At 61.8% G+C, this 80,746-nt stretch carries 80 protein-coding genes, 2 tRNA genes and 4 pseudogenes; 44 read left to right on the forward strand and 42 right to left on the reverse strand.

What is annotated here, in order from left to right; translation table 11 throughout:
• Positions 1–282 precede the first annotated feature (282 nt).
• The 4 genes from HJC00_RS27665 to HJC00_RS27680 are packed head-to-tail and all read left to right on the forward strand — an operon-like array spanning position 283 to position 2,714.
• On the forward strand, positions 283–825 hold the full coding sequence (locus HJC00_RS27665) for a hypothetical protein (protein ID WP_221147693.1): 543 nt from the start codon (positions 283–285) through the stop codon (positions 823–825).
• A complete protein-coding gene (locus HJC00_RS27670) occupies positions 822–2,039 on the forward strand; it encodes an Nramp family divalent metal transporter (RefSeq protein ID WP_221164954.1) in 1,218 nt (405 codons plus the stop codon). Before HJC00_RS27665 ends, HJC00_RS27670 begins: the two co-directional genes overlap by 4 nt.
• A gap of 1 nt (position 2,040) precedes the next feature.
• Positions 2,041–2,406 (forward strand): hypothetical protein, encoded by a 366-nt coding sequence (locus tag HJC00_RS27675; RefSeq protein WP_210631326.1) that lies wholly within the window; start codon positions 2,041–2,043, stop codon positions 2,404–2,406.
• Positions 2,403–2,714 carry a PRC-barrel domain-containing protein gene (locus HJC00_RS27680; protein ID WP_221164955.1) on the forward strand — a complete coding sequence of 104 codons (312 nt, stop codon included), beginning with the start codon at positions 2,403–2,405 and terminating at the stop codon, positions 2,712–2,714. The genes HJC00_RS27675 and HJC00_RS27680 overlap by 4 nt, the downstream gene beginning before the upstream one ends.
• Before the next feature lie 229 nt (positions 2,715–2,943).
• On the opposite strand, the pseudogene HJC00_RS33210 reads toward HJC00_RS27680, so the two are convergent.
• The 4 genes and pseudogenes from HJC00_RS33210 to HJC00_RS27695 form a co-directional block, all read right to left on the reverse strand.
• A pseudogene (locus HJC00_RS33210) lies at positions 2,944–3,133 on the reverse strand (hypothetical protein); the annotation flags it as partial.
• Between the two features lie 409 nt (positions 3,134–3,542).
• The gene (locus tag HJC00_RS27685) at positions 3,543–5,696 is read right to left on the reverse strand and encodes a mechanosensitive ion channel family protein (protein ID WP_221164956.1); all 2,154 of its coding nucleotides are present in this window, start codon (positions 5,694–5,696) and stop codon (positions 3,543–3,545) included.
• A gap of 334 nt (positions 5,697–6,030) precedes the next feature.
• Positions 6,031–6,411: a hypothetical protein gene (locus HJC00_RS27690; RefSeq protein ID WP_221147696.1), complete on the reverse strand. Its 381-nt coding sequence runs from the start codon at positions 6,409–6,411 to the stop codon at positions 6,031–6,033.
• A 63-nt stretch (positions 6,412–6,474) separates the two neighbouring features.
• Positions 6,475–7,134 carry a hypothetical protein gene (locus tag HJC00_RS27695; protein WP_210631322.1) on the reverse strand — a complete coding sequence of 220 codons (660 nt, stop codon included), beginning with the start codon at positions 7,132–7,134 and terminating at the stop codon, positions 6,475–6,477.
• A 257-nt stretch (positions 7,135–7,391) separates the two neighbouring features.
• On the opposite strand from HJC00_RS27695, the gene HJC00_RS27700 reads away from it, so the two are divergent.
• Positions 7,392–8,000 carry a TerC family protein gene (locus HJC00_RS27700; protein ID WP_064802665.1) on the forward strand — a complete coding sequence of 203 codons (609 nt, stop codon included), beginning with the start codon at positions 7,392–7,394 and terminating at the stop codon, positions 7,998–8,000.
• A gap of 67 nt (positions 8,001–8,067) precedes the next feature.
• Here the strand turns inward: HJC00_RS27700 and HJC00_RS27705 are convergent, their stop codons facing one another.
• From HJC00_RS27705 to metG, 3 genes are read right to left on the reverse strand one after another with little or no spacing between them, the layout of a single operon-like run.
• Positions 8,068–8,886: an MBL fold metallo-hydrolase gene (locus HJC00_RS27705; RefSeq protein ID WP_210631321.1), complete on the reverse strand. Its 819-nt coding sequence runs from the start codon at positions 8,884–8,886 to the stop codon at positions 8,068–8,070.
• A 3-nt stretch (positions 8,887–8,889) separates the two neighbouring features.
• Complete coding sequence (locus HJC00_RS27710; RefSeq protein WP_210631320.1) at positions 8,890–9,672, reverse strand: TatD family hydrolase; 783 nt, start codon at positions 9,670–9,672, stop codon at positions 8,890–8,892.
• Between the two features lie 4 nt (positions 9,673–9,676).
• Positions 9,677–11,227 carry a methionine--tRNA ligase gene (gene metG, locus HJC00_RS27715; protein WP_221164957.1) on the reverse strand — a complete coding sequence of 517 codons (1,551 nt, stop codon included), beginning with the start codon at positions 11,225–11,227 and terminating at the stop codon, positions 9,677–9,679.
• Between the two features lie 232 nt (positions 11,228–11,459).
• Here metG and HJC00_RS27720 point away from each other — a divergent pair, with 232 nt between their 5' ends.
• A complete protein-coding gene (locus HJC00_RS27720) occupies positions 11,460–12,248 on the forward strand; it encodes a sulfite exporter TauE/SafE family protein (RefSeq protein WP_210631318.1) in 789 nt (262 codons plus the stop codon).
• A gap of 4 nt (positions 12,249–12,252) precedes the next feature.
• Here the strand turns inward: HJC00_RS27720 and HJC00_RS27725 are convergent, their stop codons facing one another.
• The 4 genes from HJC00_RS27725 to HJC00_RS27740 form a co-directional block, all read right to left on the reverse strand.
• Complete coding sequence (locus tag HJC00_RS27725; protein ID WP_221164958.1) at positions 12,253–13,275, reverse strand: DNA polymerase III subunit delta'; 1,023 nt, start codon at positions 13,273–13,275, stop codon at positions 12,253–12,255.
• A complete protein-coding gene (tmk, locus tag HJC00_RS27730; protein WP_210631316.1) occupies positions 13,268–13,948 on the reverse strand; it encodes a dTMP kinase in 681 nt (226 codons plus the stop codon). Before tmk ends, HJC00_RS27725 begins: the two co-directional genes overlap by 8 nt.
• Positions 13,949–14,182: 234 nt before the next feature.
• A complete protein-coding gene (locus HJC00_RS27735) occupies positions 14,183–15,376 on the reverse strand; it encodes a D-alanyl-D-alanine carboxypeptidase family protein (RefSeq protein ID WP_210631315.1) in 1,194 nt (397 codons plus the stop codon).
• A 70-nt stretch (positions 15,377–15,446) separates the two neighbouring features.
• Positions 15,447–16,547, reverse strand: a complete 1,101-nt coding sequence (locus HJC00_RS27740; protein ID WP_221164959.1) for a septal ring lytic transglycosylase RlpA family protein — start codon at positions 16,545–16,547, stop codon at positions 15,447–15,449.
• Between the two features lie 532 nt (positions 16,548–17,079).
• Between HJC00_RS27740 and HJC00_RS27745 the strand changes: the two genes are divergently transcribed.
• Both HJC00_RS27745 and HJC00_RS27750 read left to right on the forward strand, forming a co-directional pair.
• A complete protein-coding gene (locus HJC00_RS27745; RefSeq protein ID WP_210631313.1) occupies positions 17,080–17,901 on the forward strand; it encodes an Ig-like domain-containing protein in 822 nt (273 codons plus the stop codon).
• Positions 17,902–18,068: 167 nt separating this feature from the next.
• Positions 18,069–18,158 (forward strand) — tRNA-Ser (locus tag HJC00_RS27750).
• A gap of 47 nt (positions 18,159–18,205) precedes the next feature.
• Here the strand turns inward: HJC00_RS27750 and HJC00_RS27755 are convergent.
• Complete coding sequence (locus tag HJC00_RS27755) at positions 18,206–18,694, reverse strand: RidA family protein (protein ID WP_210631270.1); 489 nt, start codon at positions 18,692–18,694, stop codon at positions 18,206–18,208.
• A gap of 198 nt (positions 18,695–18,892) precedes the next feature.
• Here HJC00_RS27755 and HJC00_RS27760 point away from each other — a divergent pair, with 198 nt between their 5' ends.
• A complete protein-coding gene (locus HJC00_RS27760; protein WP_221164960.1) occupies positions 18,893–19,579 on the forward strand; it encodes a TetR/AcrR family transcriptional regulator in 687 nt (228 codons plus the stop codon).
• Entirely contained in the window at positions 19,576–19,791 is a 216-nt protein-coding gene (locus HJC00_RS27765) for a hypothetical protein (protein WP_221164961.1), read from the forward strand. Before HJC00_RS27760 ends, HJC00_RS27765 begins: the two co-directional genes overlap by 4 nt.
• A 48-nt stretch (positions 19,792–19,839) precedes the next feature.
• Here HJC00_RS27765 and HJC00_RS27770 read toward each other — a convergent pair.
• A pseudogene (locus HJC00_RS27770) lies at positions 19,840–21,251 on the reverse strand (MFS transporter).
• 139 nt (positions 21,252–21,390) lie between these two features.
• Here HJC00_RS27770 and HJC00_RS27775 point away from each other — a divergent pair.
• Entirely contained in the window at positions 21,391–22,320 is a 930-nt protein-coding gene (locus tag HJC00_RS27775; protein ID WP_210631267.1) for a LysR family transcriptional regulator, read from the forward strand.
• Positions 22,321–22,375: 55 nt separating this feature from the next.
• Positions 22,376–22,600 (forward strand): alkylphosphonate utilization protein, encoded by a 225-nt coding sequence (locus HJC00_RS27780; RefSeq protein WP_184459645.1) that lies wholly within the window; start codon positions 22,376–22,378, stop codon positions 22,598–22,600.
• A gap of 38 nt (positions 22,601–22,638) precedes the next feature.
• Here HJC00_RS27780 and HJC00_RS27785 read toward each other — a convergent pair whose 3' ends face one another.
• From HJC00_RS27785 to HJC00_RS27795, 3 genes are all read right to left on the reverse strand, one after another.
• Positions 22,639–23,445: a transglutaminase family protein gene (locus tag HJC00_RS27785; protein ID WP_210631266.1), complete on the reverse strand. Its 807-nt coding sequence runs from the start codon at positions 23,443–23,445 to the stop codon at positions 22,639–22,641.
• 100 nt (positions 23,446–23,545) lie between these two features.
• Complete coding sequence (locus tag HJC00_RS27790; protein ID WP_210631265.1) at positions 23,546–24,439, reverse strand: transglutaminase family protein; 894 nt, start codon at positions 24,437–24,439, stop codon at positions 23,546–23,548.
• 492 nt (positions 24,440–24,931) lie between these two features.
• The gene (locus HJC00_RS27795) at positions 24,932–25,090 is read right to left on the reverse strand and encodes an entericidin (RefSeq protein WP_221147703.1); all 159 of its coding nucleotides are present in this window, start codon (positions 25,088–25,090) and stop codon (positions 24,932–24,934) included.
• Positions 25,091–25,641: 551 nt separating this feature from the next.
• Between HJC00_RS27795 and HJC00_RS27800 the strand changes: the two genes are divergently transcribed.
• A complete protein-coding gene (locus tag HJC00_RS27800) occupies positions 25,642–25,896 on the forward strand; it encodes a GlsB/YeaQ/YmgE family stress response membrane protein (protein ID WP_064802691.1) in 255 nt (84 codons plus the stop codon).
• A gap of 78 nt (positions 25,897–25,974) precedes the next feature.
• Here HJC00_RS27800 and HJC00_RS27805 read toward each other — a convergent pair whose 3' ends face one another.
• Positions 25,975–26,256: a hypothetical protein gene (locus HJC00_RS27805; protein ID WP_184459666.1), complete on the reverse strand. Its 282-nt coding sequence runs from the start codon at positions 26,254–26,256 to the stop codon at positions 25,975–25,977.
• A gap of 220 nt (positions 26,257–26,476) precedes the next feature.
• On the opposite strand from HJC00_RS27805, the gene HJC00_RS27810 reads away from it, so the two are divergent.
• The 5 genes from HJC00_RS27810 to glp are packed head-to-tail and all read left to right on the forward strand — an operon-like array spanning position 26,477 to position 31,935.
• Positions 26,477–28,369: a peptidylprolyl isomerase gene (locus tag HJC00_RS27810; protein WP_221147704.1), complete on the forward strand. Its 1,893-nt coding sequence runs from the start codon at positions 26,477–26,479 to the stop codon at positions 28,367–28,369.
• Positions 28,370–28,377: 8 nt separating this feature from the next.
• Complete coding sequence (trpD, locus tag HJC00_RS27815; protein WP_221164962.1) at positions 28,378–29,394, forward strand: anthranilate phosphoribosyltransferase; 1,017 nt, start codon at positions 28,378–28,380, stop codon at positions 29,392–29,394.
• A 9-nt stretch (positions 29,395–29,403) separates the two neighbouring features.
• The gene (trpC, locus tag HJC00_RS27820; protein WP_221164963.1) at positions 29,404–30,216 is read left to right on the forward strand and encodes an indole-3-glycerol phosphate synthase TrpC; all 813 of its coding nucleotides are present in this window, start codon (positions 29,404–29,406) and stop codon (positions 30,214–30,216) included.
• A gap of 1 nt (position 30,217) precedes the next feature.
• Positions 30,218–30,715, forward strand: a complete 498-nt coding sequence (gene moaC, locus HJC00_RS27825; RefSeq protein WP_221147707.1) for a cyclic pyranopterin monophosphate synthase MoaC — start codon at positions 30,218–30,220, stop codon at positions 30,713–30,715.
• Positions 30,712–31,935, forward strand: coding sequence for a gephyrin-like molybdotransferase Glp (gene glp, locus HJC00_RS27830; protein ID WP_221164964.1), 1,224 nt, complete (start codon positions 30,712–30,714; stop codon positions 31,933–31,935). The genes moaC and glp overlap by 4 nt, the downstream gene beginning before the upstream one ends.
• Positions 31,936–31,951: 16 nt before the next feature.
• Here the strand turns inward: glp and HJC00_RS27835 are convergent, their stop codons facing one another.
• From HJC00_RS27835 to HJC00_RS27855, 5 genes are all read right to left on the reverse strand, one after another.
• Positions 31,952–32,611 (reverse strand): methyltransferase, encoded by a 660-nt coding sequence (locus HJC00_RS27835; protein WP_221164965.1) that lies wholly within the window; start codon positions 32,609–32,611, stop codon positions 31,952–31,954.
• A gap of 44 nt (positions 32,612–32,655) precedes the next feature.
• Positions 32,656–34,611 (reverse strand): DEAD/DEAH box helicase, encoded by a 1,956-nt coding sequence (locus tag HJC00_RS27840; RefSeq protein ID WP_210631258.1) that lies wholly within the window; start codon positions 34,609–34,611, stop codon positions 32,656–32,658.
• Positions 34,612–34,708: 97 nt separating this feature from the next.
• Positions 34,709–36,565 carry a CHASE2 domain-containing protein gene (locus HJC00_RS27845; protein WP_221156409.1) on the reverse strand — a complete coding sequence of 619 codons (1,857 nt, stop codon included), beginning with the start codon at positions 36,563–36,565 and terminating at the stop codon, positions 34,709–34,711.
• Between the two features lie 5 nt (positions 36,566–36,570).
• A complete protein-coding gene (locus HJC00_RS27850) occupies positions 36,571–37,089 on the reverse strand; it encodes a FecR domain-containing protein (protein ID WP_210631256.1) in 519 nt (172 codons plus the stop codon).
• A 125-nt stretch (positions 37,090–37,214) separates the two neighbouring features.
• Positions 37,215–38,360 carry a citrate synthase gene (locus HJC00_RS27855; protein ID WP_210631255.1) on the reverse strand — a complete coding sequence of 382 codons (1,146 nt, stop codon included), beginning with the start codon at positions 38,358–38,360 and terminating at the stop codon, positions 37,215–37,217.
• Positions 38,361–38,444: 84 nt separating this feature from the next.
• Here HJC00_RS27855 and HJC00_RS27860 point away from each other — a divergent pair, with 84 nt between their 5' ends.
• A complete protein-coding gene (locus HJC00_RS27860; protein WP_221164966.1) occupies positions 38,445–39,533 on the forward strand; it encodes a citrate synthase/methylcitrate synthase in 1,089 nt (362 codons plus the stop codon).
• 58 nt (positions 39,534–39,591) lie between these two features.
• Here HJC00_RS27860 and HJC00_RS27865 read toward each other — a convergent pair whose 3' ends face one another.
• The 4 genes from HJC00_RS27865 to HJC00_RS27880 form a co-directional block, all read right to left on the reverse strand.
• Positions 39,592–41,220: a CTP synthase gene (locus HJC00_RS27865; protein ID WP_064806148.1), complete on the reverse strand. Its 1,629-nt coding sequence runs from the start codon at positions 41,218–41,220 to the stop codon at positions 39,592–39,594.
• 144 nt (positions 41,221–41,364) lie between these two features.
• On the reverse strand, positions 41,365–41,883 hold the full coding sequence (gene secG / locus HJC00_RS27870) for a preprotein translocase subunit SecG (protein ID WP_221156411.1): 519 nt from the start codon (positions 41,881–41,883) through the stop codon (positions 41,365–41,367).
• A gap of 118 nt (positions 41,884–42,001) precedes the next feature.
• A complete protein-coding gene (gene tpiA, locus HJC00_RS27875; RefSeq protein WP_221147712.1) occupies positions 42,002–42,772 on the reverse strand; it encodes a triose-phosphate isomerase in 771 nt (256 codons plus the stop codon).
• A 125-nt stretch (positions 42,773–42,897) separates the two neighbouring features.
• On the reverse strand, positions 42,898–43,797 hold the full coding sequence (locus HJC00_RS27880) for an alpha/beta hydrolase (protein ID WP_221164967.1): 900 nt from the start codon (positions 43,795–43,797) through the stop codon (positions 42,898–42,900).
• A 208-nt stretch (positions 43,798–44,005) separates the two neighbouring features.
• Between HJC00_RS27880 and parE the strand changes: the two genes are divergently transcribed.
• The 3 genes from parE to HJC00_RS27895 all read left to right on the forward strand — a co-directional run bounded on the left by parE (position 44,006) and on the right by HJC00_RS27895 (position 48,750).
• Positions 44,006–46,093: a DNA topoisomerase IV subunit B gene (parE, locus tag HJC00_RS27885; protein ID WP_221164968.1), complete on the forward strand. Its 2,088-nt coding sequence runs from the start codon at positions 44,006–44,008 to the stop codon at positions 46,091–46,093.
• Between the two features lie 199 nt (positions 46,094–46,292).
• Entirely contained in the window at positions 46,293–47,432 is a 1,140-nt protein-coding gene (locus HJC00_RS27890) for an esterase-like activity of phytase family protein (RefSeq protein ID WP_221164969.1), read from the forward strand.
• A gap of 115 nt (positions 47,433–47,547) precedes the next feature.
• Positions 47,548–48,750, forward strand: coding sequence for an AI-2E family transporter (locus HJC00_RS27895; protein WP_210631248.1), 1,203 nt, complete (start codon positions 47,548–47,550; stop codon positions 48,748–48,750).
• Between the two features lie 17 nt (positions 48,751–48,767).
• On the opposite strand, the gene HJC00_RS27900 is transcribed toward HJC00_RS27895, so the two are convergent.
• Positions 48,768–49,226 (reverse strand): GNAT family N-acetyltransferase, encoded by a 459-nt coding sequence (locus tag HJC00_RS27900; protein ID WP_221147715.1) that lies wholly within the window; start codon positions 49,224–49,226, stop codon positions 48,768–48,770.
• A 131-nt stretch (positions 49,227–49,357) separates the two neighbouring features.
• Between HJC00_RS27900 and HJC00_RS27905 the strand changes: the two genes are divergently transcribed.
• A complete protein-coding gene (locus HJC00_RS27905) occupies positions 49,358–49,777 on the forward strand; it encodes a hypothetical protein (RefSeq protein ID WP_221164970.1) in 420 nt (139 codons plus the stop codon).
• Here HJC00_RS27905 and HJC00_RS27910 read toward each other — a convergent pair.
• From HJC00_RS27910 to HJC00_RS27920, 3 genes are all read right to left on the reverse strand, one after another.
• On the reverse strand, positions 49,774–50,919 hold the full coding sequence (locus tag HJC00_RS27910) for a DUF2336 domain-containing protein (protein WP_221164971.1): 1,146 nt from the start codon (positions 50,917–50,919) through the stop codon (positions 49,774–49,776). The genes HJC00_RS27905 and HJC00_RS27910 overlap by 4 nt on opposite strands.
• Before the next feature lie 102 nt (positions 50,920–51,021).
• Positions 51,022–51,633 (reverse strand): flavin reductase family protein, encoded by a 612-nt coding sequence (locus HJC00_RS27915; RefSeq protein ID WP_221164972.1) that lies wholly within the window; start codon positions 51,631–51,633, stop codon positions 51,022–51,024.
• Positions 51,633–52,217: a nitroreductase gene (locus HJC00_RS27920; RefSeq protein ID WP_210631243.1), complete on the reverse strand. Its 585-nt coding sequence runs from the start codon at positions 52,215–52,217 to the stop codon at positions 51,633–51,635. The genes HJC00_RS27915 and HJC00_RS27920 overlap by 1 nt, the downstream gene beginning before the upstream one ends.
• A 113-nt stretch (positions 52,218–52,330) precedes the next feature.
• Here HJC00_RS27920 and HJC00_RS27925 point away from each other — a divergent pair, with 113 nt between their 5' ends.
• A complete protein-coding gene (locus HJC00_RS27925; RefSeq protein WP_221164973.1) occupies positions 52,331–53,434 on the forward strand; it encodes a hypothetical protein in 1,104 nt (367 codons plus the stop codon).
• Positions 53,435–53,692: 258 nt separating this feature from the next.
• Here HJC00_RS27925 and thrS read toward each other — a convergent pair whose 3' ends face one another.
• The 4 genes from thrS to HJC00_RS27945 all read right to left on the reverse strand — a co-directional run bounded on the left by thrS (position 53,693) and on the right by HJC00_RS27945 (position 57,321).
• Positions 53,693–55,699, reverse strand: coding sequence for a threonine--tRNA ligase (thrS, locus tag HJC00_RS27930; RefSeq protein ID WP_221147718.1), 2,007 nt, complete (start codon positions 55,697–55,699; stop codon positions 53,693–53,695).
• A 122-nt stretch (positions 55,700–55,821) separates the two neighbouring features.
• The gene (locus HJC00_RS27935) at positions 55,822–56,349 is read right to left on the reverse strand and encodes a DUF1697 domain-containing protein (protein WP_210631240.1); all 528 of its coding nucleotides are present in this window, start codon (positions 56,347–56,349) and stop codon (positions 55,822–55,824) included.
• Between the two features lie 115 nt (positions 56,350–56,464).
• Positions 56,465–56,869 carry a membrane protein insertion efficiency factor YidD gene (yidD, locus tag HJC00_RS27940; protein ID WP_221147719.1) on the reverse strand — a complete coding sequence of 135 codons (405 nt, stop codon included), beginning with the start codon at positions 56,867–56,869 and terminating at the stop codon, positions 56,465–56,467.
• Between the two features lie 5 nt (positions 56,870–56,874).
• The gene (locus tag HJC00_RS27945; RefSeq protein WP_210631238.1) at positions 56,875–57,321 is read right to left on the reverse strand and encodes an iron-sulfur cluster assembly scaffold protein; all 447 of its coding nucleotides are present in this window, start codon (positions 57,319–57,321) and stop codon (positions 56,875–56,877) included.
• A gap of 310 nt (positions 57,322–57,631) precedes the next feature.
• On the opposite strand from HJC00_RS27945, the gene folE reads away from it, so the two are divergent.
• The 3 genes from folE (at position 57,632) to HJC00_RS27960 (ending at position 59,802) form a co-directional block, all read left to right on the forward strand.
• Positions 57,632–58,246 carry a GTP cyclohydrolase I FolE gene (gene folE / locus HJC00_RS27950; protein WP_064802729.1) on the forward strand — a complete coding sequence of 205 codons (615 nt, stop codon included), beginning with the start codon at positions 57,632–57,634 and terminating at the stop codon, positions 58,244–58,246.
• Positions 58,247–58,271: 25 nt separating this feature from the next.
• Positions 58,272–58,724, forward strand: coding sequence for a phosphoribosyl-AMP cyclohydrolase (gene hisI, locus HJC00_RS27955; protein WP_210631237.1), 453 nt, complete (start codon positions 58,272–58,274; stop codon positions 58,722–58,724).
• A gap of 115 nt (positions 58,725–58,839) precedes the next feature.
• Positions 58,840–59,802: a patatin-like phospholipase family protein gene (locus HJC00_RS27960; protein WP_210631236.1), complete on the forward strand. Its 963-nt coding sequence runs from the start codon at positions 58,840–58,842 to the stop codon at positions 59,800–59,802.
• A gap of 55 nt (positions 59,803–59,857) precedes the next feature.
• Here the strand turns inward: HJC00_RS27960 and HJC00_RS27965 are convergent, their stop codons facing one another.
• A complete protein-coding gene (locus tag HJC00_RS27965) occupies positions 59,858–60,292 on the reverse strand; it encodes a CBS domain-containing protein (protein ID WP_210631235.1) in 435 nt (144 codons plus the stop codon).
• A 95-nt stretch (positions 60,293–60,387) separates the two neighbouring features.
• Positions 60,388–61,176 carry a rhomboid family intramembrane serine protease gene (locus HJC00_RS27970; protein ID WP_210631623.1) on the reverse strand — a complete coding sequence of 263 codons (789 nt, stop codon included), beginning with the start codon at positions 61,174–61,176 and terminating at the stop codon, positions 60,388–60,390.
• A 261-nt stretch (positions 61,177–61,437) separates the two neighbouring features.
• Here HJC00_RS27970 and HJC00_RS27975 point away from each other — a divergent pair, with 261 nt between their 5' ends.
• The 7 genes and pseudogenes from HJC00_RS27975 (at position 61,438) to HJC00_RS28005 (ending at position 67,431) form a co-directional block, all read left to right on the forward strand.
• Positions 61,438–62,082, forward strand: a complete 645-nt coding sequence (locus HJC00_RS27975) for a PAS domain-containing protein (RefSeq protein ID WP_210631234.1) — start codon at positions 61,438–61,440, stop codon at positions 62,080–62,082.
• Positions 62,083–62,206: 124 nt separating this feature from the next.
• The gene (locus tag HJC00_RS27980; RefSeq protein ID WP_210631233.1) at positions 62,207–62,818 is read left to right on the forward strand and encodes a PilZ domain-containing protein; all 612 of its coding nucleotides are present in this window, start codon (positions 62,207–62,209) and stop codon (positions 62,816–62,818) included.
• Positions 62,819–63,178: 360 nt separating this feature from the next.
• Positions 63,179–63,315: pseudogene (locus HJC00_RS27985) on the forward strand (prolyl aminopeptidase); the annotation flags it as partial.
• A 457-nt stretch (positions 63,316–63,772) separates the two neighbouring features.
• On the forward strand, positions 63,773–64,378 hold the full coding sequence (locus HJC00_RS27990; RefSeq protein WP_221156433.1) for a transglutaminase-like cysteine peptidase: 606 nt from the start codon (positions 63,773–63,775) through the stop codon (positions 64,376–64,378).
• Between the two features lie 213 nt (positions 64,379–64,591).
• Positions 64,592–65,377, forward strand: coding sequence for a hypothetical protein (locus tag HJC00_RS27995; protein WP_210631231.1), 786 nt, complete (start codon positions 64,592–64,594; stop codon positions 65,375–65,377).
• A 139-nt stretch (positions 65,378–65,516) separates the two neighbouring features.
• Positions 65,517–67,043: a D-alanyl-D-alanine carboxypeptidase gene (locus tag HJC00_RS28000; RefSeq protein ID WP_221156435.1), complete on the forward strand. Its 1,527-nt coding sequence runs from the start codon at positions 65,517–65,519 to the stop codon at positions 67,041–67,043.
• A 112-nt stretch (positions 67,044–67,155) separates the two neighbouring features.
• Positions 67,156–67,431, forward strand: coding sequence for a hypothetical protein (locus HJC00_RS28005; protein ID WP_210631229.1), 276 nt, complete (start codon positions 67,156–67,158; stop codon positions 67,429–67,431).
• 44 nt (positions 67,432–67,475) lie between these two features.
• Here the strand turns inward: HJC00_RS28005 and HJC00_RS28010 are convergent, their stop codons facing one another.
• Entirely contained in the window at positions 67,476–67,913 is a 438-nt protein-coding gene (locus tag HJC00_RS28010; RefSeq protein WP_221164974.1) for a DUF1489 family protein, read from the reverse strand.
• Between the two features lie 60 nt (positions 67,914–67,973).
• Positions 67,974–69,377, reverse strand: a complete 1,404-nt coding sequence (locus tag HJC00_RS28015; RefSeq protein WP_210631227.1) for an L-serine ammonia-lyase — start codon at positions 69,375–69,377, stop codon at positions 67,974–67,976.
• 402 nt (positions 69,378–69,779) lie between these two features.
• On the opposite strand from HJC00_RS28015, the gene HJC00_RS28020 reads away from it, so the two are divergent.
• Together HJC00_RS28020 and HJC00_RS28025 are read left to right on the forward strand one after the other, a co-directional pair.
• Complete coding sequence (locus tag HJC00_RS28020) at positions 69,780–70,544, forward strand: DUF599 domain-containing protein (protein ID WP_210631226.1); 765 nt, start codon at positions 69,780–69,782, stop codon at positions 70,542–70,544.
• Positions 70,544–71,533, forward strand: a complete 990-nt coding sequence (locus tag HJC00_RS28025; RefSeq protein ID WP_221164975.1) for a heparan-alpha-glucosaminide N-acetyltransferase — start codon at positions 70,544–70,546, stop codon at positions 71,531–71,533. Before HJC00_RS28020 ends, HJC00_RS28025 begins: the two co-directional genes overlap by 1 nt.
• A gap of 28 nt (positions 71,534–71,561) precedes the next feature.
• Here the strand turns inward: HJC00_RS28025 and HJC00_RS28030 are convergent, their stop codons facing one another.
• Both HJC00_RS28030 and mgtE read right to left on the reverse strand, forming a co-directional pair.
• Positions 71,562–71,954: a MerR family DNA-binding transcriptional regulator gene (locus HJC00_RS28030; protein ID WP_011425479.1), complete on the reverse strand. Its 393-nt coding sequence runs from the start codon at positions 71,952–71,954 to the stop codon at positions 71,562–71,564.
• Between the two features lie 64 nt (positions 71,955–72,018).
• On the reverse strand, positions 72,019–73,431 hold the full coding sequence (gene mgtE, locus HJC00_RS28035; protein WP_064802760.1) for a magnesium transporter: 1,413 nt from the start codon (positions 73,429–73,431) through the stop codon (positions 72,019–72,021).
• Between the two features lie 241 nt (positions 73,432–73,672).
• Here mgtE and HJC00_RS28040 point away from each other — a divergent pair, with 241 nt between their 5' ends.
• The 3 genes from HJC00_RS28040 to HJC00_RS28050 all read left to right on the forward strand — a co-directional run bounded on the left by HJC00_RS28040 (position 73,673) and on the right by HJC00_RS28050 (position 75,421).
• On the forward strand, positions 73,673–74,167 hold the full coding sequence (locus HJC00_RS28040) for a peptide deformylase (RefSeq protein ID WP_210631224.1): 495 nt from the start codon (positions 73,673–73,675) through the stop codon (positions 74,165–74,167).
• 70 nt (positions 74,168–74,237) lie between these two features.
• Positions 74,238–74,750, forward strand: coding sequence for a BON domain-containing protein (locus HJC00_RS28045; protein WP_221164976.1), 513 nt, complete (start codon positions 74,238–74,240; stop codon positions 74,748–74,750).
• A gap of 302 nt (positions 74,751–75,052) precedes the next feature.
• Positions 75,053–75,421: a hypothetical protein gene (locus HJC00_RS28050; protein ID WP_210631222.1), complete on the forward strand. Its 369-nt coding sequence runs from the start codon at positions 75,053–75,055 to the stop codon at positions 75,419–75,421.
• Between the two features lie 184 nt (positions 75,422–75,605).
• On the opposite strand, the gene HJC00_RS28055 is transcribed toward HJC00_RS28050, so the two are convergent.
• Together HJC00_RS28055 and HJC00_RS28060 are read right to left on the reverse strand one after the other, a co-directional pair.
• Positions 75,606–75,690: transfer RNA gene (locus HJC00_RS28055), tRNA-Leu, on the reverse strand.
• Positions 75,655–75,819: a hypothetical protein gene (locus HJC00_RS28060; RefSeq protein ID WP_221147725.1), complete on the reverse strand. Its 165-nt coding sequence runs from the start codon at positions 75,817–75,819 to the stop codon at positions 75,655–75,657. Before HJC00_RS28060 ends, HJC00_RS28055 begins: the two co-directional genes overlap by 36 nt.
• Positions 75,820–75,872: 53 nt before the next feature.
• Between HJC00_RS28060 and lipB the strand changes: the two genes are divergently transcribed.
• The 5 genes and pseudogenes from lipB to HJC00_RS28085 form a co-directional block, all read left to right on the forward strand.
• Positions 75,873–76,592: a lipoyl(octanoyl) transferase LipB gene (lipB, locus tag HJC00_RS28065; protein WP_210631220.1), complete on the forward strand. Its 720-nt coding sequence runs from the start codon at positions 75,873–75,875 to the stop codon at positions 76,590–76,592.
• Between the two features lie 80 nt (positions 76,593–76,672).
• Entirely contained in the window at positions 76,673–77,593 is a 921-nt protein-coding gene (locus HJC00_RS28070) for a DMT family transporter (protein ID WP_210631219.1), read from the forward strand.
• A gap of 97 nt (positions 77,594–77,690) precedes the next feature.
• Positions 77,691–78,395, forward strand: a complete 705-nt coding sequence (locus tag HJC00_RS28075) for a hypothetical protein (RefSeq protein WP_210631218.1) — start codon at positions 77,691–77,693, stop codon at positions 78,393–78,395.
• Between the two features lie 107 nt (positions 78,396–78,502).
• Positions 78,503–80,512, forward strand: coding sequence for an acetyl/propionyl/methylcrotonyl-CoA carboxylase subunit alpha (locus HJC00_RS28080; RefSeq protein ID WP_210631217.1), 2,010 nt, complete (start codon positions 78,503–78,505; stop codon positions 80,510–80,512).
• A gap of 107 nt (positions 80,513–80,619) precedes the next feature.
• Positions 80,620–80,746 (forward strand): annotated as a pseudogene (locus tag HJC00_RS28085) (S-(hydroxymethyl)glutathione dehydrogenase); the annotation flags it as partial.

Genomic DNA, 80,746 nt, shown 5'->3' on the forward strand with positions numbered 1-80,746 from the left:
ATCCAACATCCTGGAAATCGATCGGCGTTCGTCAAAACTCAAATGCGAAAAGGTACGGATCAAACCATGGCTCCCGAAAAGCAGGCAGCTTAGCGCCTTTGTTGCAGTTCGAGATAGAATGTGCCCCCGCTACACACCAAAATTGCATAAGGTAGATTATGGAACCGAATGATGTATGCGAACAGAACCGCTCCCTCGCATGAGGCGGAACTAAAATGATCTTAAACGGTTGATTGGTAACTCAAACCGTCATTTCGGCGCATTCTTCGCACGGAGCGCATCTTGGCCCAGATTTTCCCGGCGCGCACCTCCTCTACTCGCGACAGACGAGCACCGAAATCTCGCGACGTCGCACTGCCCGGCGATACGGCACATGCAGGCCAAGGTCACGTTCGCATCGCTCCAGGAAGAACATTGAAACGAAGTTCGCGGTGGTCGAATAGAGCGTTGTCTACGGTTCTATTGCTGTCACTCGTCTCCTGTTCGAACGAGGATGAGCAGTCTCGCAGGCAAGTGCAGGAAATCCTCATGTGGAGCGCCAGCGCCGAGATGATCCTCGATGCCCGCCTTGGCGGACGTGTTCCGGAAGGCTTCACCGATCTTGCCGTGCAACGATGCCACAGGGAAATATCGCATCTTTCATCGCAACTGCCGCAAACCCCGAGATATGACCAAGCGAGAGCGGCTGTCGTCAGGCTCAATGGATTGATCGCCGCGGCGCACGACGAGATCGGACATGGGCGTTTCGAGCAGGCCCATCAAAATCTTGTTGAGCTTCATCGCTACGAGGTCGACCAGCGTAAACTCCCTGGTGCCGGCGGATGAAAAAGCTGCTTCAGATTTCGCTGGGGATAGTCACCAGCGTCGGGGGATTTATCGAAACAGGCCAGATCGCAACATCGAGCCAGGCGGGAGCGGCCTATGGGTTCAGCCTGCTTTGGCCCATTGTCGTCGGCACTGTCTGTCTGATTTTCCTGATTGAAATGTCGGGTCGATTTGCCATTGCAAGCCATCACACCGTTGCCGATGGTATGAGGGAACGTTTTGGAGCGAATTACTTCCTGGTCACTTTGTTGATAATCTCGATCGTCAATCTGCTCGTCCTCGCCTCAGAACTTGGTGGGATTGCGCTGGCACTGCAGTTTGTTAGCGGTGCCGGCTTTCAGTGGTGGGCATTGCCGGTCGCCCTGACCGTATGGCTTCTGCTCTGGAAGGGCACATTCGGCATGATCGAAGATGGTGTGGCCGTCATGGGCTTGGTGGCAGTATGCTTCGTGGTGGGTGCGTTTGTCATGGATCCGCCCTGGCTGGAGGTGGCAAAAGGGCTGGTGCCGACGCTGCCCGAAAAAGAGCCGCTGCACTATGGTTTCATTGCTGTCAGCATTCTCGGAGCCGTGATAGCCCCGTTTCTGTTCTTGTTTTACTCGTCAGGCGCGATCGAGGAAAAGTGGGATAAGAGCTTCCTTGGCGTTAATCGGGTGATCGCGACGGTTGGGATGAGCTTTGGCGCCGTCATTGCAGCGTCAATCCTGATCGTGGCGGCACTCGTCTTTCCGCCGCGCGGCATCACCGACATCCAAGGATATGACCAGATTGCGCCGATATTGACCCCAGCGTTGGGAAAATGGGGTTTTTACCTTTTCGCCGCATCGCTCGGAATCAGCTGCTTTGGCGCCGCGCTCGAAGCAAGCCTTGGCCAGGCGTACCTGGTTGCCCAGGGTTTTGGTTGGAATTGGTCGGAAGATGCCAAGCCCCGCACCGATCCGGCATTCGCGCTTGTCTATACAGGCTTCATCGGCATCGCAGTCCTGCCGATCGCGGTTGGCGTCGATCCCCTGCAACTGACGATTTTTTCAATGGCGATCACTGCGTTGGCATTGCCCTTCGGCGTGATTCCGTTTCTGTTTTTGATGAACGATCGCAATTTTGTTGGAAAGCACCGTAATGGATGGATCAGCAATACCGCCGTGTTGGTCATTATCGGCTTGTCGTTCATCGTCGCCCTGATAACCCTTCCCCTGCAGATCTTAGGAGGATAATATGCTTTTGATCCGCGACGTCCTTGACAAGCAAATGGTCGACAAGGAACAAAATCGAATCGGTAAGGCAGACGGCGTCGTCCTCAGCCTTTCTGACGGCGACGCTCCCAAAGTCGCGTTCATCGAAATGGGCGGTGTGACGCTGTCGCGACGGATGGGCCGCCGGCCGCATCGCTTCCTACTTTGGCTTTACCGAGCGGCTGGCAAAGATGATAACATCACGGCTTTCCGCGTGCCCTGGGCAAAAGTGAGAGACGTTGGGATCGACATCGAAGTGAATGTGGATCGTCGCGAGACGCCATTGGAGCAGTGTCAGGATTGGCTGAAGCGCCACATTATTATGTGGATCCCGGGAGGGCAATCATGAACGAGGTTCGACTCGAACTGCTGCTGGGAAAACAGGTCTACGACGTTGACGGCAAGGCCGTTGGCCGTGTGGAAGAGGTCAAGGCTGAAGCGCGCGGCGCGGACCTCTATGTCGTCGAATATCACCTCGGCGCCTACAGTTTCTTTGAGCGGCTGTCGGCGCTTGCCATCGGTCGCGCGCTACTGACCGCGATAGGGGCGGAAAAATCCGGCAGCAAAAAAGCGGTTCCATGGGACAAGCTCGATATGCGAGATCTCGGGCACTTGCGAGTGACGTGCAGGGAGACCACCCTGCAGACGCTCAACTGAAGCCACCTATCCAGCTGCCGCACCCCTCACCCCGTTACGGCTCCTCGGACTAACACCACCGTGCCTCCACCGGAATCGCTTCGTCGCTGGGAGATGCCGACGGATTCCCTCGATCAGGTCCGCCGCCGCGACGGCGGCGTCGAACATGATCTTGAGAAGGCGCCTCGGGTCAAGGTCGGGAGCCGACATCTGGCGAAGATATGGCGACGTAATTTCGCGTTACTCGACACCGTACATCCCGAGGAGATGCCGCCGACAGCGCCCAGCCGGACGGCTGCGCTGCAATGCGTCGGCGGGTTTTCAGAACGTCGCGGGCGATGGTCAGCTCGTGGGTCGGGGTGCGAGTATCTTTGGTGGCGTCGTGCAACCCGCTCGTCGAGACGGGCCAGCGCGATGCCGGCGTCCGAGATGGGTCGCAGAAGGTTCTGGATGGCAGTTCGTCACTACCTATGATGCTCCAGGTTGCTCCTGGCTTTCCGATAAGTACTGCTTATCGGAAGTGATTGATTTCAGCGCGCAAATCAGCGAAAACGAGCGAGTGGACGGCCAAGACAGCCGTTTCGCCAACCCGCTTTCGCCTTCAGGAGGCACTTTTGGACATCCTTGCCCAAAAACGCTGCCTCAGATGCTATCGCCTGCCGCGCCGAAACGCTCGACACAATTGCCGCTTGAGGACGTAGCTGAATGTAGACGTGACTGTCAGCATCCGATTGTCAGCGTCCAAGTTGCTCCGGTGCCAATTGGGATCGCCAGGGGCAGACCTTCTCGACATATTCAATCAGCAATATAGCGCCGTCGGTCAAGGGGATGGAGCCCAATTGCGGGTTGTCACTCCTCAATCGGCAAGACGGGTTTTGGTGGTCTCTGCAGCTCCGACGCGGCAGCGGATGACGCTGCATCGGCCGTTCCGCCGGAGACATGTACCGTCGGTGTTGCAAACTGGATGCCCTTTTCGGCGAAGGTCTTCTTCAGCATGGCAAGCGCCTTTCGGCGGACGCCAAACTGCTCGCCCGGTTTTGCCATGAATTTCAGCCTTATCTGCACGCCATAGTCCGCCATCTGCTCGATGCCCTGCATTTTCAAGGGCTCGATGATGTGGGGCCCGAGCTCAGCATCGTCCAGAAGCTCGACGCCGATGCGCTTGATGGTCTTGCGAACCTCCTCGAGGTCGCTGTCGTAGTTCAGTGTAAGCGTGATGATGTCGATCACCCAGTCGCGGCTCAGATTTTGCACCGCGCCGAGTTCGCCGAATGGAACGATGGTGACAGGACCGCGGTGGTGTCGCAAGCGGATCGATCGCAACGAAAATCCTTCGACAGTACCTTTGTATTTTGCCGCCTGGATATATTCTCCAATCCGAAAGGCATCGTCGAACAGATAAAAGACACCGGAGATAATGTCCTTGACGAGCGTTTGCGCACCGAAGCCGACGGCTATGCCGACGACACCGGCGCCCGCAAGCAGCGGCCCGATCTGAATGCCGACAGCATCCAGGATCATCAGAAAGCCGACAGCGCCGATCGCGAGGAACAGCACGTTGCGAAGAATGGGAAGAAGCGTATTCAACCGCTGACGACGGCGCGCCTCTGGCCCCTCCTGGTGGCCTGCATTCACGCTTCTCGACGCCACTTCCATCTGCGTGTCGATCAGAGTGCTGACGAGCTTCCAGATGACGTCGGTCACCAGCAAGACGATCACGATTCGGATTCCCGCGCGGATCAGACGTGTGGTCATCGTTTCGGCTGCGGCAAGATCACCGAGATTGACATCCCACGAGCGGGCGATGAGCAGCGCGGCAACCACGATAAGGCCGTTGCGCAACGTCTGCATGATAACGACCGACCATCCCAAGATGGCCGGATCCTCCACCGCACGCTCATCCTGCGAATTCATAATGATGCGCCGAGTGATATCGCGCGTTACCGATACCGTCAGCGGCAGAAGCGCAATGACGATCACCGTCCAGAATGCAGCACGCAGTCCCGACACCCAGAACAGCCACGAGAGAATGATGCCTGCGCTGAAGCCGACGCTGATCAGCCGGTTCACCGGCGGCCCGTCGGAACGAAACTGCCGCAGCCAGATCATCGCGATCAGCGCGATCGAGACGACCGCGAGCCATGCCGCGGTAAAAAGATCGACCAATATGGCTGAAGCCCCGATCGTCTGAATCACTTCGATGGTGGCCCAGCCGGTTGCTAACAGCGCGGCCGTTGCAAGGAGCCAGTAGTACCAGAACCACGCAAGCGACGTCACAAGGGTCACAAGCCGCATATGCGGCAGGCGGGCGCCCGGCGCGATCACAATGCGGCCCGCCAGCACGCCGAGGCGCACCATGAGCGCAGCTGACAGCAGAATGAGCGCAACATCGCGAAACACAGCGGGCCATGGAAAAAGGATAAAGGCGCCGAGGCTTCCGATGAGGTAGCCGATCAATGCGAGAAGCCCCATTGACAGCCGCCCGGCGTGCAGTTTGATCCGCTGCCGGACCGTGTCGGCAGGTGCGGTCAGTATAAAATGAAGAAGCCCTCGCCCCGACCACCAGGCGATGCGCTGCGCGAGAAATCCGCCAGCTACGAAGAGTGTGACCGCCAGCATCAGACCGACAGGGTCTATACGATTGTCTGTCTGGAAGAGCCGGATCGCCGCCTGGATCTGTCCCGGAAGGGTTGGAACTGCGTTGACGAGCGAGAGCAAGCGCTGGCGCAAATCCTGCAGTGAGGTCGCGATCGACGGCGGTGCTGGCGCCGGTGAGACGGCGACTGGCCGCGTGGGCTCCTGATTGCCGGGAACGATCCGATCGACCAGAGCGCGACCGGAATCGTCATTCGGCAATTCGATGATGACGCGGATCGGCGCTGAGGATCCGGATGACTCGGCCGGGGAAGCAGGATTAATACCGATTGGCAGCAGCGTGGAAAACACGACCGTCAGGACTGTGAATATCTTCCGCAAGCGGTGGCGGTCGTCGTTGCTGCGCATGTGATCGTGTTCCCCGGGACGGTGCCGCTTGTGCTGTAGAGGCTTGGCACTTTGTGAAGTGTCACGCCATCAACGTCAATCGACGAACCAGTCTGGCCGAGGCAGGCTGATCGTTGCCCAGCTACGATCATTGCCGATCCTTGTCTCGGTGACGTATCATCGGGGCGCCCTCCCCGGCCTGCAGACTCCCTGCGGCACAGTGCCGGCGACGGTTGGTAATGTCAGGAATGAATCTGGGGCAACAGCTGCGAAGTGCGGCCCGCAGTCGGATCGCGGGCCGCAAATCGCTCTCTCCGAGTTGTCGGATGACCGAGCGTATCGGATGGTCAGCCATTCACCACCGTCTCGTCTCGGAGAGCTGGCCGGCAAATCCGGCCAGCAAAACGCCGAACGGAAGGCTGCGAACGATTCTGGCGGCGATGAACGCCGCGCCCGTGGCCAAGGCGAGCTTTGCCCAGGGATAACTGCCGAGCTGGACATGGGCGCTTGCGTCTATCAGGTTTGCCTGGGCTTTCAGCGCCGATTCCGCATCTTCGCGCAAAATGCCGAGCCGGGCGCGCAACAGCCTCACTTCGTGCTGCAGGAGGTCGAGATCGTGCTCGGCCTTCTCACGCGCGGTTGCGCTGGCGGCATCGGCAAAGGGCGGCTCGCCTTCCGCGACCAGCTCATCGGGATCCGGCGGAAAGAAACCGTCGCGATTGATGGAGGATTGCATGGACGTCTCCTTCGAATATGAGCTAGAGCGAACGTCGCCGGCTCTCATGCCTGGAACTGGACATCAGTGATCGCGTCGGAATCCCTGACTCTGGTTCGATCCGCCTTGCGTCTGCGTTTGCCGATCGGCATCGGTCGATGGCGAGCCGACCCCGGGAGAGGTATAGGCGCGGACCTTGGCGCTTCCATGCGTGGTGTCGCGCATCGCGACCGGTCGCGTTTCATCTTCGAACGCGCTTTCGGACACGGCCAGGTCGTCCGCGGCTCTGCCGCCACGGGCTGTGCCGGCAAAACCGGTATTGGATCCGCCTTCGCGGCCGCTTTCCGATAACCAGAGATCTGCCCGCTCATCAATGTCGATGCTGCCCTCATCGTCGAGAATATCGTGAACGGTCTCATAGAGCGCGTCGTCGATATCGTTGACTTGAACCAGGAAGCCGCCTCGCCGCAGCCCTTCTGCATACATCGCGCGATCTTCATCCGGGAAGAAGAAGTCGGCCAGCGCGTCGAAGAAGCCGCTGCGGTCGTCGCTTATGGCGCCGGCATTCCTTCCATCCGCTTCATAGCCCGGCATCAATCTGATCCTCGCGACCGGCACACCTGCGTCCTCGAGACGGGAGATCGCAGATTCGGCTTCGTTCCGGCTGTCGAAAAATGCGGTAAGACTGCCGCCGCCCATCGGGCCTGAAGAACCCGGGTTCGTATCGTGGTGAATGTTGCTCACGGAACGCTCCTCTCGATGTCTTGTTCCAGCCGTCGGACCCGACGCCTGGTTTCTGACTTGAAGAACCGGCAGCCGAGATGAATGTTCCACGGCAGTGGGACGGATCGGCGGCATTCCATGGCAGTTCCATAACGTTGCCGCCTGTCCTTTTTCAGATACACCAGGCGGTGAATCGCACCGTCTGTTGCAGCCTTCGGCGGTTGACGTCAAACCATCGAGACGCTAGCACGGCTTTCGACGCATTGGGGACATTTCATATGGACATCTTCACGGCAGCCGGTCTGACGGCTTTGCTGCAGGTCATTGCTATCGACCTTGTTCTCGCCGGCGACAACGCTGTGGTCATCGGTCTTGCCGCTGCCGGCCTCGAGGCCACGCAACGGCGCAAGGCGATCATCGTCGGCATTCTTGCCGCAACGGTCCTGCGTATTCTCTTTGCCAGTGTCGCCGTCTATCTGCTGGCGATCGTCGGCCTGCTGCTGGCCGGCGGTCTGCTGCTGCTTTGGGTCTGCTGGAAGATGTGGCGCGAGCTTCGCGACGGCCATAACGAGGATCGCGTAGCGGAAAGCGGCGAAGGCGCGCCGAAAAAGACCTTCTTCCAGGCGGCAACCCAGATCGTCATTGCCGACGTTTCGATGTCGCTCGACAACGTGCTCGCCGTTGCCGGTGCTGCGCGTGAACATCCGAGCGTCCTGGTCATCGGCCTCGCCCTGTCAATCGCACTGATGGGTATTGCCGCAAACCTGATCGCCCGGCTGCTCGGCCGCCATCGCTGGATCGCTTATATTGGTCTGCTGATCATCCTCTACGTCTCGCTCGACATGATCTACCGCGGCGCCGTCGAGGTCCTTCCCTATATGCAGTGACCTGTGCCAGGGTCGGGGCTCAGTCCCCGATCCTGCCGCGCGCGTGTAAGCACGCTGCAGCGCTGGGTTAAGCGAAAAACTCCGTCTCGAAGCTCATCTGATCAAACGCCGGCACCACGTGGTCCGGCGTCTGCGCCATCACCGCGTCATAATCCAGCGGCGTATGCATATGGGTGAGAATCGCCCGTTTCGGCTTCAGCCGGCCGATCCAGTCGAGCGACTGTTCCAGCGACAGATGGCTTGGATGATAGGTGTACTGCAGGGCGTCGATGATCAGCACATCGAGATTTTGCAGTTTCTCGACGGTCTGGGGCGGGAAATCGCTGATATCGCTGCAATAGGCTACATCGCCGATGCGGAAGCCGAGCGAATTGATATCGCCATGCTGCTGGATATGCGGAAAAAAATCGATCTTGCCGCCGGGGCCGCGGATTTCGACGGGTTCGTTGAGATTTTCGATGACGACAGGCAGCACGATCGGCGGATAGTTGCTGCCCGGCGGCGTCTCCAGGCAATAACCGAAGGCTTCACGCAGCCTGTCCATCGTAAATTGGTCGGCGTAGATCGGCACTCGCCGGCGCGTATTGTGAAAATAGCCGCGCAGATCATCTATGCCATGGATATGATCGGCATGCGGATGGCTGTAGAGCACGGCATCGACATGGTCGGCTCCCGCCCTGATCATCTGCTCGCGAAAATCCGGCCCGGTGTCGATGACGACGGTCGTCACACCGCCATCAGGAGCGAATTGCTGCACCATGAACGAGGCGCGTGTGCGCCGATTCCTAGGGTTGTCGGGATTGCAGGCGCCCCAGTCGCCAGTGATACGCGGCACGCCCGGTGACGACGAACAGCCGAGAATGGTGAAGCGCCGCCGATAGAGCACCTGCTAAATCCTTGGCATTTTCGAGAACAGGCGCAAAGCGTTCTCCGTCGTGATCCGTGCGGTGTCCGCATAGGAAAGGCCGATCGTCTCGGCGAGCACTTCGGCCGTGTTGACGACATAGGACGGCTCGTTGCGCTTGCCGCGCCAGCGCTTCGGCGCGAGATAGGGCGCGTCCGTTTCCACCAGCAGCCGCTCATGCGGGATCGTCTTGGCGATCTCACGCAGCTCTTCCGACTTCGGGAAGGTCAGAATGCCGGAGAAAGAGATGTAGCCGCCGAGTTCGACACCAGTGCGCGCCAGATCCGGTCCTGCCGAGAAGCAATGCAGGATGAAGGGAAAGCCCCCCTTCCCCGTTTCCTCGGTCAGGATGTCAGCCATGTCGGCATCGGCGCTGCGGCTGTGGATGACCAGCGGAAGCTGGGTTTCCCGAGCGGCGGCAATATGGCGGCGAAAGCCGGTCTGCTGGTCTTCAGGTGTCTGCGTGTCGTAGAAATAATCGAGGCCCGCCTCGCCGATCGCCACCACTTTCTCATGCGCCTTCGCCAGGCGCACCAGGTCTTCGGTCTGGATGTCCAGCTCGTCGCCGGCATTGTTCGGATGCGTGCCGACGGAGCAGAATACCGACGGATATTTCTCGGTGATGGCGAGCAGCCCGTCGAGCTTGCGCACGCGCGTCGAAATAGTCACCATCTGCTTGACGCCAGCTTGGTGGGCGCGCGTGACAATTTCGTCCCGCTCCGCTTCGAAGTCGGCAAAATCGAGATGGCAATGGGTATCGATCAGCACGGCCTCAGGCCTCCGGAGCCACATAGCGCGGGAAGACCGGCGTCGGCGCTTCGAGGGCCGTCCCGGCAACAAGACGGCCAGCCTCGCCAAGCGCGGCGAAATCGCGCTTGTCGGCAGGCGCGGCGACGAGATTGAGCAGCTTGCCCGACGATTCCGGCATGAAGGGCTGCAGCAGGATGGCGATCTGGCGCACCACCTCGGCCGTGACGTAGAGCACCGTGCCCATCCGCGCCGGATCCGTCTTCTTCAGCGCCCAGGGCGCCTGGCCGGCGAAATAGCGGTCGGCCTCCGAAACGACTGCAATGATCGAGGCGAGCGCGCGATGGATGAGCTGCTTGCTCATGTCCTCGCGCGTCGATGCATGCAGCGCGTCGGCCTGGGCCAGCATCGCCTTGTCCTCGTCGGTCAGCGCCCCGCATTCCGGGATCTTGCCGTCGCAATTCTTGACGATCATCGACAGCGACCGGCTGGCGAGGTTGCCGATGCCGTTGGCGAGATCGGAATTGATGCGCGTGCCGATCGCCTCTTCGCTATAGCTGCCGTCCTGACCGAAGGAGACTTCGCGCAGGAAGAAGTAGCGCACCTGATCGAGCCCGAAATGGTTCACCAGATTGACCGGATCGACGACGTTGCCGAGCGACTTCGACATCTTCTCGCCCTTGTTGAGCAGAAAGCCGTGGGCGAAAACGCGTTTCGGCAGCGGCAGCTTCGCCGACATCAGGAAGGCCGGCCAATAGACCGCGTGGAAGCGGATGATGTCCTTGCCGATGATGTGCACATCGGCCGGCCAGTACTTCGCCCTCGGACCATTCTTGTCCTCGATATAGCCCGTCGCCGTGATGTAGTTGGTCAGCGCGTCCACCCAGACATACATGACATGCGCAGGGTCGTTCGGCACCTTGATGCCCCAATCGAAGGTCGTGCGCGAGACCGACAGGTCCTTGAGGCCCGACTTGACGAAGGAGATCACCTCGTTGCGGCGTTCGGCCGGACCGATGAAATCGGGATTGGCCTCGTAGTGGGCAAGCAGCCTGTCTTGGTATTCGGAGAGCTTAAAGAAATAGCTTGCCTCTTCCACCCATTCGACGGGCGTGCCTTGCGGGCCGTAACGCACGCCGTCGGCGCGCAGATCCGTCTCGCTTTCCTGGTAATAGGCCTCGTCGCGCACCGAATACCAGCCGGCATAGCTGTCCTTGTAGATGTCGCCATTGTCGGCCATCAGCTTCCAGATATTCCGCGACGTCTCGTGATGACGCTCCTGCGTGGTGCGGATGAAGTCATCGTTGGAGGCGTTGAGCAGCTTCGCCATTGCCTCGAATTCGCCGGAGTTGCGGTCGGCGAGCGCCTGCGCGGAGATTCCCTCGGCGCGCGCCGTCTGCTGCATCTTCTGGCCGTGTTCGTCGGTGCCCGTCAGAAAGAAGACATCCCTGCCGTCCAGGCGCTGGTAGCGCGCCATTGCATCGGTCGCGATCAGTTCATAGGCGTGGCCGATATGCGGCTTGCCGTTCGGATAGGAAATCGCGGTGGTGATGTAGAAGGGTTTTTTGTCTGTCATGGCGGCCAAGGTCCGGCTTATTCTATCAATGGTCAGCCGCTCTTAGCGCATGTCACCGTCAAGCGAAACATCAAGTTTCGCTGCCGTCCATGATTTCCAGGACACGTGGTCGTGAGCTTGACTCCGTCCCGCACGCAATTTACCGGTCGTCACAAAGAGAGGCGGGACCGAACGAAGTGCCAGTTTTCACCTACCACAATCCCCGTGGCCAGGCGCCGTCGGAGGCGCTTGCTTGACATTCGAGCCTCTCTATTCAATTTCGGGACTGTTTGTAGGCGCCCTCGTCGGCATTACCGGCGTTGGCGGCGGCTCGTTGATGACACCCCTGCTGGTGCTGCTCTTCGGCGTCCATCCGGCAACTGCCGTCGGCACCGATCTTCTCTATGCGGCGATCACCAAGACGGCGGGCACCGCCGTTCACGGCATGCATGGGCGCGTCAACTGGAAGATCGTCGGCAGTCTCGCCGCCGGCAGCGTCCCGGCCGCCTTGCTGATGCTCTGGCTGCTGGCAGGTGTCGATCGCAAGAGCATCGGCGTGACCAACACCATTACATCAGCCCTCGGTTGGCTTCTCGTCATGACTGCGATCATGCTGATCTTTCGCGGCCCGATCCTTCAATTGGCGCGCCGCGCCATCGGCGGACGCAACCCGCCGCGGCCGACGACCATTCTTGCCCTCACCGTCATTCTCGGATTCTGTCTCGGCGTGCTTGTCACCTTGACTTCGGTTGGCGCCGGTGCGCTCGGTGTGACGATCCTGCTCGTGCTCTATCCGAGGCTTGATGTGCGCGAGATCGTTGGCTCCGATATCGTCCACGCCGTACCCCTGACCCTGATCGGCGGCACCGGCTATTGGCTGATTGGTGAGATCGACTGGGCGATGCTCCTTGCCCTGCTCGTCGGCTCGATTCCCGGCATCATTCTGGGAAGCCTTCTGGCGCCGAGGCTGCACGAACGCATCATTCGCATTGTCCTAGCCGTCACCCTTGCGCTCGTCGCGTGGAAGCTGCTGGCCGGCTGATCCGCTAGAATCTTGGCTGCTTGATATCGGCGAGGATACTGATGATCGTCTGCTTGCGGTCGAGATTATAGGCATCGGAGACGGTAAGTCGCTCGGTAACCTCCGAGTAGAGCCGTGCCAGCCGTTCGGCCGTGGCGATCTGTCCCTCGCCTGCCGCCGCGCGAGCGCGGCTCATGATGTCGTCGCCGACGTGGCTGACGAAGAAATCGAAAATCGTATCGCTTTCCTTGCCCGAGAGCGCCTCGGCCAGCCGGTGCATCGCCTTGCGGGCGGCTGGCCCCTCGGCGGAAAGCACCTCGTCATAACCGGCGATGATTTCGCTGCCGCCATAGTTCAAGAGCTTCAAGGCTTCGCCGACGCTGCCCTTGGCCGCCGAAAGCACACTGCCCTCGCCTGCTATGCCGAGATGGGCAAGGGCGGCAACGAGTCCTTCGTCGGCAAGCGGCGCTAGTTTCAGCGGCAGGCAGCGCGAGCGGATCGTCGGCAACAACCGCCCGGGTGCGTGCGAAAGCACCAGAAACAGCGCCCGCTTCGGCGGCTCCTCGAGGATCTTCAGAATGGCATTGGCCGCATTGCGGTTCATGTCGTCAGCCGGGTCGATGATGACGATTCGCCAGTTGCCGGTGCCTGAGGTCTGCGAAAAGAACTTGCCGGCGCGGCGCACCTCGTCGACGGTGATCGCCGATTTCACCCTGCCCGTCTTTTCGTCCACCGGCCGGGCGAGATGCAGGAGGTTGTGCGAGGCGCCGGAGGCGATCTGCCGGCTGACCGCCGAGGCGGGATCCGGATCGGCGATCTTCTCCGGCGCCGCGTCGGGATCGGGATGCGAGAGCACGTGGTTGGCGAAGCGGAAGGCGAGCGTCGCCTTACCGATGCCCTCCGGCCCTTCGATCAGGATGGCGTGATGGCCCTTGCCGGATCGGTAGGACTGGGCAAGGAAGGATTCCGCCTCCTCATGGCCAAACAGCCTGGTATTTTCGGCGGGCCAGATGGCGCCGTCCAGCAGTCCCGGCCGATCTTCACTCATAATGGGCTGCTTCCGGCATCCGAGCGCGGTCTGGGGGCGACATCAGCCGCTTGACGATCGCCAGGATTTCGGCGGCGATCGCCTCTTCCGTCTGCATGGCGTCGACCACGTGGCAGCGCTCCGGCTCGTGGGCGGCGATATCGAGAAAGGCTTCGCGTCGTTTTTCGTGCGTTTCGAGCCGCTCCTTTTCGAAGCGATCGGGACCTTCCGAAGCGCTGCGTTTCTGCGCCCGCTCCAGGCCGATCTTCGCGGGAATATCCAGTATCAAGGTGCAATCCGGCATGACGCCGTTGATGGCGATCCGCTGCAGCGTCTCGATGAAATCGGGCTCGAGATTGCCGGTGATGCCCTGGTAGACACGCGAGGAATCCATGAAGCGGTCGCAGAGCACGATCTTGCCTGATGTCAGGGCCGGCCGGATCACCTCTTCGACATGATCGTTGCGGGCTGCCGCAAAGAGGATGGCCTCCATCCGGGTGCCGAAGGCCTCGGCAGCGCCCGACAGAAGCACGTGGCGGACGGCCTCCGCGCCCGGCGATCCGCCCGGTTCCCGTGTCACCAGCACTTCATGCCCTTCGCCTTTCAACGCCTCGGCGAGGCGGCGGATCTGCGTCGATTTCCCCGCGCCTTCCCCGCCCTCAAACGTAACGAACAGTCCCGTACCGGATGACAATGACAACTTCCCGCATTCCGGACGCCGCACGCACGGGCGCCCCGCCTCTTCTATCTATCCGAAGACATCGGGAAGGAAAACCTTTCGCGGCGGCGACACAATCACCTTCCCCGGCAAATTGTATCAGAAGGTCAGGCATTCAAGTCTGGAACATGACTGTGCGGCAACGGTATGCGGGAAAGGAAGCGCTATCCGCAAGAGCCTGATCTTGGGCTCGCGATGGGCATAACACGTTCAGCCGCCAGCGGACTTGTCCCAGAGCCAGGAGAAGAACAGCGATTCGCCGAGTTCCAGCATGGCGTCGACCGCCCGGCTGCTGAGCGAGCCCTCCCCGACCGCCTGCGCGGTATAGAGCGGCACCTCCCTGAGCAGCCGGCTACCGGCGAAAATCCTGAGCGTGCCGGCCTGATAATCCGGCTTTACGGGCGCCGTCAGCGGCCAGCGATAGACGACGCGCGCCGAAAGCCGGTCGGGGTTGCTGATCGGAATATAGACACTGACCGGCACTTTGGCGACGAGATCGACGGTGGGCGCCGAGCCGCCATAGACGCTGGCCGCGCCAATCACTTCATGCTCGGTGAAGATCTGACGGCTCTCGAAGGCCGTCAGCCCCCATTCGAGCACGCGTTTGGCCTCCTCCGTCCGTTCCTTGTCGGAAGCGATGCCGGCAAGCGCCAGAAATAGCCGCCGGCCGTCGCGCTGGACCGATGCGACGATCGAATAACCTTCTCCCTCGGCAAAGCCGGTCGCAAGCCCGTCGGCGCCGAGATCGAGCCCGAGCAGCGGATTGCGGTTGCGCTGGAAGATCTTGTTCCATTCGAAATCCAGCTGCGCAAAGTAAGGATAGAGATTGGGATAGGACTGCTGGAGAGCGGCGGCAAGCGTCACCATCTCACGCGCCGTCACTTTGCTCTTGCCGTCCGGAAGGCCGGTGGAATTGCCGAACACCGCTTTCTCCATGCCGAGCTCGCGGGCGCGGCGGATCATCGACTGCGCGAATTGCTGCTCGCTTCCGGCCATCCCCTCGGCGAGGATGATGCAGCTGTCATTGGCGCCCTGGATCGCGACACCCTTGATCAGATCCTCGACGCGCACGCGTGATTTGAGAGCGGCAAACATCGTTGCTGTCCGCGACGGCGCGCCGCCGGTGCGCCAGGCATATTCGGAAACGGGATATTCGGTATCGAGCGTGATCTGGCCCTTGGTCACGGCATCGAAGACCAGATCCATCGTCATCAGCTTGGCGAGCGAAGCCGGCGAAAAGCTCTGATCCTCATTCTTGGCGAGAAGCACCGTGCCGGTGGAGGCCTCGATCATATAGGCCTGCGCTGCCTTGGTGGCGAAACCGGCAGCGCCCCCGTCGGCGGCGTGTGCGCCGGCGGCGAGCGGCATCAGGCATGCAAGCAGGCGAAGCACGGGCCTCAGCATCGCAACTCCCATCGGTCAATGGCGTTTTGAGAAGGTTAGAGCGCGGCGAAATTCGACGCAATCGCCATGCTCAATGCGCTGCCGATTTTGCCTGCTGGCGCTTGGCCGAGGCAAGGATCGAGGCCTGCGTCAGCCCGTCATTGCGCACCATCACCGCGTCGAAGGCGAGATCGACCGTCACCGTCTTTACCGCCTCGTTCTGGTAGCCGAGCGCTAGGGAGTGTTGCGAACCGCCATAGGGCCGCTCATAGGGCATCGGACCGATCTCCGGCAGCACGACCATCCGATCGACGCCTGGCGTGGCATTGGAGGAAGCAGCTGAAGGCGCCACCAGAACATGGGCTGCCGGCGCAAGGCCGGGCGCCGCATTGTAGCGTGCGCTCGGCGTCGAACCCGCATAGGAGGTCGCCGACAACGGCACCGGCACATTCGCCGGCGTCTCGTAGTCTTCCGCGTTCTGCAGCTGATCGCGGGTGATCTTGCGGCTGTTGGAGGCGACCATCACGCCGGATGCGATCTGCCCTTCCGGATTGACGCCGGGGATGCGGCTGCCCTTCGGCACGTAGGAGGCCATCAGATAGGGCATGTCATGGCCGTCCATGCGGGCGCGGCCGACATATTGCACGCGCACCTTGCCGGTGCCGCTGTGCTGCAGATCCAGCATGTCGGCCGTCTTGTTGGAAAGGTCGATGATGCGGCCCTCGTGATAGGGGCCGCGATCGTTGACGCGGACGACGATGGAGGAGCCGTTCTCGAGATTGGTGACGCGGGCGTAGCTCGGCAGCGGGAACGTCGGATGCGCGGCAGAAAGATGCATCTGGTCGTAGACTTCACCATTCGCCGTCAGGCGTCCGTGAAAGGCTGAGCCGTACCAGGAGGCGACGCCGACCTTGTTATAGGCAAAGTCTTCCTTCGGATAGTACCACTTGCCCTTCACCTCATAGGGGTTGCCGACCATGTAGCGGCCGCCGCCCTTCGGGATATTGTTGCCGGTGGCGACGCGGGGGCTGGCTTTCACGCCATATTCGGATTCAGAGAAATATTCCTTGCCGTGGGCTCTTTTCTTCGGCACGGCCTGTGTCGTGCCGCACGCCGCAACCGTCGCACACATCGCCGATATCGCCAGCCACCGTGCTGTCGTTGCGAAAGACGCCCCGTATTCCAGTTTCATGTGCCCCACGCCGCTCAAAGATCGTTATGGTTAAGGAACTCTGCCCCATCCTGGGTCAACAACGCCTTATCCCCGCCCACCTAACGAGACTTTAATCTTGGTGAGTTCATGGCAAATATACGAACGATTTCGCAGCGATAGCGACAATTCCAATAATTATGGTTAATGAATTGCAAACACAAGGCCTGCTGCCCTGCCCTCTCGCTATTGCAATGAGAGCCGAAATCGGCGTGCCGATGCGGGGCACATGGTAAATGTTGGAGGGATTCTAGAGGTCGGGAAGTACCGGATCGAGACACCGACGACAGCAGCAGCTGTTCTCCGGACGCCGGCTGCAACTGCAGCCTTCATCCCAAGGCAGTAGATTGGCTTTTGCTCTCTTGTTTAGGTGTCCTTCACAGCAACGGCATCGGCCATCACTCCCTTAGGGCGTGTAGTTTGTTGCTTGACTCAAAGGGGAGTAGAAAGTTTATTTGCAGCGTTCGGGTCGCAGCCTGACGTCCTTTCCACGCTCATCTTTAGGAGACGAGCCATGGCAAATCACAAACCAATAGTGCCTGACGTGTCGGTCCACGACTACGCACCAGCGGAGGCCATCGAAGGAAACCTTCTCGACAACGCCTCGGATTCCGACGGCGATCTGCTTCAGGTTCAGTTCGTCAACGGAATGAGAATTCCTAACAAGGCGGGCGAGCCGGGATATCTTACCATCGCGGGTGAGCACGGAACGCTGACGATCTGGAGCAACGGCAGCTATAGTTACACGGTCAATGATCCGAGCGCGCTTGAGCCCGGCGGGATCTTCGGCGAGAATTTTTCATTCAAGATCTCCGATGGAAAAGGCGGCACGGATGTCGGCAGCCTCAACATCGGAGTCCACACTCCTCCGCAAGGACAGTATTCCATCGATTTCGAGAATGCTCCCACGGAATATCCCGGGCTGCCTGACGTCGCCTCCGGTTATGCAGGATTCAAATTTGGCGACAAACTCGATGGCAACCTTTGGACGGTCGCCGAATCCGGCGGCAACGAGTACGTCGTCACCAATCCCTACAATCCGTTTTTCGAACGCGTTGACGGCAAGCTCTTCACGATAGAGGGCGTCGATGTCGCAACCAATTTCGACCCCGCCTATGAAGGTGTCGACGCCCTCGTAACCTTCGAGGGTTATGTCGGTGGCAACAAGGTGAGTGAGATGTCGCTGACGGTCTATGGTGACACCATCGCCGATGGCCAGCATATCTCTCTGGCAGCCTTGGGAGCGGTCGATTTTGTCCGATTCGATATTCAACCCGACGTCGAGCCGACGGGCTTTCCGCAACTCGCATTTGACAACTTCACCGTCCTGGTCTGACGGCGGCAGAGAAGCGGCTGTCAAAGCCGCTTCGCTGCAGAACAAGTTGACGCTGCCATCAAAGCTGCTAAAAAGCCGGCCTGTGAGTGAATGGGCAGCAAATCGGCAGAAACCACCGATCCACCGGAAAGACCGAAACTGGCTTTCTTCAGGCTTCCCAAATACTTGGAAGAGTGTCCGAGTGGTTTAAGGAACCGGTCTTGAAAACCGGCGTGCGGGAAACCGTACCGTGGGTTCGAATCCCACCTCTTCCGCCACCTGCAATTTTCTCCATCAGACCAGCCGGCCGGATCAGTCGCAGCCACTATTCAAGCATGACGACGGCTTCGACTTCGAACAGCATCGGATCGATTGCAAGTTTGGGAACGGGGACAAGGGTCTGGGCCGGGAGTGCGTCGCCAAACATGTCTTTGACGTTCCTCGTCAGCACCTCGAGCTTGGACAGATCGTGATCGACCACGAAGATCGTCAGTTTGGCGACCTGATCCGGCCTTGCCCCGAGCCCATCAAGCGCACTGCGCAAATTTGCGTAGGCCTGCTTCACCTGAACGGCGAAGTCCGGCGACAAGGCTCCCGTGCTGTCCTGGCCACCCTGTCCGGAGATGTAGGCCAACCGGGCGCCGCGGGGGACGATCACCGCCGTGCTATAGCCATTCGGCGTCGGATCGTGGAGGTTTTTTGGATTGACGATGGTCAGCTTGAGGTCACCCTCATTCGCCGTCGTCGCGTTGGGAATTCCTGTGGTCATGATGATCAGCCCTCCGATAAGCAGATGTTTGATTGCATGTGACATGATGTCCTTTCCGGCGTGAGGACTGCGAGGAACGACCCTCGCCGCCTGCTGGATTGCGCCTTTAACTCTTCCGCAACCGAGCGACTCGTACAGCGTACGATTCCATCGCATCGTACATTGTACGAGTCAACTGGAGAGGATCGACATCCGTCGCTGCGCCGGCTTAAATCGATGACCCGATCTTTTTAGGAAAGACACATGGCAGCCAAACGCGACGGCACTCAGGATAAACGGCCTCACCGGAAAGCTGCCCCGGTCCCCTCCGCACAGGAACCGCCTCTTTCGCTCGACCGGATCGTAGCGAGCGCGGTTGAACTGCTGGACGCCGAAGGTGTCGACGGATTGAAAATGCGTCGGCTGGCCGATCGCCTCGGCTCGGGCGCGATGAGCCTTTATTGGCACGTCGCCAACAAAGAGGAGGTTTTTGATCTCGCGCTCGACTCGGTGCTCGAATATCGTGGACCATCGCAAACGATCGAATCGCCGGACTGGCGTCAGGCGGTCTTTCACATGCTTGAAGACTGGCGCGCCAGCATGCTGCACCATCCCTGGTCGGCGTCGCTGTTGCCGCGCCGGGCGCTCGGCCCGAACATCCTCGGTCGCCTGGAACTGCTGGGCAGGGTCTTATCCGGAGCCGGTGTCGAGGAGGCGGATTTGAACGGTGCGATATGGTCGCTCTGGAATTATGTTATGGGCGCGACCATCACTCGTGCGAACTTCGACCTTTCGGACGAAGACATGCTCGCCGGGCAGCAGCGTCTTGCTCATTTCAGCGAAGAATATCCGACGATCGAGCGTGCTCGTCTGCTGATGGACAATGACTGGGACGGCGTTTTCAGGAAAGGCCTGGACTTCCTGCTTGACGGGCTTGTTCCGAGCCGATGAACAAGAGCACAGCTCCCGAATTGATCGGCAAGCTCGGTCAGAAAACATCCGCTCACGACAACATCGAATATATCAGCGCGCCGATGGAACCCCAGAAAATAACCGGCGTCAGTATCAACCCCACAACGAAGATTTTGGTCACCGCTAAACTCCGCAGATTCGTCCCGCCACGAAAACCTATTGCAGCGATCGAGGGTTTGGTATCGGCATGAAGTCCGGGTCGGATCGGACCTTGGTCTCAGTCTCGACGGCGCTCTGCGTCAGCCGCCGCGGCGGTAAGTCACGGTGGCGATGGCGAGTGCTGCGGCGATCGCCATGGCTGCGACGGCAAAGGTGATCTGCATCCCTGAGTGAATGGCCTCGGGGCCTGCCACGGCGACATCCGATGTTCCCGATGCTCGGGCGAATACCGCACCCATGACGGAAGCGCCGGTAATCAGCCCGAGATTGCGCGACAGGCTGAGCGCGCCCGAGATGACGCCGCGCTGGTCAGGGCCGACATCCGCCATGACGGCGGTGTTGTTGGCCGCTTGGAACAGCTGATAGCCGGGCGTCAGGATGGCGATGGCGGCGATGTAGCCGATCATTCCGGAAGCATGGCGAGTGCGATGGCGCCAGCGGCCATCGCGATGAGGCCTGCCGCGATCACGAACGGCGCGTCCAGACGATCGACCAGGCGACCGGCCGGGACTCCAGCAAGGATGGAGATGACGGGGCCAATCGACATGACGGCGCCAACGGCGGCCTCGCTGAGCCCGAGCGCACGGGAGAGATAAAACGGGCCGACCACCAGCGTCGCCATCATCACCGTCGAGATGAGCGCGTTCATGACCAGGCTTGCGCTCAGCGCTGCATTGCGAAACACCGCCGGCCGGATCAGTGGTGATGAGGCTTTCCTCTCGGCGAAGACGAAGAGACCGGCCCCGAAAAAAGCCGCCGCCAGCAGGGAGAGATTCAGCATTCCAAAGCTGCCCCGCCCGGTCGTCATCGCCAGCGCATAGGCGAAGAGCGCCAGGGCAAGCAGCAAGGTGCCTGCCATGTCGAAACCGGCGCGCTTCATCTTCCCCATGTTGACGTCGGCAGGCAGAAAACAATAGGCGAGGGTGAAGGCAACGATGCCGAGCGGCACGTTGACGAGAAAGATCGCGGGCCAGCCGAACCCGGCAATCAGAGCGCCGCCCAGCGACGGGCCGAGAGCAGTGCCGATCGCCGACATGGTTGCGAGCAGCCCCATGGCGCTGCCGGTCCTCGCCTTCGGCACCGTTTCGCCGACAAAAGCCATGGTGAGGGCCATCATGATCGCTGCGCCGAGACCCTGCAGCGCCCGCCCGGCGATCATCAGCCAGAGCGCCGGCGCAACCCCGCAGATGACGGAGGCCAGCGTAAAGAGCAGGATGCCGATGAGCAGAAGCCGTCTGCGGCCGGTCATGTCGCCAAGCCGCCCGACGCTGACGATGAGGGTGGTGATGGCAAGAAGATAGGCCAGCACGATCCACTGCACCTCCTGGAAGGAGCCGCCGAAAGCTTGCGCCAGGGCCGGCAGACCAATATTGGCGATGCTGGTGCCGAGCGATGGCAGCAGCATCGAAAGGCAAAGGCTGGCGAGTCCCCAGCGGACGGAATAGGGGCGTTCGGCGACTGCCTCCCCCTGTTCTGCAATGATCGGTTTCAACAGGACCTCCATGTTCAAGCTCCTTGAAAGGGAGCCATCGAACCCTAGTCCCGCAACTGGCATGGCGGAATGCGCAGCATTTGCACTTCATTCATGCGGCTGGCGCCATATCACTCTGAAATCATGTTATACCGCATGCATGTTGACTCCTGACCTCAACCTGCTTGTCACCCTTGATGTCTTGCTCGCCGAAGGCAGCGTCGCCCGTGCGGCCGCGAGGCTGCGGCTCAGCCCATCGGCCATGAGCCGGGCGCTGGCGCGATTGCGCGAGGCCACGGGCGATCCGCTGCTGGTGCGTGCCGGCCGCGGCCTGGTTCCGACACCCCGGGCGCTCGAGCTGCGCGAGCGGGTCGGCCGCATCGTCGAGGATGCTCGGGCGGTTCTGCGTCCTGCCGAAGCGCTTGATCTCGGTCGGCTCGTCCGGACATTCACGCTGCGCGCCAGCGAAGGTTTTGCCGAAAGCTTCGGCCCCGATCTCATCGCTCGCCTCGGCAAGCAAGCCCCTGGCGTGCGGCTGCGCTTCATGCAGAAACCGGACAAGGACAGCGCGCCGTTGCGTGACGGAAGCGTCGATCTGGAAACCGGTGTCGTCGGCGAGACGATGGGACCGGAGGTGCGGGCGCAGGCCTTGTTCCGCGACCGCTTCATCGGCGTCGTGCGCACCGGCCACCCGCTTTGCCGCGATGAGATCACGCCCTCCCGTTACGCGGCCGGCGGCCATATTGCGGTCTCGCGGCGCGGGTTCGACAAAGGAGCGATCGACGACGCTCTGAATGCGCTCGGGCTGGAACGGCAGGTCGCCACCGTCGTCGGCGGCTTTTCCACGGCACTGGCGCTCGCCCGCGCCTCGGACCTGGTCGCCAGCGTTCCTGAACGCCACACGGCGGCCTTGCGGGCGGGAATGCACAGTTTCCCCCTTCCCGTTCCGACGCCGGAGCTCACGGTTTCGTTGCTTTGGCACCCGAGGATGGATGCCGATCCCGCGCATCGCTGGCTGCGCAGCTGTGTTCGTGAGGTCTGTTCAGCCGCGGAGGCAGGAGAACGAGATCGGACGGGACGGGACTGGTGATTGACTCTCCCCTGTCGTCGTGATTTCCCCTCCCGCATCACCAAGCGAGGATATCATGGCCGAAGACATTATTGTAAAGGACAGCAACGGAACCCAGCTTCACGACGGCGATTCCGTGACGTTGATCAAAGACCTCAAGGTCAAGGGCACCTCGGAGACGCTGAAGCGTGGGACCTTGGTCAAAGGCATTCGCCTGACCGACAATCCCGGCGAGATCGAGTGCAACACCAAGCAGGTCAAAGGCCTCGTGCTGAAAACGGAGTTCCTGAAGAAGGCGTAGGATCTACCTGCGGTAGCCTATGGCTCCGTGGCCGCAACTTACGGCACTTCCTCGGTGATCACCTCGAAGCGGGAAAGCGTCGCCGGGCCGAAAGCCGTCGACATCGCGACGTCGGTGGCATCTCGGCCTGTCGCCATCAGAATTCTGCCGATACGCGGGGTGTTGTGGCGGGCATCGACCGTATGCCAGTGCCCGCCGAGAAAGACCTCGAACCAGGCGCTGAAATCCATTGGATTTGGATCGGCGGGAACGCCGATATCACCGAGATAACCGGTGCAATATCTGGCAGGAATATTCATGCATCGACAGAGTGCAATGGCGAGATGGGCGAAGTCGCGGCAGACGCCGCTCTTGTCGGTAAAGCCGCCATGCGCGGTTCTGAGAACGTCGGCCTTCTGATAATCGAAGGTGATGTGGTCATGCACGAAATCGCAGATCGCCTGCACGCGCGCCCAGCCGAGCGGCGTTGATGAGAAGGTCGCCCAGGCGAAATCCGAAAGCCTGTCTGTGTCGCAGTAACGGCTGCCGAGCAGGAAGACGAGCACTTCGTCGGGCAGATCCTTGATCGCGTGCTGCACCGCCTGGACGGGAACGATGTCGGCCTGCCCGGTGTCATAGATCTCGAACTCGGTGGAAATCGTCGTCAGTCCCGGCGGAGCGACGATCCGGCTGCAGGCATTGCCGAAGCCATCGGTATATTCCCACGCTTCGATCGGCCGGTCGAATGTCAGGACCTGCTCGCTCAGAAGATCGGCGCGACGGGAGGGATGAATGTTGAGGACCAGCAGCATCGGCGTCGGCTGTATGCATTCATAGCCCAGATGAAACCCGGCGCGTATCTTCATTGTGGCTTCCTCGTCCCTCCCGGCATGGGCGGAGGTGAGAATGGAACGTCGATCGCACCAACCCGGTTCCCGCGATGCAATTCCCCGGGGCAATGCATCATTACCCCTCGGTAATCCATGACTGCCGCGTGGTCACGTTGACCTGCACCGTCATGCCCTCGAAATCCGTCCCCTCCCCGTCATAGCTGCCGCTCAAAGGAATTGCCTGGCGCGGGTCGCGGGCAACGGCCACACGAATGAGATCGCGGTTGCCGACGATGCCGTTGGTCGGATCGAACTCAGCCCAACCGGCCCCGGGAAGATAGACCTGGCACCAGGCATGCGTGGAGCCGCCGCCGAGCACGGTCGAGCCGTCCCGGTCGGGAACGTAGACGTAACCGGTGACGAACCGCGCCGCCAGGCCGAGCGAGCGTGCCGCCTCCATCATCAGAAGCGCGAAATCCCGGCAGGTGCCGGAGCGAAGCCGCAAGGTCTGCAGCGGCGTTTGCGTTCCATGTTCCTGGCGACGTGCATAGACAAAGCTTTCGCGAATGGCATAACAGAGCGTCATCAGCAGGTGCCCGGTCTCTGTCGGGTGCCCCATGCGCACGAACTGGCGCGCCCAGCGGCCGACCTCATCGCCCGAATCCGGATAATGGCGCTGCATCGCCGGCGCAAGATCGGCGATTTCGTCCTTGTCGTAGGAGAAAGGATAGGTCAGCGCCGCCTCGTCGATCCGAATGTCCGGGCCGAACTGCGGCGTATGATCGAGTGTGATCCAGGTTTCGAAACGAAGCTCCACCGACGGCCGCGAAAAATCGACGAGCGCCACGCAATTGCCGAAAACATCGTGGATCCAGCGCACATGGCTTTGCTCCGGATAGGTGGTCAGCGACGCCTCGATCAGCCGCTGGTCGAAACTGTCGCGCGGCCGGAACATCAGGCGATGCTCGCCGAAATCGACCTCCCGGCGGTAACGATAGGACGTGATGTGGCGAACGGAGAAAATCGTCATGGACTGGCGCCGGCTGATTTGTTCACGTTGCTGCTCCTGCAGCGCCGCGCGTCTTATCAGACGCCGCAAGCGCCCTGCTCCTTTGCCTGCTCATCCCGATTTCTTGTCATATAAGCAGTTTCGAAAGATTGCTATTGTACCTTCACCGATCGACGGCAGAGCCGTCCAACCTGAGAGGATAACATGCATATCATCTGGGACGTTCTGACGCTTCTGCTGACCATCGGTTCGCTCTATGGCGGTCGCGAATACCGGATTATTCGCGCCCGTGCCCGCGCTCAGAATTGGGGCAACTTCTGACCCGATTCTGACGCCGCTGCCGGAACCTTTCGGTCGCGGTTACGTCGAATGACGTACAGCGGCGCCTTTAAGGAAATGCTGTATCAGTCGGGACGGTTTTCGTCCGTCCATTCTCTCTGTTGTGCTAAGCCCGCCTCACCCCAGGCGGGCTTTTTTCATGCAAGATTTGCCGCGTGTCGCCGGCAGCCGCCATTACCTATTGGCGCCGGCCGAAAGCACCCGATGGGTCGCATTATCCATTGCGTGGCTCGCCTCCTGTCCATCCTTCTTCAGCCCGTATGCGGTATTGCCGCAGCCGGAGAGCGTAAGCAGGCAGAGGCAGCAGGCGATGGCGATTGCAGCTTTTGGCATCGAGATTTTCCCTGATTGAACGAACCCCCGGAAAAATGACGCACTCCGAGCCAAAATCAATCCGCCGGCGGCCGGACATAACGCAGCACCTGCGCCGAATTGGTGCATCCGGCCGCTCCCTGTTCCGTCAAGAAACGGATTACTCGAGTTAAAGCTCTCCGAAATGTAGAATTGTTGGAAGGAAAGTGATTTGGATGCCAGTCGTCCGTGTATTTCCTCCTCATACCTCCGGGATTTCGCGACCGTTCCCTGAAATCTATCATTTTACTTAAATATCGCACTTAACCAATTGTTAGTAATAACCTTGCGTAACACGCACTTCGGCTTATGCTTTATTTAAAAAAGGAGAGGAGAGAATGTTTAGCAAAAGCCTGATCATGCCTTTCGGCTTCGCAATTCTTGCGCTAAGCGGGCTAATGTTCCAACTCGTCGCTTACCTGCTGGAAACACCCGTCACCGTGCTGCATCCTTGAGTGCTTAAGTTCCTCCAGGAGTGGAACTTTCTTTCGTTTCGTGCATTCTTGCGAGTCGTTTCACCAGGAGGGATCACTATGGAAAACGCAGGCGTGGGTTGGATTGCGGCCATCATCATCGGCGGCATCGCCGGATGGCTGGCAGAAAAGGTCATGAGCAGCAATATGGGCGTGCTCATGAACATATTGCTCGGCATCGTCGGCGCGATCGTCGCCAACTGGATCCTGGGTCTGCTGCACATCCAGCCGTTGGCGGGATGGCTTGGTTACCTGATCACCGGCTTCATCGGCGCCTGCATTCTGATCTTCATCGGCCGTGCCATCCGCCGCTGATTGTCGAGGCGCAACTGGCAGACATGACTAAAAGCCGGGCGCGCCTTGCGTCCGGCTTTTCTGTCCCGAATTCCATGTTCAGCGGCGGCTCAGCAGGCCGAAAAGATAGGCTACGCCTGCCGTTATCGCGAGCGCCATGATCGGTTCTTCGCGAACCTTGTCGCGCAGCCGTTCCGTCATCAGCGAAGCTTCGTCCGTAACCACCGACTTTGCCCCCTGCCCCAGCGCCCGCACACTGTCCGTCAATCTGGAGAGATCTTCACGGAGTGCCGTGACCTGCGCCGACAGATCGTCTGCTGCGATATCCGCCTTGACGCGCGCAGCGGTGGATTCGGCGGAAGCGGTTTTCATTTCTGCCATGGTCTGCTCCTGTTTCATGGGATGCCGCTTCAACGAAATGGCGGCCCGAAAGGTTCCGCCGGGAGCCGATCTTTTGTTCGCCATCAACGCCTTGCGTCGCCCTCGCGGCCATCCGCAGCTTTTCGCGTGACAACCCTTCATTTCCTGTCGGCTTTGTTTTAAGGAACGTCGAATGTCTGCCCGTGCGCGGGTCAATAAATGCTGCGAGGTTTGCGTTTCCATGTTCCATCTTCTGAGAAGAGCTGCTCAGACCTGGGTTGCCAAGTTGCTCCTGCTTCTCCTGGTGGCCTCTTTCGGCATCTGGGGCATATCGCGCGAGCTGATATCAGGCGGCAGCAGCACCACGGTCGTGACTGTCGGCGATCAGAAGGTGGGGGTCACCGAATTCCAGCTTGCCTATCAGCGTCAGGTGGCAAACATCGGCCAGCAGTTCGGCATGCGCCTTACGCCCGAGCAGGCCCGCGCCTTCGGAATCGAGCAGCAGGTGCTGTCACAGCTCGTTGCCGGCGCCTCACTCGACCAGCTCGCCGAAGATATGAACCTCGGATTGTCCGAGGATCGTCTCGCCCAGCTGATTGGCGACGATCCGGCCTTCAAGGCCGTCAACGGCCAGTTCGATCGCGAGCTGTTCGTTTCGCGCCTGCGCAATGCGAACATCCGGCAGGACGATTACATCAAGGAGCGCAGCAAGGTCGCCGTCCGCAGCCAGATCGTCGATGCCGTTTCCAACGGCTTTGCCGCGCCGAAGACGCTGATCGACGCACTGAAGCTCTATGGCGACGAAAGCCGCAGCGTTGACTATCTGCTGCTGACCAACGCAAATATCGAGCCGATCAAGGCCCCCGCCGATGACGTGCTGGCGAGCTGGTTCGAAGGCGTCAAGCAGCGCTACCGCGCGCCGGAATATCGCAAGATCACCTATCTCAAGCTGCAGCCGGCCGATATCGCCGATGCCGCGACCGTTACCGACGACCAGATCCGCGAAGCTTTCGAGAAGGGCAAGGATAGTTATCGCACGCCGGAAAGCCGGACGATCGAACAGCTGACCTTCACCAGCAAGGATCTCGCCACCGCCGCCGAAACGGCGCTGAGGAGCGGCACCAGCTTCGACCAGCTGGTCACCGACCAGGGCAAGACGGCAAGCGACGTGCTGCTCGGCGAGTTCACCAAGGACAAGGTTCCCGACCAGGCCGTCGCCGATGCCGCCTTTGCGGTGTCGAAGGATGGCGGCACGACGCCGGTCGTCGACGGCTCGTTCGGCCCGGTCATCCTGCGCATCACCAACATCAAGCCGGAAACTGTCAAGAATTTCGACGAGGTGAAGGAAGACATCCGCAAGCAGCTGGCGCTCTCCAACGCTTCTCAGGAAGTGATCAATGTTCATGACCGTATCGAGGATATGCGCGCCGGCGGCTCCACGCTCGAAGATATCGCCGGTCAGCTGAAGCTCAAGGCGGTGACCATCGACGCCGTCGATGCGACCGGCGCCGACAAGGACGGCAAAGAGGTCAAGGATCTTCCCGCCAAGCAGCAGCTGCTCGGCGAAGCCTTCAAGACCGAGGTCGGCGTCGATGCCTCTCCGCTTCCGATCGGCAATGACGGCTATGTCTGGTTCAACGTCCGCGAAATCACACCGGACCGGGACCGCCCGATCGCGGAGGTGCGCGAGAAAGCCGTCGAAGACTGGACGGCGGAGCAGCAGAAGGCCGAACTCGCCAAGAAGGCCGACGAATTGAAGGCCGAGGCGCAAAAGGGCGTAGCCCTTGCCGATATCGCGGCGCCGCTCGGCATTGCCGTCGAAAGCAAGAGCGGCATCACCCGCTCCACCGATGATCCGGTTCTCGGACGAGCCGCAGTCAAGGCCGCCTTCTCCGGCCCGGTCGATACGGTTGCGAGCGCGGTCGGCGCCGATCCCTCGACGCAGATCCTGATGAAGGTCACCGAGGTCAACAGCCAGCCGACCAGCGACGTGCTGAACAACCGCGATGCCCAGCTCACCGCCATGGCTAATGCCGCCGGCGATGATATTCTCGATCAGATGGTCAACCTCCTGCAGACGCAGTATGGGGCTTCGATCAACCAGACGCTCGCCGAACAGGCGACGGTCCGCTAGGAGGTTTTATGACCGATCTGAAGCCGTTCCTGGCCAAGGCCGCGAGCCGCGAGCCGCTGACGCGTGACGAGGCCCGTGCCGCCTTCGACATCCTGATGTCGGGCCAGGCAACGCCCTCGCAGATCGGTGGCTTCCTGATGGCGCTGCGCGTGCGCGGCGAAACCGTCGACGAGATCGTCGGCGCCGTCACCACGATGCGGTCGAAAATGCTGACCGTCGAGGCGCCGGCCGATGCGATCGACATCGTCGGCACCGGCGGCGACGCCAGCGGCACCTATAATATTTCGACGCTGGCGGCGCTGATCGTGGCCGGCGCCGGTGTGCCCGTCGCCAAACACGGCAATCGGGCGCTGAGCTCGAAATCGGGCGCGGCGGACAATCTGGCCGCACTCGGCGTCAATATCGATGTCGGTCCCGAGATCATCACGCGCTGCATTGCGGAAGCCGGCGTCGGCTTCATGTTCGCCCAGCTGCATCATTCCGCCATGCGCCATGTCGGCCCCTCCCGCGTTGAACTCGGCACGCGCACCATCTTCAACCTGCTTGGGCCGCTCTCCAATCCGGCCGGCGTCCGTCGCCAGTTGCTCGGCGTCTTCTCGCCGCAGTGGCTGGTGCCGCTCGCCGAAGTCATGCGCGATCTTGGCTCGGAATGCGTCTGGGTAGTCCATGGCGATGGCCTCGACGAAATCACCACGACCGGCATCACCAAGGTCGCAGCGCTCGAAGACGGCAAGATCCGCAGCTTCGAGCTGTCGCCCGCCGATTTCGGCGTCAGCCCCTGCGTGCTCGCCGATATCAAGGGCGGCGACGGTGTAGCCAACGCTGCAGCGCTCCGGCAGGTTCTGAGCGGCGCCCGGAATGCGTATCGCGATGTGTCGCTTGCCAACGCGGCAGCCTCGCTGGTCATCGCCGGCAAGGCCGAGACGATCCGCGACGGCATGGCGCTTGCTGCGCATTCGCTGGATAGCGGCGCCACGGCGCTCGCCCTCGACAAACTCATCGCCGTTTCCAACGATATCGATTAGGATTGGCCGATGACCGATATCCTGAAGAAGATCGAACTCTATAAGCGCGAGGAAATCGCCGCCGCCAAGGCTGCGGTGTCGCTTGCCGATTTAAAGGCGATGCAGGCCGATCAGTCAGCGCCCCGCTGTTTCCATAAGGCGCTTGTTGCCAAGCGTGAGGCCGGCCAGTTCGGTCTCATCGCGGAGATCAAAAAGGCAAGCCCATCCAAGGGGCTGATCCGCCCGGACTTCGATCCGCCGGCGCTGGCAAAGGCCTATGAAGCCGGCGGCGCGGCCTGCCTGTCCGTGCTCACCGACACGCCGAGCTTTCAGGGTGCACCGGAATTCCTGACGGCGGCCCGTGCTGCCTGCGCCCTGCCGGCGCTGCGCAAGGATTTCATGTTCGAGACCTATCAGGTCCACGAGGCGCGCGCCTGGGGTGCCGACTGCATTCTGCTGATCATGGCGTCGCTGAGCGATGACGATGCGGAGCGTCTGCAGGACGAAGCTTTCTCGCTCGGCATGGATGTGCTGGTCGAGGTTCACGACGCGCCGGAAATGGAACGGGCGCTGAAGCTATCCTCGTCGCTTATCGGCATCAACAACCGCAATCTGCGCACTTTCGACGTCAGCCTGACGGTCAGCGAGACGCTTGCCTCTATGGTGCCGGCAGACCGGCTGCTCGTCGGCGAAAGCGGCATCTTCACCCATGCCGATTGCCAGCGCCTGCAGGCCGTCGACATCAATACCTTCCTTGTCGGCGAAAGCCTGATGCGCAAGGACGACGTGGCGGCCGCCACCCGTGCGCTGCTCTTTGGCGAAGCCGCCATCGCGGCCGAATGATATGAGCGGCGCAAAGCCCGGCCTGACCCATATCGATGCCTCCGGCGAGGCGCATATGGTCGATGTCTCCGATAAGGCCGAGACGGTGCGCATCGCCACCGCCGAGGGCCATGTGAAGATGGCGCCGGAAACCCTCGCGCTCATCCGCCAGGGCAATGCCAAGAAAGGCGATGTGATCGGCACCGCGCGCCTGGCCGGCATCATGGCGGCAAAACGCACCGCCGATCTCATCCCGCTCTGCCATCCGCTGATGCTAACCAAGGTCACGGTCGAAATCGAGGAAGATTCCGCGCTGCCCGGACTGCGCGTCATCGCCACCGCCAAACTGACTGGCAAGACCGGTGTCGAGATGGAGGCGCTGACCGCCGTTTCGGTCGCTTGCCTGACGATCTACGACATGGCCAAGGCCGCCGACAAGGCGATGGAAATCGGCGGCGTCAGGCTGCTCGAAAAATCCGGCGGCAAATCAGGCGATTTCCGTCATCCGGAGGCAAGATGAACCTTCTGCCGGTCGCCGACGCCTTGGACCGCCTGCTCTCCCGCGCCAAGCCTGTCGCGGCGTCGGAGACGCTGCCGCTTGCCGAGGCTGAGGGCCGTGTGCTGGCCGCCGATTTGACGGCGCGGCTGACCCAGCCGCCCTTCAATGCCTCGGCCATGGATGGCTACGCGCTGCGCCGGGAGGACGCGCCGGAGCCGGGCGCCGTGTTGAAGGTTATCGGCACATCGTCTGCCGGCCGCGGCTTCGGGGGAAGCGTGGGCCAGGGAGAGGCCGTGCGTATCTTCACCGGCGCGCCTGTTCCGCCAGGCGCCGACAGCGTCCTGCTGCAGGAGGATGCGGAGAAGATCGACGGCGGCATCAGAACCACCTTCCCGGTGCGGCAGGGGCAGCATGTGCGCCCCCGCGGTCAGGATTTCGCCGAAGGTGAAGCGGTGCTGCCTGCCGGCACCGTGCTCGACTTCTCCCGGCTGACGGTCGCGGCCGGCATGAACCGGCCCGATGTCGAGGTTCTCAAGCGCCCGCTGATTGCCATCCTCGCAACTGGCGACGAACTGCTGCCGCCCGGAAGCAAGCCCGGACCTTCGCAGATCATCGCCTCCAATACCTTCGGTATCGCAGCCCTTGCCCGCAAAGCCGGCGCCGATGTGCTCGATCTCGGCATCGTGGCGGACGATAAGGCAGAAATTACCGCGGCGGTCGACAGGGCCCGGGATGCCAAGGCCGATGTCATCGTTACGCTCGGCGGCGCGTCGGTCGGCGATCATGATCTGGTGCAGGTCACGCTGATCGACGCCGGCATGCAGCTCGACTTCTGGCGCATCGCCATGCGCCCCGGCAAGCCGCTGATGGTCGGAAGCTTCGGCGAAACCCATGTGCTCGGCCTGCCCGGCAATCCGGTCTCAAGCCTCGTCTGTTCGCTGCTGTTCCTCGAGCCGCTGATCCGCAAGCTCGCCTCCCTGCCGCCGGTGCGACGTGAGACGACGGTGGAAGCAGCCGTCACACTGCGCGCCAATGATCACCGGCAAGACTATATCAGGGCGAGGCTTTCGAAATCCACGGCCGGTAACTGGCTAGCCGAACCGTTCGGCAAGCAGGATTCCTCGATGATGAAGGTGTTTGCGCGAGCCGACTGTCTCATTATTCGCCCGCCGCATGCGCCGGAACTGCCGGCCGGAGCAGCGTGCCCGGTCTTGCTATTGCGGCCGGATCTTCTCGTATAGTCTCGCCTCTTCCCGATCAGGAGAGCGAAAAAACGCCCGCTTGCACCGCGCTACCGCTCGCGGCCGCGCCGAAGTCCGCAACCGCCTGTGTCGAGATTCGCCGGAGTTCTCGATCGGGCAAATAGGCCCGCTCGGGATCGCCGACCAGCACCTCGATGCCGCTTGCCCGGCAAAGCCGCAAGAAAGTCATCACCCGCAGGGCAAGCGAGGGATCATAGAAAAGATCGCCGACGACAATGAGATCAGTCGCTTCCGGCGGCGGCGCATCGAGGATATCGGCGGCAAGTGCCGAGATCGTGACGTCATTGATCGTCGCGTTGAGACCGATCGCGGCAATCGCATTGGCATCGACATCGACCGCCGTCACCATTGCTGCTCCAGCCTTCGCTGCAGCGATCGCGACTAGCCCGGAGCCGGCGCCGAGATCGAGGACGCGTCGGCCGGCAACGATTTCCGGCCGGTCGAGCAGATAACGGGCAAGCACGGCGCCGCCGGCCCAGGGATAGGCCCAGTAAGGCGGCGGATTGGCTTCTCCGCGAACGGCAAGCCGCCAGAGGCCGCTCGCAGGCCCAGCAGTGTGGAGCAGGATCTCGGGGATAGAGGGGACTGCTGAGATCGGCAGATTGGCCTTGACGAAGGCGGCCGGATCGACGCGACATATGCCGGAGCGTTTCATCGTCGTCTGATCCTGCCGGTCAAGAAATCACGTGGCGATCACAATCAGCCGGGCTTCTTCTTCGAGAATTTGCCTTTCGACCCAGCGCCGCCCTTGCCCTCATGCTTGCCGCCGTCGAATTTCGGCTTGTCATATCTTGGCTTGTCGGATTTCGCGCCATCGTAGCCGGGCTTGCCGGCCATTTTGTTCCAGGGCTTGGCGTCGCGCCGTTCCCCGCCGCCATTCTCGGCTGCGGCATAACCGCCGCCCGAACCCTTGCCGAACTTTTTCTTCGGCCGTTCGTCGCGGAACGCCTCGCCCGGCCGTTCGTCACGGGATGCCTTGCCGGCATAGGGTTTCGGTGATGGCGCGCGGCTGAAATCCGGCGTGCCGGCGAGCCTCGTCACGCGGATGCCGCGTTCGAGCGCCTTGTTCGGTCCGATCGCATTCAGGAAGCTCTCGGCGCTCGCTGCCGCGATCTCCACATAGGTTTCCTCGGGCTGCATCTTGATCGCGCCGATCTCGCGCTTCGTGACGTTGCCGTTGCGGCAGAGCATCGGGATCAGCCAGCGCGGCTCGGCATTCTGCTTGCGCCCGACCGAGACGGAGAACCAGACGCTCGGGCCGAAATCTTCGCGCGGGCCCTTTTGCGCCGGCTCGAAGGGGGCGGCATTGTCGCGGCGCTTACGGCTGCGATCGTCCTGAACGGTAACCTCAATCAGATCTTCCGGCGCCGAACGGTTGGTGCGGTAGAGACGCAGGAAAGCGGCAGCGAGCTTGTCGGCGCCGTGGCTCGCGAGAAGCTGCTGCACCAGCTTCTGTTCTTCCTCCTGCGGCGCGTCGTGAAAGACCGGGTCGGCAAGCAGCCGCTCGTCGTCGCGCTCGTTCACCTCTTCGGCCGACGGCGGCCGCGCCCAGGCCGCCGAAATGCCGGCATTCTCCAGCAAACGCTCGGCCTTGCGCCTTGCACTCAGCGGCACGATCATGGCGCTGATGCCCTTGCGCCCGGCCCGGCCGGTACGGCCGCTGCGGTGCAATAGGGTTTCCGGATTGGTCGGCAGGTCGGCATGAATGACGAGATCGAGGCCCGGCAGGTCGATGCCGCGGGCGGCGACGTCGGTTGCGATGCAGACGCGGGCGCGGCCGTCACGCATCGCCTGCAGCGCGTGGCTGCGCTCGTTCTGCGTCAGCTCGCCGGACAGCGCCACGACGGAGAAATTGCGGTTGTTGAAGCGCGCGGTCAGATGATTGACGGCGGCACGCGTCGAACAGAAGACGATGGCGTTGGTCGCTTCGTAATAGCGCAGCACGTTGATGATCGCGTTCTCGCGGTCGCTCGGGGCAACGACAAGGGCGCGATATTCGATATCGACATGCTGCTTTTCCTCGGCCGCGGTGCTGATGCGCACGGCGTTGCGCTGGTAGCTCTTGGCGAGTCTGGCGATTGCCGCCGGCACGGTTGCCGAAAACATCAACGTCCGGCGCTCGTCCGGTGCCGAATCGAGGATGAATTCCAGGTCCTCGCGGAAGCCGAGGTCGAGCATCTCGTCGGCCTCGTCGAGCACGGCGGCCTTCAGCTGCGACATGTCGAGTGCGTGTCGGCGGATGTGGTCGCAGAGTCGGCCGGGCGTGCCGACGACGATATGGGCCCCGCGCTCGAGCGAGCGGCGCTCGCTGCGGATGTCCATGCCGCCGACGCAGCTGGCGATCACCGCGCCGGTCATTTCATAAAGCCATTCAAGTTCGCGCTTCACCTGCAGGGCAAGCTCCCGCGTCGGCGCGATGACCAGCGCAAGCGGGGCGCCGGCAGCACCGAAGCGCTCGCTACCGTCGAGAAGCGTCGGCGCCAGTGCCAATCCGAAGGCGACGGTCTTGCCGGAGCCGGTCTGGGCGGAGACCAGCGCGTCCGAAGCGGCAAGCGCCGGATCGAGCATCGCCTGCTGTACCGGGGTAAGTTCGGCGTAACCGCGCTTCTGCAACGCCTTGGCGATCGCCGGAACGACGCCGTTGAATTCTGTCATGAGTTCGATCTTTCGGAGCTTTCAGGCGCGAAATGCGCCATGGCCGGAGCCAGCCGGCAGGTGTTTGCGCCGTTCCTAGCCGCTCCCGCGGCGATTGTCAAAGCGCGCGGCTGCGCCACAGCCAGGCGTCGATATGGCTCGTCCGGCCGCGCAGTTCCGTTTCCAGCGGCCCTTCGATCCGGCCTGATTTGAGGAGCACGCTGTCCGGGCCTGCGGCGCCGACGATTTCGGCGCTGAGCGCCAACTCCACGCCATGGCGGGCGGCAACCTCCATCAGGCGGCTTCCGACGTTCACCGTATCGCCCGCCGCCGTGATCTGCTGCCTGTCGCCGGAGCCGAGCCGCGAGGCGACGATCGGCCCGCAATGGGCGCCAACCTTGAAACCGATGTTCTTCCCGGCAAAGCCCCCCTGCGTTCGAAGCCAGGCGCGGGTGCGCTCGCAGAGCCTGACCGCGCAGTCGATGGCTCGGGCGGCATCGTCGTCGGCGGCTTCCGGTAGGCCAAACAGGATCATCGCCCCGTCGCCCATGAAGCTGGTGATGGCGCCGCCATGAGCGCGTGCCTCCTCGTCGATGATTTCGAAAAAGCCGCTCAGCACCTCGCTCACCTTGACCGGTCCTACATTTTCGCTGAGGCCGGTGAAGCCCGAGAGATCGATGAAGACGACGGCCGCGTTCTGGCGCACCGGCGCGGCAAGGAAATTCGGATGGCGCGCCAGCCATTCGCCGAGGCCCGGCGCCTCGATGCGCTGCAGTAGCGCGCTCTGTTCGGCGAAATGGCGGGCGCGGCCGCGGTCGAGCCAGAGCTCGGCTGCGCCGAAGATCAGCGCCGGCGGCAGCGCTGCGGCAATCGGCAGGGCGGCACTCAGCCAATAGCCATGCGCAAAGGCCGCCAGATTGAGCATCGCCCAGACGATCAGCGCCAGCACGATGATGGCGTAGCCCGCAGCACTGCGCCGCCAGGCGGTCAGCGAAACCAGCATGACCGACAGCCCGACGGCGGTGCCGGCATCGATCAGCCTGGTCCCGTGGTCCCGCACCATGCCGTCGCCGGTGACGAGATGGGTGATCGCGGTCGACATCACTTCGACGCCCGGCATGACGGGATCGAACGGCGTCGGGAAGACGTCGCCGCCGCCGGTGACGGTCGAGCCGATGACGACGATGCGGCCGGTCACCGCATCCGCCGCCAGCTTGCCTTCGAGCGCATCGGCGGCGCTTGACGTGGCGATGCTGCCGCGCCGGCCATAGAAGGTCACCGGCAGGCGCTGGCCCATATCCGTGGGAATGCGCAATACTCCGAGCATGATCGCATCGCGCTCAATCGTTGGGTCGACACCGAGCGCCACCGAGGCGGCTCGCAGCGGAAAAGCCGGATCCAGCCGGTCTGCGGCGCGCGAGATAAGTGGAATGAAACGCGGCGTGCCGGTCTGGTCGGTGGCGACATTGACGACACCGACTGCGGCCGCGCTGGCAAAGCGGGGAAGCGGCAAGAGAAGCTGATCTGCCTCGGGGATGGCGGCAAGCGGATCGTCCGCCAATTCGGTGACCTGCTGCCGGCTCTGCGCAAAGGTGGCCGCCGCCGCAATCACGCTCGGTCCCTCTCCAAGGGCAGCGGTCAGTGCTGCATCGCCCCCCTCCGGTCCCGGATCGAAGAGCAGGATGTCGAGCGCCAGAGCTTTCGGCTTCATAGCGTTGATTGCATTGACCAGACGCGCCAGCGTCGCCCGGTCCAGGGGATAGCCGTGGGCCGCCGCCGTACGGTCGTCGATCGCGATGATCGAGACGACGGGAGGCGGCGTCTTCGCTCCGACGACGATGCTGCGAATGTCGGCAAGCGAGGCCTCCATCCGATCGAGAAGGCCTATCCCGCCATTGAGATTGAGATAGCCGAGCGCCGCGCCCCAAAGACCGGCGACCAGCAGCGCGATCACAGTCAGCAGGCGATGACTCATGGCATTTATTGGCCGAGCCGGGCGAGAAGGGCGGCGACACGCGGTGCTGGCCAGCGGCGCACAACCAGCGGCTCGGTTCCGCTGCTGACATCGACGCCCTCGCCCGGTGACAGCACCACCGGCTCGCCGGCAGGCCGGCGGACGGCCACGCTGCCTCTGATGACGAGGACCGAGGTCTTGTCGCCTGCGGCGTCGACAGCCCATTGTGTGCCGCGCACGGCAGCGATCGCCTGCGGTGTCACCACCTGGAAACCACCGGCGTGCTGACTGCCGTCGACATCGACGAGGATGGCCTTGCGTCGCAGCGACGCCGAATCGGGACTGCCGTCACGATTGCGGTCGGAGAGCCGGAAAGACGCACCGGCCTCCGCCGTCACCTTGACGCCGCCGGGGCAACTGAGCGTCTGGCGGGCACCACCATCGCGCGAGATCGCGCAGCCCGCAGATTGCGCGAGTGCCGCGTCATGCGGAGTGACGCCGGCAGCGAGCCCAACGGCAAACAGCTTGAGAAATGTCATATTCATGGAAAGCCCCCGTGACCGTGCGGAACTGCTTCAGCGAAAGCGCCCGCCAACCGTCTTCTTCCATGCGAGGCATGATAGCCGAATTCGGATATTTCCATAGGCGAAAAAAAGCGGACCGCGCATCCTCAAATGCTGCTCTTCATATGGGGCGCCGGTCCGGTATAACGCGCCCGTGGCCGGATCAATTCGCCGCTTTCGATCTGCTCCATCGCATGCGCAAGCCAGCCGGTGCAGCGTGCAAGCGAAAAAATGATGATCGGCGCCTCTCTCGGCAGATCGAAGGCGGCCGCCATCGCGGCAAGTGCGAAATCGATATTGACCTTTTCCCCGACGATCTCCTCGCCCCTATCCCTGACCTCGGCGAACTCAGGCGGCAGTGGAAATCGCGAAAGCAGCGCCAGCGCCCTGATATCGCCGTCCGGATAGAGCGGGTGACCGAAGGCGGATAAGCGATTACCCTGGGCAAGGGTACGGCGGATCGCCTGCGCCGGACCGAGGGTGCAAGCCGCCTCGATCAATGCATCGACGCCCTGCCAGGCGGCGCCATGCAGCGGTCCCGTCAGCGTCGCCAGGCCGGAAAGCACGGCGGCCGACAGTGCCGCACCCGATGAGGCGGTGACTCGTGCCGCAAAGGCCGAGGCGTTGAGTTCATGATCGGCAAGCAGCACCAGGGCGCGACGCAGGCAATCGCTGGCCTCCGGCCGCTGCCAGCTTGCCGCAAGCCTGAGATGCAGCGGCCGGTCCGAAGCGCCTGGCGCCAGCGCATCTGCGATCGTGGCGAGAATCCCGTGCGCCTCGCGCCGGAGTGCCGCCGGCGAGCGGCCAAGCGACGGCAGGTCCAATGTCACCCGCCCTGCAAGCGCCAGGAACGCGGCCTGAAGCGATGGAGGGCCATGCGCGGCCGCGGTAGCGGAGGCGGGCGTTTCCGCTCCGTTCCAAAGCAATGCCGCCGTCTGCTCCAGCGTCGCCGTCTCGGCGAGATCGGCCACATCCTTTCCGCGATAGAAAAGGCGTCCGCCCGAAACGGTGGAGATTGCCGAGGAAAGCACGGGATCGCCCCAGCGGATCGTCTCGGCCGCGACGGTTTCGGCCTTGCGGCGGCCGGCATGGCGATCTGCAAGCCGCCGCACGTCGGCAGCGTGATAGAGGCTGCGGCGCGGATCGGCGGGATCAGGCTTGGCGCGAATGCGCCCTCGGCTGACATTGGCGTAGAGCGTCTGCGGTTTGGTCTTCAGCGCCTGCAGCGCCTCCTCGGCAGTCAGCCACGACATCACGGCCTCACATTGATCAATTGCGTCAAGATTGACGTCAATGAAACTAGGTCGGATCATTCGAGCCGTAAAGGAGAAACCCATATGAAAAACGGCTTGGAAGATGTCATTGCCGCCGAAACGCAGCTGTCGGATGTCGATGGCGAAGCGGGTCGACTGATCATCCGCGGCGTATCGCTGGATCATCTGGTCGCAGACGGCACCTATGAGCGCGTCGCTGCACTGCTGCTCGACGGGTTGATGGAGCGAAGCTTCGATGAGGCGCTCTTGCGCGACTGGCTGGCACAGGCACGAACGAAGGTTTTCGCCAATATCAAAGCCGCCGACGCCGCCTTGATCGCCCTGCCGCCGGTCGATGCGATGCGCGCGCTGATCGCCAGGCTGGCGGATGGTGAGGATTTCGACACCGCCCTCGCCCTTCTGGCAGCACCGGCAGTCTTCCTGCCGGCGATTCTCAGGCTGCAGCGCGGGCAGAAGCCGATCGCGCCCGACGCCTCGCTGCCGCAAGCGGTCGATATCCTGCGCATGCTGACCGGACGATTGCCGACCAGGGAGCAGACGGCGGCACTCGACGCCTATCTCGTGACGATATCAGATCATGGCCTCAACGCCTCGACCTTCGCATCGCGGGTTGTCGCCTCGACGCAGGCCGGCCTCACCTCTTCGGTTCTGGCGGCGTTGAGCGCACTGAAGGGGCCGCTGCATGGCGGTGCGCCTGGTCCCGTCCTCGATATGCTGGATGCCGTAGGAACGCCTGGTAATGCCGGCACATGGCTTGCGGATGCACTCGATCGCGGCGAGAGGCTGATGGGCTTCGGCCACCGCATCTACCGCGTTCGCGACCCGCGCGCCGACGCGCTGAAAGGCGCTCTGAAGCCTTTGATCTCATCAGGCCAGATCGACAGCGCCCGCGGCGAACTCGCCGAAGCGGTGGAAGCCGCCGCATTGGCAATCCTGAAAGCGCGCAAGCCCAACCGGCCGCTCGACGTCAATGTCGAATTCTATACCGCGCTGCTGCTCGAGGCGCTCGGCTTCCCGCGTCAGGCCTTCACCGGTGTCTTTGCAATCGGCCGTACGGTCGGATGGCTGGCGCATGCCCGCGAACAGGCGCTCGACGGCCGGCTGATCCGGCCGCGTTCGGTCTATATCGGGCCGTTGCCGGCCGCTGCCTGAAATTGGAATGGCGGATTAGCCAGATCGCGCATAACCGCGCGATCTGGCGCCGCATGCGTCAGACGAGACGGCTCTGTTCGGTCGCCGCTTCGATGAAGCTCGCAAACAGTGGATGCGGGTCGAGCGGCCGGCTCTTCAGTTCCGGGTGATACTGCACGCCGATGAACCACGGATGGTCGGGATATTCGATCGTCTCCGGCAGCACGCCATCGGGCGACATGCCGGAGAAGACGAGGCCGCAGCTCTCGAGCCGGTCCTTGTAGTCGATGTTGACCTCGTAACGGTGGCGATGACGCTCGGAAATATCCGTCGAGCCGTAGATATCCGAGATCTTCGTGCCCTTCTTCAGCGCCGCCTTGTAGGCGCCAAGACGCATGGTGCCACCGAGATCGCCGGCCGCCGTGCGCTTTTGCAATTCATTGCCCTTGACCCATTCAGTCATCAGGCCGACCACAGGCTCCTTCGCCGGGCCGAACTCGGTCGATGACGCATCCGGCACATCGGCAAGATTGCGCGCCGCTTCGATGACGGCCATCTGCATGCCGAAGCAGATGCCGAAATAAGGCACTTTTCGTTCGCGGGCAAAGCGCGCCGCATGGATCTTGCCCTCTGAGCCGCGCTCGCCGAAGCCGCCGGGCACCAGGATGCCATGCACCTTTTCGAGATAGGGTGCGGGATCTTCCTTCTCGAAGACCTCCGACTCGATCCATTCGAGCTTGACCTTGACGCGATTGGCAATGCCGCCGTGATGCAGCGCCTCGATCAGCGACTTATAGGCGTCCTTGAGGCCGGTATATTTGCCGACGATCGCGATCGTCACCTCGCCTTCCGGCGTACGGATGCGATTGCAGACCTCTTCCCACTGGTCGAGACGCGGCTTCGGCGCCGGCTCGATGCCGAAAGCGGCCAGCACTTCGTCGTCGAGTCCTTCCTTGTGGTAGGCCATCGGCACGTCGTAGATGTTGGCCACATCAAGCGCCTGGATGACGGCCGACGGACGCACGTTGCAGAACAGCGAGAGCTTGCGGCGCTCGGCTTCCGGAATTTCGCGGTCGGCGCGCACAAGCAGGATATCGGGGTGAATCCCAAGCGCCTGCAGCTCCTTCACCGAATGCTGGGTCGGCTTGGTCTTGAGCTCGCCGGCCGCCGGAATGTAAGGCATCAGCGTCAGATGGACGTAGACGGCGGTGCCACGCGGCAGGTCGTTGCCGAGCTGGCGGATCGCTTCCATGAAGGGCATTGCCTCGATGTCGCCGACCGTGCCGCCGATCTCGCAAATGACGAAGTCGTAGTCCTGATTGCCCTCGGTGACGAAATCCTTGATCTCGTTGGTGACGTGCGGGATGACCTGCACCGTCGCGCCGAGATAGTCGCCGCGGCGTTCCTTGTCGATGATGTTCTTGTAGATGCGGCCGGTGGTGATGTTGTCGGTCTTGGTCGCCGAACGCCCGGTGAAGCGTTCGTAATGGCCGAGATCGAGATCGGTTTCCGCGCCATCGTCGGTGACGAAGACCTCGCCGTGCTGGGTCGGGCTCATCGTGCCCGGGTCCACGTTCAGATAAGGGTCGAGCTTGCGAAGCCGGACCCGATATCCACGGGCCTGCAGCAACGCTCCGAGAGCCGCGGCCGCAATTCCTTTTCCGAGGGAGGAAACCACGCCGCCAGTGATGAATACGTATCGCGCCATGGGCTTCACCGGATACCTTTTCAAAAACGATTCCGCCAGCCCCAAAAATTCTTTTCCGGAATTTTCGGAGGGTGGCGCGGGAATCTGAACAAAAGAAAACCGGCAGACCCGAGGGCCTGCCGGCGGTTTATGTCGAAGTCCGGTTTACTGTCCCGTCGGGACGCCGGAAGGCTGAGCCGGCGCCGGCGCGGCCGGAGCTGCGGGCGTTGCCGGGGCAGACGCTGCCGGAGCTGTCGTTGAAGGCGCGGTGGCTGCCGGAGCCTCTGCTGCGGGAGCTTGCGCGGCCGGAGCCTGCTGTGCGGGCGCAGCCGCACCGCTGCTTGGAACACCGTTGCCGGCCGGCTGGTTCGCCGGGGTCTGTGCACCGCCGCCGAGCGAATCGAGAATGCCGTTGCCCTGGCCGCTCGTCGCGGGGATGCGGTTGAGAATGTCGCTCGGACGACCCTCGTAACGCGTCAGTATGCCGAGGCCGAGCGAGGTGAGGAAGAACAAGGTCGCAAGGATCGCGGTCGTGCGAGTCAGCGCATTGGCCGTCCCGCGGGCCGACATGAAGCCCGAACCGCCGCCGATGCCGAGGCCGCCGCCTTCCGAGCGCTGGATGAGCACGACGCCGACGAGGGCGAGCACGATCATGAGATGGATGACAATCAATACTGTCTGCATGGGTCCAGTCCTGCCCGTCTGGAGACGGACATAAATAAGAATTCTGGCGGCTCTTTACATGAGGCTCTCGCCTATTCCAAGCCCTTCTGCCGGAATAAACCGAGCTATGAACAACGCGTCAGGCGAGCAGCGCCTCATAGGCCCGGTAGATGGCGAGGAAGTCGGCAGCTTTCAAGCTCGCTCCACCGATCAGCGCGCCGTCAACATTGGCGATGCCAAGCAGTTCCCCGGCATTGGCGGGCTTGACCGAGCCGCCATAGAGAAGCCGCATCTTACGGCCTTCGTCGCCGAAGCGGGACACGAGCTCCGCACGCATGAAGGCATGCGCCTTCTCAACATCCCCCGATGTCGGCGTGACACCAGTGCCGATCGCCCAGATCGGCTCGTAGGCGATGACTGTATTCTCGGCGGTTGCGGCATCGGGAACCGAGGCGGAAAGCTGGCGCTTGATGACGTCAAGTTCCTGCCCGGCGCGGCGTTCTTCGGCCGTCTCGCCGATGCAGATGATCGCAGTGAGATCGGAGGCGAAAGCCGCCTCCGCCTTGGCGCGGACCAGATGGTCCGTCTCGGCGTGGTCGGTGCGCCGTTCGGAATGGCCGACGATCACATAGGTGCCGAAGCTATCGGCGATCATCTCGGCCGATATGTCGCCGGTATGCGCGCCGGACGGCTTCTGGTGGCAGTCCTGCGCGCCGATCGCAAGCGGGCTGTCGGTGCAGAGCGCGGTTGCCACGTAGAGCAGCGTCGTCGGCGGGCAGATCAGCGCCTCGACCTTTTCGGCGAACGGCGGACGAACACCCTCGGCGATCGCCTTGATCTGATCCAGGGAGGCACGCGTGCCGTTCATTTTCCAATTTCCCGCCACCAGCGGGCGCACGTCAGGTGTCATGCCGGCCTTCCACAAACTTCATATCCCTGGCCGCATTATCAAAAGCTTGCGGCAAAGGAAAGCATCATGCCTCTGACGTAACGGGAATCTCTGCGATCTCGCATATTTTTTGCCGAAATCCTTCGTCAGCGGCCGAGAACCCAGTTCAGAACCCTCCGCCAGTCGATCATCCGGATCGGCGTTCCGTGGTTTCCGGTCTGAAACAACGTGAAATGCGTCGGATATTTCGCCTTTTGCAGGCTCTCGAACAGCGCCTGCTGGTCGGCGGCGGCGTAGACCGGATCGCGGCTGCCATGCGCGAACCAGAGCGGCAGTTTCGCCTTGTAAAACGCGCTCCTGGTGAAATCGGGATCGGTGACACCGCTCATAACAAGCATGCCCTTCAGCCGCTTGACACTGTCGCCGTCACGCGCAACGCCCCAGCAAATCTGACTGCCCATCGAAGCGCAGGAAAGCACGATCGGCCGGCCGGGCGATTGCGCGCTGGCATAACGGATCAGTTCTTCGATCGCGGCAACGCCGTTGCTGTCGAAGCTCCTGACCGTCGGCGAATAATAGACCCCGCCATTGCCGGCGACGAGGTTCTTCAGCCGGTTGAAATTGCCGCCGAAGCTGTAATCATTGGCCCCGAGCCGGCGGTCGCCATCGCGGCCGTGAATGAAAATCACCGTGAAGGCGGCATTCTGAGATGGTCCCACCCTGGTGACATCGAGCCTGATGCCGTCGAGCGAGAGGGTTTCGTCCGCCTGGGTCTTGCGGATGCCGAGCGACACATATTTCTGCTGCGCCCGCTTCTCCGGAATCTGGTCGCGGCCGTTGATATCGCGCATCTCGTCGTAGTCGATCACCTCGGAGGCGCCGCCGTCGCTCGTCTGCAGCACAGTCTGCGTCGAGAACAAATCGTCCTTGAAAGGCGGCAGGACGTCGGCCGCCCGTGCCGGTCCGCCGGCGGAAAGAACGGCTGCTGACAAGAAAAACGCCGCAATTGCGGTGAAAACAGTGCAATGACTTGTGGACATTCGCATGCGGATGGTTTCCTGAAGCCTGCCGCCGCTTGCCATTCCGCGCCCGGCAACGCAAATCATGTCTCAAAGGCCGCCAAAAGAGGCGGTGTCGCGTATAGAGGTGCTTTCTGGCAGAATCTGCCTGATTCGCAAACGTGACGTGAAATGCGGTGATTTTGGGCCGGCGGCGGATGCCAGCTCGAGACAGGATAAAGATCTGAACGGCTCCATGGACGACAGCAACGACCTTTTTTCCGGACTGCCCCTTTCCGAAAAACGCGAGGAGGCGCAGAAGCCCGCCGCGCCGAGCGAACGTCCGCCGGCGGCCGCTCCCTTGACGACCGTGCCCTCGGCGGCGGCGCGCCCAGCACTCGTCGCCTCGAACGCGGATGACTATGGCGCCTCCTCGATCCGGGTTCTGGAAGGTCTCGAGCCGGTGCGCATGCGTCCTGGCATGTATATCGGCGGCACCGACGAAAAGGCGCTGCATCACCTCTTCGCCGAAGTCATCGACAACGCGATGGACGAAGCGGTCGCGGGACACGCCAATTTCATCGAGGTGCATCTCGACCTGCAGGGCTATCTCACCGTCTCGGACAACGGCCGCGGCATTCCGGTCGAAAACCATCCGCAGGTCCCCGGCAAGTCGACACTCGAAGTCATCATGACCAAGCTGCATGCTGGCGGCAAATTCGACGGCAAGGCCTATGAGACTTCGGGCGGCCTGCATGGCGTCGGCGTGTCGGTGGTCAATGCGCTCTCCGACTTCCTCGAAGTCGAGGTAGCGCGAAACCGCAAGCTTTACCGCCAGCGCTTTTCCCGCGGCCTGCCGCAGGGCGGACTCGAAGAACTGGGCGACGTCCACAATCGCCGCGGCACCCGCGTGCGCTTCCATCCCGATCCCCAGATCTTCGGGGAGCACATGAAGTTCGAGGCCGCTCGCGTCTTTCGCATGGCGCGCTCCAAGGCCTATCTGTTCGGCGGCGTCGAGATTCGCTGGAGCTGCGAGCCTGGCGTACTGCCTGAGGGGTCGGAGGTGCCCGACAAGGCCACCTTCCACTTCCCCGGCGGCCTGAAAGACTATCTCCAGGCGACGATGGGCAAGGAATTCACCGTCACCCGCGAGATCTTCGCCGGCAAGACCGAGAAGGCCAGCGGCCACGGCTCGATGGAATGGGCGATCACCTGGTATGGCGGCGATCCGCAGGTGCATTCCTATTGCAATACCATCCCGACTCCGGAAGGCGGCACCCATGAGGCCGGCCTGCGCATCGCGCTGACCAAGGGGCTGAAGGCCTATGCCGAGCTGACGCAGAACAAGCGCGCCGCCCAGATCACCACCGACGACGTGATGATCTCCGCCGTCGGCATGCTGTCGGTCTTCATCCGCGAGCCGGAATTCGTCGGCCAGACCAAGGACAAGCTTGCGACCGTCGAGGCCCAGCGCATCGTCGAGAACGCGCTGCGCGATCCCTTCGACCACTATCTCGCCGACAACCCGAACGAGGCGGCCAAGCTGCTCGACTGGGTGATCGAGCGCGCCGAGGAGCGCCTTCGCCGCCGCAAGGAAAAAGAAGTCAATCGCAAGACGGCGGTGCGCAAGCTGCGCCTGCCCGGCAAGCTCGCCGACTGCTCGCAGAATACCGCCGAAGGCGCCGAACTCTTCATCGTCGAGGGCGATTCGGCAGGAGGTTCGGCCAAGCAGGCGCGCAACCGCGCCAACCAGGCGATCCTTCCGCTCCGCGGCAAGATCCTCAACGTCGCCAGCGCCGGCCGCGAGAAGTTCGGTGCAAACCAGCAGCTCGCCGATCTCATCCAGGCGCTTGGCTGCGGTACGCGCTCGAAATACCGGCAGGAAGATCTGCGCTACGAGCGTATCATTGTCATGACCGATGCCGATGTCGACGGCGCCCATATCGCCTCGCTGCTTATCACCTTCTTCTACCAGGAAATGCCGGAACTGGTGCGTGGCGGCCATCTCTTCCTCGCCGTGCCGCCGCTCTACAAGATCACCCAAGGGGCGAAGTCCGCCTATGCGCGCGACGACAATCATCGTGCCGAGCTGATGCAGACGGAATTCAAGGGCAAGGCCAAGGTGGAGATCAGCCGCTTCAAAGGTCTCGGCGAGATGATGCCCGCCCAGCTCAAGGAAACCACCATGGACCCGGCCAAGCGCACCTTGCTCCGGGTGCTGATCGACGAGGTGGATTTCGAGGGCACGCGCAGCGCCGTCGACGATCTGATGGGCACCAAACCCGAGGCCCGCTTCCGCTTCATCCAGGAGCGTGCGGCCTTCGCCGAAAACCTTGATATTTAAACACGTCTCAGGCGCGCCGAACGATCTGACAGATACGCCCGGCGCGCCGCATTTTAGCATCTGCGATTTCACGGAACTGACGAAGAACCGTAACAACTCCGTCAAATAACCGGCGCATGAAGCGGACGGCGCGCGGACCTCCCCCGGGAATGGCGCCTGCGCCGGTTCGAGCCGTTTTCAACCTTTGCCGGATTTTGCCATGACCAAGCGTTTTGCTGCGACCGCCGCTTTCGTTCTCCTGTCCAGCACCGTCACCGCCAGCGCCACCGACATCGGCGCCACCTTCGAAAGCGCCTGCCCCTTCGGCGATTGCGCCGCCGGCATTTCGCTCTCCTATCTCGGTGAATTCATCATATCCACGGGGCACATGGAAAACGGCGTCGAATTCGGCGGCATATCAGGCCTCGATTTCGATGCCGCCACCGGCCACTATATCGCCATCAGTGACGACCGTTCGGACAGGGCACCCGCCCGCTTCTATGAACTCGACATCGATGTCGATGCGTCGGGCCTCAAGGGCGTTTCCGCCGTCAAGCATGTGACGCTGAAAAACAAGACCGGTGAACTCTTCGCCGCCAAGACCGTCGACCCGGAATCGATCCGTCTCGGCAAGGACGGCATCTACTGGGGCAGCGAAGGCGACGCCAAGGTGCTGCTGCCGCCCTTCATCCGCGTCACGACGCCGGACGGTTCATTCGTACGCGAGTTCAAGCTGCCCGAGGGCTTTGCTCCGACCATCGACAAGTCGGCCGGCATCCGCGACAACCTCGCTTTCGAGGATCTCGCCGTCGCACCCTCGTTTGATGTTTTCGTCGGCGTCGAAGCCGCCCTCTACCAGGATGGGCCGAAGCCGTCACTGACGACGGGCAGCCTGTCGCGCATCATCCGCTATGACGGCGCAACGGGCGAGCCGAAGGCTGAGTATGTCTATCCGATCTCGCCGATCCCGCAGGCCGCCACCAAGGCCGACGGCGGCAATGACAACGGCATGTCGGAAATGCTTGCGCTTGACGATCACCGCCTGCTCGCCGTCGAGCGCAGCTATGCCGAAGGTTTCGGCAATAACATCAAGATCATGATGGTCGATCTCGCCGACGCCACTGCCGTATCCGCCATCGCCTCCCTCGCCAAGAGCGACCAGCGTGTGGTCCCCGCCCGCAAGAGCCAGGTTCTCGATCTCAGGGCAATCGGTCTCGTCCCGGACAATATCGAGGCGATGTCGCTCGGAAAGGCCAAGGACGGTACCGACGTCCTCATCCTCGGCTCCGACAATAATTTCTCGACCCACCAGAAGACGCAATTCTACGCCTTCAAGGTTCTCAGCCGCCCGCGGCAGTAAGACGCCGCGTCTGACGGCCGAACAGTGATGCTTTATATCGGCTTTCGCGGCGCGGACCTTGAAACCGCCGGGTTCATGGCCCATAACCAGAGTACAAGAATAAGAAGAGGCGCGCGTGGGTGTGTTCAACCGTCAGAAAACCAATCATGAGCCGCGATGGCTGGGGTCATCGGCGCCGACACGCACACCGCTGATTCCCTCCATTTCGGCGGCGCGCTGGCTGCTGGTGCTGGTCGCCGCCGCCGGCGTGTATTTCTTCTACGGCTTCCTCGTGCCGGTGCTTGCAGCCCTGGTCATCGGCTTCGCCAGCTGGCCGCTCTATCGCAAGCTGCTTGCCCGCGTCGGCGGCAATACCACGGTCGCGGCGACCATCGCCATCATCATGATCGTCACTTTCCTGGTCATCCCGATCGTGCTTGCGATCACCTATACGACAGGCGAAGTGCGCAATTGGGTCGCCTGGGCGATCCACGCCAACCGCGCCGGCGCCCCGACGCCGGACTGGATCGTCGCACTGCCTTGGGCAGGCGCCTATCTCGATGAGATCTGGACAAAATATATCGGCAGTCCCGGCGCCTTGGGTGAGGTCATCCAGGCGGTTAGCGGCGCCAATATCGGCAACATCTATCGCGCCGTGCTGGCAGCCGGCGGCGGCGCTTTCCATCTTCTCCTGACGCTGCTCTTCATGCTGATCGCGCTGTTCTTCGTCTATCGCGACGGCTTCTCCTTCTCCAAGCAGATCGACATGCTGGGCGAGCGCATCCTGCCGAACCGCTGGGAACGCATTTCCCGCGTCGTTCCGGCAACGATCAGCTCCACCGTCATGGGCATGACGCTGATTGCAATCGGCGAAGGCATCGTGCTCGGTGTGGCTTATTGGATCGCCGGCGTGCCGTCTCCGGTAACGCTCGGCGTGCTCACGGGGGTGATGGCCCTGATACCCGGCGGTGCGCCGCTCTCCTTCACGCTGGTTTCCATCTATCTCCTGGCGAGCGGCTCGCATGTCGCCGGCGTCGGCCTGTTCGTCTGGGGCACTGTCGAGCTTTTCATCGTCGACAAGACGCTGCGGCCGAAGCTCGTGGGCGGCCCGATCAAGCTGCCCTTCCTGCCGACCTTTTTCGGCCTTGTCGGCGGCGTCAAGACGATGGGCTTTCTCGGCCTGTTCATCGGCCCGGTGCTAATGGCGCTGATCGTCGCCATCTGGCGCGAATGGATCCACGAGGCCCGCAACGCCGAGAGCAACGAGACGATACCGCCGATCGTCATCGACGAGCAGGCACCGCCGGCGAAGCCGGTCCCGCGCGTCGCCGAAGGCTGACCTGTCTTCAAAGACCGCTATCCCAGCCGCTTTTCCATGAACAGGCTGAGCGGATCCGGTAGATAGGTGCCGAAAGCCTCGATCTCCCGATATCCGTATTTGCGATAGAGGGCGATCGCCTCCGGCTGATAGATGCCGGTCTCGAGCCGGACTGCCGTCAGCCGCTTTTCCCTCGCGATCGCCTCCAGCGCATTCATCAATCCGCTCGCAATCCTCAATCCCCTCGCCTGCGGGTCAACGAACATGCGCTTGATCTCCGCCGTGCCGTCGCCGGCCTCGACCAGCGCGCAGCACCCGACGATCGCCCCCTCATTGCGGGCGACGAAGAAGCTTACCGAAGGTTTCTCCAGCAAGGAGAGGTCGACCAGGTGGTTGCTCTCCGCGGGATAGAGCGACGCTGCATAGGCGTCGGAGAGATCGAGAAGGCGGATGACGCCGTCCTGGCGCGGCGGCTCCTGGGCGATGGTGACGGACATGCTAGTTTCCAATGTTTGCGGGAGGCGCAAATTTTTGCTGACCTGACGAAGAGTTAATGCCTTCGCCTTCTTTCGGTTGGAATTGGGCCGTCTAAGGCGATCTCAGGGTTCAATAGCCAAGGAGGCAGAATATGCAAGCGGTGCTCATCGCAATGACCATTCTCGGTTGCGACGATTCCGTCAGCCAATGCAGCTATGTCGCGACGGTCGACAAGCGCTGGGAGACCGTTACCGCTTGCGATGCCGAAGCCGAACGCCGGCTCAAGGCCTATGCCAATGTCAGCTATCCCTCGGTGATCGCCGTGTGCGAGGCGCCGAAAGCGCTTGCCGCCGCCGCACCCCCGAAACCGGCGCCCTTGCCTGCCGCCGCGGGCGACGCCGCTCCTGCGGCACCTGAAGAACCAACAGGACTCGCCAGCTTTGCTGAAAACATCGCCGGCCAGGTCCGTTCACATCTGCCATCCGGCCGTGACGTCAAGGAGACGCTGTCCAAACCCGTGCATTTCGTATCCGCCAGCTATTCCTGGGTAGTGACCCGGCTGAACGACTAGGCCGCCGCAAGCGCCGCATAGACACGGGCCGATTGTCGCTGTTCGGCGACGTGAAGCTTTTCCACCATGTCGAGCAGTTCTCCGGCCGCGCCGTGTGCGCCATGGTGATGGCGGAATTTTTCGAGAAGACGGCCGCCGACGGTGCCCAGCACGCTGCCCGGGGCTTTTCGAGCGGCCTCGCGCCACAGAAGCGTCGCCTCGACGAAGATCACGCTGATATCCCTCGGCAGGCCGACGGATTCGTAGAGGGCGCGCACGGCATGCATGCGCCCGGTTGCCAGGATCGAGCGCACCCTTCGCTCGCTGCACGCCGTCAGATCGACGATCGCAGCAGCGAAAAAGTCCAGCTTACCAGCGCAGAGCGCATGCATTAGCAAGGACGGCGTCAGCCGGCCGTTGAGGCGCAGATGCTCGACGAGATCCGGTATCTCCCGCGGCGCAATATCCCCGGCGATCGAAACGATGGCTGCCTCGGTCGCCTCGCGGCTGATGCGCTGGAGCCGCTGCAGGCCGATCGCCGCCTGCGCCAGCGGCAGGCCGACCAGCGCATTGCTGACATGCTGGGTGAGCAGCTGGCGGGCATCGGCCGGAAGATCGCTGCGGTCGAGCAGCAGGTTGCGGATATCACAACAATCGCCAAGCCGCTCGGCGATGCGCTTCAACGACTGGCCGGAGATGGCCGCGCCGTCGTTTTCGAGCAGGCAGAGCAATTCGTCTTCATCGCCGACCTCCGCGAGTGCAGCCGAGACCGGGCGCGTGACATAGGCCCTGGCCGCAATCAGCATGCGGGTGGCGCCGCTGCCGCGTGCGGCGAGGTCGACGAGATCGGCGTCGCTAAGAAGCGGCGAACAGGTGACGGCGTGGCAGGCAACCTCGGGCTGGTCCGCGGCAAGCGAAAGGATCAGGCTGCGCGGCGCGTCGGGCGACCAGGCGATCGCCTCGGCCAGCGCAAGCCGCACACGCGGCGACGGGTCATCGAGAAGAAAGGTCATCGCCATCTCGGCTGCCGCCCGCTCCTCGCCGCTCATCTCGGATTGCAGATAGGCTCGACCGAGCGCATTCGCGGCCCTGGCCCGGTCGCCGGTCTTGGCAGTTTCTATCCAACGAAGGAAAGCTTCTACGATCACGCGATGCCTCAGCACTTGAACGCGATTCCTTACGCGTTCCATTCAATGCTGTGACCGTAGCGACAAAAGGTTTAAGATTGGTTCACCATATTTCTTAAGCCTTTGTATGCTTTGCGCTCAGACCTTTGGCATCTGCGGCCGGAACATCTCGAAAACATCGCTGCCTTCGCTGTAGTCCATGTAGCCCATGCGCGCGACGGGCCGGGCGATCGACATGTCGAGGCGGCCGTCCCTGACGATCGCCTCGTCGATATGGATGCCGACCACCTCGCCGAAGACGAGAATGTTTTCGGACGGCGCACCCGATAATGTCTTCGGCTCGATGATCTCGGTGACCCTGCATTCGAGCACGGCATATGCCTCACCGACATAGGGCGCGTCGATCAGTTCGGACTGTCTCGGCGTCAGCCCGGCGAAATCGAATTCGCTGTTGCCGTAAGGCAGCGCCGCCGAGGAGCGATTCATCTTTTCAGCGAGATCGCGGCTGACGAAATTGCAGGTGAAGGCGCCGGTCTCCGCCGCATTGCGCTGGCTGTCCTTGCGACCGGCGGAGGAAAACATCACCAGTTTCGGCCGGTCGGCAACGGCGTTGAAAAAGGAATAGGGAGCAAGATTGACCGAGCCGTCCCTGCCCTTGCTGCCGATCCAGCCGATCGGCCGCGGCGATACGATCGCCTTGAAGGGATCATGTGCGAGCCCGTGTCGATTGCTGTCGGTGGTGTAGAACATCAGTCCGCTCCGCCGACCCAGGTCACGGTATCGGCAAGCTCCGGCCGCGGCCGTTCGATCGCCGGAAATGTCGTTGAGCCGATATGGATGAAGCCAGCCACCTTTTCGCCGGACTCGAGGCCGAGCAGCGGATAGGCGCGCTGGTCATAGGCGAACCATTCCGTCAGCCAGTTGGCGACGTAGCCGCTGGCATTGGCGGCGAGAATGACATTGAGGCAGAGTGCGCCCGCCGACATCAGCTGCTCCCATTCCGGGATCTTGATATGCGGCCCCGCCTTGCTGACGACGGCGACGACGACCGGCGCTCGGGTGAAGCGGGTGCGCTCGACCTGGATCATCTCTTCGGAAAGCTCCGGCTTGGTCTCGAGCGCCAGTTTGAGAAGCTCCTCGCCGAGGCGCGCACGCTCATCTCCGCGATAGACGATGAAGCGCCAAGGGGCGATCTTGCCGTGGTCGGGAACACGCGAAGCAAGCCGCAGGATCTCTTCGATCTCGGCTTTTTCGGGGCCGGGTTCGCACATCTGGAAAGCGGGGATCGAACGACGCACGGCGAGGTAATCGATCAGCTTGATATCGGATTTCATGCGGGAGAAACTTTCATTTTTATGCTGCTGCAAAGCGTGGGTCTTGAATTTGCCATCGCGTTGGTCTTGAAGTGGCCTTTGCGATTTCAGAAGTCAATCGGTTCACGAAACAGATGTTTGGCATTTCGCCTCTTGCACGCATCGGCCTCGCCATCGCGCTGATGGTATTGATGCCCGTCGGCGCCGGTGCGCAGGATGCCTTCAAGGACTTCAAACAGCTCGATTCGACATCGAAGATGCCGAAGCTCAACGCCTTCATTGCGCCCGGCACCGCGCCCGAAGGAGCCAAGCTGCGCGACATCGAAATGGAAGCCAAGCTGACGGCCGACGGTACGCCTGTCGAGGATGGGCTTTCCTGGTATGTCTTCAGCCCGATCGCTGGCACCGACGGCAAGCTGCCGCTGATCGCCAGCGCCAAGGGCGGACCCGCTGCCTTCCAACTCGCGCCGGGCGATTATTTCGTCAATGTCTCCTTCGGCCGCGCCGGCGTCACAAAGAAGTTGACCGTGCCCGCTGACGGCGAGGTCGACAAGCAGGTGATGGTCCTCGATGCCGGCGGCTTGCTGCTCAACGCCGTCTCCGGCACCGATGCCCGCATCCGCCCCGACCAGTTGAGTTTCTCGATCTATTCCTCGGAAGTGCGCGACGACGGTGAGCGCGGCCTCGTCGTGGCCGATGTCTCGCCGAACACTGTCGTGCGCCTCAATGCCGGCACCTATCACGTCGTTTCCGAATATGGCAGCGTCAACGCCGTCATCCGCGCGGACATCCAGGTCGAGGCCGGCAAGCTCACAGAGGCAACGATCCAGCACCGCGCCGCCCAGATGACCTTCAAGCTGGTCTCCGAAGCCGGCGGCGAGGCGATCGCCGACACCGCCTGGTCGATCCTGACGGCAGCCGGCGACAGTGTCGGCGAAAGCGTCAGCGCCTTCCCGACCATGGTCCTTGCCGAAGGCGAATACTCGGCCGTCGCCCGCAACAAGGACAAGATCTATCAGCGCGATTTTACAGTGGTTGCCGGCCGCAATACCGATGTCGAAGTTCTGATGAAGGACCAGCAGCCGCAACAGCCCGAGAGCCCGGCGGCCCGCACGGTGCAGCAGGCGCCGGCCGGCACGCCGCCGCCCCCGGGTGTCCAGCCGGCTCCGGAGGAGCCTCTGCCCTCCTACGAACAGCTCGTGCCGCAGGGCGGCGGCGACGGCGCCAGCCTGGATTGATTCTGCCGGGCACGCTTCTGCGGCGTACCAGCGATCAAGCCGATCGGCCGGCGTTCTGCAGCGCCGCGCGTCTGATCAGACGTGCAACGACCCTACCATTTTGGATCTACGCATCGGCCGATACCGCTAGACTAGGCGCGCATTTCATTCATTGGCAGGAAGATTTGGAAGTGGAGACGGGAGGCGCACGAGTGGCTGCCCCTCGCGAAAGACATTTCCGACAGCGCCGAAATCGGCGCTGTCGTATTCCCCCTATTTTCAGGCCGCCTTGACTTTCTTTGCCTCGGCCTTGCGACGGACGTCGGGCGGCGTCGCCTCGAGCATGAGGCTCTCGACGGCGGCGTCAAGCTCCATCGAAACCTGGTCCTGGCTGCCGAGGCGGCGGATGTTGACCGTGCGCTCCTCGGCCTCCTTCCTGCCGCAGACGATGATGACAGGAACCTTGGTGACCGAGTGCTCGCGGATCTTGTAGTTGATCTTCTCGTTGCGGAAGTCGGTCTCGACGTTGAGGCCGGCATCGCGCAGCGCCTCGGCGACTTCAAGCCCATAGGCGTCAGCTTCGGAAGTGATCGTTGCGACCACCACCTGCAGCGGCGATACCCAGAGCGGCATGTGACCGGCGAAGTTCTCGATGAGGATGCCGAGGAACCGCTCCATCGAGCCGCAGATGGCGCGGTGGATCATCACTGGCTGCGTCTTTTCGGAGTTGCTGTCGATGTAGAAGGCGCCGAAGCGTTCCGGCAGGTTGAAGTCGACCTGCGTCGTGCCGCACTGCCATTCGCGGCCGATCGCGTCCTTCAGCGTATATTCGAACTTCGGCCCGTAGAAGGCGCCCTCCCCCGGCAGGATGCCGGTCTTGATGCGGCCCTCGGACTGCGCCTCGATCGTCTTCAGGACATCGGTCATGACGGCTTCGGCGCGATCCCAGAGAGCATCGGAGCCGACGCGCTTTTCCGGCCGGGTGGAAAGCTTGACGACGATTTCCTTGAAGCCGAAGTCTTCGTAGACCGACAGGATGAGATCGTTGATCTTCAGGCATTCGGCCGCCATCTGCTCGTCCGTGCAGAAGATGTGCGCGTCGTCCTGCGTGAAGCCGCGCACCCGCATCAGGCCATGCAGTGCGCCCGAAGGCTCGTAGCGATGCACGAGACCGAATTCCGCCAGACGGATCGGCAGTTCGCGATAGGACTTCAGGCCATGCTTGAAGATCTGCACATGACCGGGGCAGTTCATCGGCTTCAGCGCAAAGACGCGGTTATCAGCCTCCTTGTCTTCCGGATGCGTCATCGCATGCGCCGATTTCACGGCGAACATGTTCTCCTGATACCAGCCCCAGTGACCCGACGTTTCCCAAAGCGAGGTGTCGAGCACCTGCGGCGCGTTGACTTCTTCATAATCAACAGCGAGTCGGCGGCGCATATAGGCGACGAGCGTCTGGAAGATGCGCCAGCCCTTGCCATGCCAGAAGACGACGCCCGGGCCTTCCTCCTGGAAGTGGAAGAGGTCCATCTCGCGGCCGAGCTTGCGATGGTCGCGCTTCTCGGCTTCGGCCAGCATATGCAGGTAGTTGTCGAGATCGGCCTGGTCTGCCCATGCCGTGCCGTAGATGCGAGACAGCATGGCGTTGTTGCTGTCGCCGCGCCAGTAGGCGCCGGCGACCTTCATCAGCTTGAAGGCGGTGCCGACCTGGCCGGTGGAGGCCATATGCGGGCCGCGGCAAAGGTCGAACCATTCGCCCTGGTTGTAGATCTTCAGATCCTGCCCTTCCGGGATCGCATCGACGAGCTCGACCTTGTACTGTTCGCCCTTGGCGGCGAAGACTTCCTTGGCCTTTTCACGCGACCAGATCTGCTTGGTGAACGGCGCGTTGCGGGCGATGATTTCCTTCATCTTCTTTTCGATCTTCGGCAGATCGTCGGGCGTGAAGGGTTCGTTCTTGGCAAAGTCGTAATAGAAGCCGTTCTCGATGACGGGACCGATCGTTACCTGCGTGCCGGGCCAAAGCTCCTGCACGGCTTCGGCCATCACGTGCGCGGCGTCATGGCGGATGAGTTCCAGCGCGCGCGGGTCCTTGCGGGTAATGATCTCGATCTTGCCGTCGGTAACGGCATCGGAAAGGTCGCGCACGCCGCCGTCGATCGCAATGGCGACGGCGCTCTTGGCGAGCGACTTGGAAATGGATTCGGCGACATCCCGGCCGGTGGCGCCAGCCGGGAAGCTGCGCATGGAACCATCAGGGAATGTTAGGGAAATGACTTCAGACATCGAAATTCTCCTTGTCCAGTCCCGCCAACGAATGCGGGTGGTTGCAACGACAGCGCTTCTCTTTGTTCGATGCGCTGCCGCCTGATACTCAGATTTCGCCCGGGAGTAAAGAAGCAGCCGGCTCACATGATCATCTGCGCAAGACCGCAAACGGTGTTCCAGTTGCGCATGGTTCCGACGCCGAGGCGCTTGGTCGTCAGCGCCGAAAGCAGTTTCGATTGGCTCGGTTTGCCGGCGAAATCGATCCAGAGATCGCCGCCGACGACGGCGAGGCGTTGCCCTTCCGCCATCAGCGGTTTCAGCGCCTCCACCTTCTCAGGATCGATCGGCAGGCGCATCACCCGGACGATCACCTGGTCTCCGCTGCCGTCCCGGAAGGGATTGGTGCCGCAGAGCGCCATCCAGGTGCAGTCGCTGCGCACGATGATATCGACATGTTTGCCGAACTTCTCTTCGAAACCCTCTTCCAGCGCGACCTCGAGTTCATGCGGACGTATTTGGTCGGCCTCGAAAACCAGATTGCCCGTTGAAACCAGCGTGCGCGGCTCGCGATAGCCGAGTTCTCTGGCAAGCGCGCGCAAGTCTTCCATGATCACCCGGCGGTCGGGCGAGAGCACGATGCTGTGCAGGAGGGCGACAAACATGCTCATGGCCACTCGCTCTCCTCCTCGCAGTCGTAGTCACCGAACAGTGACCGCGCCTCTCGCATCATCGCTGCCCTGACCTCCGAAACACAATGATGTTCGCTGAGCATCGTCACTGCGTTCACCCATTCTTGCGTCCAAGGGCGAGATAGCGCCATGGGGTCCACCAGCGAAAATCGTTGCCGAGTGTCTCAGGCACCGGGTCGAGGCCGCTGGTGCCGCCCGGACCGCAGCGGCCGACGCGAAACAGCGTCATCCAGCCGCCAGCCCATAATCCGTGACGGGCGATCGACTCGTAACCATATTCCGAACAGGTCGGGATATGGCGGCAGGAGTTGCCGACAAAGCCGGAAAGCGTCAGCTGATAGAGACGGATAAGCCCCATGCCGAGCAGGCGGTCCGGGGTCTTGCGGAACGGCCCGCTATAATTGCGGGAGCAGCGTGCGGATTTTTCGATCGGCCGTCTCGATCCGGCCGCGCCGCCATCGTCCTCATCGTCAGCCTGCCGGACGCAGAACTCGCACATCTCGGTTACGCCTCGACAACTTCCGCCTGTTTCGCCTCGATCTGCCCGATCGCGTCGACGACCGCGTCGAAGGTCAGCATCGTCGAAGCATGGCGGGCCTTGTAGTCCCGCACGGGCAGGAGATAACGCATGTCTTCGAACCGTCCGCCGGGCCCTGCCCCATCCGCCTTCAGCATGGCGAGCATGTCCAGACGCGCCTGCCGCAATTCGCCCGATGTCGCGCCGACAACATGGCGGGCCATGATCGAGGACGAGGCCTGGCCGAGCGCACAGGCCTTCACGTCATGGGAAAAACCGGTCACGACATCGCCATCCATCTTCAGCCAGATCCGCACCTTTGAGCCGCAAAGCCTGGAGTGCGCCTGGGCGGTCGCATCGGCATCATCAAGCGTCCCGGTCAACGGAATATTGCCGGCGAATTCGAGGATTTTGCTGTTGTAGATGTCGTCCATGCTGGATTTCCGCTCCAAAATCGCTGCGGATCGGCCTAGATCGGGCTGTCATTGTCGTTGAAACAAAAAACACACCGTGTCATCTGAGGATACTTACATATAATGGCCGTCTTCCTATATGTATGTCGTTCCAAGGCCATGAAAATGCAATGGCCTTGTGTAAGTTTGATTGGGAAACCGTGCCGGATGGGCGCTTGAATTAGCCCTGAAAGCCCCGGAGCCTGCCAAAGGTGCATGAATTCCCGCATGGGACTGACCAGTGGCGATTCCGACAGATGGGTCCGCGACGCGGGCCAGGAGACCATTGATCATGGACGCCATCGTAAAGAACTTTCCGCAGCCGAACCGCGACTCGGACCGCCCTTCCCAGCAGGAGGCCGAGGAAGCCGTTCGCGTTCTGTTGCGCTGGGCCGGTGACGATCCGACGCGCGAAGGCCTCATCGAGACGCCAGCCCGTGTCGCCAAAGCGTACCGCGAGCTTTTTGCCGGTTACGACATGGCGCCGGAGGATGTGCTTGGCCGAACCTTCGAGGAAGTCGCCGGTTACGACGACATGGTCCTTGTCAAGGACATTCCGTTCTACTCGCATTGCGAACACCATATGGTGCCGATCATCGGCAAGGCCCACGTCGCCTACATGCCTGATGGCCGCGTCCTCGGCCTGTCGAAGATTGCTCGTGTCGTCGAGATTTATGGCCGGCGCCTGCAGACCCAGGAAACGATGACGGCCCAGATTGCCCGGGCCATCGACGATACGCTCAATCCGCGGGGTGTTGCCGTACTGATCGAGGCCGAACATATGTGCATGGCGATGCGTGGCGTTCAGAAGCAGGGTTCGACCACCTTGACCACGACGTTTACCGGAACGTTCAAGACCGAACCGGCCGATCAGGCCCGTTTCATGAGCATGGTGCGGAGCCGCTGATACCGGCTCCCTCAGGAGGGCCGAAATGAGTCAACTGATCTTCAATCAACCATCCGAGGACAAGTCGGCGTTGGAAGACGCCGGCGATTTCACGCCGCGTTTCGACGACCGCGGCCTGATCACCGCGATCGTCACCGACGCCGGCGATGGCGAACTGCTGATGGTGGCGCATATGAACGCCCAGGCCCTGGCGCTGACCATCCAGACGGGCACGGCCCATTATTTCAGCCGGTCGCGTGGCAAGATCTGGAAAAAGGGCGAGACCTCGGGCAATCTTCAGACGGTGAAGGAAATTCGAACCGATTGCGACCAGGACGCCATCTGGTTGAAGGTCGAGGTCGCCGGCCATGACGCCACCTGTCACACCGGCCGCCGTTCCTGCTTCTATCGGACGGTGACGCTGCGCGACGGAAAGCCGATGCTCGACATTGTCGACGACGAGCGTCATTTCGATCCGCACGAGGTCTACGGAAAATAGACTGAAAGTCCCCGCATTTGCCCCTTATTGTGCCAGAAACCGGTTCTATATACCTTTTGGCAACCGATCGGGCACACTATCGTGACATACGTGTTCTGCTGGAGGGGAGAGCGCAATGCTGAATTGGAGTCTGCACCGTCAAAGCGCTGAAGGCGAAGGCTCCGGTTCCGGCATGTCGACGATACTCGAGACGATCCCTGCGCCCGCGCCTGTCAACAAAATCAAGATCGCACTCGCGCTTGGCGGCGGCGCCGCCCGCGGCTGGGCCCATATCGGCGTGTTGCGCGCCCTCGACGAAGCGAAAATCGAAATCGGCATGATCGCCGGGACATCGATCGGCGCGCTGGTCGGCGGCTGTTATCTCGCCGGCAAGCTCGATGAACTCGAAAGCTTCGCGCGCTCGCTGACCATGCGCCGCATCGCCAGTCTGCTCGATCTGACGATCGGCGGCAGCGGCCTGTTCGGCGGCATGCGGCTGACCAAGCGTATGCAGGAGCATCTCGAGGGCCTGAACGTCGAGGATCTGGACCGGCCGTTCGTCGCGGTCGCCGCCGAGGTCAATACCGGCCACGAGGTCTGGATCGCCAATGGTTCGCTGATCACGGCGCTGCGTGCCTCCTATGCGCTGCCCGGTATCTTCGAGCCGGTCCGCAGCAATCACCGCACTCTGGTCGACGGCGCGCTCGTCAATCCGGTTCCCGTCTCTGTCTGCCGCGCCTATGAGCAGCCGCTGGTGGTCGCCGTCAATCTCAACTACGATCTCTACGGCCGCTCGGCGGTCGTCCGGCACAATGCCAGCCTCTCGCAGCAGGAATTGCAGAAACAGGAAGAGGCGCCCTATGCCCGCCTCGGCATGACCGGAGTCATGGTGCAGGCTTTCAACATCATCCAGGACAGGATTGCCCGCGCCCGCCTTGCCGGCGATCCGCCCGATATTTCACTGCAGCCACGCCTGAGCTATATCGGCCTTTCGGAATTCCACCGCGCAGGCGAGGCGATCGAACGCGGCTATGAGGAAGCGAGAGCCAGGCTTCCCGAGATCAAGCGCATGCAGGAAGTCTACGCCAGCCCTCCGTGAGGCGTCGTCCCGCGACGGCGGCTGGGACGACGGCATCATTCAAAAAACCGAAACTTCAGCCGGCGATATAGGCCTTGATGTCCTCGGCCTCGCGCTCAACTTCGGCGATCCGGGATTTCACCACGTCGCCGATCGAGATGATGCCGGCAAGCTTGCCGTTGCTTTCCACCGGCACGTGGCGGAAGCGGCGGCTGGTCATCAGTTCCATCAACTCGTTGACGGTCGTCTCCTCGTGGCAGCGGTAGACCTTTGAAGTCATGAGCTGAGAGAGCGGCTGATCGAGGCCATCCTTGCCGTGCTTGGCGATGGCATGCACCAGATCGCGCTCGGTGAACATGCCCGAAATCCGGTTCTCCATGCCGACGACGACGATAGCGCCGATCTTCTTCTTGCTCAGAATGGCGGCCGCCTCGGCGACAGTGGTGTTCGGCCCGGCGGTGATGACGTCCCTGCCCTTCAGGTCGAGGATTGCTTTGACTGAACTGGTCATTCGAACCTCCTATGTCGAGCCTGTGACGTGTGTCACAGGCATCCGCGGCGGTTGCTCCCCCCAATCGCGGATCGTTCGATGGTGCACTGCCCGGCTTAGGATTGCAACATATCCTTCTCCGTTCCCGCCGGTTCTGCAGGCGGCCGTGGCGCCCGGTCAAACAGCGAAAACAAAAGGAAGCCGAAGACGAAGCCGCCGATATGCGCGTCCCAGGCGATCTCCTGGTCGCTGTCGCCGACGAGCGGAATGCCGGCGGCGATGAGCGCGTTGCCGACCAGCCAGAGAAGCATGAAAATGACGACGGTCCGGCTCTTCAGGGCGTCAATGATGGAAAGCCGGGCGTTGAGATGCGCCACCGGCATCGGTCGCCGATCGGCCGGAAAGGCGAATCGGCAGGCAGCCCCCATCAGCCCGGAAATGACGCCCGATGCGCCGATCAGCAGCGATACGTCTCCCCAATTGAGGATCGCATGCAGGGCGGCGGAAGCGACGGCGGACAAGATCCAGAAGAACAGGAACCGTAACGTGCCGATGCGGCGCACGACCGGCGCGCCGAAGGCCATCAGCCAGAAGGCATTGAAGAGGATATGCTGGGTGCTGCCGTGCAGCAGCGAATAGGTAACGGGCGTCCAGAACAGCTCCAGCCCCTGCTGCGACAACGGAATCACGTAGCGAGCGGGGACGAAACCGAAGGTAAACAGCAGCCAGCCCACTGCATCGTCCGAGAGAACGAGCGCCTGCACCGCATAGATAAGGATGAGCAGACAAAGGCTGAAGAGCAGCGCCGGCGGAAGGTTGAAGACCGGCACGCGGGGGGGCCGCGCCGGCGGCCGCGCCTCGGAAAGTTCGGGCGTCTTGTCTGGCTCGCCCGTCTGCTCGTTCATCTTTATCGCCTCGTTGAGGGCCTCAGCCATACAGGAGCGCCTGTCAAAAAAAAAGCCGCCCGTAGTGCCGGGCGGCGTAACCCGAATTCCTGAAAAGACCCAGGATCGGCAGATCGTGCTGAACTCCGAAAGTCGAAGCGATGGCTGGACATTGTCACGACAGACGTCGCGCCTCAACCGAAACCCTTTCTTAACCTTAACGGCCTGGATCTGGCATGAAATCCGCAAGGTAGAAGCTGTACGGGCAATGACTGCCCGAAAATGCTCCGGAATGGGACAGGTTGGTGTGAAATGCGTGTGCAAACGACCATCGAAATTTTTGACTATTGGAACCGTATCCGCGGCGCTGCCGATGCGCCGCTGAAATCACAGGTCGAACCCTCTGCCGTTCCCCATCTTCTGCAAAGTCTCTTCATCCTTGAGACGCGCGACGGCGGAGACATCGTTTTCCGGCTCGCAGGCACCCGCATCTGCGATTTCTTCGGGCGCGACCTGCGCGGTGAACGTTTTTCGTCGCTTTGGGCGCATGGCCAGCATGCGGACATTGAACGCACGGCGATGGGCGTCATGAACCATGCCATGCCGGCCCTGTTCAACACCACCGGCTACAGCACCGTCGGTCATCAGGCCTCCTTCGAGATCATCATGATGCCGCTGCGCTCGCCGGATGGCGCCTGCGACCGGCTGCTCGGCGCGATCGCACCGACGGCGGCTGCGAGCTGGCTGGAAATCGTGCCGCTGGAATTCCTGGCGCTCGACCGCAGCCGTCTGCTGCCCGAAAAATTCAGCAAGGCCGCGCCAGCCGAACTGCGCTCGATCAACGAGGTCGTCGCGGCAAAAGGCATCGGATTCGGCCAGGCCATGCGCCGCATGGTGTCACAGCTGCTGAGTGCCGAGGCGCGTTGAGCGTCTCGTTTCAGGACAAGGCGCGCACTCGTTTTCGGCCATGTCACAATAAGGCGAAACAACCTTCTGTTAATGGATTGGAGGTAAGGATTATTCTCTCCAGTTTTAATGAAGAAGCCCTTTGATGCACTCGTTCCAGCCAGCTCAGACGCAACGACCTGCGCCGCGCCCTGAACAAGGCGTTTTCCAGCGCGTGCCGATCAATATGCAGGGCCGGCTGATGCTTGCGAATTACGAGGAATTCGAATGCATGGTGATCGACATGTCGCCCGGCGATATGTACGTCACCTGCACCGGCCGGCCGCGCGCCAACGAACGCGTCGTCGCCTATATCGACCATCTCGGGCGCGTCGAAGGTTATGTCCAGACGCTCGACGGCCGCGGCTTTACCATGTCGATCAATGCCACCGAGCGCAAGCGCGAGAAGCTCGCTGCCCAGCTCACCTGGCTTGCCAACAAGCACGAGCTCGGCCTGCCGGAAGATCGTCGCCACGACCGTCTGACGCCGCGTGATACAAAGACCGAACTCACGCTCGAGGATGGCACGCGCTATACCTGCCGCATCATGGACCTGTCGCTGTCGGGCGCCGCCATCGATGTCGAGATGCGTCCCTCGATCGGAACGGCGGTGCGCCTCGGTAACATGCGCGGCCGCGTCGTGCGTCACTTCGTCGAAGGCGTGGCGATCGAATTCTTGTCGATCCAGTCCCGCGAGACACTGCGCGAATTCCTCTGACAACCTGAAAAAATCGCGTCGTCTTGCAGCGGATCAAATTCGTGGCCGATTGCTTCGAAAGCGCGTGCCAGGTCCGGGGCGCACCGGGTCGAGTCGTGTTGAAAGCGGGAAGCACCACGGCAAGCGATCTGCAAGCGGCGGCAGATCCGGCTTTGGAAGGCTGGCGCGAAATCCTGTCGCAAGTCGTTCCAACCAGTAAATCAGGTAGAATTATGAGTGGAACAAGCTGCGACACCGATCGGGCGGAAGCGGCCGCGCGAAATTAGGCAGGATCTTGCATCGAGGAATTTCCGTCCGCCGTCCATCTTCCCTTCGTCATGAACATGATGGATAAGGCCCGCCTCGACCGCAGGTGCACCGATGCCAGCCCTCTACCCGGAAATCGAACCCTATGATCACGGCCTGCTCGATGCGGGCGACGGCAACCTGATCTATTGGGAAGCCTGCGGCAACCCGATGGGCGGACGGCGCTCGTCCTGCACGGCGGGCCGGAAAGCGAGCTCGTAATCCTTCCGCACGCTTCCCATTCCACTGCAAACCCCGATATGAGTGCGGCAATCGTCGCCGCCACCGATCGATTTCGCGATTTTCCTCAAAAATAATTTTAATGCCGAACCCCGGAATCCGAGCGATATTCTGCTTTCGGCCCGTTCCAACCGGCCGATTCCACCGGCATCGCCACCGCAAGCATCCCGCCGCGGCGGCGCCGGCTTTTATCCGGCTCAGCGAAAACTCTTAACGACGCAACGGCAACGCAGGCTTTCCCTGGGCGAAGTCCTTGTCGCGTCCACTGCAATTTTAATCGATTTCGACACAAATACGCGCTGAATTTTATTCGCATTCGAGCCAAGTTTTATCGGCATTTGATTCAACTAAGCATTTAATTCTATTGCGTAATTTTGCGTGGGATAAAAACGTCCATGTCATTGTCGTCTCAACTTAGGGGAGACGGCAATGACAACTGCGAACATCCTGAAAGGCGGCCTTCTGGCCAGTGCGATCATGATGGCAATGGCGAGCTCGGGACATGCAACGCCCGCCAGCATGGCACTGGCGGGCAATGCCAGCCCGCCGATCGGACACTATGAATTCTGCAAGGCCAATCCGGCGGAATGCACCTATGCCGGCGGCGATGCCGGGCCGGCCGTCCTCACGGAGGATCGCTGGAAGGAAATTCTCAAAATCAACTACACGGTCAATTCGTCGATCCAGCCGGAGACGGACGAACAGATCTACGGTGTCGAGGAACGCTGGGCATATCCCACAACCGTCGGCGATTGCGAGGACTATGCCCTGCTGAAGCGCAAGATGCTGATCGAGGACGGCTTCTCGCCATCCGACACGCTGATCACTGTCGTGCTGCAGCCGAACGGCGAAGGTCATGCCGTGCTGACGGTCCGCACCGATCACGGCGACTTCATTCTCGACAACATGCGCAACAAGGTGCTGCTGTGGTCGGACACCGAATACACCTATCTGAAGCGCCAATCCGCCACCGATCCGGCCCGCTGGTCGAAGCTTCAGGACGGCCGCGCTGTCGCGGTCGGCAGCGTCAGGTAAGCCAGCCCGCCGGCAAAGCCGGCACAGGTTTCGGCCCGGTCAGTCCCCGCATCCCGTCCCCGACCGGTGCCCAAGAGCCGTTCCCGCTGTCCCGGGAACGGCTCGCTCCTTTTTGGGACAAGGGTCCATCCCGGTGCGACCCAAATCTTAGCGAAGTATTAACCCTGCCGGTTCGATGATGGCGATCAGATTCATCATCGGCACCGGCGGCTCATGTTCTTCCTGCGGCGGACCGAAACGCGAAGAACCGCCATGAGCCAAGCCGCCCAAAGCGCACCCGACGAGCAGCCGCTTCTTTCCATGAGGTTTCTGCTGCGCACGATGGCGGTGATATCAGTCCTGGCGGTCCTGACCGTCGCCATCAGCATCGCCGGCCGTTGGTTCGGCCGGCACATCTCCCTTGCCGGCAATACCGACAGCACGACAGAAATCACGCTGACCATCGGCCGCGACACCGTGAAATTCCCCGAAAATACCATACGCTTCCCGAGCCAGAGGCATGACGGCGCCGCCGAACGCGTCGATCTCTACCTCGCCTGGCCCTCCATGCAGGGTTACGGCAAGGACAACCATCTGCGATTCGACGACATCGCCCAATCCTCCAGCCTCATCTTCCTGCAAATCACTCAGAGCACCATGTCGCGCGACATGTCCGGCCGGCTGGAGCCGATCTATTCGCATCTGATCGAAGGAGCAGCCGAGCCGTTCCGGGACGGATTGACCCTCCATCGACTTCGCGCCGACGCCGGTTATGGCGGAGAAGTGCTGCTCACGGCACCGGTCAAAGGCGGGCCGGACTACGTCGTGCGCTGCATATTGCCTTCAACTCAGGACAAGGCCGCAAGCGGAGATTGTCAGCGCGACATCAAGGTCGGCAAGGATCTCAGCGTCCTCTACCGCTTCTCCAGCAGCCATCTCGCCGACTGGGAACATATTGATGCCGCGATCCGCCTCTTTGTGGAGCCGCGTCTTGTGAACCGTTCTGTGACAGGTCCCTAAAATGCCGCCGGAGAAGGCATGAAACGATTCATCATAAACGGATTGGTAACGCTGAATCGGTAATCTCAAAAGACGAGCTGTGCGGCGGGCGTGTGCGGTTCCCGCCCAATATCTGAAATGCAAAGCGAAGAGTGGAATAGTGTCAAGGTCAGTCTCCTCCGTATCATCGTCCCGGTCCGGCAGCTTTTTCGCAAAGCTCCTGGCGATCCTTTCGATGGCTCTCACGGTCGTCCTGGTTGATTCGGTCAATGCCGACGCGGAGGCGGCCAATCCGAAATATGCGGGCATCGTCGTCGACGCCAAGACCGGCAACGTTCTCTACAGCGAGAATGCCGATCGGCTGCAATATCCCGCCTCGCTGACCAAGATGATGACCCTTTATATGACCTTCGAGGCCTTGGAGCAGGGTCGCATCCGCCTCGATACGCCGGTTCCCTTCTCCGCTCACGCGGCCGCCCAGGCGCCGACCAAGCTTGGCGTGCGCGCAGGCGGCTCCATCACCGTCGAGCAGGGCATCCTCGGTCTCGTCACCCTGTCGGCCAATGATGCGGCAACCGCGCTTGGCGAGATGCTCGGCGGCAGCGAAGACCGCTTCGCCCAGATGATGACTGCCAAGGCGCATGCACTCGGCATGACGCGCACCACCTATCGCAACGCCAACGGCCTGCCGAACACGGCGCAGATGACGACAGCGCGCGACCAGGCCCGCCTCGGCATCGCCCTTCGCCAGCATTTCCCGCAATATTACGGTTATTTCTCCACCCGCGCCTTCAAGTTCGGCACCCGCACGATCCGCAGCCACAACCGGCTGGTCGGCTCCGTGCGCGGCGTCGACGGTATCAAGACTGGTTATACGCGCGCCGCCGGCTTCAACCTGGTGAGTTCGGTACAGGTCGACGGCAAGTCGATCGTCAGCGTCGTGCTCGGCGGCACGTCCGGCCCGGCTCGCGATGCCCAGATGCGCAATCTGATCGCCACCTACCTGCCGAAGGCGTCGAGCCGCGGCGGAAATTCGGCGCTGGTGGCCCAGGCAGCCCCTGCCCCTGAAATGATCGAAACGCCCGCTCCGGTTCAGCCGCAGAAGGCCCGGCAGCAGGTCGCCCCGGAACAGGTCGCAAAAACGATCACTGCGACGCAGCCGCCCATTTCTGCCGCTGCCGCCGATCTCAGCCTGCCGCATAAGGGCCCGCTGCCGGATGCCCGTTATCAGGTGGCCGAGGCCGAAGTCGCCTATACCGAAACATCGGCGCCGAAATCCGAGAACCCGCTGGTTGCCCAGACGATGCCGGCTGCGACCAAGGTCAAGACCACGAGCTTCAAGCAGCAGGCTCCGGTCGTCGCACCGGCTGCACAGGACAACGCCGCCGTCGACCACGTCACGACCGCTTCGACCAACGCCACCCCGGCAAGTGCCGCGCCTGCGGGCTGGGTCGTCCAGGTCGGCGTCTCGCCGAGCCGGCAGATGGCCATGGACCTCCTGGAGAGCGCGAAGAGCAAGGGCGGCAAGGCGCTGGCCTCGGCAAAGCCCTTCGCCGTCGCCTACGGCGCAGGCAACGACCAGGTCTACCGCGCCCGCTTCGGCGGCTTTGACGATCAGCGCGATGCGGTCAACGCCTGCAAGGCCTTGAAGAAGGCCGGCATCAAGTGCTGGGCGGCAGCACAATGAGCTATTCGGTGCCGCCTGCGACAAGGCCGGCGGCATCTGGAACGGCCGGAATCGGTGTTTGCGTTTCCGGCTATCGGTTTGAACTCGATCAGTAGTGCGTACGGGGAAAACTATGGCGATCAATGAGAATGTTCCGGGAATGCCAGGCGACCGCCGCGGCGGGGCCAAAGGGCGTTCATCCCTGCATCCGCTGCACGAAGCGGCGCTGCGACTTGCCGAAATCGGTCTGCAACGGCCGAGGGCGAAGTCTGCCAAGACCCGGGATCTCATCAATCTGCTGCTTTGCCATGGCGCCCGCGCCTGGCGCTATTCGCAGCCGGAAGCCCGCATTCATCTGCATGTGACGTCGCCGGACGGCAACGCGCCGGTGCAACTGCGTCTGCGCTGAAATCCGCATGCCGTCGTCCGAAACCGGTATCTTGGGCGATAGAATTAGAGCAGGCCGAGATCTGTCAGTTCGCGGCGCAGTTCCGCGGGCATTTCGGCGATCCCGGCGCCCAAGCTCGTCAGATCGGGCGGCACGTCATCCTGCGTGTAGTAGCGCCAGCCCTGAAAAGACCGCTTCGGCTGCACCGCGGTTTCGATGACCTCCGGGCCGAGCATCAGACGGCAGCGTGAAATCCCTTCATCGTCTGTGAACGTCTCGATGTCGAGCAGCCTCTGCCTCGCCTGCACCTGCCCCTTGATCACCCAATAGAGCGAGCCGCCGTCAAGAAGCTCCTCCATGCGTTTGGGCACCATGCGCGTGGTGTGAACCGAATGCGGTTCGAGCCCGGCGGCAATGGCGCGCAGCGAGCGCTCCGCCACCCATTCGCGCAGGTCCTCGATCGAGTCGGCGCCGACACAGAGTTTGATGAGATGCAATGCCATGCCGCCGTTCAAATCCTTTTGGCGGCGGGCGTCAAGTGTGAAGCGAAGGAGTCCGCACGCTCAGCATTCGACGACGTTGACAGCCAGGCCGCCGGTCGAGGTTTCCTTGTATTTCTCGCTCATGTCGTGGCCAGTCTGGCGCATCGTCTCGATACAGGCGTCAAGCGGCACGAAATGCTGACCATCACCTTTGACGGCGAGCGAAGCCGCGGTGACGGCTTTGACGGCGCCGAGCGCATTGCGCTCGATACAGGGAACCTGCACGAGGCCTGCGACAGGATCGCAGGTCATGCCGAGATGATGTTCGAGCGCGATCTCGGCGGCATTCTCGATCTGCTCCGGCGTGCCGCCCATTACGGCTGCAAGGCCTGCAGCCGCCATCGCCGCGGCCGAGCCGACCTCGCCCTGACAGCCGACCTCGGCGCCAGAGATCGACGCATTGTGCTTGATGATGCCGCCGATCGCCGCTGCCGTCAGCAGGTAGTCGCGGATGCCGTTCTGGTCCCAGTCCTCGTGGAAATGCTCATAATAACGGATCGTTGCCGGAATGACGCCCGCCGCGCCATTGGTCGGCGCGGTGACGACGCGCCCGCCGGCGGCATTCTCCTCGTTGACGGCCATCGCATAGACGCTGAGCCAATCATTGGCAAGCAGCGGATTGACGCGATTGCTACGCCACTCCTCCTGCAGCTTGTCGTGAATGCGGCGGGCGCGGCGCTTGACGTTAAGGCCGCCGGGCATGACGCCCTCGACCTTGAGGCCGCGCTCGATGCAGGAGCGCATCGCTTCCCAGATGCGGTCGAGCCCCTGATCGAGCTCCTCTTGGCTGCGCTGGCTCTCCTCGTTCGCCCGCTTCATCTGCGCGATCGAAAGCCCGGAGCGCTCCGCCATCTCCAGCATCTGTTTGGCGGTCGAGAAGGGATAGGGGACGCGCACGCCGCCCGTGGCATTCTTCTTCGCCCGCATCTGTTCCAGCTCGGTGTCGGTAACGACGAAGCCGCCGCCAACCGAATAATAGATGCGCTTGAGGAGCAGCCGGCCGTCCTTGTCAAACGCCGAAAAGATCATGCCGTTGGCATGGCCCGGCAGCGGCTGTTTCTTGTCGAAGATCAGGTCGGTCTTCGGCTGGAACTGGTAGGCCGGATGGTCTGCAGGGGTGATGCGTCCGGTGCGTTCGACGGTATCGATGATGCCGTCCATCCTGTCGGGATCGACACTGTCCGGCGCCTCACCCATCAGTCCGAGAATGACGGCCCTGCCCGTTCCATGGCCGATTCCGGTATGAGCGAGCGAACCATGCAGGCTGACCTTGATCGCGGCGACCTGCGCGCCCGATGAAGGGCGTGGCCATTCATTCGACAGGATCAGATCGAGAAACCGGTTGGCAGCCGACATCGGACCCATGGTGTGCGAGCTCGACGGCCCGACACCGATCTTGAACACGTCGAATACCGAAAGAAACATGGATGCGCCTTTTGAATATGAAGTTGTAAGCTTAAGCAAGGTCGGTTTCAAACCCGCGCGGGCCACCGACATCGCCTGCAGCCGATGCGACATTCCCGGGACCATACACCCGGAGTACGATGCCGAAAAGCGGCAGCAGTTTCGGACAGTATCATGCGCTAACTATTTAATTTGGAACAGGATTCAAAGCTCGAGCCGAGCCGGCCCGAAATAGTCCTGTTTCAGCGCATCGGCCGGAATATCAGAATCGCTTTTCGGAAAGTACGATGTATCGATACAGAGCGTTGCAGCGTGCTTTCGGACACGCCAGGCGCCGAAATCCGGCGGCCCGGCCTTCCGGTCATTGCAGCATTTCGATGCATATGTAAGGTGGCCGCACTTCATGCGGAGACTGAATCACTGATGACGACGGCGGACTACATTGCTCTGGCCTTCTTTGCCTGTGTCTGGATGGGCTATTCCTGGCTGCTCAAGGGCCGCACCTTCTTCGGCCGCACCAGTCTGACGCATGCGATGACCGAACGGCGCCGCGAGTGGATCTACAATTCGCTACGCCGCGACCTGAAGATGATCGACACACAGATCATGGCCGGCTTGCAGAACGGCACGGCCTTTTTCGCCTCGACCTCGATCTTCGCGATCGGCAGCTGCTTCGCGCTGCTCGGCGCAACCGAGAAGGTCGACGCCGTCTTTGCCGACCTGCCCTTCGTGCTCCATGGCGGCCATGCCGCCTTCGAGATGAAGGTCGGCGGACTGGCGGCGCTTTTCGGCTATGCCTTCTTCAAGTTCGGCTGGTCCTATCGGCTGTTCAATTACTGCACCATCCTTTTCGGCTCCATCCCGATGATGCGCGATGCCGAGAGCGACATCATCGCCGCCGAGCGGGCCGCCGAGCGCGTCATCCGCATGAATGTCATCGCCGGCAGCAATTTCAACGAGGGTCTCAGGGCAATCTTCCTGTCGATCGGCTATCTCGGCTGGTTCATCAATCCTTACGTCTTCATGCTGACGACGGCGACCGTCATCTTCGTGCTGACCCGGCGACAGTTCTTTTCGGAGGCGCGGCTGGCGATCATGGATGCAGGCCCGCCATCAAATCTCCACCTTTCTGCTATTCGCCGCGACACGCCGTCGAACGACGGAAATGATTCGACCAGGGGACTTTGATGACCATGCCGGCAATGCACGCCGATGCGGTGGCAAAACCGCCGCGCATCGGTCTATTGGATACGGCGCGCGGCGTCGCGCTGATCGCCATGGCGAGCTACCATTTCACCTGGGACATGGAGTTCATGGCCTATCTGGCGCCGGGCACGGCCGAGACCGGCTGGCTGAAGATCTATGCCCGGGCGATCGCCACGACCTTTCTCTTCATCGTCGGCGTCAGCTTGGTGCTCTCCAGCACGCCGACGATTCGCTGGCCGTCCTTCTGGAAACGTTTCGGCATGATAGCTGGGGCCGCCGCGGTCATCTCGGTCGCCACCCGCATTGCAATCCCGGACACCTGGATCTATTTCGGCATCCTGCATTGCATCGCGGTACTCACGCTCATCGGCATCGTTTTTGTCAGATTGCCGCTCGCCTTGACGCTCCTCGTCACCGTCGCGCTCCTTGGCGCCTGGATCCTCGACAACTTCGGCACACCGGGCCTGCTCCGCTCATCCTTCTTCGATCCGAGATATCTCGCCTGGATCGGGCTTGCCGAAACGCCGCAACGCTCCAACGATTACGTCCCACTGTTTCCTTGGGCTACGCCGTTTTTCGTTGGCTTGAGCATCGCCTTGATCGCCATCAGAACCAGGCTGCCGCATCGGCTCGCGGCCATCGGCACAGGCTCCTGGTGGCCGGCGAAGCTTGGCCGCCACAGCCTTGCCTTCTACCTCATTCATCAGCCGGTGCTGATCGCGATCGCTTACGGACTTTCCATTGTCGTCCCGCCGCCGCAGCCGGATCCGGTCGAAACTTACCTTGGGCAATGCAACTCCGCTTGCGTCATGCAGCAAGGCGAAGCGCTCTGCCGCAGCTTTTGCCAGTGCACGCTCGACAGATTGCAGGCCCAGGCGCTGCTGATACCGCTTCAGGCCGGCAAGATCGATCTTCAAAACGATGAGCGGGTTCAGACGATCGCCAGCGAATGCAGTGCCGAGGCGCAATAAAGGACCGGCAACCGTTTTGCGGCAAGTCTCAGGTGGTAACGCCGATTTCGGCGAGGCGGCCGAGGCAGGCCTCTTCGATATTGTCGAGCTCCGTCAGCGTGTCGTCTATGTCCTTACGCTTCTGGCGCAGGTCCTCACGCTTCTCGTCGACGCGCTTCATCAGAAGCTTCAGCTGGCCGAGCTCGCCGGGCGGCTCCTTATAGACCTGAATGATCTCGCGGATTTCCGCGATGGTGAAGCCGATCCGCCGTCCGCGCAGGATTTCTCCAATGAGCCGTCGGTCCGCCGGCCGGAAGAGACGAGTGCGCCCTCGCCGCTCCGGATGGATCAGTCCCTCGTCTTCGTAGAAGCGGAGCGTGCGCGTCGAGACACCGAATTCGCGCGTCAGCTCCGTTATGCTATAATATTTGTTCACAGGCATGTGTTCCCCGTCGTCGAACCGGCAATAATATTGACTTTTACGTAATAGTCAATTTCGGCGCCCGTCAGATGCCGAACCACCAAGTGGCGATGCCGAGAAAAGCGAAGAAGCCGGTACAGTCGGTCACCGTCGTCACGAACACCGACGAGGCAATCGCCGGGTCCGCTCCCACCTTGTCGAGCAGCAGCGGCAGCAGGATGCCGGCAAGCGCGGCCGCCATCAGATTGATGATCATCGCCGCCGCGATCACCCCGCCGAGCTGATAGTCGTGAAACCAGATACCGGCGATCGCGCCCATGATCGTCGCAAAGACGGCGCCGTTGAGAATGCCGACGCCGGCCTCCCTGCGGATGATGCGGCCGGCATTGTAGATGTCGAGATCGCGGGTGGCGAGCGCACGCACGGTCACCGTCATCGTCTGCGTGCCGGCATTGCCGCCCATCGAGGCGACGATCGGCATCAGCACCGCCAGCGCGATCATTTTCTCGATTGAGGCGTCGAACAGGCCGATGACGCTCGCCGACAGCATCGCCGTGCCGAGATTGATCAGAAGCCAAAGGAAACGCGATCGCGCCGTCGAGATCACGTTGTCCGACAGTTCTTCATCGCCGACGCCGCCGAGGCGCTTGATGTCCTCGTCCGCCTCTTCGTGGATGACGTCGACGACGTCGTCGATCGTCAGCACGCCGACCAGCCGGCCGTTCTCGTCGACGACGGCAGCCGAGAGCAGGTCATATTGTTCGAAGAGCTGGGCGGCCTCCTCCTGATCCATCTCGGCGGGAACCGGATGGTTGGTCTCCCGCATGATCTGCTCGATTTTCGTCTGCCGCTTGGTGCGCAGGATCTGGTCGAGATCGACGGCGCCGAGCAGCTTGAAGGTCGGATCGATGACGAAGATCTGCGAGAAGGAATAGGGCAGATCCTCCTCGTCGCGCATGTAGTCGATCGTCTGCCCTACCGTCCAGAATGGCGGTACGGCGACGAACTCGGTCTGCATGCGGCGGCCGGCCGAGCTTTCGGGATAGTCGAGCGCCCGGCGCAGCCGCACCCGCTCGGTAAACGGCATCTGGGCGAGGATTTCTTCCCGGTCCTCCTTGTCGAGGTCTTCGAGAATGTAAACAGCGTCATCCGAATCGAGCTCGCCGATCGCCGCTGCGATCTGTTCGTTCGGCATTTGGTCGACGATCTCGCGGCGGATCGCCTCGTCGACCTCGGTCAGCGCCGTCATGTCGAAATCTTCGCCGAGCAGGCGCACAAGCGCCAGGCGCTGATCCGGCTGGATGGATTCGAGCAGGTCGCCTATTTCAGATTCATGCAGGCGGGCGACATTCCCACGCAGGAACAGCGTATCACGATCGGCGATCGCCGCACCAACGAGCGCCAGGAAATCGCCGCGGACATTGCCGTCCTCGTCGTAGATATCCGCTTCCTCGTCATCGCGCCGGCGGATGCGGTCTTCCCCATCGGTCGTGGTCATCTGCCGCCCTCGCACCTGGTTCGAATTTCAACGATTACCGCATCGCATTCGCAAATGTCGGCCGAAAACACATTGTCAACAAGCGGATAAGCGAATCCCGCGCGAAGCGCCCGCAGCCGGAATTCTTGGCCCCTGCTAGCTCAAAGCATCCTTGTCGTAAAGCGCCAACCGTGCTTCGTGATGACAATGTCTGCGGCCGGCGATAGTTTCCCCGCCGCTCAAACAGAGGGGAGCCTGCCTCATGCCCATCCGTCCGATCCTGCGCTATCCGCATCCGGGCCTGAAGACCGTCTGCGAACCGGTGACGGTCTTCGATACGTCGCTGGCAGCGCTCGCCGACGACCTGCTGGCGACGATGCGCGCAGCCCCCGGCGTCGGCATCACCGCCGCCCATGTCGGCGTCTTCCTCCGTGTGACGGTGCTGGAGCTCGACCGGGCCGACAGTGCGCGCCTCTACGTCAATCCGCAGATTACCTGGAGGTCGCAGGAGACGATGAACCATGCCGAGGGTAGCGTCTCCATGCCCGGCGCGACCGAAGAGCTCACACGCCCACGGGCGATCCGCTTTCGTTATCAGGATGCCGGCGGCGTCGTGCACGAGGAGACCGCCGAAGGTTTCCTCGCCATCTGCGTCCAGCACGAGGTGGACCAGCTCGACGGTATCTTCTGGCTGCAGCGGCTTTCGCGGCTGAAACGCGAACGCCTCGTCAAAAAATGGGAGAAAACCCAACGCTGACAAATCGCCCGCGACACCGAACCATTCGCCCCTGTCGGCGTTGTCACGAGAGAAACTAGGAGCGACTATAATGGCAAGGATCGGTGACAAGACCCCGATTTCACGCGCGGCCCCCGAGCTTTCCCGTGAAGAAGATTATCGCGACCTCGAGGAACGCAATCTCGATGATGGCTGGCCTTATGCCGATGGCATCGCTGCCAGCGACCCGGCAAACCGTCCCTATGGCGAGACTGCGGCAAATTTCGACAGCGATCCCAACACAGGGTTCCGAGTCGATGGCACAGATCGAGACGGCAACGAGAACCGCCTGAAGGATTCATTGCGCGCCGGTATGATCGATCGCGATGAAAGCGACGAGCTCGAGGCGCGGGTGAACGACGCTCTCGAAAACATTCCCGAGGTCGATATCAACAGTATCGAGGTTCATGCGGACGGTCACGTCATCACTCTCGAAGGCTCGGTCGAGACGATCGGCATTGCGCGCAAGGTCGAGCTCGGCGCGCTTTCGGTCGACGGCGTCCACCATGTTCGCAATAAGCTGCAGCTGACCGGGGTTGACGCGCATATCCCGAACGAGGACTGATCTGTGACGCCCATGGTTATCATTGAACGGAGGCGGCGTCGCCTCCCGTCCGGTCTTACCTCACATTACCAAAAGTTAACAATTTGCGATTGCAGCATGAGCAGGCAGTCTGCCGTCCATTTGGTCCGGTGGCTGCCGTAACGGAAGCGTCACGGTCATTGACAACACCGTGATTTCATTTGAAGAAAAGGCAGTGAATCGGCAACTTCCGTTCACAATATTGCCGCAATTGGCGCGCGAAATCTTAGCTGCCGGGGATGGTTTATGTTGTTGAATGCAACAACAGATTGAGGAGAAGTACCATGCGCATCAGATTTGCCCTCGCCGCGTCCCTGTTTGCCGTCAGCCTTGCCGGCGCTGCCTTCGCTCAGCCGACTTATTCCGATGATTATACCAACGACAGCGATGGCTTTGCGCCCTCAAAGATGGCGCAGCCTGCCCCCGTGCACTATGGCAACAATCACAAGGCTCCGGCCTATTCCAGCGACTACACCAATGACAGCGACGGCTTCGCCCCGGTTGCCATGACGAACCCGGCGATCGACAAGACCGCGACCGCAAGCATCAAGACCCTGCCCCCGTGCCACAGCATGATCGGCCCGAGCGGCTCCCATACCAAAGGTGCCGACAGCGGCGCCTCGCGCACCGAAGCCTGCCGCGCAACGCATTGATCGGCCACAACAGACGATCGGGACGAAAGGGCCGCAGTCGGCCCTTTTTTCTGTTCAGCTGTCCGGTGCCGTGGCCGGGGACGCGCTGATTTCCTGCGTCGCGGCACTCTCGCGTATATCTGGGAAAATCAAGACATAAAAAAACCTCGTGGAACCAAATGGTCACGAGGGTTTTTTAATAATCTGGTGCGGTCGAGAAGACTCGAACTTCCACGGGTTGCCCCACAGCGACCTCAACGCTGCGCGTCTACCAATTCCGCCACGACCGCATCGTGGTAGATGCCGATTTGCGTCGGCGGGGCAGCATGTAGCAAAAGCATTTGGGGTGCACAAGGGCGATATGACAGTTTTTTTGAAAACCTTTCACGGCATTTGAATTGGCCGGAAAACGGGTCCATATAGGTCTCCTGCCGCCCCTATTTCGTCAGGCATTTGGGACAGGCGGCAAGGAATGGCCATGCTTCGCACCGATCTCGAATTCTCCATGCTCCCGAAACTCGGCACCCGGCCGGTGCGCTGGCGCATCGCCGATGAACTCGTTGCCTATGAGGCGGCGGTGGCGACGATGGAGCGCGAGGTGGCGGCGATCGGAGAAGGCGGCGACGAGCTTGTCTGGCTCGTCGAGCATCCACCGCTCTATACCGCCGGCACCAGCGCCAATGCGGGCGACCTCGTCCAGCCGGACCGCTTTCCGGTCTTTGCGACGGGACGCGGCGGTGAATATACCTATCACGGACCCGGTCAGCGCGTCGCCTACGTCATGCTCGACCTGAAGCGCAGGCGCCAGGACGTGCGCGCCTTCGTCGCCGCTCTCGAGGAGGTCGTCATCCTCACGCTCGGCATGATGAACGTGCGCGGCGAGCGGCGCGAGGATCGTGTCGGCGTCTGGGTCCGCCGCCCGGAAAAGCCGTTGCTGCCGGACGGCACGATGGCTGAAGACAAGATTGCCGCCCTCGGCATCCGGCTGCGCAAATGGGTGACCTTCCACGGCCTGTCGCTCAACGTCGATCCCGATCTTGATCATTTCAGCGGCATCGTGCCCTGCGGGATATCGGCCTATGGCGTCACCAGCCTCGTCGATCTCGGCCTTCCCGTCATGATGGCGGATGTCGACATCCGGCTGCGGGCCGCTTTCGAGACGGTTTTTGGTGAAACGGCGAATGATCTCTGACCGCTTGAGCGGTTTCACGGGCTTGATTTGTCCGGCTTTCCCGTGATTGATGGGCGCTGTTCCCACAAGAATCGGCAGCCATGTCAAAGCCCCCTGAAAATTCCCTGCAGGGCATGGCCATCATGTCCGGCGCCATGTTCATCCTGCCGGTCATGGATGCCATCGCCAAATACATGGCGACCTTCGAATCGATGTCGCCGGCTCAGGTCACCTTCTACCGCTTCTTCTTCCAGATCGCCTGCACCCTGCCGATTCTCTTTGCCATTTTTGGACGCGAGGCGCTTTCCGCCAAGCGGCCGTGGATGAATTTGCTGCGCGGCGTACTGCACGGGGCTGCGAGCCTGCTGTTCTTCGTCGCCGTCAAATACATGCCGCTTGCCGACGTCTTCGCCATCTATTTCGTCGAGCCCTTCATGCTGACCGCCATGTCGGCCCTGTTTCTCGGAGAGAAGGTCGGCTGGCGGCGCTGGATGGCAATCGTCGTCGGTTTCGGCGGCGCGATGATCGTCATCCAGCCGAGTTACGAGATTTTCGGCCTGAAGGCGCTGCTGCCGGTAGCCTGCGCCTTTCTCTTCTCGCTCTATCTTTTCCTCAATCGCGCGATCGGCGAGGCTGATTCACCGCTCACCATGCAGACGATGGCCGGCATCGGCGGAACGATCTTCATGGCGGCCGCCCTTCTCGTCGGCAGCAGCGCCGGTAATGGGGACTTCGCCATTTCCCTGCCCTCCTCCGGCCTCGGCCTTGCGCTGCTTGTCGCCCTCGGCTCGATCTCAGGATATGCGCATATGTTGGTGGTGCGGGCTTTCCGGCTTGCACCGCTGTCGCTGCTTGCCCCGTTCCAATATTTCGAGATCATCTCGGCCACTGTGCTCGGCTATGCGCTTTTCAATGATTTCCCGAATTTCTCCAAATGGATCGGCATTTTCATCATCGTCGCATCCGGCCTCTTCATCATCTGGCGAGAGCGGCTGCAGGCGCGATCGCTAAAATCTTCGTGATTGGCGCAGCAGGCGGTTAACTCCCCTTCTTGAGGGATCGTCAATTCCCGACCGCTAAAACTGTTTCCGGCTTCATGATGAAGCCTGGAGTTAAAACATGAGCGAATTCCGTCTCGCTTTTCCGGCCTGTGTCGTGGCCGGTAAGCATCGGCTGACGGCCGAAGATATCGTGCTGCTGCGCAAACATGCTTTCCCCGAGGGGATCCGGACGTCTCAGGATGTCGTTGCAATGTTGGCGCTCAACAATTCCTGTCCCGAAAAATGTGCCGAGTGGAACGCTTTCTTTGTGGAGCAGATCGCCGGTTTTATCGTCCACTACACCTATCCGCAGGGCTCGCTTGATGAAATCAACGTTGCCTGGATCACGCGCATGTTCGCGACCGACGGCGTCGTCAACTCGGCGCTGGAGCTCGAGCTCATTCTCCACGTCATGGAGATTTCGACCGATGTCCCGGGTGAATTGAGAGCGCTTGCCCTCGACCAGCTTCGCCTGGCGATCACCGACGGCATCGGCGGCTATAATCTGTCGCGCGCCGTCGACCGCAAGAACATCACGCGCCAGGACGTCGATTTTGCGATGCGCATCTTCAGAGGCATCGCCGCAGGCGGCGTCATCGCCGTGTCGCCGGCTGAATATGGCGTCCTCAATCAGATCGAGCAGGCAACGCTGCCGGGCGCCAACCATCCGCACTGGGCTGGGATCATGGCCTCCGTCACGCTGCGCGATCGCCCGGAACCGCGGCGCAGCCGCTGGCTGCGCATCGTCGATGAGGAATCCGTTGCGGAAGCCGTCGTCGCCTGACATTCGGCGGCTTAGCCCCACATCTCCCGCGTGCCGGCCCCAAGCCGATTGTGCGTTCCGGTATTTTATGCGTAAAACTCCGGAACGCATTTCTGGGTGGAGTCTCGATGTTCAAGAAAATCCTGATCGCGAATCGCGGCGAGATTGCCTGCCGCGTGATCAAGACCGCGCGCCGCATGGGCATTTCGACCGTTGCGGTCTATTCGGACGCGGATCGGGACGCGCTGCACGTCGAAATGGCCGATGAGGCCATCCATATCGGCCCCGCCGCAGCGTCGGAAAGCTATCTGGTCGCCGAGAAGATCACCGCCGCCTGCAAGGCGACCGGCGCCGAAGCGGTGCATCCGGGTTACGGCTTTCTGTCCGAACGCGCCTCTTTCTGCGCCGAGTTGGAAAAGCAGGGCATCGTCTTCATCGGCCCGAAGCCGAAGGCCATCATGGCGATGGGCGACAAGATCGAATCGAAGAAGTTCGCCAATGCGGCCGGCGTCTCTACCGTGCCCGGCCATCTCGGCATCATCGAGAACGCCGCGCATGCGGAAACGATCGCTGGCGGGATCGGCTATCCGGTCATGATCAAGGCGTCTGCCGGTGGCGGCGGCAAGGGCATGCGCATTGCCTGGAACGAAGCCGAGGTGCGCGACGGCTTCGAGCGCGCCCGCTCGGAGGCGAAGAGTTCCTTCGGCGACGACCGCGTTTTCATCGAGAAGTTCATCGTCGAGCCGCGCCATATCGAGATCCAGGTGCTGGCGGATGCGCATGGCAACGTCGTCTATCTCGGCGAGCGGGAATGCTCGATCCAGCGGCGGAACCAGAAAGTCGCGGAAGAGGCACCCTCGCCTTTCCTCGACGAAAAGACCCGCAAGGCCATGGGCGAACAATCGGTGGCGCTGGCGAAGGCCGTCGACTACCAGAGCGCCGGCACGGTCGAATTCATCGTCGACCGCGACCGCAATTTCTATTTCCTCGAAATGAACACCCGCCTGCAGGTCGAACATCCCGTGACCGAACTCGTCACCGGCATTGATCTCGTCGAGCAGATGATCCGCATCGCGGCGGGAGAGCCGCTCGGCTTCGGCCAGGAGGCTGTCAGGCTCGATGGCTGGGCGATCGAAAGCCGGCTCTATGCTGAAGATCCATACCGCGACTTTCTGCCTTCGATCGGCCGACTGACGCGCTACCGCCCGCCAGCGGAAGGCAGGACCGGCAACATTGTCGTTCGCAACGATACCGGCGTATTCGAGGGCGCCGAGATCTCGATGTATTACGATCCGATGATCGCCAAGCTCTGCACCTGGGCGCCGACGCGCAGTGAAGCGATCGAGGCCATGGGCCAGGCGCTGGACGGCTTTGTCGTCGACGGCATCGAACACAATGTTCCCTTCCTGTCGGCGCTAATGAAACATCCGCGCTGGCGCGAGGGCCGGCTTTCCACCGGCTTTATTGCCGAGGAATATCCTGACGGTTTCGCGCCGATGAAGCCGGACCGGCAGGAGGAAGCCACGCTTGCCGCAATCGCGCTGTCTGCCTCGCTTATCGAAGCGAACCGCCGCGACCGTTTCGCCGATCGCCTGCGCGCCGCATCGGCCACACTGCCGGAGCATTGGGTGGTCAAAACAGGAGGCAGCTACGTCGCTGTCAGACTGCTCGATGGCCTCGTCACCATTCCCTTCGATATGGAGATGGAATTCGAGGATGAAAGCCGGAGCATTGTCACCGATTGGAGACCGGGTGATCCGGTCTGGAGCGGCAAGGTCGGCGACAAGGATATTGCCGCGCAAATCCGTCCCGCCCTCAACGGCGTGCGCATCGACTGGCAGGGACTGTCGGTGACCGCCAAAGTCTTTTCGCCGCGCCACGCGGAACTCGACAGGCTGATGCCGGTGAAGCTGCCGCCCGACACCTCCAGGCTCCTGCTCTGCCCGATGCCCGGCCTCGTCGTGTCTATAGCGGTCGCCGAAGGCCAGGAGGTCAAGGCCGGTGAAACGCTTGCGATCGTCGAGGCGATGAAGATGGAAAACGTCCTGCGCGCCGAACGCGATCTTGTCGTTTCGAAGATCAACGCCGCTCCCGGTGAAAGCCTGGCCGTCGATGCCGTGATCATGGAATTCGCCTGAAGGAACACGGCAGGGGCGGCAGCAGTGCCGGTCGGCGTTTTCTCTTGAGCCCGGCTTGCCTGACATGCCAAGGTTCGTCTGATAATGTTACAAGGGAGATTGGGAAGATGGACGTTCGCGCCGCCGTTGCCGTTCAGGCTGGAAAACCGCTCGAAGTGATGACCGTGCAACTCGACGGCCCGAAGGCCGGCGAAGTGCTGGTGGAAGTCAAGGCGACCGGCATCTGCCACACCG

Origin of the sequence: Rhizobium sp. NLR22b (assembly GCF_019685295.1) — a bacterium.
Classification (GTDB): domain Bacteria; phylum Pseudomonadota; class Alphaproteobacteria; order Rhizobiales; family Rhizobiaceae; genus Rhizobium.

Coding starts and splice junctions, on each gene's coding strand:
- HJC00_RS27970 (WP_210631623.1), bottom strand. CDS start 61,176: ATGAACGAGCAGACGGGCGAGCCAGACAAGACGCCCGAACTTTCCGAG.
- HJC00_RS27865 (WP_064806148.1), bottom strand. CDS start 41,220: ATGGCGCGATACGTATTCATCACTGGCGGCGTGGTTTCCTCCCTCGGA.
- HJC00_RS27935 (WP_210631240.1), bottom strand. CDS start 56,349: ATGAGCATGTTTGTCGCCCTCCTGCACAGCATCGTGCTCTCGCCCGAC.
- HJC00_RS27975 (WP_210631234.1), top strand. CDS start 61,438: ATGCTCCGGAATGGGACAGGTTGGTGTGAAATGCGTGTGCAAACGACC.
- HJC00_RS27965 (WP_210631235.1), bottom strand. CDS start 60,292: ATGACCAGTTCAGTCAAAGCAATCCTCGACCTGAAGGGCAGGGACGTC.
- HJC00_RS27760 (WP_221164960.1), top strand. CDS start 18,893: ATGGCAGCCAAACGCGACGGCACTCAGGATAAACGGCCTCACCGGAAA.
- parE (WP_221164968.1), top strand. CDS start 44,006: ATGGACGACAGCAACGACCTTTTTTCCGGACTGCCCCTTTCCGAAAAA.
- mgtE (WP_064802760.1), bottom strand. CDS start 73,431: ATGACCACGACCGATGGGGAAGACCGCATCCGCCGGCGCGATGACGAG.
- folE (WP_064802729.1), top strand. CDS start 57,632: ATGGACGCCATCGTAAAGAACTTTCCGCAGCCGAACCGCGACTCGGAC.
- metG (WP_221164957.1), bottom strand. CDS start 11,227: ATGACAGACAAAAAACCCTTCTACATCACCACCGCGATTTCCTATCCG.
- HJC00_RS28050 (WP_210631222.1), top strand. CDS start 75,053: ATGCGCATCAGATTTGCCCTCGCCGCGTCCCTGTTTGCCGTCAGCCTT.
- HJC00_RS27945 (WP_210631238.1), bottom strand. CDS start 57,321: ATGGACGACATCTACAACAGCAAAATCCTCGAATTCGCCGGCAATATT.
- HJC00_RS28040 (WP_210631224.1), top strand. CDS start 73,673: ATGCCCATCCGTCCGATCCTGCGCTATCCGCATCCGGGCCTGAAGACC.
- HJC00_RS27735 (WP_210631315.1), bottom strand. CDS start 15,376: ATGCTGAGGCCCGTGCTTCGCCTGCTTGCATGCCTGATGCCGCTCGCC.
- HJC00_RS27915 (WP_221164972.1), bottom strand. CDS start 51,633: ATGTTCTACACCACCGACAGCAATCGACACGGGCTCGCACATGATCCC.
- HJC00_RS28060 (WP_221147725.1), bottom strand. CDS start 75,819: ATGGACCCGTTTTCCGGCCAATTCAAATGCCGTGAAAGGTTTTCAAAA.
- HJC00_RS28070 (WP_210631219.1), top strand. CDS start 76,673: ATGTCAAAGCCCCCTGAAAATTCCCTGCAGGGCATGGCCATCATGTCC.
- HJC00_RS27920 (WP_210631243.1), bottom strand. CDS start 52,217: ATGAAATCCGATATCAAGCTGATCGATTACCTCGCCGTGCGTCGTTCG.
- HJC00_RS28020 (WP_210631226.1), top strand. CDS start 69,780: ATGACGACGGCGGACTACATTGCTCTGGCCTTCTTTGCCTGTGTCTGG.
- HJC00_RS27680 (WP_221164955.1), top strand. CDS start 2,403: ATGAACGAGGTTCGACTCGAACTGCTGCTGGGAAAACAGGTCTACGAC.
- HJC00_RS27805 (WP_184459666.1), bottom strand. CDS start 26,256: ATGGCAGAAATGAAAACCGCTTCCGCCGAATCCACCGCTGCGCGCGTC.
- tpiA (WP_221147712.1), bottom strand. CDS start 42,772: ATGACACCTGACGTGCGCCCGCTGGTGGCGGGAAATTGGAAAATGAAC.
- HJC00_RS28015 (WP_210631227.1), bottom strand. CDS start 69,377: ATGTTTCTTTCGGTATTCGACGTGTTCAAGATCGGTGTCGGGCCGTCG.
- HJC00_RS27670 (WP_221164954.1), top strand. CDS start 822: ATGAAAAAGCTGCTTCAGATTTCGCTGGGGATAGTCACCAGCGTCGGG.
- HJC00_RS27845 (WP_221156409.1), bottom strand. CDS start 36,565: ATGAGTCATCGCCTGCTGACTGTGATCGCGCTGCTGGTCGCCGGTCTT.
- HJC00_RS27995 (WP_210631231.1), top strand. CDS start 64,592: ATGTTCTTCCTGCGGCGGACCGAAACGCGAAGAACCGCCATGAGCCAA.
- HJC00_RS27790 (WP_210631265.1), bottom strand. CDS start 24,439: ATGACGATTTTCTCCGTTCGCCACATCACGTCCTATCGTTACCGCCGG.
- HJC00_RS27835 (WP_221164965.1), bottom strand. CDS start 32,611: ATGAAACGCTCCGGCATATGTCGCGTCGATCCGGCCGCCTTCGTCAAG.
- HJC00_RS27925 (WP_221164973.1), top strand. CDS start 52,331: ATGTTTGGCATTTCGCCTCTTGCACGCATCGGCCTCGCCATCGCGCTG.
- HJC00_RS27775 (WP_210631267.1), top strand. CDS start 21,391: ATGTTGACTCCTGACCTCAACCTGCTTGTCACCCTTGATGTCTTGCTC.
- HJC00_RS27880 (WP_221164967.1), bottom strand. CDS start 43,797: ATGCGAATGTCCACAAGTCATTGCACTGTTTTCACCGCAATTGCGGCG.
- HJC00_RS27960 (WP_210631236.1), top strand. CDS start 58,840: ATGCTGAATTGGAGTCTGCACCGTCAAAGCGCTGAAGGCGAAGGCTCC.
- HJC00_RS27905 (WP_221164970.1), top strand. CDS start 49,358: ATGCAAGCGGTGCTCATCGCAATGACCATTCTCGGTTGCGACGATTCC.
- secG (WP_221156411.1), bottom strand. CDS start 41,883: ATGCAGACAGTATTGATTGTCATCCATCTCATGATCGTGCTCGCCCTC.
- trpC (WP_221164963.1), top strand. CDS start 29,404: ATGACCGATATCCTGAAGAAGATCGAACTCTATAAGCGCGAGGAAATC.
- HJC00_RS28045 (WP_221164976.1), top strand. CDS start 74,238: ATGGCAAGGATCGGTGACAAGACCCCGATTTCACGCGCGGCCCCCGAG.
- HJC00_RS28010 (WP_221164974.1), bottom strand. CDS start 67,913: ATGGCATTGCATCTCATCAAACTCTGTGTCGGCGCCGACTCGATCGAG.
- HJC00_RS28025 (WP_221164975.1), top strand. CDS start 70,544: ATGACCATGCCGGCAATGCACGCCGATGCGGTGGCAAAACCGCCGCGC.
- yidD (WP_221147719.1), bottom strand. CDS start 56,869: ATGTGCGAGTTCTGCGTCCGGCAGGCTGACGATGAGGACGATGGCGGC.
- HJC00_RS27890 (WP_221164969.1), top strand. CDS start 46,293: ATGACCAAGCGTTTTGCTGCGACCGCCGCTTTCGTTCTCCTGTCCAGC.
- HJC00_RS27980 (WP_210631233.1), top strand. CDS start 62,207: ATGCACTCGTTCCAGCCAGCTCAGACGCAACGACCTGCGCCGCGCCCT.
- HJC00_RS28030 (WP_011425479.1), bottom strand. CDS start 71,954: ATGCCTGTGAACAAATATTATAGCATAACGGAGCTGACGCGCGAATTC.
- HJC00_RS27785 (WP_210631266.1), bottom strand. CDS start 23,445: ATGAAGATACGCGCCGGGTTTCATCTGGGCTATGAATGCATACAGCCG.
- HJC00_RS27900 (WP_221147715.1), bottom strand. CDS start 49,226: ATGTCCGTCACCATCGCCCAGGAGCCGCCGCGCCAGGACGGCGTCATC.
- hisI (WP_210631237.1), top strand. CDS start 58,272: ATGAGTCAACTGATCTTCAATCAACCATCCGAGGACAAGTCGGCGTTG.
- HJC00_RS27795 (WP_221147703.1), bottom strand. CDS start 25,090: ATGCCAAAAGCTGCAATCGCCATCGCCTGCTGCCTCTGCCTGCTTACG.
- HJC00_RS27855 (WP_210631255.1), bottom strand. CDS start 38,360: ATGTCGTGGCTGACTGCCGAGGAGGCGCTGCAGGCGCTGAAGACCAAA.
- HJC00_RS27780 (WP_184459645.1), top strand. CDS start 22,376: ATGGCCGAAGACATTATTGTAAAGGACAGCAACGGAACCCAGCTTCAC.
- HJC00_RS27685 (WP_221164956.1), bottom strand. CDS start 5,696: ATGCGCAGCAACGACGACCGCCACCGCTTGCGGAAGATATTCACAGTC.
- HJC00_RS27675 (WP_210631326.1), top strand. CDS start 2,041: ATGCTTTTGATCCGCGACGTCCTTGACAAGCAAATGGTCGACAAGGAA.
- lipB (WP_210631220.1), top strand. CDS start 75,873: ATGGCCATGCTTCGCACCGATCTCGAATTCTCCATGCTCCCGAAACTC.
- HJC00_RS28005 (WP_210631229.1), top strand. CDS start 67,156: ATGGCGATCAATGAGAATGTTCCGGGAATGCCAGGCGACCGCCGCGGC.
- HJC00_RS27800 (WP_064802691.1), top strand. CDS start 25,642: ATGGAAAACGCAGGCGTGGGTTGGATTGCGGCCATCATCATCGGCGGC.
- HJC00_RS27990 (WP_221156433.1), top strand. CDS start 63,773: ATGACAACTGCGAACATCCTGAAAGGCGGCCTTCTGGCCAGTGCGATC.
- HJC00_RS27690 (WP_221147696.1), bottom strand. CDS start 6,411: ATGCAATCCTCCATCAATCGCGACGGTTTCTTTCCGCCGGATCCCGAT.
- glp (WP_221164964.1), top strand. CDS start 30,712: ATGAACCTTCTGCCGGTCGCCGACGCCTTGGACCGCCTGCTCTCCCGC.
- HJC00_RS27740 (WP_221164959.1), bottom strand. CDS start 16,547: ATGAAACTGGAATACGGGGCGTCTTTCGCAACGACAGCACGGTGGCTG.
- HJC00_RS27840 (WP_210631258.1), bottom strand. CDS start 34,611: ATGACAGAATTCAACGGCGTCGTTCCGGCGATCGCCAAGGCGTTGCAG.
- HJC00_RS27850 (WP_210631256.1), bottom strand. CDS start 37,089: ATGAATATGACATTTCTCAAGCTGTTTGCCGTTGGGCTCGCTGCCGGC.
- HJC00_RS27725 (WP_221164958.1), bottom strand. CDS start 13,275: ATGAGTGAAGATCGGCCGGGACTGCTGGACGGCGCCATCTGGCCCGCC.
- HJC00_RS27700 (WP_064802665.1), top strand. CDS start 7,392: ATGGACATCTTCACGGCAGCCGGTCTGACGGCTTTGCTGCAGGTCATT.
- HJC00_RS27745 (WP_210631313.1), top strand. CDS start 17,080: ATGGCAAATCACAAACCAATAGTGCCTGACGTGTCGGTCCACGACTAC.
- HJC00_RS28080 (WP_210631217.1), top strand. CDS start 78,503: ATGTTCAAGAAAATCCTGATCGCGAATCGCGGCGAGATTGCCTGCCGC.
- HJC00_RS27765 (WP_221164961.1), top strand. CDS start 19,576: ATGAACAAGAGCACAGCTCCCGAATTGATCGGCAAGCTCGGTCAGAAA.
- trpD (WP_221164962.1), top strand. CDS start 28,378: ATGACCGATCTGAAGCCGTTCCTGGCCAAGGCCGCGAGCCGCGAGCCG.
- HJC00_RS27860 (WP_221164966.1), top strand. CDS start 38,445: ATGAAAAACGGCTTGGAAGATGTCATTGCCGCCGAAACGCAGCTGTCG.
- HJC00_RS27755 (WP_210631270.1), bottom strand. CDS start 18,694: ATGTCACATGCAATCAAACATCTGCTTATCGGAGGGCTGATCATCATG.
- HJC00_RS28075 (WP_210631218.1), top strand. CDS start 77,691: ATGAGCGAATTCCGTCTCGCTTTTCCGGCCTGTGTCGTGGCCGGTAAG.
- moaC (WP_221147707.1), top strand. CDS start 30,218: ATGAGCGGCGCAAAGCCCGGCCTGACCCATATCGATGCCTCCGGCGAG.
- thrS (WP_221147718.1), bottom strand. CDS start 55,699: ATGTCTGAAGTCATTTCCCTAACATTCCCTGATGGTTCCATGCGCAGC.
- HJC00_RS27810 (WP_221147704.1), top strand. CDS start 26,477: ATGTTCCATCTTCTGAGAAGAGCTGCTCAGACCTGGGTTGCCAAGTTG.